This is a genomic window from Kitasatospora sp. NPDC101108 (assembly GCF_055584725.1).
In genome coordinates, this window is the sequence record NZ_JBVJLM010000015.1 from 1 (window position 1) to 101,100 (window position 101,100).

Below are 101,100 nucleotides of genomic sequence, written 5' to 3' on the forward strand. Positions count from 1 at the left end.
AGCCACTTGATCATTCTGACGGTCCGGTGCCGCCCGGAACAGCAACCGGGCGACACGTCACGACGAGGCGAACGTTGCCTGATGCGGCACTAGCGTGCTCCGCATGACGCAATCCGCACACGCGTACGCCTATCTGCGCCCGTCGGCCGTCCACGACGGCGCCGCCGGCCGGAGCCTCGACCTGGCCACCTCCGGCGGCGCCACCCCGCTCGGGGCGCAGCCCCATCCGCGGTTCTTCGCGGGCTTCCTGGCCGACCCGGCGCCGGCCGCCGCCGCGCTGCTCGCGGTCGCGGACGTGGCCGCCGCCCGCTACCACCAGCCGCGGCTGCGCGCCTCGCTCGACCCGGTCGTCACCGCCAACGGGGACCGGCTGCGCTTCGAGTCCTTCTCCGGCTGCTGCGGGGTGTACGCCCGGCTCGACGTGCTCCGGGCCGGGCTGGACGGCGACGAGATCGGCCACGGCACCACCAACGTGGACGTCAACGACCCGCTGCGGGAGGCGCTCACCAGGATCGGCCCGGCGGACCCGCTGCACCTCGCGGTCGGCCCGGACGCGCTGGAGGTCACGAGCTTCGACGGCCCGCTGGTCGAGAAGAAGGTGCCGCTGCCGGAGCGCTGGCTGCGCGGCTTCGCCGAGACCCAGGTGATCGCCGCCGGCTTCGACCTGCGCGCCGAACTTCCCGCCGCCGAGGCCGTCCGCTTCCTGCGCTCGCTGCCGCGCGGCGGGCGCGGCGGCGTCGGCTGGGTCGTCCCGGCCGGGCGCACCCTGCGGCCCACCACCCGCCCGCTGCCCGGTGCGGTCTGCCTGCCCGGGCCCGAGCGGCTGGTCGCGCTGCAGCGGGTGCTGCGGCACGCGATCGCCCTGCGCGTGTACGGGCCGGTCGCGGCCACCGAACCCACGGCCTCGGCCTGGAAGGTGGTGCTGCCCGGCATGCGGCTCACCCTGACCCTCTCGCCCGACGCCTCGCGCGGCTTCTCCGGCGAGGGCGGCGTACTCGGCGCGCTCGCCACCGGGGCGGCCGAGCGCGACGCCGAACTCGTCGCGGTGCTGCTGGCCTGGGAGCCGCGGATCGAGGTCGCCGAACTCGCCGAGCAGTCCGGGCTGAGCGCCGAGCGGGTCCGTGCGGCCCTCACCCGCCTGGGCACCGCCGGGCAGATCGGCTACGACACCGCCGAGGCCGCCTACTTCCACCGCCAACTCCCGTACGACGCAGGGCGCGCCGAGGCGGCCAACCCCCGGCTGCGGGCCGCCCGGGAACTGGTCGCGGCGGGCGCGGTACGGCTGGAGGACGGCGGGGCGACGGCCGTCGTCACGGTGGACGACCACATCCAGCGGGTGCGCACGGACACCTCGGGGCGGGCGAGCTGCACCTGCCTGTGGTGGGGCAAGTACCGGGGCGGGCGCGGGCCGTGCAAGCACGCGCTGGCGGTCGCGATGGTCCGGGAGGCGGGCGCGTGAAGGCGGGGGAGAAGGCCGTGGTGGAGCGGACCGGGCCGGTCGAGGAACTGCTCGCCGCCGTCCGGGGCGGGTTCGTCGAGGCGGTGCCCGAGCTGCTGGCCGGGCTGGACCGGGCCCAGGGCGGGACTGCCTGGCCGAGCTCAGGGAACTGCGCAAGGAACTGCGCCAGGACTGGTCGCGGTCCGGCGCCGACGCCAAGGGGGCGCTGCTGATCGCGGGGGCCGGGTGCCACGCGGGCCCGGCCGGCGCGGCGAGCTGGCTCGGCGGCAGCGACTTCGGCGTCCGCGACTGGTCCCGGCACCCGGTGCTGCACGAGGTCGTCGAGGCGCAGCCGCAGGAGTGGCAGATCGAGGTGGCCACCCGGCTCGCCGCGCGGACCGTGCGGTCCTGGGGCTCGTCGATGCACCCGCTCGCCGAGGCGATCGTCCGGCGCACCGGCTGCCCGGTGCCGACGAACGAGCCCTTCGTCCGGGGCTGGTTCGACGGCCTGACCCGCGAGTACGGCCCGCGACCGCCGCTGGTCGACCGGCTGCGCGCCGACGCCCTCACCCCGGCGCTGCTCCCGCGCCTCCTCGAACTCTCCGATGTCAGCTGGCAGTTGACGCAGCGGTTCAGCCCGCGCCCCGGCGACGTCTGGACCGAGGCGATCGCCGGACTGGCCGCGGCCGGGGTCGTGGACCGGACCGAACTGCTCGACCGCTGCCTGGCCCGGCTGCTGCGCGGCGGCAAGCCGGCCGACCAGCGGGCCTTCCTGGAGGTCCTGCGGGCGCTCGGTCCGACGCCCGAGGAGTACGCGGCCCGCGCGCGGGACGTGCTGGCACTGCTGGACGGGCTGTCGGCGATCGCGGCGCACGCCCAAGAGGTGCTCGCCCGGCTGGACGAGGCCGGGCTGATCGGGCCCGAGGCGCTCATCGAGGCCTCGGCGGTGGTGCTGTTCCGGACCGAGAAGAAGCTGGTGCGGGCTCAGCTCGGCATGCTGGACAAGGCCGCCCGGCGGGCGCCCGGACGCTCCGGCCCGGTGGTGCTCGCGGCGGCCGAGGCCTTCGGGCACCCGGACGCGGGCGTCCAGGAGCGGGCACTGAACGTGGTGGCCCGGCACCTCGGCGCGGCGGGGGAGGCGGTTCTGCCCCAACTGCGCCTCGCCGCCGAACTGTTGAACCCCGTCCACCACGCGCGGGCCGGCGGGCTGTTCGGCGCGCCCGTCGGCGGCGACGAGGGGGACGGGCCGGACACCGGCCGGGACGAGATCCTGCCGCCGGTGACCGAGCCGCGCCCGGTCGGGCCGCCGATCGGCTCGGCCACCGAGCTGGCCGAGGAGCTCTCCGCACTGCTCGCCGCCCGGGAGCCCGAGGTCGCCGCCTTCGAACGAGTGCTGGACGGACTGGTCCGACAGACCCACCTGGACCGCGCCGGGCTGCTCCGGGCACTGGAACCCGTCCGCCGGGCGCACCCCTGGCAAGCAGTCCCGCAATGGGCGGACTGCACACCCCGCGAGGTGCTGTTCGTGGTGGCCGCCATCGCGGGGGAAACACCGCCACGCCGACTCTGGGACGCCCTCAGCGGCATCGGCCGCACTCCACTGCGCACCGCCCGCGCCAGCGCGCACGGCGCCGTCCTCGCCGCCCGGCTGGAGGAGGCGGCCTGGCAGGTGACCGCCCACCGGCCGCCGTACCTGCTCGCCATCCCGACCGGCGCCACCGGGGCGATCGATCCGGGCGTGCTGGTCGAGCGCCTCGCCGGGTACGAGGCGGCGGGCGTCACCCCGGGCGAGGCCGACCTGAGCGCGGCCCTGTTGCGGGTCCGGCCGATCGGGGACCGGGAGGTGTTGGTCCGGCGGGCGGCGGACCGGGAGGTGGCGGACCGGGAGGTGCTGCGGGCCGCGGGGGCCCTCACCTCACCGGCCGGGCGGTGGCTGGCGCACTGGCTGCGCACCGGCGGCCTGCCCGGGCAGCCCTCCGAACGGGTGCTGTTCGCGCCCGGCCGGGGCTCGAAGCGCGGCCACACCTACCTGGACCGCTGGTGGGAGGACCTCCGGCGGATCGCGGTCGCCCAGCCGGGCATCGGCTCGGGCCCGGAGGGGCCGGCCGGGGAGCGGCTCGCCCCGGAGTTCCGCAAGCTGCTGGAGTCGACCGAACCCAGCGTCTCCCGGGCCCGCGCCGAGCAGGACTGGGCCTGGCGGCCGGTGCGGCACTGGGCGGCGGTGCTGCCCCACCACCGCGAGGAGCTGGCCGCGCGCTGGCTCGACCACTTCGCGGCGGGGGCCGACCGGGACGAACGCGGGGCGGGCCGGTACCTGCCGCTGCTCGCGGAGTCCGGCGGCCCGGCCGGCCCGGCGCTGCACCTGGTGGTGGCGTACGGACTGGGCGCCCGGCACGCCGAGGACCGGACCGGGGCGGTGGACGCGCTGCTGGTGCTCGCGGCGCGCGGGGACCTGGACGCCGAACTGCTCGGGCGCGAGCTGGGCGAGCTGGTGGGGACGGGCCCGGTCAAGCCGAACCGGCTGGCGGCGGCGCTCGGTCTGGCGGCGGAGACCGGCGCGTACGGGACGGTCTGGTCGGTGCTCCGGGCGGCGCTGCCGGGCCTGCTGAGTACGGTCGATCCGTCCGTGCGCGGGCTGGGCGACCTGGTCGGCCTCGCCGCCGACTGCGCCCGGCGCACCCGGGCGAGGGGGCCGGTGGCCGAGGTGACGGCGGCGGCGGAGCGGGGCGGGTCGGGCCGGGTGGCGAAGGAGGCCCGGGCGCTGCGGGACGTCCTCGCGGGCTGAGCGGCGCGCCGGGGCGGGCGGGGGCGGGCGGGGGCGACAGCGACAACTGACGGATGACAGCTGACAGATTTCAGCGAACAGATTTCAGAGAACAGATTTCAGCGAACAACTTTCAGCTGACAGAGTCTGAAATCTGTTCGTCGACATCCGTCACCCGTTCCCGCGCCTCCGGCCGTCCCGCGACCAATGGCTCGATGCCGCGCGGCTTGGCCGCCACGGCGCGCCACCACAGCCGCAGGGCCGGCGGGTCCACGGGTTCGAAGGGCTTGCCGGGGCGGGGGACGGCCAGGTGGGCGCCGAGCGCCTGGGCGGCGGCGACCACCCGCTCGGCGGGCTCCTCCCACGGGTGGATCGCCAGGTTGAAGGTGCACCAGTGGATCGGCAGCATCAGCTGCCCTCCCAGGTCCAGATGCGCCTGCACGCCCTCCTCCGGGGTCATGTGCACCTCGGGCCAGAACTCGCTGTACGCGCCGACCTGCACCATCGTCGCGTCGAACGGGCCGAGCCGGCGCCCGATCTCCTTGAAACCGGGAAAGTACCCGGTGTCCCCGCTGTGGAAGATCCGGTGCCCGCCGCCCGCCACCACCCAGGACGCCCACAGGAACAGCGCGCTGGTGCGCGGACCGCGGCTGCAGTAGTGCCGGGCCGGTGTGGCGGTCAGGGTCAGCCCGGCGACCTCGGCCGACTCCCACCAGTCCAGCTCGACGATCCGCCCGGCCGGCACGCCCCAGTGCTCCAGGTGCGCCCCGACCCCGAGCGGTACGGCGAACACCGCGCCGCTGCCGATCAGGGCCCGTACGGTGCGCATGTCGAGGTGGTCGTAGTGGTCGTGCGAGATCACCACCACGTCCACCGGCCCGAGTTCGGACAGCGGCAGCGGCACCGGGTGCAGCCGCTTGGGCCCGGTCCAGTCGAAGGGGGAGCAGCGCTCGCCCCAGATCGGGTCGAGCAGGACGCGCCGTCCGCCGATCTCGGCGAGCACGGTGGCGTGCCCGAGCCAGGTGAGCCGCAGTCCGGAGGCCGGCGGGTCCGCCAGGTCGACCGGCAGCAGCCGGTGCACCGGCACGGCGGCGGCCGGGGCCCGGCGGGTTTTGTCGGCGCTCAGCTGGGCGCGGGTGATCTCCAGCGGGCTCCGCTCGTAGACCAGGCGGCGGGTCGGTACCGGGTTGCGGAAGGCGCCGTCGGCGAACTGGGGCGAGCGGCGGATCCGGGCCAGCCGCTCGCCCCTGGGCTCGGCCCCGAAGGCCTCGGTGCGGACCCGGTGCCAGGCGGCCCGGGGGAGCCCGGCCAAGCCGGGGACGGCGCGTTCCGGCACCGCCCGTACCGGCGCGGCGGGCGTCCCGGCGGCCGGCGGGGCGAACTGCGAGACGAGACCGGCGAGACGGGAGAACCACGGGGCGGGGCGGGGCACGGCTCCTCCAGGGACGGTCACGGCTACCGGGCAGGCCGGGGCGCGTACCCCGGGGGCTCATGAGGTCCCCGGGGGCTCATGAGGTCACTGGAGTACGACAACCATCTCGTCGGACGTTACTCGCCGGGGGCCGTTCGGACCTGGTGGAGGGCCCGGCAGGGTCCAATCGGCGTACCCGGCGCACGAGGCCCGTTCGCCGCCGGAGGCCCGCCCCCGCCAGGCGGCCGCCACTGCGCCGCCACTGCGCCACCCTCCGCCGCTAGACGTAGAAGCGGGTGATCGCCTCGGCGACGCAGTGGGGCTTGCTGCTCCGCTCGCTGGTGATGGTGAACCGCACCACCGCCTGGACCCCGCCCGGGACCTCGGTGGCCGAGAGCAGCTCGGCGGTGGCCCGGATCGCCGTGCCGACCGGCACCGGGGCCGGGAAGCGCACCTTGTCCGAGCCGTAGTTCAGCGCCATCCGCACGCCTTCGACGCCGTAGCACTCCTTGGCCAGCACCGGGATCATCGACTGGGTCAAGTAGCCGTGCGCGATGGTCGAGCCGAACTGGCTCTCCTTCGCCCGCTCCGAGTCCACGTGGATCCACTGGTGGTCCCCGGTGGCCTCGGCGAAGAGGTCGATCTTCCGCTGGTCGATGGTGTGCCACTCGCTGGTGCCCAGTTCGGTGCCGACGGCGGCGGTCAGTTCGGCGAGGGACGCGAAGGTCGTCACGGTGCGCTCCTGGAGGAGGACGGGCCCCGGGGAGGGGTCAGGACGCCGGAAGCGTATGCCTACCCATCGGTACCTGTCAGGAGCGGAACGCGAAACACCAGTTCAGGGCCACCGCAGCGGCTGCCCGACGACGCCCGGTCCCGGTGCTGCCCCCGGCCCCGGCGTGCCCCGCCCGAGGGCCCCCGGTCCGGTCGGGAACAGCCGGCGCCCGCTGACCAGTTCCGGCACCAGCGCGATGAACAGCGGCTCCGGGTCCCCCACCCACGGCCGCAGCCCGGAGCGCAGCACCCGGCGCACCTGCTCGGGGTCCTTGACCGCGTCCGCCCGCCCGTGCACCAGCACGCTCCACCCGGTACGGGTGAGCGGGTCCAACAGGTCCGCCTGGAAGGCCACCACCGTGCCGTCGAGCCCGCGCGCGGTGGCACTTCCCCGGCGCACGGCGAGCACCAGCCGCCCGTCCAGGACCTCGAAGGAGACCGGCAGGACGGCCGGCAGCGCGTGCTCGGTGTACACCACGCGCCCGACGGGCACGGTGCTGAGCAGTCGCAGGCACTCGGCCTCGCTCAGGGTCTCCACACGGTCCTCACGCTCCATGCGTCCGATCGTCCTCGGTCGGCGCGCGCGTCGATAGGGCCCATGGTCCCTGCGCGGACGGGCCGTGAGCCCCGCCGGCGCCCGCCCGGAGCGGTAGCCTGCCCGGCGGCGGGACAGCTGGCGGTGTCCGTGGCGGTGTCCGTGGCGGTGTTCGGTGGCGGGGCGGGCGGAGGAGGGGGCGGACGGATGGCCGGCGGAGTCGATCTGGTGGTGATCGGGGCGGACGGCGGGCCCGACCGGGCCTACGGCGGTTCGGCGCACGCCCCGGTGGGCGCCCGGCTGCTGGCCGAGGTGCTGCCCGGGATGTGCTTCGACACCGGGGCGGCGGGCTGCCGGGTGAGCGCCGTGGCGCCGGACGCGGACGCCAACGCGATGCTCACCGCCGTCCGGGAGGCCGCCCAGCACCCCGGCCGCTGGCTGGTGGTCTGCCTGGTCGGCCAGTTGGTGGCCGACCCGCGCGGGCGCCGGCTCGCCCTGGTCACCGGCGGCAGCACCCCCGACAACGCCTACCGGCGCGGGCTGGCCTGGGACTGGGTGGTCAGCGCGATGGTGCACGGTGACCAGGAGGAGGCGCTGCTGCTGGTCGACGCGGTGGCCGACCGGGACACCTGGACGGCGCTGGAGCGCACCGGCGAGGACACCGCCGGGGAACTGCTCAGCTACTCCAGGGTCCCGCTGTGGGGCCGGATCGGCCGGTACGCCCCGGGCAGACGCGGCCGGGACGCCGTACTGCCGGGCGACGAGGGCTCGTTCAGCCGGGCGCTCACCACCGTCCTGCGGCAGGGCGTCCCGGGTGCCGCCGTGGCCGTCGCCCCGCCGGACCTCCAGCCCGCCGTGGTCGGGCTGCTCGACGGGGGAGATCCGTCCGGTAGTTCGGGTGCGCCGGGCGCGCGCCTGCTCGTTCCGCCGCAGGGCGGGCGCCTGTTGATGCGCAATCGGGCCGCGGTTCGGGGCGCATTGGCCGGATTGTCGCTTTCCGAAGAACTGTTGGCCGTCCTGTGGCGGGAAAGTGCCCCGACGGAACCGCCTTCCGCGTAAGGTCAGGAGGCCTGAGGTGTTGCCGTGATGGGGTGGGTTGGCGAAGAATCGATCCCCAGCGGAAACATCGACGGGACGGCGGAATTCTCCTGGCGGCCGTGGATCACGGATCGGCTCGGTCGCGACGAGGTGGGGCGATGCGGCAGCGCGGAAATGTGTTGCGCCCTGGGGCGATTGTGACTGGCGGGGCGGTTCTGGTGTTACTGCTCGGCGGGTGTGCGAGCGGTGGTGCGAGTGGTTCCGTCGATCGTCTGGGTTCGTCCGCGCCCACGGTTGCGGGAGTGGGTCCGTTAACTCCTTCGGGTGGTTCGGTAAACGTCACGATCGCGCCGACCGACGGCCCGGAGGGGGCCATGGGGCGGCTCGCCGTGAAGACCTATCAGGATTGGTGGCAGGCCCAGGCGGAGGCGTTCGGGCGTACGGATTCGGACGGCTCGGCGCTCGCGCAGTACTCCTCCGGGCGCGCCCTGTCCGACACCCTGGTCGGGCTGCGCCAACTCCACGACGCCAAAGTGGTGATGACCGGAACGCCGCGCAATTCCGCGGTGGTGAAGGCGATTGATCTGAAAGCCGATCCGCAGACCGCCGTGATCGAGGACTGCGTCGATCTCTCGGACTGGCACCGGGTCGACGCCGCCACCGGGGCGGCGAAGGATCCGGGCGGGCGCTTGAACCGGTACGTCGCGACCGCTTCCCTGCGCAGGTTCCAAGCACATTGGCTGATCTACGAGTTCACTCGGGAGGTGGACCGGACATGCTGAACGCGCGGAAACCGGCCGGACGATTCGTGGCCGCCGCATCCCTGTCGGCCGGCCTGTTGTTGTCCTCGGCGGTGACGGCGACGGCGGACGAACCGCCGAGCGGCGGGGCCGAACAGTGTTTCCCCAACGTGATCTGCGCGCACGCCGGTTCCGGCGGATCGACCGCCACCCCGAGTCCGGGCGGAAGCAGCGGAGGATCGGACGGCGGCCCGGAACTGTGCAGCTACCACGGCGTCCCATGGGCGTGCTACGACCCGCAGTGGGGCTCCTTCGACAGCGGCGAGGGATGCTACTACCGCGAGCTGGACAAGCAGCCCCCGGCGGACGACCCGGCCTGGGGTGCGAACAAGCCCTCGGACGGCTCGATCTACTCCAAGGTCTGCCCGCAGACCAGCGGTGGCCAGGACGGCGCCCAGTTCGTCTTCGTGCCCACCGGGAAGCGGGTGAAGAGCGTGGCGGAGCTCAAGCAGGAGGCGACGGACCGGGTCCACCTCCCGGCGCCGGTGGGCCGGGTCGCGCCGAGCGGTACGGCGGTGGTCAAGGCGCCGGTGTGGCTCTGGGCGGAGAACGCGACGCCGCCCGAGCCGGGCAACGCGACGGCGGGCGGAGTCAGCGTCACCGTCACGGCCCGACTGACCGGCGCCACCTGGGACTTCGGCGACGGCCGCACCAAGCAGTGCGCGACGGCCGGGACGCCGTACGACCCCAAGTACGGCGGCACCCGGTCCCCGGACTGCGGCTACGAGTTCACGGTCGGCTCGGGGACCAAGCGGAACGGCGTCTTCACCGCCACGGTGTCCACCCACTGGGTGGCCGACGTGGTCGTGACGGGGCCGAAGCCGGAGAAGTACACGATCCCGATGCCCGCGCAGGACAGCGACCCCTTCACGGTCAAGGTCGCCGAGGTGCAGGTCCTCAACTGACCGAGGCACGGCGGCGATTCGGCCACTGACGATCCGGAAAGCGAACGAGGGAAGGGCGGAACCCGGTGGAGAACCGTACATTCGCGACGCCGGGATCCGGCACACCCGCCGGCGCCGCGGTGTCCGTGGCACTGCCGGAGCAGCAGGAGCAGGGCGGCGGAGGCGGCCGGGGCCGGGGACGGGCGGTGCCGCACGCGCCCGGCCGGACGATGCGGGCCCGGCGGCGGCGCCCCGCGGTGCTGGCGATGGCGGTCGCGCTGATCGCGGCGGGCGGGCTCGGCGGCGCCGCCCTCTACAACAGCACCGGCCAGCGGGTCGCCGTGCTGGCGCTGGCCCGGGACGTGCCCTGGGGGCAGGTGATCACCGACGACGACCTGGTGGTGGCCCGGATCGCGGGCGACCCGGCGCTGCGGCCGGTCTCCGCCCAGGACCGGTCCAGGGCGGTCGGCATGCGGGCCGCCACGGACCTCAAGCGCGGTGCCATGCTGACCGGTTCGGACCTGGCGCAGGGTCTGACCGTGCAGCCCGGGCAGATCGTGGTCGGGGTGTCCGCCAAGCGCACCCAGCTGCCCGCCAGCCGCCTCCAGCCCGGGGTGCAGATCGTCGTGGTCAACACCCCCGACAACGGCCGGCCCGACTCGCTGCCCGCGACGGTCATCACGGTCGGCCGGGTGGACACCGACGGCAGCCAGGTGATCGACGTGGCCGTCGGCTCGGCGGACGGGCCCCGGCTGGCGCAGTGGGTGGCGGGCGGGCGGATCCAGGTGCTGCTGGCCCCGCGCGGGGCCTCGGGCGGAACCGGTCCGGCCGGGTCCGGCACCCCGGCCTCCCCCTCGGCCGTACCCCCGCCCGCCTCCACCGGTGCGACGCCCGCCGGTGCGACGCCCGCCGGTGCGGCGCCCGCCGGTGCCGCGCCCACCGGCGGGGCGCCCACCGGCGGGGCGGGCGCGCCGACGGTCCCGGCCGGAACGGGTGGCGCCTGATGGCGGTGATCGCGGTGGTCGGCGGCCCGGGCGCGCCCGGGGCCACCACCACCGCCCTGGCCCTGCTGCTGGCCTGGCCGCTCCAGCCCGGCCGGCGGATCCTGCTGGTCGAGGCCGACCCGGACGGCGGCGCGGTGCTGGCCGGCGCCCTGGAGGGCCGGGTCGAGGCGGTGTACGGGCTGCGCAACCTGGCCGTCGCCGACCGGCGCGGGCTGCTCGCCCAGACCATCTGGGAGCAGCTGATCGACCTCTCGCCCGAGGGCAACGCCGAACGGCTGCTGCTGCCCGGCCTCACCGACTCGGCCCAGGCGCCCGGCCTCGCCTACACCTGGGAGCCGCTCGCCGAGCTGCTGCACGGCATCGAGCAGCAGGGCTACGACGTCATCGTCGACCTCGGCCGCTCCGGCGCCACCGGGGCCGGCGCGGTGCTGGCCCGCCGGGCGGACGTGGTGGCCGTGACCGTCCGCAGCACGCTGCGCGGGCTGAGCGCGGCCCGCCCCAGGCTCGCCGCGCTCGGCGAGGACCTGGCCGCCGCCGGAACCGGGACGGACGCCCTCGGACTGCTGCTGGTCGCGGAGGGGCCGTACTCGGGGGCGGAGGTCGCGCGGGAGTTCGGCCTGCCGCTGCTCGGGGTGCTGCCGCACGCCACCCGCACCGCGAAGGTGCTCTCCGACGGCGGGGACACCACCGACCGGCGGTTCATCCGCTCGGAGCTGATGCGCGCGGCGCGGTCGGCGGCGGACGAGGTGCAGCTGCTGGTCCGGCGCCGGCGGCAGCGGCTCGCGCCCAACGCGGCGCCCGCGGCCGCCCCCGCGGCGCAGCTCCCGGCGCCGGGTGGGCCGGTGCCCGCCGCACCCGTGGCGGCGCCCGCCGCGCCCGTGACGGTGGGGGTGCCGCCCGTTCCGGTGCCGCAGGCGTCGCCGGTGCCCGGCCCGGCCCCGTACGGGCAGTCCGCCTACGGGCAGCCCCACGGCCCGTCCGCGCCCGCGTCCGGGCCCGCGCCCGCGTACCCGGCCTACGGTCAGGGCGAGGCCGAACCGCCCTCCTACACCCCGCCGGTGATCACCACCGGCCCGGTCGCGCCGCTCGCCGGGCTGGCGCCGCAGCCCGCCGCCCCGGCGCCCTTCCCGGCGCACGTCCAGGCGGCGGGAGCGTCCGAGGCGGACGGCCAGTACCGCCTGCAGCAGCCGATGGTGACGGACGGTCAGATGGACGACGGCCAGTACCCGTACAACCCCGGGGAGGTGCTCCGTGCGCGGTAGCCCCCTGCACCAGCACCCGACGGCCGACCCGGCCGCCCTGCCCTGGGCCGCGCCCGTACCGGCCGCCGCGCAGCCACAGCCCCAGCCCCAGCCCCAAGCACAGCCACAGGCGTACCGGCCCGGCCCGGTAGCGCCGCAGCCCGTCGCATCGCCGCCCGTCCCGCCGCAGCCCGTCCCGCCGCAGTCCGTCCCGCCCGGCGGGGAGGCCGCCGGTCCGACCGCCGTGCCCTCCCAGCTGCCCTCGCTGGACCTGCGCGGCGCCGCCACCCGCCCGGCCGTGGATCCGCAGGTCGCGCGCGAGCTCAAACGCCAGGTCGCGGCCGAACTCCACCAGCAGATCACCCGGTTGACCGCCACCTCCGGCTCCGAACCGGACCGCGCCACCCGCCGCCAGCGCGGCCGGGCGCTGATCGAGGAGTCGGTCGCCCGCTGGTCCGACGCCTACGCCCAGACCCACGGCATCCCGCCCACCCGGGAACAGGACCGCGCCCTCGCCGAGGCCGTCTTCGACCTGCTCTTCCGGGCCGGCCGGCTCCAGCCCTACCTGGACGACCCGGAGATCGAGAACATCCTGATCAACGGCTGCGACGACGTCTGGGTCTCCAAGGTGCACCAACCCCTGCGCCAGGTCCCGCCGGTGGCCGACAGCGACGCCGAACTGGTGGAACTGCTCCAGGACCTGGCCCGGCAGCACGGAGGCGGCGAGCGCAGCCTGTCCACCGCCAGCCCGACCCTGGCGCTGCGCCTGGAGGGCGGCATGCGACTCCAGGCGCTCACCGAGGTGACGCCCCGCCCGTACGTGGCGATCCGCCGCCACCGGGTGGCCTCCGCGACGCTGCCCGAGATGGTCGAACTCGGCACCCTGGACGCGACCTTGGCGGCCTTCCTGGCCGCCGCGATCCGGGCCCGGAAGAACGTGATGATCACCGGCACCCAGGGCGTCGGCAAGACCAGCCTGCTGCGCGCGATGGCCGCCGAGATCCCGCCGGACGAGCGGATCGGCACCCTGGAGTCGGAGTTCGAGCTCTGGCTGCACACCCTCGGCCACCTGCGCCAGGTCGTCCCGATGGAGGCCCGCGAGGGCAACGGGGAGCGCGTCGAGGGGCGACTGGCCGGGGAGTTGACCATCGGCGACCTCATCCCGGCCGCACTGCGGATGACGCTCTCGCGCATCATCGTCGGCGAGGTCCGCTCCGGCGAGGTCGTCCCGATGCTGCGGGTGATGACCAACGGCGAGGGCGGCTCGATGTGCACCCTGCACGCCCGCGGCCCGCACATGGTGGTCGACCGGATCGCCGAACTCTGCCTGGAGTACGGCTCGCACATGACCGACGCGCTCGCCTACCGGCTCACCGCCAACGCCCTGGACCTCATCGTGCACGTCAGCATGGTCGACGAGACCGCCGTCGGCGGACGCCGGCACCGCTTCGTCTCCCACGTCCTGGAGGTCACCGGCCTCGGCGAGAGCGGACGGCCCGCGCTGAACACCGTCTTCGGCCCCCGGCCGGACCTCGGCGAGCCGCGCGCCGTCCCGCACACCCCGCCGCAGTGCCTGGACGACCTGCGCCGGGCCGGCTTCGACGCCGCGCTGCTCGGCTCCCGGTACGGGAGTTGGACCGCCCCGCTGCAGCTGCGGATCGGCGGTGGCGCGCGGTGATGCTGCTCTACGCCCTGTGCGGGCTGGCCGTCGCGGGCGGCCTGGTCGCCCTGGTGGCCTGGGCCCGCGGCAGCGAGCCCGCCGACCAGGACGGGCCCGGCGGCCGTGCCAACCCGCTGGCGGGCCGCGCCCACGTCTTCTGGTACGGCGCCCCCGGCGCGGCCTCGCTGCGGATGGTGCGGCTGCGCCGGATCCAGCTGCCGCTGGCGCTCGTCGGCGGCCCGCTCGGCTGGCTGTTCACCGGCATCCCGCTGACCGCGCTGCTGGTGCCGCTGGCCGTCTTCGGACTGCCCTGGCTGTTCGACACCACCCGCCCGGACACCCACCGGATCGAGCGGCTGGAAGCGCTGTCCGAGTGGACCCAGCGGATCGCCGACGTGCTGCTGCTCGGCGTCGGCCTCAACCAGGCCATCGTCACCAGCCGCCGCACCGCCCCCGCGGCCCTGGAGGACGAGATCGGCGAGCTCGCCGCCCGGCTCCAGGCCCGCTGGCGGCCCGAGGAGGCGCTGCACGCCTTCGCCGACAGCCTGGCCGACGCCACCGCCGACAAGGTGCTCGCCGCCCTGGTGCTGCGGGCCGGGGACAGCGGCCCCGGCCTGGCCCGGACGCTCTCCGACATGGCCGACTCGGTGCGCGAGGAGGTCCGCCAGCGCCGCGCCATCGAGGCCGACCGCGCCAAGCACCGCACCACGATCCGCTGGCTGGTCGGCATCATCGTGCTGGTCGTCACGGCCGGCTCCTTCAACACCGAGTACACCCGCCCGTACGGGACCTTCCTCGGCCAGGTCGTGCTCGCCGTGGTCGCCGCCCTGTTCGTCGCGATCATCGCCTGGATGCGGGCCCTGGCCTCGCACCCGCCGGTGCCCCGGCTGCTCACCCCGGACCGGCGCAGCAAGGGCGGCCGCCGCGGGTCCGCGCAGGAGCCGGCCGACCAGCTCGGGGAGGTCCGGTGATCTCCCCCTGGCCCGTGCTGGCCGGTGCCGTCGCGGCCGGCGGCATCGCCCTGCTGATCGCCGAACTGCGGCCCGCGCCACCGGACCTCGGCCAGGCCCTGGAGCGGCTGCACCGCGCCCCCGCCGACCGCGAGCAGGACCCGGACGAGCGGCCGCGCTGGTACGACCGGATCGGCGAGCGCTCGCTCACCCTGCGCGGGGTGACGATCCCGCGCCGCGAACTCGCCCTGATCGGCCGCACCCCGGCCCGGTTCATGGTGCACAAGCTGTTGTTCGCCGCGCTCGGCCTGGTGCTGCCCGCCTACCTGGGCGCGATGGCCGTACTGATGGACACCGGCCTGCCCTTCGCCCTGCCGCTGGTGGTCGGGCCGCTGCTGGCCGGGCTGCTGTGGTTCGTCCCGGACGCCGTGGTGCGCGGCGAGGCCAAGGAGGCCCGCACCGAGTACCTGCACGGCATCGCCGCCTACCTGGAACTCGTCGCGCTGGAGCGGGCCGCGGACTGCGGACCCGCCGAGGCGCTGCGCCGCGCCGCCTCGGTCGGGCAGGGCGCGGTGTTCCGGCGGATCCGCGACGCCCTGGAGCGCGCGGCCACCGACCGGCTCCCGCCCTGGGCCGGACTGGACGCGCTCGCCGAGGAGTTGGGCCTCAGCCCGCTCCAGGACGTGGCGGACATCATGCGGCTGTCCGGCACCGACGGCGCCGCCGTGTACGACACCCTGCGGGCCCGCGCCAAGGGCCTGCGCGGTGAACTCCTCGCCGAGGACCTGGCCCGCGCCAACGCCGACAGCGAGCGGATGGTCGCCCCGGGCGCCGCCCTGACCCTGCTGATGACCGTCCTGATCGTCTTCCCCGCGCTCCACCAGATGCTCAACTGACCCGCGTCGCCGAGCAGCCGACACCACACCTCACCCCCCGGAGATCCCGATGACCGTACGACTCGCCCAGCTGGCAGGACGGGTGCTGCGGCCCGTGCTGCTGCCCGTGCAGTTCGCCCTGCTGCTGTTCACGCTGCGCCTGGGGCGGCTGCGCGCCGCCCGGGCGCGCGGCGACCGCGGTGCCATCAGCATCGAACTCGCCCTCGCCATCATCGCGTTGGTGTTCGTCGCGGGCGCCGTCGCGACCGCTCTGTACCTGCTCAAGGACAAGGTGGTCACCAAGGTCGAGCAGGACCCGAACCTGCCCGGCGGTGGCGGCGCGGGTGGGGCGGGCGGCGCCACCAAGTGATCGGCCCGCTTCCCCGCCGCGGCGACCGGGGGTCGATGAGCATCAGTCTGGCCATCGTCTTCCCGGTCGTCCTGCTGCTCCTGCTGCTCGTCGTCCAGGCCGCGCTGATCTGGTACGACCGGCAGGTCGCGCTCACCGCCGCCCGCGAGGGTGTGGACGCGGGGCGGGTGCAGGCGAAGGCGACGGAGCCGGCGGCGGAGGAGGCCGCCCAGCGCCAGGCCCGGGACTTCCTGGACCGGCAGGGCGTGCACGGCTACCAGGTGGAGACCGGCGGCAGCACGGCCGAGACGATCAAGGTCACGGTGGAGCTGACGCCCCCGCTGCTGATCCCCGGGCTCACCGGGCCCAGCATCCGCCAGTACGCCGAGGCGCCGCGCGAGCGCTTCGTCCCGCCGGCGGTGACGCCGTGAGAGCGATCGCCGGTGGCCGGCGTCGGCCGCCGCGCCGGTCCGACCGCGGCGGGATCGCGATCGAGGCCGCGATCGTCGTCCCGGGCGTGGTCGGGCTGGTCCTGCTCGCGATCGCCGCCGGGCGGGTGCAGACCGCGGCCGGCACGGTGGAGGCCGCGGCCCGCGCCGGCGCCCGGACCGGCTCGCTGCAGCGCAGCGTCGCCGGGGTGGACAAGCCCGCCGAGAAATCCGCCCTCGCGACGCTGCACCAGCAGGGCGTCACCTGCCGCCACGAGGACGTCCGGGTCACCACGGACGAGCTGAAGCTGGACGACGGGCCGGTGGTGACCGTCAAGGTCACCGTCGACTGCGACGTCGAACTCGCCGACCTGCTCGGCGGACCGTCCGGACTGCCCGTGACGAAGCACCTCAGCGGGGAGTTCATCTCGGTGATGGACCGCTACCGCGGCCCATGACGGCGGAACGCGGCGGCCCCCGGGCCGCAAGCCGCCCGGCGGGGGGATTGGGGACGGCCCGTGCGGGGGAGACGCAAGCGGAGAGCGCTCGGGGGATGACGCAACGGCACCGAGCGGCGCCCGGTGGGGGGCCGGTGGGGAGACATCGTGGGGATCGGGGGGAGGGGATGCGGATGCTGAGCCGACTGCGACGCCCGGGCCTCCGCCCGGCCGGGCGGAGGCCCGACCGCGGCGCGGTCGCCCTCTTCGTGGCGATCTGCGCGGCCTACCTGGTGCTCGTCATCGCGCTGGTGATCGACGCGGGCGGCCGACTGCGGGTCGCCGAACGCACCGACGCCTACGCCCAGGAGGCCGCCCGGGTCGGCGGACAGCAGCTCGACCAGGCGGCCGTGCTGCAGGGGAAGGGCTTCAAGGTCCAGCAGAACTACGTCCGGCGGGCCGCCGCGGCCTACCTGGACCTGTACGGCCTGCAGGTCGACGACGTCGTGTTCTCCGACGACGGCAAGGTCGTCACCGTCACGGTGCGGACCGACTACCGGCCGGTCCTGCTGGGCGCCCTCGGGCAGCGGAAGGTAACGGGCAAGGGCAGTGCGACCCTCGTCCACGGAGTCAAGAATGCGGAGACCGACTGATGGCCGCGCCACGTGCCAAGGACCAGGCCCGTACCGCCCAGGCCCGTACCGGTGGGCCGGGATCGGGGTCCGGGGGAACAGGGAGGGACGGGATGCGAACCGTGAGGGGGCACGCCCGGAGCGGGCGCCGGACCGGAGGCGGCCGCGGCGGCGCGCTGATCACCGCGCTCGCCGCGCTGGTCACCCTGCTCGCCCTGCTGTTCGGCGTCCCCGCGCTGCTGCTCTACGGCACCCAGGCGGTCGCCTCGATGGGCGAGGTCGCGTCCGGCGGGGTGGGGGAGGCGCTCACCGGTCCGGACGACGGGCGGCTGTTCCTCTGGCTGCTGGTGGTGGTCGGGTGGCTGGCCTGGGCGTGCTTCGCACTCTCCGTCCTGCTGGAGGTCCCGGCCCAGCTGCGCGGCCGGATCGCCCGCCGGATCCCGGCCTTCGGCTGGAGCCAGCGGCTCGCGGCCGGGCTGGTCGGCTCGGTGCTCGCGCTGCTGCCGGTGGCCGGCTCGGCCTTCGCGGCCGTGCCCGAGGTCGCCCACGCCCCCTCCGCCCAGGCGCAGTTGACCCCGGGCGTGCAGCGTGCCGCGCTGCCCGCCGCCCGGCCGGCCGCCGCGCAGGCCCCGGCGGCGGACCAGCACCCCACGTACACCGTGCGGGACAGCCGCCCGGCGGACAGCCTGTGGTCCATCGCGGAGCGCCAACTGGGCTCCGGTGAGCGCTGGGAGGAGATCGCCAGGCTCAACGACGGCCGGGTGATGGACGATTCGGGTCTGCGCTTCGACGCGGAACGGCCGATCCAGCCCGGGTGGGAGCTGCTGATGCCGGCGGACGCCAAGCCGGACGAGGCGAAGGCGTCCGCCCCCGCACCTGCTCCGGCGCCTGCGTCGGCGCCTGTGTCGACGCCTGCCCCGGCTCCTGCTTCCGGCCAGGCGCAGGCGCCGCAGTCCGGGCCGGAGCCGAGCGCGGGCGGGCCGAAGACGGTGACCGTGCAGTCCGGGGACAGCCTGTCGGCCATCGCCCAGCGGGAGTTGGGGGACGCCGAGGCCTGGCCCGAGCTGTTCGAGGCGAACAAGGGCGTGCAGGCGCCGGACGGGGAGCGACTGACCGATCCGGACGTGCTGGAGCCGGGGATGGTGCTGACCGTTCCGGGGGCGGCCGCGCAGGCTTCCGCGCCCGCGTCCGGTTCCGAGCAGGCGCCCGCTCCCTCGGGGACTGCCGGGCAGACTCCTGCCGGTCAGCCTTCCGCCACCCAGGCCCCGGCACCCGCGCCCTCCCAGGCCGCGCCGAGTCAGAGTGCGCCGAGTCCGGCCGCCCCGAGTCCGGCCGCCCCGAGTCCGAGCGCGCCGAGTCAGGGTGCGCCGCAGACGCCCCCGGCGCCGACCCACGCGCCCGCCCACGCGCCCGCCCACACGCCCGCTCCCGCCCCCGCCGTGCACGCCGAACCGGCGCCCAGCGACGACTACCGCATCGCCCTGGGCGCCTCCACCGTCGGCGTGCTGCTCGCCGCCATGATGGTCGGCACCGTCGCCTACAAGCGCGGCACCCAGCTGCGCGCCCGCCGCCCCCGGCACCGCATCGCGATGCCCGACGCCGAGGCCGCCGCCTTCGAGAACGAACTGAGGGCCCGTCAGGACCAGGCCGGATTGGAGCTGCTGGACCGCGCCCTGCGCACCCTGGCCCGCAACACCGTGCGCGGCGGCAAGCGGCTGCCCGCGATCGTCGCGGCCCGGATCACCCCCGACCACACCATCGAACTGCACCTGTCCGGCCCGGCCACCCCGATCGCCCCGTTCCGCGCCGCGCACGCCGCCAACGTCTGGTGGTGCGGCGACGGGTCCGGCGACCTGCTGAGCCCCGCGCAGGCCCGCAAGACCGCCGCGCCCTACCCCGCGCTGGTCACCCTCGGCACCTCGCCCGACGGCTCGGTGGTCCTCGCCGACCTGGAGGCCGTCCGGCTGCTGCACCTGTCCGGGCACCCCGACGACGCCCGTGACGTGCTGCGCACCCTCGCCGTCGAGCTCGCCCACAGCCCGCTGGCCGACCGGCTCCACCTCCACCTGGTGGACCTCGCCGAGGAGGTGCCGATCAGCGGGCCGGCCGCCGAGCGGATCCACCGCCACCCCACCCTGGAGGCCGCGCTGGCCGCCCTCGGCCCGCGCACCGCCAAGGCCCGCGCCACCCTGATCGCGGCCGAGGCCGCCAGCCCGCGCGAGGCCCGCAGCCGGGGTCAGGCGGACGAGTCCTGGGTGCCGGAGATCGTGCTCTGCGCCCAGCAGCCCGGCGGCGACGTGCCCGCCGAACTCGGCCGACTGCTGGACGCCCGCCCGCGCACCTGCGTCGCCGTGATCACCCGCGCCCCCGAGCGCGGCACCGGACCGGTGGCCCGCTGGACCCTGCCGACCACCGGCCAGGCCGCCATCCCCGGCCTGCACCTGACCGTCGAGCTCCAGCGGCTGGACGACCACCAGTACGACCAGGTCGCCGAACTGCTCCGGGCCGCCGACGACACCACCCAGCACCCGGCACCCGCCTGGACCCTGGACGGTCCCGGCCTCGATGCGGACGACCGGGACGAGGACACCGACACCACCGAACTGCCCGTCGCCGTACCGGTGCTGGCCACCGTCGGCGCTCCGGGTGCGGCGGCCGAGGAGGAGGCGGACGCGGCCGCCGGGCCCCGGCTGCTGACCCGGGTCATCGGAACCGGAGCCAGCCCGTTCGCGGGCACCGACCCGGTGGCGCCGGCGCCTGCCCCCGCCCCGCTCGCCGTTCCCGCGCCGGTCCCCCCGTCGGCCGGTCCGGCGCGGTTCGCCGTCAACGGGCAGGGGCGGCAGGCGGCCACCGGGACGGAGCAGCCCGCCGACGAGGCCACCCGCGACCTGCGGCTGCCGGGCGGCGGTCCCGCCGAGACGGACCAGCCGGCCGGGACGGGTGCGGAGGACGCGGCCGGAACGGCCGAGGCGGCACCGGCGGATGCGCCGGTGACGGTGCTCCCCGTGCCGGCCGTGCAGCCCGTCCAGCCCGTGCAGCCCGTACGGCCCGCCGAGCCCGCGCCGACACATCAGAGCGCGCCCGCGCCCACCGGCACCGACCCGCGCGTCCCGGCCCGGCCCGAGCCCGGCCCCGGTGCGTCCGGTGCTTCCGGTGCATCCGGTCCGTCCGGTGCATCCGGTGCTTCCGGTGCGGGGATTCCGGGCGGCCCTTCCGGCGCCGAGGCGGGGGCGGCGGTCGAGCCCGGCCCGGCCGCCGTGGCCCCGGTCGCCCGGACCACCTCCGGCCGCAGCGACTGCGACGACCTGCTGGCCATCCTCCGCTCCCCGGAGGCGCACACCCCGCGCAACGCCCCCCGGATCAGGCTGCTCGGCCCGATCGACGTGGCCGGCACCCCCGGCGCCGTCGAGCCCGGCGCGCTGCCCAGACTCACCGAGCTCGCCGTCTACCTGGCACTGCGCCCGGGCGCCGACCACCACGCGCTCGACCACGACCTGCACCCCGGTGCCGCCCACCTCGACCCGCACCCCACCGCGTCCGACGCCAGGAGCCCGCTCCCGGCCAAGCTCGCCGATCTGGCGGCCTGGTTCGGCAGCTCGCCCGACGGCCGCGCCTACCTGCCCACCGATTCCACCGACGGCTACGCCTTCGCCCCGGCCGTCACCTGCGACTGGGACGAGTTCCGCAGCCTCTACCGGCGCGGCATGCGCAGCACCAGCGCGACCGCCGACGCCGCCCTCGCCCACGCCCTGGCGCTGGTACGCGGCGCCCCGTTCGCCGAGGCCCCGCCGGCCTCCTACGGCTGGGCCGAGTCGGAGCGCCAGGACATGATCGCCGCGATCGTCGACACCGCCCACGAACTCGCCGCCCGCCGCCTCCAGTACGGCGACCACCGCAGCGCCGAGGCGGCCGTCTTCCGCGGCCTCGCCGTCGCCCCGGACGTCGAACTCCTGCACCGGGACCTCTTCTACGCCTACGCCTCGGCCGGCGCGCGCGACCAGCTCCTGCGCGCCGTCAACCGCCTCGACGCGTTGAGCCGCCGTACCGGCCGGGACCTGGACGCCGACACCGTCGCCCTGCTGCGGGACCTGCTCGCAGGCTCCTGAGCCGGTGGACCGCCCGGACCGCCCGCCCGGTCACCCCGGTCCGCCGGGGCGGCCGGGCGGGCGGTCACTGCCGTGCGGCGGGCGGGACTCCATGGCGTCGGCGGGTGGTCAGACCGCGCGCAGCCAGGCGTCGAGGGTGGTGAAGTCGGCCTCGGTGAGGCCGACTTGGGGGTCGACGCGATGGAGCAGCGCGGGGCCGGGGGAGTGGGCGTCGACCCAGCGGCGGTCGGCCGCGGTGATCTCGTCGTCCACCCAGGCGAACGGGCGTCCGGCGGCCCGGGCGACCAAGGTGCGGGTCTTCCAGTGCAGTTGGCCGCTTCCTCTGGCGCCTTCGTCCATCGGCCATTCCACGTAGGGGAGTTGCGGCAGACCCAGTCGGGGCGACAGACAGTCGTCGGCGTCCGCGAGCCAGGTGGTGGCCCAGACCAGTTCGCAGGGCAGGCCCAGCAGCCGACGTCCGAGGGCCGGGTCGACCCGGGCCACCAGCGGGTTGCCGGACGGCTCCGAACCCGGGCCCGGGTACGTGGGGTAGCCGCCCGGGGGCGGGGCGCCGAAGGGGATGAGCGGACCGTCGACGTCGAGAAACAGCAGGGGCGGGCCGGAGCCGGTCATGACGGCACGATAGCGGCTGGTGGCGGCGACGTGGCAGGCTGATCGGCCACCCGGCCTGGATCGGGCGTGCCGGGATCTCGTAGGGTGGCGCGCACGGGTTGTGGTGGCAGGCACCACGAAGGCAAGGGCATCAGACGCCGTGGAAGCGGCGGGGCGGGGCGGTGACCAGAAGATGGCGGAGACGACAGCTGTTTCCGGAGGTCCCGAACCCGCAGCGGACTCGGGACCCTGGGACGCCGTACCGCCGCCGCCCGTACGCCGGCCGGCCGAGGAGCACCCGCCCGGGCCCGCCGCGCTGTACGAGCCGCCGCCCGCGCCCCCGGCGCCCCCGGCGTCCCCCGCGCCCCCGGTGGTGCCTCCGGCTCCGGCCGCCTCGGTCCCGGCTCCGGCCGCCTCGGTCCCGCCTCCGGCCGCCTCGGCGCCAGGGGCTTCGCTGCCGCCCGCGCCGCCGGCCGCGCCCACCGGATGGACCCTCACCGGCCTGCCCGCCGCGGGTGCTCCGTCCCCGGCGGCCGCTGCCGCGGCTCAGGCCCAGGCTCCGGGTTCGGGTTCGGCCGCGGGCCCCGGCGGTCTCGGGGTGTCGCCGCGCGGCCGGATCCTGGTGATCGAGGGCGGCTACGGCAACTCCGGCCGCCGCACCTGGGGCCGGGGCGGCCCCGCCCAGGCGCCGGTGCTGTCGGCGATGCTGGCCGCCGTCTCGCCGCAGGTGCTGCTCGCCGCGGACGGGGTGGACGCCGTCCACCTCCCCGGCGCCAGCGACCCGCACACCGTGCTCGCCCACCTGCGCGCCGCCTCCCGGCACCCCGGACCGCTGCTGGTCCATCTGGGCGGGCACGTCGTCGCCGACAAGCGCGGCGGCCAGCTGCAGCTCACCCTGCGCGACGCCAAGCAGGACGGCCTGCCCTGGCAGGCGATCGCCGCCGAGCTGAGCCACCGTCCGGCCGAGTGGCAGACCCTGGTCATCGCCGACCTGAGCGCCGACCAGAACGCCTGGCCGTACCTCCAGGGCACCGTGTCGCCGCTCAGCGAGGGCATCCCGCTGTGGGCCGTCGTCAGCCCGGACCCGGAGCAGATCGGCACCTTCACCCGCGCCCTGATCGAGGCGCTGCACGGCGGCCGCCCGGGGGCGGGCGACGTGCTCGCCCCCGAGCAGCTGCGCCAGCAGGTGTACTCGGTGCTGCGGCCCGACGTGGTCATCCTGGCCACCCACACCCCGGACCGGCCGGTCTTCCGCAACACCGCCCGCCGGGGCGAGGCCCAGCCGGCGGACGTCCTGCTGCCGGTGGCGGACGCGCTGCCCCTCGCGGACGCGGCTCCGGCCGCTCCGGCTCCGGCCGCGGTCCCGCCGCTGCCGCGTCAGGCGGAGCCGCGGGACGCCGTGGCCGCCGTCGATGGGCCGTCGGCCGCTTCGGCCACTGCGGCGGCATCGGAGGCTCCGGGTGCGGCCGAGGCGCCGGTGCCGACCACGCCGGCCGGTGGTCCGGTGAACCTGATCAAGCCCGGCGTGCCGCCCACGCCACCCCGACCGTCCCGCCCGGTCAGCCTGAAGAAGGAGGGCGAGGAGCCGGCGGAGACGCCGTCGAGCGTGAGCCTGCGCAAGGTCCTTCCCGCCGGTGCGGTGGCGGAGGTGGCGGACGCCGCGCCCTCGGCGGGCGTCACGCTGCGCAAGGCCCGGCCGGAGGCCCCGGAGACGGGTTCGGCCGCGGCTGAGGCCCCGGCGGCGTCGGTTGCCGAGGACGAAAGCGTGGCGGAAGTCGTCGAGGATGCCGTCGTCGACGTCACCGAGCAGGCCGACGAGGTCGTCGACGAGGTCGTCGACGAGGCGACGGACGAGGTCACGGAGGAGCCCCGGGACGAGGTTCCGGCCGACGCCCCGCCGACGGCCGAGGTGCCGCAGGACCAGGTGCGGTCCGACGCGGTGCCGGTCGACGTGGTGCCGGCCGATGCGGTGCCGGCCGATGCGGTGCCGTCCGACGTGGTGCCGGCCGGTGCGGTGCCGTCCGACGAACCGCCCGCGCCGGCTGAGGCCCCGGCCGCCGCTGTGGCCCCTGCCGCCCCGCAGGCCGACACCCCGGCTCCCAACGCGCCGCGCGCGGACTACCGCGAGGTCATCGGACGGATCGTCCGCAGCGCCGACGCGGGGGACCACGCCGCAGCCACCGACCTCGCCTTCGCCCTCGAACTGGAGGCGATCGCCGAGCACGGCGCCGTCTCCGAGACGGTGCTCCAGGTGCGCCAGGTGCGGGCCCACGTGTGCCGGCTCGCGGGCCGACCGGCCGACGCGGCCGAGATCTACCGCGAGGTGGCGATGACGCTGCTCCGCTCGCAGGGCGCGGACCACCCGGAGACCCAGCGGGCGGCCACCAACGCGGAGGCCTGCTGGCGCTCGATCACCGACCGGGCGGAGGCCATCCGCATCGCCCCGGAGATCATCGAACTCCGCGCATTCCTCCCGGGCCCCGACAACCGCAAGCTCCGTGCCGCCGAGCGCTACCTCAGCCAACTCGCCGCCACCCCCGCTGCGGGCGAGCAGGCCTGACAACCGGTCGGCTTCCGGGCGCCCGGGCTTCCGGCTTCCGGGTGCCCTCGCCACGGGCGAACAGATGACAGCAAACAGCGAACGGATAACAGATTTCGAAATCTGTTATCCGTTCGCTGTTACTTGTCAGCCGTCAGCGGTCAACCGTCAGCGGCCGGTCCTCGGCCGATCGGACACCGACCGCCATGGACCCACCCCAGGCGTCCCTGCTTACTGCTCGTCACCCTGGCTGTCGTCGTCGCCCCGCAGGTCGCCCGCGAGCGCGTGGACGAACTTGGTGCCGTCGATGGTGCCGAGGCCGCTCGCGAGGTCGTAGCCCTCGGTGGCGTTGTTGCCGGTGACGCCGCCCCAGCTGTTGTCGCCCTCCTTGACGTCCACGATGCCGCTCCACTTGCTCGGGAGCAGGCTCAGGCCGTACAGGCTCGGGTTGAGCTGGCCGAGGCGGTGGCCGGCGAGCTGGTCGGCGAGGGCGACGATGCCCGAGAACAGCGGGGTGGCCTCGCTGGTGCCGCCGGTGAGGTGCCAGCCGACCGCGGTCGGGTCGTAGGACTCGTAGGTCCAGGCCGCGCCGTCGACGGCCGCGCTCATGCTGATGTCGGGCGTGCCGCGGTGGTTGCCGGTGACGTTCGCGACGCCGGCCTGGTACCACGGGCGGTCGAAGATGCCGGACACGCCGCCGCCGCCGGCGCCGGACTTGTCGTGCCACACCTTGTCGGGCGCGGTGCGGTTGCCCTTGTCGTCCAGGGTCAGCTGGGTGCCGCCGATGGAGGTGACCAGCGGGTCCGAGGACGGCCAGGAGTTGACCTTGAACGGGTACAGGTCGGTGCCGTTGGACTGCGAGTCGGTCGCGCCGTTGTCGCCGGAGGCGCCGAGGACGGTGACGTTGCGCGCGGCGGCGGCCTTGAAGGCGTAGCGCAGGTCGGTCAGCGACTTGAAGTCGCCCTTGTCGTAGCCCGGGAAGGTGTTCTCGGTGGCGCCGAAGCTCTGCGAGATGACGTCGCCGATGCCCTTCTTGATGAGGTCCTTCTCGGCGTCCATCATCTCGGGCAGGCCGGTGGTGCCCTCGGTCTCGGCGACACCGGTCTCGACCAGGACGATGTGGGCGTCGGGGGCGATCGCGTGGGCGTACTCGACGTCCAGGGTGGTCTCGCCGGCCCAACCGGTGTGGTCGGGGTTCTTCGGGTCGAAGGCGGGAACGTTGCCCCACTTGCGGACCTCGACCTGGGTGTCCTTGAGACCCCACTGCTTGTCGAAGACCTCCAGGTCGTGCTGGATGGTCGGCGAGCCGAAGGAGTCGACGATGACGATCGTGCGGCCCTTGCCGGTGATGCCCTCCTTGTACAGCGGGGCCAGGTTGTAGGCGGCCTGGTACTGGACGGGCGAGTAGCAGTGGATGCCGATCTGGCTGACGCACTGGGTGGTGGTCAGCGGCGCCGGACGGGTGGTGGCGAGGTGGTGACCGAAGGAGGCCGGGCGGACGTGGACGCCTGAGAGGTCGTGCGACGGGGCGGCGGTCGCGGCGCCGACGGCCGGGACGGCGATGGTGCCGGCGGTGAGGGCGGTGGCCCCCACGGCGAGCAGAGCCAGGGCACGGCGGAGGGTGGCGGGGCTGCCCATGGAACTCCTTGGGACGCAGAGGGCCCGACCGAGGTCCGGTCGGGTCGGTTTGGACATCCCATCGAGCGCCGCATGATCATGCCATAGTCATTTGGTGGGGTCGTCCGACCAGGCACATGGTCATGATCGGCCACGCGAAAAGGTAAAGGCCGTCCCAGGAGAAAGTAACCGCGCTCCTGAGACGGCCATATGATGACACGTCAGTAATATTCAATGAATATTAACCGTATCTACCCAGCTCCCACCCACTTCAATCCCGGGCCGCCCGGGCCGCCGAAATCGACGCCCGGCGGCCCGGGGACCTCCTGGGCGCTGCCGGACCCGGCTGCCGGGACTACCGGGCCCCGCCGTTGACGTACAGCGTCTGCCCGCTCACGTACGAGGCCTCCTCGCTGGCCAGGAAGGCCACCACCGAGGCGATCTCCTCCGGCTGACCGACCCGGCGCAGCGGCGTGCGGGCGGCGACCTCGGCCTGGTGGTCCTCGGCGGTGGCGCCGACCCGCTCGGCGGTGGCCGCCGTCATCGCGGTGGCGATGTAGCCGGGGGCGACGGCGTTGACGTTGATGTTGAACGGCCCGAGCTCGATCGCCAGGGTCGCGGTGAGCCCCTGGATGCCGGCCTTGGCGGCCGCGTAGTTGGCCTGGCCCCGGTTGCCGAGCGCGGAGCGCGAGCTGAGCGAGACGATCTTTCCGTACTTCTGGGCCACCATGTACTTCTGCGCCACGTGGCTGCAGTTGTACGCGCTGGTCAGGTTGACGGTCAGGACGGTGTCCCAGTCGGCCTTGGGCATCTTGAAGAACAGGTTGTCCCGGGTGATGCCGGCGTTGTTCACCAGGATGTGCAGCCCGCCGAGTTCCTCCGCGATCCGCGCGAACACCGCGTCCACGGCCTCGTAGTCGGCCACGTCGCAGCCGTAGGCCTTGGCGGTGCCGCCCTTGGCGGTGATCTCGGCGACCGTCCCGGCCGCCCGCTCGGTGGTCAGGTCGACCACGGCGACGGTCGCGCCCTCCTCCGCCAGTCGGCGGGCGGTGGCCGCGCCGATGCCCTGCGCCGCGCCGGTCACCACGGCGACCTTTCCTGCGAATCGCGTCATGTCGGTTCCTCCGCTCACTCGTAACTCCGTCAGACGTTCTCGACCAGCACGGCCGTACCCTGCCCCACGCCCACGCACATCGTGGCCAGGCCGCGCCGGGCGCCGGTGCGGCGCATCCGGTGCAGCAGGGTGGTGAGGATGCGGGCGCCCGAGCCGCCCAGCGGGTGGCCGAGGGCGATCGCCCCGCCGCTCGGGTTGACCACCTCGTCGGCCCGCTCCGGGTCGAAGCCGATGCCGTCGGCGGAGGCCAGCGCCTGGGCGGCGAAGGCCTCGTTCAGTTCGGCGGTGTCCAGGTCGGCGAGGTCCCACCCGGCCCGGCCGAGCACCTTGGCCGTGGCCGGAACCGGACCGATGCCCATCACGTCCGGGTGCACCCCGGCCGAGGCCCCGGCCACGTACCGGCCGAGCGGCTGCAGCCCGAGGTCGCGCAGCGCCTCCTCGCCGACCAGGACCAGTCCGGCCGCGCCGTCGTTCATCGGCGAGGCGTTCCCGGCGGTGACGGTGCCGCCCTGACGGAAGGCCGGCTTGAGCCTGCCGAGCTTCTCCAGGCTGGTGTCCTCGCGGATGCCCTCGTCCTGGGTCACCGTCACCCCGTCCGGCCGCTCCACCGGGATCAGCTCGGCGTCGAAGTGTCCGTCCTTGCGGGCGGCGGCGGCCCGCTGGTGGCTGCGCAGCGCGAAGGCGTCCTGGCGCTCGCGCCCGATGCCGTACCGGCTCGCCACCTCCTCGGCGGTCTCGCCCATGCTGAGCACGCCGTGCAGTTCGGCCATCCGCGGGTTGGTGAGCCGCCAGCCGAGCCGGGTGTCGTGGGTCTCGATCCGGTGCGGCAGCGCCTCGTCGGGGCGGGGCAGGACGAAGGGGGCCCGGGTCATCGACTCGCAGCCGCCGGCCAGCACCACGTCGGCCTCGCCCGAGCCGATGGCCCGGGCGGCGAGGGTGACGGCCTCCAGGCCGGAGGCGCAGAGCCGGTTGACGGTGGCTCCGGGGACGCTCTCCGGCAGCCCGGCCAGCAGGACGGCCATCCGGGCGGCGTTGCGGTTGTCCTCGCCGGCCTGGTTGGCGGCGCCCCAGTAGACGTCGTCGATGCGGGCCGGGTCGAGGTCGGGTACGTCGGCGAGCAGGGCGCGCAGCACGGTGGCCGAGAGGTCGTCCGGGCGGACCGTGGCGAGCGCTCCGCGCAACCGGCCGATGGGTGTGCGGCGGGCTGCGGCGAAGTAGACGGGACGCACGTCGTGCTCCTTGTCGAGAGGGGTGGGATGCGCTTGCGGATCTCAGAAGGCGTTGACGCCGGTCAGGGCACGCCCGATGAGCAGCTGGTGGATCTGGCTGGTGCCCTCGTAGAGGGTCATCACCCGGGCGTCGCGAAGGTACTTGCCGACGGGGTACTCGTCGATGAAGCCGTAGCCGCCGAACACCTGGAGCGCGTTGTTGGCGGCCCGGACGGCGGCCTCGCTCGCGTGGAGCTTGGCGACGGAGGACTCGGTGGCGAACGGCAGGCCGCGTTCGATGTGGTCGGCGACCTTCCAGGTGAGCAGCCGGGCGGCCTCGACGTCCACCGCGATGCCGGCCAGCAGTTCCTGGACGAGCTGGTGGGAGGCGATCGGCTTGCCGAACTGCTCGCGCTCGCCCGCGTACCGGACGGCGGCCTCCAGGCAGGCCCGGGCGATGCCGACGCAGCCGGCCGCGACCGACATCCGCCCCTTGGCCAGGGCGGCCATCGCCACCGTGAAGCCCTTGCCGACCTCGCCGAGCCGGGCGCCGTCGGGCACCCGCACGCCGTCCAGGGCGAGTTCGGCGGTGGCCTGGCCGCGCAGGCCGAGCTTGCCGTGGATCTCGGTGCGGCCGAAGCCGGGCAGGTCGGTGGGGACCAGGAAGGCGGTGATGCCCCGGTGGCCCCGCTGCTCGGGCTCGCTGCCGCCGGTACGGGCGAAGACCAGCGCGACGTCGGCCCAGGTGCCGTTGGTGATGAACGTCTTGGTGCCGCTGATCAGCCAGTCGTCGCCGTCCCGGACGGCCCGGGTGGTCAGGTTGGCGGCGTCCGAGCCGGTGCCGGGCTCGGTGAGCGCGAAGCAGGCGAGCGCCTCGCCCGAGGTGAGCCGGGGCAGCCAGTGCCGTTTCTGCTCCTCGGTGCCGAAGGCGTTGATCGACTTGCCGACCAGGCCGAGCGAGACCGAGACGATCCCGCGCACGGCCGAGTCGCCGCGCCCGAGCTCCTCCAGCACCAGGCAGTACGCGAGGTGGTCGCCGCCGCTGCCGCCGTACTCCTCGGGGATGGTCAGGCCGAGGAAGCCGACCTTCCCGAGCTTGCCGACGATCGCGCGGTCCACCGACTCGGCGCGGTCCCACTCGGCGGCGTAGGGAGCGATCTCGCGGTCGGTGAAAGCGGCGGCGAGGTCCCGGACGGCGCTCTGCTCCTCGGACAACTCCAGGTTCACGGCGGTGCCCACCTCGTTAAACTAGCGCTGCAAGTTTTACCAGGGGACTGTAGCTCCGACCCGCCGTGCTGGGAAGGGGCACCTGCCAGAATCGGTCCTCACCCACCCGACCGGAGGTAGCGACCCGATGGCCCGCCCGCGCACCCCGCTGCTCAGCCGCGACCGGATCGTCGCCGCTGCCCTGCGGCTGATCGACGGCGAAGGGCTGGAGGTCCTCTCCACCCGCCGCCTCGCCGCCGAGCTCTCGGTCAGCGGGCCGTCGCTCTACAACCACTTCGCCACCAAGGACGAACTCCTGGACGCGGTGGTGGACAGCGTCATCGGGGAAGTCGACCTGTCGATGTTCGGCCGCCCGGACACTCCCTGGCCGGAGGCGCTGCGGGCGTGGGCGCGCTCCTACCGCGCCGCGCTGGCCGCCCACCCCAACATCGTCCCGGTGCTCGCCCAGGGTCCGGGGCGGCGGCCCAACGCGCTGCGCCTGGCCGACGCCGTCTTCGGGCACCTGGTCGAGGCCGGCTGGCCGCGCGGCCAGGCCACCCGGATCGGCGCGCTGATGCGCTACTTCGTCACCGGCTCCGCACTCGCCTCCTTCGCGGCCGGCTTCCCGGCCGACGCCGAGGTCTACGACGCGGCCGACTACCCGCACCTCGGCGAGGCGCACCGGCTCGCCGGGCACCGGGGGACGGTCGACGAGGGCGCCTTCGAGACCGGGCTGGAGGCGCTGCTGGACGGACTCGCCCTGCGCTTCGAGCGCCTCGCCGCCCGGCCGGCGATTCCGTAGCCCCGGGCGGGGCTTCCGTGGCCCCGGGCGGGGCTTCCGTAGCCCGGGCGGCGGTGGCGCGCCGGGCTTCGCTGCCCGGACTGCCGTGCCCGGACCGCGCTGCCCGGACTGCGGCGCCCGGCGTCCTACCAGGGCTCGCGGGCGAGGAAGGCCGGCCGCTGCTCCGGGTCCACCGGGTCGTAGTACCGGTGGTAGACCGGCGTCAGCCCGCCGGAGACCGGGGGCACGATCCAGCTCCAGTCCGCCGGGGTCGGCCGGCCGAGCCGCCGCTCCTGGGCGACGTGCTTGAGGAAGCGCTCCGACTCGGTGTGGTGGTCGGCGATCGTCACCCCGGCCTCCTGGAAGGAGTGCAGCACCGCGAGGTTGAGCTCGATCAGAGCGCGGTCGCGCCAGAGCGTGCGGTCGCTGGAGGTGTCCAGGCCCAGCCGCTCGGCGACGGTGCCGAGCATGTCATAGCGGTCGGCGTCGGCGAGGTTGCGGGCGCCGATCTCGGTGCCCATGTACCAGCCGTTGAACGGCGCGGTGGGGTAGCGGATGCCGCCGATCTCCAGGGTCATGTCGCTGATCGCGGGCACCGCGTACCAGCGCAGCCCGAGTTCGGCGAACCACGCGTGCTCGGGGTGGCTCAGCGGCACCTCCAGGGTGGTGTCGTCCGGCAGCTCGTACCAGTGCGGGCGCTCGCCCGGGCGCTCCTGGACCAGCAGCGGCAGCGCCTCGAAGCGGTCCTCGGCGCACTTCCAGCCCAGTTCACGGGCCCGGTCGGCGAGCGCGGCGCCCGCCGGGTCGCCGATGACGGCGCCGTCGACCCGGTGCCCGGCGTAGCGGACCAGCTGCTGGTTGAGGATCCGGGCGGCCGGGCGGCCCGGGAGGTCGGGGGCGAACACCGAGACCACCGGGCGGATCCGGCCGCCGTTGCCCGCCAGCCTCAGGTGCTCGAAGCACTCGGCGGCGATGTCGTCGGCGGAGGACAGGTGGCGCAGGTCGCGGACCACCAGGCTGCGCCAGTACAGCCGGCCGATGCAGCGGGCGGCGTTGCGCCAGGCGAGCCTGGCGCCGTGGGCGAGTTCGGCGGGGGTGTGCCGGTAGGTGCCGGTGCGGTCGATCTCCTCCCGGACGGCCCGCAGCCTCGGCTCCGGGTCGCCGGCCGCGGGCTGCTCGCGGTGGAACTGGCGGATGAACTCGGCGGCCCGGTCGGGGTCGGTGAACGGCGGTGCGGCGTACGACAGTTGCAGGGCGGGGCGGTACGGTACGGGCTGCTGCTGCTGGGCGGGGCGGTACGGCGGTACGGGCTGCTGCTGGGGAGCGCCCGGCACCGCGTGGGCCGGGTGGGCGTGGGCGTACGGACAGCCGCCGCCCGGGGCGACGGCGGTGCTGCGGGTGCGGAGCCGGTTGAAGATCAAGGACACATCCCTCCTGCCGCCCAGGAGTACCGGAGGTCGCGGACCCACCGCAGGGAGTGAACGATTCGGCCCCCGCACCCGCGCCGAGCGCGCTAGGGTACGGGGGCCGAAGGTCGGACTGTCGGACAGTCGGACCGGTGTGGACGGGCCGGTCAGCCCATGTCCTCCAGCCGGACGCCCTTGGTCTCCTTCATGAACTTCGCCACGAAGACGATCGACAGCGCCGCGAAGGCCGCGTACACCAGGTAGGTCGCCGAGAGGTTCCAGCGCGAGAGCGACGGGAACGACACGGTGATCACCCAGTTGGCGATCCACTGGGCGGAGGCGGCCACGGACAGCGCGGCGGCGCGGACCCGGTTGGGGAACATCTCGCCGAGCATGACCCAGACGACCACGCCCCAGGACATCGCGAAGAACAGCACGAAGGCGTTGGCGGAGATCAGCGCGACGGTGCCCTGGAGGTCGGGCAGCGAGACGCTGTCGCCCGAGCCGGTGGCGGAGGAGAACGCCCAGCCGGCCGCAGCGAGGGTGACGGCCATGCCGGCCGAGCCGATCAGGGCGAGCGGCTTGCGGCCGATGCGGTCGACCAGCAGGATCGCGATCACGGTGCCGAGGATGTTGATGACCGAGCCGATGAAGCTGATCAGCAGCGAGTTGCTCTGGTCGATGCCGACGGACTGCCACAGGATCGACGAGTAGTAGAAGATCACGTTGATGCCGACCAGCTGCTGGAAGACCGACAGACCGATGCCGACCCAGACGATCGGGAGCAGACCGAAGCGGCCGCCGAGCAGGTCGCGGAAGCGCGGGCGGTGGTCGGAGGCGATCAGCGACTGGATCTCGGCGATCCGGGCGTCGGTGTCGATGCCCTCGCCCTCGACCTCGGTCAGCACCTTGCGGGCCTCGTCCAGGCGCTCGGCCTGGATCAGGTAACGCGGGGACTCGGGGATCACCGAGGACAGCACGAAGTAGACCACGGCCGGGACGACGCAGATGCCGAGCATCCACTGCCAGGCCTCCAGGCCGAGCAGGTGGCCGCGGGTGTCGCCGCCGGCGGCGTCCGCCAGGACCCAGTTGACCAGCTGGGATATCGCGATGCCGAGCACGATCGCGGCCTGCTGGAAGGAGGCCAGCCGGCCCCGGTACTTGGTCGGGGCGACCTCGGCGATGTAGGTCGGGGCGATCACCGAGGCGATGCCGATGGCCGCGCCGCCGAGGACGCGCCACAGGGCGAGGTCCCAGGGGGAGAAGGGCAGCATCGAGCCGACGGCGCTGACGGCGAACAGCAGCGCGCCCGCCTTCATGACCTTGATGCGGCCGTAGCGGTCGGCGAAGCGGCCGGCCAGCGCGGCGCCGACCGCCGAGCCCAGCAGCGCCGAGGAGACGATCAGGCCGGTCTCGCCGCTGCCCACTCCGAACTTCCCCTGGATGCCGGAGACGGCGCCGTTGATCACGGAGCTGTCGTAGCCGAACAGGAAGCCGCCGAGGGCCGCGGCTGCGGTGATGAAGACGACGAAGCCGAGGCGGCCGGGCGCGGTGGCCTCGGCCGCCCCGGAGGGCTTCTGGGTGACGCTCACGATCTTGACTCCTGGTACTCAACGCTGAGCTCGGTAGTCGAGATCGTAACCCTTGTTCGTTCAAGCCTTGTAAGCGGGGAGGCTCAGGCAATGCTCCGAGAATTCGTAAGGTGAACAAGCAAATTGAGCTCCCCGGCGACTGTGGCCGGGTCTCACGCCGGGGCGGACAGCGAGAGCCCGAACCGGCCCTCGGGGTCGGTCCACCAGTGGGTCAGCCGCAGCCCGGCCGCCGTGAGCTCCTCGGCCACCCGCTCCCGGCGGAACTTGGCCGAGACCTCGGTGCGCAGTTCCTCGCCCCGCTCGAAGTGCACCGGCAGGTCCAGGGCCGGGATCTTCACCGTCTGCGAGCGCAGCGAGCGCAGCCGCATCTCGATCCACTCCCGCTCCGGGTCCCAGAGCGCGACGTGCTCGAAGGCGGCCGGGTCGAAGTCGGCGCCCAGCTCGCGGTTGAGCACGTTGAGCACGTTGCGGTTGAACTCGGCCGTCACCCCGGCGCGGTCGTCGTACGCCGCGACCAGCACCGCCGGGTCCTTGACCAGGTCGGTGCCGAGCAGCAGGAAGTCGCCCGGGTCCAGGGCGGCGCGCAGCCCGCGCAGGAAGGCGGCGCGCTCCTTCGGCAGCAGGTTGCCGAGGGTGCCGCCGAGGAAGGCGACCAGGCGGGGGCCGCCCTCCGGGGGCAGGCCGAGCCGGGCGGTGAAGTCGGCCAGCACGCCGTGCACGGCCAGTCCGGGGTACTCGGCGGCCAGTGCGGCGCCGGCCGAGGTCAGCGCGCTCTCGCTGACGTCCACCGGGACGTAGTCCTCCAGGGTGTCGGTCGCGCGCAGCGCGTCCAGCAGCAGCCGGGTCTTCTCGGAGGAGCCGGACCCCAGTTCGACCAGGGTGCGGGCCCGGGTGGCGGCGGCGATCTCGCCGGCCCGGGCGGTCAGGATGGCCCGTTCGGCGCGCGTCGGGTAGTACTCGGGCAGCCGGGTGATCTCCTCGAACAGCTCGCTGCCCCGCGCGTCGTAGAACCACTTGGGCGGCAGCCACTTCGGGGCGGCGGTCAGGCCCTGCCGGACGTCGTGGCGCAGCGCGGTGCTGAAGTGGTCGGCGGGCAGCAGTCGGGTGAGATCGAAGGTGTCCATGACAGGGTGGTTCCTCTGTTCAGAAGATGAAGGGAGAGTGGATGGTCAGTAGTGGCTGGGGAGCTGCTGGACCCGGACGCCCCCGGCGTCGGCCAGCAGCAGGGAGCCCTCCGGGACGGACGTCCAGCCGGGGTCGTCGTCGTACGGCTCCGAGGCCACCACCGTGCCCAGGCCGGGCAGGCTGCGGTGGTGCAGGGAGTCGCCCCAGGTGGTCGCGGCGAGTGCGGTGCCGTCGGTGAGCAGCAGGTTGACCCGGCCGGTGGTGTGTGCGGCGACGTCGGCCACCGTGTCCGCCAGCGCCTCGCCGAGGTCGGCGCCCCGGCGCAGCCGGTGCAGCGTCAGCGCCCACAGCAGGGCCGAGTCGGTGCGGGCCTCCAGCTCCAGCAGCTCGGCGGGCGGCAGCAGGGCGGCCAGCGCGTCCAGCTTGCCGGGCCAGCCGGCCACCGCGCCGTTGTGGCTGAACAGCCAGCGCCCGGCGGCGAACGGCGCGGCCGCGGCCTCGCCCGCCGCACAGCCCTCGGTGGCGGAGCGGACGGCCGCCAGCAGCGCCCGGGTGCGGATCACCCGGGCGAGGTCGGCGAAGGTCGCGTCCGCCCAGATCGGCCCGGCCCGGCGGTAGCGGGCGGGCAGTTCGTCGCCGTCCGCGTACCAGCCCAGCCCGAAGCCGTCCACGTTGACCGTCCCGTACTGCTGGGTCCGGGGCGCCCAGGACTGCCGGTACAGCGCGTACGGCGGGCGCACCAGCAGCTCCTGGGGCGCCACCGGATCGCCCAGGTAGGCGAGGTGACGGCACATCAGTTCTGCTCCGGGCTGCGGGCGGTGCGGAAGCCGGAGAAGATCTGCCGCCGGACGGGGTAGTCCCAGTTGCGGAAGGTGCCCCGGCAGGCGACCGGTGCCACCGCGAAGCAGCCGCCGCGCAGCACCTTGTACTCCGGTCCGAAGAAGACCTCCGAGTACTCCTTGTAGGGCCAGGCCCGGAAGCCCGGGTAGGGGTGGAAGTCGCTGGCTGTCCACTCCCACACGTCGCCCATCAACTGCCTTACACCGTACGGTGACTGGCCGTCCGGGTAACTTCCTGCGGCGGCCGGGCGCAGATGGCGCTGGTCGAGGTTGGCCTGCCCGGGGCCGGGCGGGCCGTCGCCCCAGGGGTAGCGGCGGGAGCGGCCGGTGGCCGGGTCGTGCCGGGCCGCCTTCTCCCACTCGGCCTCGGTAGGCAGCCGCCGACCGGCCCAGCGGGCGTACGCGTCCGCCTCGTACCAGCTGACGTGCAGCACCGGCTCGTCCGGCGGGACGGGCTCGACCGTGCCGAAGCGGCGGCGCAGCCACTGGCCGTCCTGGCGCTTCCAGAACAGCGGGGCGGACAGCTCGGCGCGCAGGCGGTGCTGCCAGCCCTCCTCGGTCCACCAGCGCGGGTCGTCGTAGCCGCCGTCGGCGATGAAGCGCTGGTAGGCGGCGTTGGTGACGGGGGTGGTGTCCAGGTAGTAGGCCGGGAGGTCGACGGTGTGCGCCGGGCGCTCGTTGTCCAGTGCCCATGGTTCGGTGTCCGTGCCCATGGTGAACGGGCCCGCCGGGATGAGGACTTCGGCCGGCAGGGTGGCCGCGTCGGCGGGGGCGGGCGGCGGCGGGGGAGCGGCCAGGGCGGGTTCGCCCCGACGGAGCTGGTGGGTGATCAGCATCGTCTCGTCGTGCTGCTGTTCGTGCTGGACGACCATCCCGAAGGCGAATCCGGCGTCCAGCAGCGGTGCGCCCTCCAGCGGACTGGCGGCCAGCAGGTCCAGCACCCGGCCGCGCACCTCGTGGGCGTAGCCGCGGGCCTCGGCGGGCGGCAGCAGGGGCAGGGCGGGGCGCTCGGCCCGGGGGTGCTGGAACGCGTCGTACAGCGGGTCGATCTCGGGGTGCATCGGGTCGCGGCCGCCGACGTTGCGCAGCAGCCAGAGCTCCTCCTGGTTGCCGATGTGCGCGAGGTCCCAGACCAGCGGGGACATCAGCGGGGAGTGCTGGGCGGTGAGGTCGGCGTCCTCGACGCAGTCGGTCAGCGCGGCGGTCCGGGCGCGGGCGGCGAGCAGTTCGGCGGCGATGGCCTCACGCAGCGCCTCGGTGCCCGGCGTACCCGTGGCCGGGGCGGCGGGCGGTCGGACGTCGGTCATGATGCCTCCTCCTGCGGAGTGCGTCGGGTGCCGGACCGCAGGGCGTCCAGCTGGTCGTCGGCGGGGCAGCGGCCGCGCGCGGGGTAGCGCTCGGCGAACTCGGCGACGGCGGCGCGCAGCCGCCCGGCGCCGGGCAGGCGGCCCAGCGCCGCGTCGGCGGCGGCGAAGCAGGTGAGGGCGGCGCGGCGCAGCTCGGGGTCGGCGACGCCGAGGGTGGCGGCGCGGCGCCAGGCGGCGCTGCGCGGCGGGCGCGGGGCGGCTGCGCCCTGCTGCCGGTCGACGGCGTCCAGCGGTTCCAGGGCGGCGAACACGGTGTCGGCGGCGACCGGGTCGTCCAGCAGTGCGGTGACCAGAGCGGTGACCACCATCCAGCCGTCCCCGGGCTGGGCGTCGATCATCCGCAGCTCCAGGTGGCCGCGCGGGCGCACCGGGGGGAAGAGGGTGGTGCAGTGGTACTCCAAGTCGGCGAGCGTGGGCGGGCGTTCACCGCCGCCGCGGATCCAGTCGCGGAAGGTGAGGTCGGGCGGGGCCGTCCAGGGCAGCCCCTCCGGCCTTCGCACGCACAGGACCTGGGCGTCCAGCACGTATTGGGCCCAGGCCTCCCGCGGGTCACCGTGGTCGGGCTCGGGGGCGAGGGTGCGGGTCGGGTCCATCCGGGACCAGACGGTCTGCCGGGTGGACCGGTGGCCGGTCGGTTTGCCGTCCAGCAGCGGGGAGTTGGCGAAGGCGGCGACCAGCACGGGGCCGAGCCGGTGGACCAGTCGCCAGCGTCGCTCGGCCGCCTGCGGACCCTCCGAGTCGCCGGCGTCCAGGCACACCTGTACGGACGCGGTGCCGGTCATCATGACCCGGCCCCAGGGGCCGGCCGATTCGAAGAAGCGCTCCATCGCGAGGTAGCGCGGGTGGTCCAGCACCATCCGGCGGGGGCGGGCGTGCGGGTCCGTGCCGGTGCCGGTGAGTCGCAGGCCCTGCGCCGCGAAGGCGGCCCGCAGGGCGGTCAGATCGCGACGGGTGTCGTCGACGCAGGCCAGGAGGCCGGTGGCGGGCGGGGAGCTGAGCTCGACCTGTCCGCCGGGTTCGAGCGTGAGGCGCGAACCGGAGGGGAGCGAGGTGCCGTCGGGGCCGCCGAGGGGCAGCGACTCCAGCGCGGCGTGGAGCAGTTCCGGCTGGACGGGACGGGTGGGACATCGGTCGTCATGGACGAACCACTCGACCTCGACACCCACCAGACGGGGCGGTCCGATCTTGAAACAGACGCCCGACACATGGCTGCGCGCCCCCGATTCGGTCAGCGGGGTGACCCCCGTGGGGGGCGGCTGTGCGCTCTGGCGGGCGGGTGGAGTGGTGCGGGATGTCGGTATCACCGGACTCACCGTCCTTCGGGATCACGATTGCGGCCCGGTCTACCTGCCCAGTCTGCTACGGAGCATGCGAGGCCGCTTCGCAAATATCGCGTGAATGTTCGTTCCGGCAGGTCAGGGACGTGGCGATCGGGTGAATCCGGGGGCTCGGAGGTGGTGCGGAGAGGGGCGCCGGGGGCGTTTTCGACAGGGGCACATGCCCCGGTCACAGCCGGTCCAGCCGCGCCAGGACGGTGTCCAGGACGGGGCTCGGCAGGGCGTAGTTGAGACGCAGGCAGCCCGCGCCGCCGGGGCCGAACTCGGCGCCGTCGGAGGCCTCCAGGCCGCAGCGCTCCAGCAGCGCCGCGCGGGCGGTGGCGGGCGGCAGGCCGAGGGCGGCGGCGTCCAGCCAGAGCAGGTAGGAGGCGTGCGGGGCGGAGCGGACGGCGGGGCCGAGGCGGTCGGTGAGCCGGGTACGGGCGGCGGTGAGGTGGGCAAGCAGCGCGTCCAGCCAGGGGCCGCCCTCGGCGAGTGCGGCGTGCTGCACGGTCTGCTCCAGCAGGCCGCCCTCCCAGAGGCCGTAGCCGGCCAGGGTGTCGGTGAGCCGGGCACGCAGCCCGGGGTCCGGGACGAGGGCGTAACTGCTGGGGATCCCCGAGCAGTTGAAGGTCTTGCCGACGGAGCTGAGGGTGACGACGCGGTGCCGCAGGGCGGGGTCGACGGTGGTGACGGCGACGGGGTGGTGCCGGCCGGGATGGGTGAGGTCGCCGTGCACCTCGTCCGAGACGAACAGGGCTTCCGCCTCGGCGGCCCGCTCGGCCAGGCGCCGCAGGTCGCCGGCCGGCCAGACGGTGCCGGAGGGGTTGTGGGGGTTGCTCAGCAGTACGGCGGACGCCGGGCCGGGGAGCGGGCCGTGCGGGGCGCGGTAGCCGTCCGGGCCGGGGTGCAGCGGTAGTTCGCGGTACGGGAGGCGGGCCGCGCGGCAGAGCTGGGCGAAGCCGCCCCACTCGGGGGTGGGGAAGAGGACGGGGGCCTGCGGGCGCGCGGCGTCCGTCCGTACGGTCTCCAGGAGGAGGCGGAGGGCGGTGCGCGGGCCGCAGGGGAGCAGCAGGACCCAGTCCGGGTCGACGTCGGCGCCGTGCCGGGCGCGGTACCAGTCGGCGACCAGGGTCCGCCCGGCCGGGTCGCAGACGGTGTAGCCGTAGGCGCGGTGGCGGGCGCGCCGTTCCAGGGCCTCGGCGACGGCGGGCGGGCCGGGCAGGTCCATGTCCGCCAGGCCCATCGGGATCACCCCGGGGGCGGTGGTCCGGGACCACTTGCTGCTGCCGGTGCCGGTGCGGTTGAAGGGGGTGTCGAAGGAGAAGGGGGAGGGAGGGAGAAGCGGGGGGGAAGGGGAGGCGGGCGGACGGCTGACAGCTGACAGATTTCGAAAGTTGTCATCTGTTCGCTGAAAGTTGTCAGCTGTCATCTGTTCGCCGTTTCTCGTCCGTTGTCCGCCGTCCGCCGTCCGTCGCCCCCGGCCGGCCATCGCCCGCCAGGTGCGCCGCCAGTCCTCGGCGTCCCCGGCGCATCATCACGGCGTGGTTGGCGCGGAACACCGGGTGCAGCGGCAGGGCGAGACGCCGCAGCAACGGCTTGCCGGGCCGGGTGTCCTCCTCGAACAGCACCCGGCAGCGCGCGCCGCCCGGCCCGTCCGCCGTGACGGTGAACCGCGACCACCCGTCGAGGTCGCCCCGCATCGCGGCCTCCAGCACCCCGGCCGCCGGATCGCGCCGCCGCGTCTCCAGGCCGATCACCAGCCGGTACGGCAGCAGCGCGCGGACCACCACCTGCCCGGCGTCCGGCCCGGTCTCCCGGGCCTCCCGGACCTCGGGCCACCACAGCGGGTAGCTCGGGACGTCCTCCAGCGCAGCGAAGACCGCCGGCGCGGGCGCGGCGAGCCGCCACACGCCCCGGAAGCGGTAGTGGTTGGGATCCACGGGCCCACCCTAGTCCGGCACCCGCCACCCGAGCGCCGAACGAGCGCGAACGGTCGCGAACAGCCGCCGACTTGGCGCGCGCGGCCCGGATCCCGCCGCCCCGGCGCTCCTCGACGGCGAACGAACCCCGGGTGAATTCGGGGCAAAGAGCGCAGATCATGGGGAAGTGCGCACTCCGCTTGCACCCGTTCGGGGTGCGGGGCAGGATCTCGGGTGCTTGTAGTCTCATGAGTCACGGCAGCATCACCAGGCGCTGCACCCCCGGAACCGGAGTGAAGGAGTCACAGGCATGCGGCGACCGAGCTGGGTACCGGAAGGTACGGACCTGGACAAACCGAACGCCGCGCGGGTCTACGACTACTACCTCGGGGGCTCCCACAACTTCGAGGTCGACCGGGAGATGGCCCGCAAGGCGCTCGCCCTGTGGCCCGAGCTGCCCCAGATCATGCGCTCCAACCGGGCCTTCCTGCGCCGCGCCGTGACCTTCCTCGCCGAACAGGGCATCACCCGCTTCCTGGACATCGGCTCCGGCATCCCCACCTTCGGCGCCGTGCACGAGATCGCCCGCGCGATCCGGCCCGGGGCGAAGGTCGTCTACGTGGACCGCGACCCGGTCGCCGTCGCCCACAGCCGCCTGCTGCTGGAGGGAGACCCGGACAACGCCGTCGTCCAGGCCGACCTGCGCGACGTCGAGGACCTGCTGGACCGCCCCGAGGTGGCCGCGCTGCTGGCCGAGGGCGAGCCGGTCGCCGTCCTGCTGGTGGCCGTCGCCCACTTCGTCAGCGACGACGAGGACCCCTGGAAACTGATCGCCACGATCCGCGACCGGCTCCCCGCAGGCAGTGCGCTGGCCCTCTCGCACGCCTCCCTGGAGGCCCGACCGGATCAGGCCGAGGACCACCAGAAGCTCTACCAGATGACCCCGACCCCGCTGACCATGCGCACCAACGAGCAGGTCACCGCCATGTTCACCGGCTTCGAACTGGTCGAGCCGGGCGTGGTCCCGCTGCCGCGGTGGCGCCCGGACCAGCCGGGCACGGTCGGCGAGCACCCCGAGCGGATCGCCGGGGTGGCGGGCGTGGGGTTCCGCGCTTGAACGTTCGCACCGGGCGCGCAACCGACGGCCGTACGCCCCACTGGACAGTTGCCGCGCGCCGGACCCTGACCACTGCCCGGCGCCCGAGCCTGCGCGGCACCGGCGCCCGAACGTCCGACGGCACCGGGCGCAGAGCCGGGGCGGCCGGATGAGCGGCGCGACCCCGGCGAACATCGCCGCCGAGCGGTTCCACGAGGACTGGTCCCGGCTGCTCTCCGCCGACCACGGCATCGCCATCCACCCCGGAGTGCTCGGCCGGCTGGTAGCGCGCACCGCCGCGCTGCTGCACCGCGCCCAGCTGGACGAGCCCTTCCAGCCCCGGCTGGCCGCCCAGGCCGGCGCCGAACTGGTCGACGCGCACTTCACCGACCCCGTCCTGCTCGCCCGCGCGGTCGAACTGCTGCACTCCCAGCCGATCGGCGACGACCGCGGCCCCGCCCTCACCGGTGCCTTCGCGGCCGGCTGGGCGAACGCCCTGCGCGAACGCACCCTGAGCGAACAGGAGGCCATCCGCACCGCCGCCGACGCCGCCCGCAAGGAGGCCGAGCGCGCGCTGCGCGCCTCCGAGGCCAGGTTCCGCGCCCTGTTCGAGAGCGCCGCGATCGGCATCGGCATCGGCGACACCGACGGCACCATCCTGGCCGTCAACAAGGCCCTGCAGGAGCTGTTCGGCGCGGGCCCGGCGGACATGATCGGCCGCCGGGTCGGCGACCTCGTCCACCCCGAGGACACCCCGGGCGTCTGGGAGGCGTACGAGGAGCTGATCAGCGGCAAGCGCGAGTACTTCCAGTTCGACAAGCCGTACTACCGCCAGGACGGCGAGATCATCTGGACCCACCTGACCGTCTCGCTGATCCGCGACGACGACGGCGTCCCGCAGTACCAGGTCGCCATGCTGGAGGACGTCACCGACCGCTACCGGCTCCAGGAGCGGCTGCGCCACCAGGCCACCCACGACCCGCTGACCGGTCTGCCCAACCGTGCCGCCTTCTTCGAACGGCTGGAGAAGCTGTTCGAGTCCCCGGAGCCGGGCGCCCGCTTCGGCCTGTGCTACGTCGACCTCGACGGCTTCAAGGTGGTCAACGACAGCCTCGGCCACGACATGGGCGACCAGCTGCTGTCCGCCGTCGCCGCCCGGCTGAAGGCCGCCCTCACCCCGCTCGGCCACCTGGTCGCCCGGCTCGGCGGCGACGAGTTCGTCGTCCTGCTGGAGAACTGCCGCGGCGAGCAGGAGGCGGTGGCCGCCGCCAAGACCGTGCTCAAGGCGCTGGCCGGACCGGTGCTGATCGGCGACCACAAGCTCGCCGTCGGCGCCAGCGTCGGCGTGCTGGAGCGGCGGGTGTCCACCACCACGCCCGGCGCCGCCGTCCGGGCCGCCGACCTCACGCTGTACCGGGCCAAGGAGGCCGGCCGCGGTCGCTGGACGCTGTTCGACCCCAAGGAGAACGCCCGCGCGGTCAGCCGCTACGCGGTCTCGGTCCGGATGCCGGCCGCCCTGGACCGCGGCGAGTTCTTCATCGACTACCAGCCGCTCCACCGCCTCGCCGACGGCCGGATGGCCGCCGTGGAGGCGCTGGTGCGCTGGCGCCACCCCCAGCTCGGCGTGCTCGGCCCGGACGAGTTCGTCGCCACCGCCGAGGAGACCGGGCTGATCATGCCGCTCGGCCGCTGGGTGCTGGAGCAGGCCTGCGGCCAGGCCGCCGAGTGGATCAAGCAGTACGGCGACGCCGCACCGCAGTTGAACGTCAACCTGGCCGTACGGCAGGCGCGCAGCGCCGCGCTGGTCACCGACCTCGGCCGGATCCTGGACAGCACCGGTCTGGACCCGGCCCGGCTGCAGCTGGAGATCACCGAGTCGACCGTGGTCGGCCCCGAGGACGAGGCGCTGCGCACCCTGCACGGGCTGGTCGACCTCGGGGTGTCGCTGGCGGTGGACGACTTCGGCACCGGCTGGTCCAACCTCGCCTACCTGCGCGACCTGCCGGTCTCCGGGCTGAAGATCGCCGGCTCCTTCGTCGGCGACCTCCACGACCCGGCGAAGGACGGAGCCACCGGATGGCGGATCGTCAGCGGCCTGGTGTCCATGGCACACACGCTCGGACTGAACGTCACGGCGGAGGGCGTGGAGACCCGCAAGGACGCCGAGCGACTGCGCGGAATGGGCTGCGACTGGGCGCAGGGCTGGCACTTCGGCCGCCCGGTGCGGCCCGCCGAGATCGCCCGCCGGATCGTCGAGGAGCCCGAGGGGCGTCCGGTCGAGGAGGGCTGATCCCCCGGGGGCCCGTTCCCGGCCCTCGAATTCCCTGCCCCCTTTCAGGCGTCCTGACCTTCGTTCCGGTCCGGCAACCGTTCGGGAAGCGTTGCGGAAACCGCCCTGCGGCCCTGCCCGGTATGCGGGATGATGACGCGTCAAAATCACCACCCGGCACCGGTGCGCCCGTGGTCACGGCCCTCGCACCGGCCCCGGGGCACGGGGAGGGGAGCGCCGCCATGGGCGCAACGGAGGACGCCGGGCCGGTCGGGGAGGACCGACGCCAGGGAACGCCGGAGGAGCCGCCGCGGACCAGGGTGGACTGGGGCTCGCGGGAGCGGGGCTCGCGGTTCCGCAGGTCGTGGGACCGGCGGCGCGGTGCCCGGCCCGGTGCGGAGGCGGGCGCGGACCGGGCCTCCAGGCTCGGCGCCCAGCAGACCGCCGTGGTGGATCCGGAGGCCGCCACCCGGCGGACGCCCGGACCCCGTCACGACCCGGAGGCCGCGACCAGGGTCCGGCCCGGCACCCCGGGCCGGTTCGACCCGGAGGCCGACACCGAGGTGGTGCGGCCCCGGGCCGGCCGGGGTCCGTCCTGGCAGGACAACATCGGCCCGGGGCCGAGCCCGAACGGCGGCCCCGGGCCCGTCGGCACTGCGGCCCCGAACGGCGGCCCCGGGCCCGTCGGCACTGCGGCCCCGAACGGTGGCCCCGGGCCCGTCGGCACTGCGGCCTCGAACGGCGAGCCGTCGGAGGACGGTTTCCCCGACGCCCTGCGCGCGCGCTTCACCCCCCTGGGCAAGGCGGGCGCCGGCGCCGAGGGCACCGTCTGGTACGTCCGGCGCACCGACGGCGGGGCCGACGCCGCGGTCAAGGTGTCCGTCGTCGGCCAGCCGATGGACCACGAGCTGCTCGCCCACCTGCGCAACGACGGCTTCCGGCGGCACGTCCCGCACCTGATCGACTTCGGCCGGGTCCGCCACCACGGCGCGCTGGTCGACTGGGTGGCGATGGAGTACCTGCCGGTCACCCTCTCCGCGCACGTCGCCGAGCTGCGCCGCAGCGGCGCCCACACCGACCCTCGGACGGCCGAGCAGATCGTCTACGAGCTGGTGTCGTTGCTGGAGTTCTGGCAGCGGCGGATCCAGCGCAACCCGTTGGACTTCAAGCCCGCCAACATCCTGGTCCGGCCCGGCCGCGGGCCCGGGGAGTTCGTGATCGCCGACTTCGGCGGAGTCGACCGGCTCACCGACAGCCGCCGCTTCACCTCCGCGATGATGGTCACCGTCGCCTACATGGCACCCGAGCAACTGGCCGGCAAGAACCACGAGGCCGGGCCCTGGTGGGGCCTCGGCAACGTGCTCTACGAGCTGTTCGTCGGCCGCCCCCGGTTCGTCGGCGCGGACGGTGAGCGGGCCGCCGACCACGACCTGGAGCTGGAACTGGTCATGGGCGAGGAGGTGGACCTCGCCGCGGTCACCGACCAGCGTCAACTGCTCCTCCTCCAGGGCCTGTTCACCAAGAAGCCGGAGGACCGCTGGACCGCCCCGGAGGTCCGCAGCTGGCTGGCCGGCGGCAGCCCGGCGGTGGTTCGGCGCCGCCCGCAGGCGCGTCGGCCGATCACCTTCCTCGGCGACCCGTTCACCGACCCGGTCCGGCTCACCGAGGTGCTGCTGCGCAACTCCGGTGCGGCCGCCCGCTGGCTGGCGGCGGTGGGGGCGGAGCGGTTGCGCGACTGGCTGCGCGACGAGGTCAAGGACTCCGTGTTCGACCTGCACTACCTCACCGACGTGGTCCGCGCGCCCGGCTCCCGGCGGGAGGCCGTGGCCGCCGTCGCCGTGCTCGCCCTCGGCGCGGCCTACGCGCCGTCCGCCGTGCCGCATTACCGCGACCGGCCGATCGACCCGGCCGGGCTGGAGCGCATCGCCACCGAACCGGACGGCGCCGCCTTCGTCGACGAACTGGTCCGCGGCGGCGCCCCGGCCGTCGCCGCGCGCTACGACTGCTTCCACCCCGAGTGTTCCGGCGAGCACTGCTCGCGGCTGCTCGCCCTCGCGGCGCTCCCGGAGGTGCTCGCCGAGGTGGAGCGCACGGCCCGTACGGTCGGCGGCGGTCGCCGCGGTGACGGCGGGCTCAGCCCCGAGGAGCGGGAGGAGGCGCACCGGCTGGCGGTCTGGCTGAGCATCCGCCCGGAGGAGCGGTACCGGCTGCTCGGCAGGCTCTCCCCGCTGCCCGCCGCGCTGCACCGACTGCCGCTGCCCGTACGGGTGTCGGAGCTCGCCGCGGTGGTCGCGGCGGCGGTGGTGGACGGGACCCTGACGGCGGGCGCCGGGGTGCGTGCGGCGGTGCGCTCGGCGGCGCGGCGGCCGGCGCCCGACCCGGAGGCGGCCACCCCGCGGGACGTGGTGCGGCGCCGGTGGTCGGCGTTGCGGCGGCGGGCGGTCGGGGCCGACCAGGGGCAGGTCGCGGGGCGGGCGGCGGTGGTCGCCGCGGAGGCGCTGCGACGGCGGGGCCGCGGGCGGGTCGAGCGGCCCGAGCCGCAGGCGGGCGTGCTGCGGGAGGGGCGGGCGAGGGTCGGGCGGGCGGCCCGGCTGTGGCGGGAACGGCGTCAACGGCCGCCGGTGGACTGGGCGGCCCGGCTGCGGCTCTGGTGGCCGTACGCCCGCACCATGGTGCCGCGCCGGGTGGCGGCGGTCGCGCTGCTGGTGCTGGGGCTGGGGCTGCTGCTGTGGGCGGGGGCGGTGCTGCGCCTGCCGGTCGAGACCGGGCACCAGCTGGACCTCTCGCCGGACCTGTTCGGCGGGCCGCTGCACTCCGCCGGGAAGCGCGCGGCGGAGCAGGTGGTCGGCAAACTCGGCGCGGCCTTCGTGGCGGCCGCCGTGCTCGCCTTCTTCCCGGCCCGGGTCGGCTTCGGTACGGCCCTGCTGACCGGTGTGGGCGCCCTCGCGATCGGCTACCTGCGACTGGGACCGCCGATGACGGCGGTGGAGGCGCCGCAGCCGGTGGCCGAGCGGGTGGTCATGTTCGAGGGCGGGATGGGGAGTTGGGCCGGGATCGTGGCGGTGATCGCGGTCGTGGTGGCCTTCGTGCTGATCGAGCGGGCCTGCGACCGGCTGCTCAAGCCCGCCCAGCGGGCCCGGCGGCAGGTCCGGGAGGGGTGGCGGGACCTCGACCGGCGTGCCGCGCGGGCGGCGGGGCGGCCGCTGCCGGAGGCGGCCGCCCCCGGGGTGTGGCGGACGGGCCGGGCGGGGACGCGGGACCGGCTCCGGTTCGCGCTCACCGGCACCGGGGTGCTGGTGCTGCTGCTCTGGGCGGCCGTGGAGGTGCGGCTCGCGGCCACCGGGGTGCACCGGACGCCGGACTCCTGGGGGACGGGCCAGGCCGGAGCGTCCTACCAGGCGGGGTTCGTGATCCTGTTGGCGGCGGCGTCGCTGCTGAGCACCCTCGGGACGCTGGTCACCGCGCGGGTGCTGTTCGTCGTCTGGATCCTCGGGACGCTGTTCCTGGGGGCCTGGCCCGGGGCGCTGGGGCCGGTGGAGGCGCTGCGGATCCCGGTGTTCGAGGGGCTGTTCGGCACGATCGCGGGCTGGTGGGGGCACGGGGCCTTCTGGGCCGCACTGCTGGTGGCGCTGCCGCTGGCGGTGTACGGGGTGCTGCGGACGGTGCGGGGGCGGGCTGAGAGGTAGCGGGTAACGGAAGACGACTGACAGATGACAGCGAACAGATGACAGATTTCGAAATCTGTTATCTGTTCGCTGTCATCTGTTCGCTGTCATCTGTTCGCCGCGCGTCCCACCGCGTCCCACCGTCGCCCCACCCCTGCCCGACCCCCGCCCGCGGCGGTCAGCCGACCAGCCGGGTGAGCTCGATCGAGTGCCCGGTCCGCTCCACCTTCGCCGTCAGGTATCGGACGTTGCTCGCCGAGAGGTGGACGCCGGTCGGCACCCGCCGCCGCACGGTGACGCCGAGGCCGGTCAACTGCGCGGCCTTGTCAGGGTTGTTGCTCAGCAGGTCGATGCCGCTCGTGCCGTCGAGGCCGCCCACGCCGTCGATGCCGAGCGCGGCGAGCATCTGGGCGGCCGCGGTGTAGTCCCGGCCGTCCTCGGGGAGGCCGAGCGCGAGATTGGCGTCGTACGTGTCCAGTCCGGAGTCCTGCAACGCGTAGGCGTCGAGCTTGTTGTACAGCCCGATGCCCCGGCCCTCCTGGCGCAGGTAGAGCAGGTATCCGCCGGCCTCGCTGATCAGTTCCACCGACTCGCGCAGCTGCGGGCCGCAGTCGCAGCGGTCCGAGCCGAAGACGTCGCCGGTCAGGCATTCGGAGTGCAGCCGCACCAGCGGCGTTCCGCCGTCCGGGACCGTGCCGAGGGCGAGCGCCAGGTGCTCGGCGCCGTCGGCGAGGCCGTGGAAGGTGAAGACCTCCGCCTCGGCGCGGTAGCCGTCGGGGAAGGTCAGCGGGATGCGCACACGCGAGCGCACCGTGGCGGAGCCGGGCTGCGGCATGGGTGGGCCTCCGTCGATCGGGGGTGGACCGGGTTGGACCGGGTTTGGATCGGGGGATCCGGATGGATCGGGTGTTGACCGTACTAGGTCGTTCCAATTTGAACAACAGGATACGGGCAGTGCCCGGTTCGACACCGCTGGCGCACAACACCCCGCCCGCCCCGCCTGTTCCCGTTCGCGGCTCCCGTTCGCGGCGGTCCAGCATGTGGAAGGGATGGGAGACGAGGTGTGGTCACTGCGAGACTTCCTCCCGTTTCCTGGGCACGGGAACGCCTCGCGCACGACCACCGACGACCAACGGAAGGTCCTGATCAGATGCCCACGAGCCGCGTCACCCCCCCCTCCGCCTCCTCCGCCCCCGGCCGGCAGTCCCGCTTCGACGCCGAGCAGCGCGCGATCGAGGCGCTCTACGCGGACGTGGTCCGCCGCAACAAGGGCGAGGAGGAGTTCCACCAGGCCGTCCACGAGGTGCTGGAGACCCTCGCCCCGGTGCTCGCCCATCGCCCCGAACTCCTCGACGCCCGGCTCGTCGAGCGGATCTGCGAACCCGAGCGGCAGCTGATGTTCCGAGTGCCGTGGACGGACGACTCCGGCGACATCCACGTGAACCGCGGCTTCCGGGTGGAGTTCAGCAGCGCCCTCGGCCCGTACAAGGGCGGCCTGCGCTTCCACCCCTCGGTGAACCTCGGCATCATCAAGTTCCTCGGCTTCGAGCAGATCTTCAAGAACGCCCTCACCGGGCTGGCGATCGGCGGCGGCAAGGGCGGCTCCGACTTCGACCCCAAGGGCCGTTCGGACGCGGAGATCATGCGGTTCTGCCAGTCCTTCATGACCGAGCTGTACCGTCACCTCGGCGAGCACACCGACGTCCCGGCCGGTGACATCGGCGTCGGCGGCCGGGAGATCGGCTACCTCTTCGGCCAGTACAAGCGGATCACCAACCGCTACGAGGCCGGCGTGCTCACCGGCAAGGGCCTCGGCTGGGGCGGCGCGCAGGTCCGCACCGAGGCCACCGGCTACGGCTGCGTGATGTTCACCGCGGAGATGCTGCGCAGCCGGGGTGACGACCTGGACGGGCGCCGCGTGGTCGTCTCGGGCTCCGGCAACGTGGCGGTGTACGCGATCGAGAAGGCCCAGCAGCTCGGCGCGACCGTGCTGACCTGCTCCGACTCCTCCGGCTACGTGGTCGACGAGAAGGGCATCGACCTCGACCTGCTCAAGGAGGTCAAGGAGGTCCGGCGCGGCCGGGTCTCCGACTATGCCGAACTGCGAGGCAGCCACGTGCGGTTCGTCGAGGGCCCGGGCGTGTGGAGCGTGCCCTGCGAGGTCGCGCTGCCCTGCGCCACCCAGAACGAGCTGACCGAGGCCGACGCGCTCGCCCTGGTCCGGAACGGGGTGCTGGCCGTCGCCGAGGGCGCCAACATGCCCACCACCCCCGAGGCCGTGCGGGTCCTTCAGGAGGCCGGGGTCGCCTTCGGTCCGGGCAAGGCGGCCAACGCGGGCGGCGTCGCGACCAGCGCGCTGGAGATGCAGCAGAACGCCTCACGCGACTCCTGGACCTTCGAGCGCACCGAGGAGCGGCTGGCCGGGATCATGAGGCACATCCACGACTCCTGCTTCACCACCGCCGAGCGCTACGGGCACCCGGGCGACTACGTGGTGGGCGCGAACATCGCGGGCTTCGAACTGGTCGCGGACGCGATGCTGGCCCAGGGCCTGGTCTGAGCCCTCTCGTCCTGCCGGTCATCCGGCGATCGGCGCCTGACCGGATCGGCAGCAGACCGGAACGGGCACCGATCGTCGGGTACGGCAAGGTTGGTCCTTCCTACGGTGTGATCAGTAAGGGAAGGACGGGGTCGGCGTGCTGGAGCACCTGAACCGGGCGATGGAGGACATCGAGCGGAACCTGGACCAGGAGATCGACGTGGCCGAGCTGGCTCGGACCGCGATGACGTCGGAGTACCACTTCCGGCGGCTGTTCTCGATGCTCGCCGGGATGCCGCTGTCGGAGTACGTCCGGCGTCGGCGGCTGACCGTCGCCGGGGCCGAAGTGCTCGGCAGCGGGCGGACGTTGCTCGACATCGCGGTCCGGTACGGCTACACCTCGGGAGAGGCGTTCGCCCGGGCGTTCCGGTCGATGCACGGGGTCGGGCCCGGGGAGGCCCGGCGCGACGGTGCGGCGCTCATCTCCCAGCCCCGGATGTCCTTCCGACTCATCGTGGAGGGAAGCAGCAGCATGGAGTACCGGATCATCGAGAAGCCGGCCTTCAGGATCATCGGCCGGAAGGCCCGGGTACCGCTGATCTACCAGGGGGTCAACCCGCACATCGCCGCGTTCATCAAGCAGCTCGGTGCGGAGACCGTCGAGCGGATCACAGCGCTGACCGGCACGGACCCACTCGGCATCGTGTCGGTGACCGACGACTTCTCGCCCAACCGGGAGGAGGGGTCCGAACTCGACTACTGGCACGCGGTGGTGGCGCGGGAGGACGCGGTCGTCCCGGACGACCTGGAGGTCCTGCACGTCCCGGCCGGGACGTGGGCGGTGTTCAGCAACACCGGGCCGTTCCCCCAGGCCCTGCAGCAGATGTGGGGGGACACCTACAGCCAGTGGTTCCCGTCCAACCCGTACGAGACCCGGCCGGGCCCGGAGATCCTGCGGACCCGCTTCGTTCCCGGGTCGGGCGACGCGGACGCGGAGCTCTGGATGCCGGTCACGCGGGCCATCCGCAGATGACAGCGGACAAACAACCGCGAACAGATGACAGCGGACAGATAACAGCGAACAGATAACAGCGGACAGCTGACAGATTTCGAAATCTGTCAGCTGTCCGCTGTTGACCGTTCGCCCACCCCCGTTCGGCCCACCAGCGCCCGCCCCCACCCCGCCGCGCCCCGCATGCTGGGGCGGGGGGCAGGGGCCGCAGGCCTTACCCGAGGAGTGGGATCACCGATGGCTAAGGCATTCGGCTTCGTCGACTACGGCGGAGCGGAAGTGCAGGAGTTCCTCGACCGTCCGGTGCTCGCCCCCGGTCCCGGTCAGCTGGCGATCACGGTCCGGGCCGCCGGGGTGAACCCGGTCGACTGGAAGATCCGCCGGGGCCACCTCGGCCGCGCGCGCCAACTCCCCGCCGTCATGGGCCAGGAGGCCTCCGGGGTGGTGCAGCAGGTCGGCCCCGGGGCCACCGGGTTCACCCCGGGCGACGAGGTGTTCGGCCTCGCCGCCGCCGGGGGCTTCGCCGAACAGACGCTGCTGCGCGCCGAGTCGAGTGCCCTCAAGCCCGAGGCCGTCGGCTTCGACCGGGCCGCCGTGCTCGCCGTCTCGGTCGCCACCGCGGACGACGCCCTGCGCCAACTGGCCCTGGGCGCCGGGCAGGTGCTGCTGATCCTCGGCATCGCCGGTGGGGTCGGCAGCGCCGCCGCCCAGCTCGCTCGCGGCCAGGGTCTGAACGTGCTCGGCACCGCGAGCGACGCCAACCGCTCGTTCGTGGAGTCCCTCGGCGCCACCCAGGTCCGCTACGGTGACGGCGTCGCGGAACGGATCGCCGCGGCCGCCCCCGACGGCGTCGACGCCATCCTCGACCTGGTCGGCGGTGACGCCCTGCGCGCCGTGGCCGCCGTCCGCACCGACCGTACCGAACTGGTCAGCACGGCCGACTCCGCCACCGTCGCCGAACTCGGCGGCAAGCCCGTCGCCCGCTCGACCAGCTCCGGGAGCCTCGCCGCACTCGCCGCCCTGGTCGCCGCCGGCGACCTCGATCCGCACATCACCGGCCGCTACCCGCTCGACCGCGCCGCCGAGGCCGTCTCCGCGGTCGAGTCCGGCCACGTCCGCGGCAAAGCCGTCATCGAAGTCGCCTGACCACTACCAGTATTGACGTTCCATCAGAGACATCCCAGCACCCCTAGAGAGCCAGGGCCAGAACATGAAGCAGACCACCGTCACCACCAACGCCCCCTGCTGGGTCGAGCTGGGCACCGACGACCCGCCCGCCGCCCGGACGTTCTACACCGAACTGTTCGGCTGGCGCCCCGACAGCGGTGCCCGCCCCGAAGCCGAGGGCTACACCCAGATGTTCGTCGGCGACGCACCGGCCGCCGCCGTCACCCCGCGGTACGCGCCCCAGCAGCCGACGGCCTGGACGGTCGCCTTCGCGGTCGCCGACGCCGAGCTCACCGCGTCCAAGATCAAGGCGGCCGGCGGCAAGGTCCTCAAGGAGCCCACCGACGTGCTCGACCACGGCCGCTTCTCGGTCTCCGCCGACCCGTCCGGTGCGGTCTTCATCCTCTGGCAGGCCCGCGCCTTCAAGGGCGCCGGGGTGTTCAACGAGCCCGGCTCGCTGGGGTGGGTGGAACTGGCCACCCGGGACACGGCCGGCGCGCGGGCCTTCTACCCGGAGGTCTTCGGATGGTCTGTCTCGCCGTCCGAGCACTACACCCAGTGGGGCCTGGACGGCCAGGACTTCGGCGGCATGCTGGACATGGAGGACCGGTTCCCGCCCCAGGTGTCGCCGCACTGGCTGCCGTACTTCTCGGTCGCCGACGCCGACAACATCGTCAACCGGGCGGTCGCCCTGGGCGGTGACGTGCTGGTGCCAGCCGTCTCCATGCCGGGCGGCCGGCGGACCGCCGTGCTGCGTGACCCCCAGGGCGCCTCGTTCGGCATCTACCGCGACGCCACCGAGCGCTGAGGCGGGAGCTAGACCGAGGGCTGGGCGTCCGGACCGGCCGCCCCCCGGGCGGCGGCGCGCGCTCGCCGGGCGGCCACCGCCGCGCTTGCCGTGACCAGCAGGGCGCCCATCGGCACCACGTCGCCGATCCGGTCGTACCAGGTCGCCGTCCCGGGCGCGGTGAGCGGCAGCCGTACGGTCAGCGCGCCGGTTCCGTCGGTGCCCAGCCGGGCGAGCTCCCGGCCCTGGGCGTCGAAGGCCGCGGAGACCCCGGTCAGCGAGGCCTGGACGGCCGGGCGCCCGGTCTCGGCGGCCCGGATCGCCGCCAGCGAGACGTGCTGCTCGGGCGCCCAGGTGTGCTGGAAGGTCGAGGTCGAGGACTGGTAGACCAGCACCCGGGCGCCGTCCCGGGCCGCCGTCCGCGCCATGTCCGGGAAGGCCGACTCGAAGCAGACCAGCGCGCCGACCGGCAGCGGCCGGCCCGAGCGGTCGGTGGCGGGCAGCACGTGAAAGGCGGAGCCGGGCGCCCGGTTCTCGCCCGCCGCGCGGCTGACCCCGGCGATCCAGCCGAGCACCGGCCGCAGCGGGATGTACTCGCCGAAGGGCACCAGCCGGATCTTGCGGTAGCGGTCCACCACCCCGGCCGGGGAGACCAGCACCGCGTCCTTGGAGATCCGCCCGTCGGCCTTGCGGGCGTCCTCGCCGGCCATCACCTCGGCGCCGGTGGTGGCGGCGAGCCGGCGCAGCTCGTCCAGCGCGGCCGGATCGCGGTCCAGGTCGGCGGTGGTGCTGCTCTCGCCCCACACGACCAGGTCCACCGGTTCCCCGACCAGGGCGGCGGTGCCCCGCGCGCCGGCCTCGAACCGGGCCTGCGGGTCCTCGACGATGCCGGGCTGCACCAGCGCCACCGTCACCGCCCCGGCCCCCACCGGCGCCGGACGCAGCGCGAACAGCAGCGGACCGGCGGCCAGCACCAGGACGGTCACCAGGGCGGCGGCCGCCCGGGGCCGCCGGTGCACCGCCGTCAGCGCGATCAGCACCCCGGTGTTCACCGCCGCCACCGCCGCGCTGACCAGCCAGATCCCGCCCGCCGAGGCCAGGCCGAGGATCGCCGGGTGCTGCCACTGGGTGGCGCCGAGCAGCGCCCACGGCCCGCCGAGCGCGTGCCAGGACCGCGCGTACTCGGTGCTCACCCACACCGCCGGGACCACCAGCAGCGCGAGCAGCGCCCGACGGGTGGTCAGCGGCGGGCGCAGCAGGCGGTGCACCGCGTATCCGACCACGGCCTGCAGCGCGCCGAACAGCACCGCGAGCACCGGCAGCGCCGGTCCGATCGACGGCACCAGCCAGTACATCGCGGTCAGGATGAACCCGGCCCCGAACCACCAGCCCCGCACCGCCGCCTCCCGCCCCGACGGCGCCCGCTGCATCAGCAGCAGCCCCGGGACCAGCGCGACCCAGGCCAGCCACGCCTGCCCCGGCGCGGGGAAGGCCACCACCGGCACGGCGCCGGCCGCCAGCGCTCCGAGTCGCGCCCGGTACCGGTGCGGCGCGCGCTGCGGCCGTTCCTCCGTGGGGGTCGTGCTCGGGGCTGGGCTGGCGGTACCGATGCGGCGCGACATGCCCCGTATTGTCCGCTCGGGCGGCGGCCGGTGCCAGACGGCGTCACGCGGGGTTGACACCGGCCCGCCGACGGGCCCTCCGGCGTGCGCCTTCCGGAGGGCCCGCGGGAGGGTCAGCCCTCGTCGCCCTCCAGGTCGCCCTCGGTCTCCAGGAACGCGGCCTGCAGCTGCTCGATCAGCGCGGGGTCCGGCTGCTCCCACAGGCCACGGCTCGCCGCCTCCAGCAGCCGCTCGCTGATGCCGTGCAGCGCCCACGGGTTGGCGCCCGCCAGGAACTCGCGGTTGACCGGGTCGAGGACGTACTCCTGGGTCAGCTTCTCGTACATCCAGTCCGCGACCACGCCCGTCGTGGCGTCGTAGCCGAAGAGGTAGTCGACCGTCGCGGCCATCTCGAACGCGCCCTTGTAGCCGTGGCGGCGCATCGCCTCGATCCAGCGCGGGTTGACCACCCGGGCGCGGAAGACGCGGGCGGCCTCCTCGGTCAGGGTGCGGGTGCGGACCGTCTCCGGGCGGGTCGAGTCGCCGATGTAGGCGGTCGGGGCCTTGCCGGTGAGGGCGCGCACGGTGGCCACCATGCCGCCGTGGTACTGGAAGTAGTCGTCCGAGTCGGCGATGTCGTGCTCGCGGGTGTCGGTGTTCTTCGCGGCGACGGTGATCCGCTTGTACGCGGTCTCCATCTCCTCGCGCGCCGGGCGGCCGTCCAGCCCGCGGCCGTACGCGTAGCCGCCCCAGACGGTGTACACCTCGGCCAGGTCGGCGTCGGTGCGCCAGTCCCGGCTGTCGATCAGCTGGAGCAGGCCCGCGCCGTAGGTGCCGGGGCGGGAGCCGAACACGCGGACGGTGGCCTTGCGCTCGTCGCCGTGCACCGCGAGGTCGGCCTGCACGTGGGCCCGGACGAAGTTGTCCGCGTCGGCCTCCTCCTGGGCGGCGGCCAGGCGCACCGCGTCGTCCAGCAGGGCGACCACGTGCGGGAAAGCGTCCCGGAAGAAGCCGGAGATGCGCAGCGTCACGTCGATGCGCGGGCGGCCCAGCTCGTCGAGCGGGATCGGCTCCAGACCGGTGACCCGGCGCGAGGCGTCGTCCCACACCGGGCGGACCCCGAGCAGCGCGAAGGCCTCGGCGATGTCGTCACCGGCGGTGCGCATCGCGCTGGTGCCCCAGAGCGAGAGCCCGACCGAGGGCGGGTAGGCGCCGTCGTTGTCGGCCCGGTAGCGGTCGACCAGCGAGGCGGCGAGCGCCTGGCCGGTCTCCCAGGCGAGCTTGCTGGGGACGGCCTTCGGGTCGACGGAGTAGAAGTTGCGGCCGGTCGGCAGCACGTTGACCAGGCCGCGCAGCGGGGAGCCGGACGGGCCGGCCGGGACGAAGCCGCCCTGGAGCGCGTGCAGCACGGCGTCCAGTTCGTCGGTGGTGGCACCCAGCCGAGGCACCACCTGGGTGGCGGCGAAGGTCAGCACCTCGCCGACCGCCTCCGGGAGCCCCGCGGCGACCTTCTCCACCGCCTCGGGTGCCCAGTCCTCGGCCTCCATCGCCTCGACCAGCGCCCGGGCCCGGGCCTCGGCCGCGTCGGTGGCGCCCAGGGTGAGGGCCGCCTCGTCCAGGCCGAGCGCCTCGCGCAGGCCGGGCAGCGCGCTGACGCCGCCCCAGATCTGCCGGGCGCGCAGGATGGCGAGCACGATGTTGACCCGGTCGGTGCCGACCGGGGCCTGGCCGAGGACGTGCAGGCCGTCGCGGATCTGGGCGTCCTTGACCTCGCACAGCCAGCCGTCGACGTGCAGCAGGAAGTCGTCGAAGCCGTCGTCCTCGGGGCGCTCGTCCAGGCCGAGGTCGTGGTCCAGCTTGGCGGCCTGGATCAGGGTCCAGATCTGGGCGCGGATCGCGGGCAGCTTGGCCGGGTCCATCGCGGCGATGTTGGAGTGCTCGTCGAGCAGCTGCTCCAGGCGCGCGATGTCGCCGTAGGAGTCGGCGCGGGCCATCGGCGGGACGAGGTGGTCGACCAGCGTGGCGTGGGCGCGGCGCTTGGCCTGGGTGCCCTCGCCGGGGTCGTTGACCAGGAACGGGTAGATCAGGGGGAGGTCGCCGAGGACGGCGTCCGGGCCGCACTCGGCGGACAGCGCGGCGGTCTTGCCGGGCAGCCACTCCAGGTTGCCGTGCTTGCCGAGGTGGATGACGGCGTGGGCGCCGAAGCCGCCGTCCTCCTGGGCGGCCTGGATCCAGCGGTAGGCGGCCAGGTAGTGGTGGCTCGGCGGCAGGTCGGGGTCGTGGTAGATGGCGACCGGGTTCTCGCCGAAGCCGCGCGGCGGCTGGATGAGCACCAGCAGGTTCCCGGAGCGGATCGCGGCGAGCACGATGTCGCCGTCCGGGTTCTGCGAGCGGTCGACGTACAGCTCGCCGGGGGCCGGGCCCCAGTGCTCCTCGACCTGGTCGCGCAGGCCCTGGGGGAGCGTGGCGTACCAGCGGCGGTAGTCGGCGGCGGGGATGCGGACCGGGTTGCGGGCCAGCTGGTCCTCGGTGAGCCAGTCCTGGTCGTAGCCGCCGGCGGCGATCAGCGCGTGGATGATCGCGTCGCCCTCATGACCTTCGTCGGTGCTGTCGTCCAGGCCGGGCAGGTTGTCGCCGAGGTCCATGCCCTCCTCGCGCAGCCGGTGCAGCAGCCGGACGGCACTGGCCGGGGTGTCCAGGCCGACGGCGTTGCCGACCCGGGCGTGCTTGGTCGGGTAGGCGGACAGCACCAGGGCGAGGCGGCGCTCGGCGGCTGGGACGTGGCGCAGCCGGGCGTGCCGGACGGCGGTGCCGGCGACGCGGGCGGCGCGCTCCGGGTCGGCGGCGTAGACGGTCAGGCCGTCCTCGTCCAGTTCCTTGAAGGAGAACGGCACGGTGATCAGGCGGCCGTCGAACTCCGGCACGGCGACCTGGGTGGCGGTGTCCAGCGGGGACAGGCCGTCGTCGCTGGCCTCCCACTGGGCGCGGGACCAGGTGAGGCAGAGGGCCTGGAGGATCGGGCGGTCCAGGGCGGCCAGCGCGCCGGCGTCCCAGGCCTCCTCGTCGCCGCCGGCCTGGGCGTCGGCCGGGCGGGTGCCGCCGGCGGCGAGCACGGTGGTGATGATCGCGTCGGCGGCGCCGAGTTCGGCCAGCAGTTCGGGCTCGGCGCCGCGCAGCGAGGCGCAGTAGTAGGCCCGGGCGCGGGCGCCCTGGTCCTCGATCGCCTGGCAGAGGGTCTCCACGAAGGCGGTGTTGCCGCTCATGTGGTGGGCCCGGTAGTAGAGCACGGCGACGGTCGGGCCGTCGGTCGTACGGGCTTCGCGCTCCAGCGGGCCCCAGGCGGGGGCGGAGGCGGGCGGGGCGAAGCCGTGGCCGGTCAGCAGCACGGTGTCGGAGAGGAAGGCGCCCAGTTCGGCCAGGTTGGCCGCGCCGCCGTGGGCGAGGTAGGCGTGCGCCTCGGCGGCGATGCCGGCCGGGACGGTGGACAGCTCCATCAGCTGGGCGTCGGGGGCCTGCTCACCGGTCAGCACCACCACCGGGCGGGGGCCGGCCAGCAGCGCGTCCAGGCCCTCCTGCCAGGCGCGGCGCCCGCCGAGCAGGCGGACCACGACCAGTTCGGTGCCCTCCAGCAGTGCGGGCAGGTCCTCGGGGGTCAGCCGGGCCGGGTTGCCGAGCCGGTACGGGACCGGGCCCGTCGAGGCGCGGGCACTGAGCAGGTCGGTGTCGGACGTCGACAGCAGCAGGATCATGCGAAGGCCCTCCCGGCCTCGTCGGTGGCCAGGATGGCCGCAGTGGTGGCCGGGGCGGCCGCGGTGGCGGCCGCGGGAACGCGCGCGGGCATGCGACGGCGCTGGTGCATTTCTGCCTTCCTCGGGGTCCGCGCCCCGGGCCGGTGGAGGACGGCGGGAGTTCCTGGCTCCCGCGGCCGACCGGCTTCCCGGTGAACCGCGGTCACAGTGGCGGGACCGCACCGGGCTTGCACCGGTTTCCTCCCCTGCGCCGTCGCTGGCGTGGACGGCCCGCTGGGGACCGCCCGCCAGCATCGTACGGGGTGCGGCTGACCTGGGGGGAGTGCCGGCTTCACCTCGCCCGGCGCAGCGCCCGGCGCACGGACGGGCGCACGGTGCTCGGGCACGCGGGTGGCGTGCCGGACGTGCTGCCCGGTGTGCTGCCGGGTGTGACGCAGCGGACGGAGGCAAGCGATCGGATCATCTGTATGCTCGCCGCCATGCCACCGACACCCGACGCCACCGCGCCGGGCGCCGCCGTGCCCGACCGGGGGCGCGCGGACGCCTGCCCCGGGGCGCTTCGCCTGCACACCGCCGACGACGGCGGCCTCGCCCGGGTCCGGCTGCCCGGCGGTCTGCTGACGGACCGTCAGGCACTCGCGCTGGCTGAGGCGTCACAGGCCCTGGGCGACGGGGAGTTGGAGACCACCTCGCGCGGCAACGTCCAACTCCGCGGTCTGGCCCCGGACTGCGGGCCCGACCTCGCCGAGTGCCTGCGCGCCGTCGGACTGCTGCCCTCGGACACCCACGAGCGGGTGCGCAACATCGTCGCCTCGCCACTGGCCGGGCTGGACGCCGAGGGCAACGCCGATGTGCAGGCCTGGGTACGGGAACTCGACGAGCGGCTGTGCGCGAGCGACTGGGCGGCCGGGCTCTCCGGCAAGTTCCTGTTCGCGCTGGACGACGGGCGGGGCGACGTCGCCTCGCTCGACGCCGATGTGACATTGATCGCAGCTCCGGGCGGCCCCGCCCTGCTGCGCCTCGGGCGGGCCGAGCGCGGACACCCGGTGGAGCCCGGGCGGGAGGTGACGGCCGTGCTGGACGCGGCCCGCGCCTTCCTGGACGCGCTGCGCCGCAGCGGCCGCGCCGCCTGGCACCTGCGCGAGGTCCCCGACCTGCTGCCGACGGGCTCCGAACCGCTGCCGACCGCCTGCGCCCCGACCGGTCGTGCCCCGTCCGCCGTCGCCGCCCCGGTGGGCGCGCTGCCCGGCGGGCTCTCGGTGGGCATGCGGTTCGGACGGGCGAGTGCCGACCAGTGGCGAGCGCTGGTCGCCGCCTCGGCGGGCGAACTGCGGCTGACCCCTTGGCGCGGCGCGGTGCTGCCCGGCGCCCCGGCCGACCGGCTGCCCGCACTGGCCGCGGCCGGGTTCCGTACCGAGCCGGGCTCCGCCTGGGAACGGGCCACGGCCTGCACCGGGCTGCCGGGCTGCGCCAAGTCGCTGGCCGACGTACGGTCCGACGCGGCCCGGGCGTTGGACGCGGCTGCCGGGGCCGGTGCGGGGACCGGCGGACTGCCCGTCCACTGGTCCGGCTGTGAACGGCGCTGCGGCCACCCGGCCGGGCGGTGGGTGGACGTGCTCGCCACGGGGCACGGCTACCGGGTGACGGTGAACGGGCCGACCACGACCGCGGGCGCACCCGTGGACGTGAGGAACGAGGAGATGGCCGAGGCGGTCGCCGAGGCCAGGAGGACCACGAAGTGATCGAGTACGAGAAGGACGGCGCGTCCATCTACCGCCAGTCCTTTGCCACCATCCGTGCGGAGGCCGATCTGGCCGCCCTGCCGGCGGACGTCTCCCAGGTCGCGGTGCGGATGATCCACGCCTGCGGGATGACCGACCTGGTCGAGGACCTGGTGTACTCGCCCGGCGTGGTCGCCTCGGCGCGCGCGGCGCTGCACGCCGGTGCGCCCATCCTCTGCGACGTCAACATGGTCGCGAGTGGTGTGACCCGCAAGCGGCTGCCCGCCGACAACGAGGTGATCTGCACCCTCACCGACCCGTCGGTGCCCGAACTCGCCCGCGCGATGGGCAACACCCGCAGCGCGGCGGCCATGGAGCTGTGGCTGCCCCGGCTGGAGGGCGCGGTGGTTGCCGTCGGCAACGCGCCGACCTCGCTGTTCCGGCTGCTGGAGATGATCGAGGCGGGCGCGCCGCGCCCCGCGGCGGTGATCGGGGTGCCGGTCGGCTTCATCGGCGCCGCCGAGTCCAAGCAGGCCCTGGCCGAACACCCCTCCGGCCTGGAGCACCTGGTGGTGCGCGGCCGACGCGGCGGCAGCGCGATCGCCGCCGCCGCCGTCAACGCGATTGCGAGCGAGGAAGAGTGACGGATCATCAGATCAGCACGGGCCGACTGTACGGCGTCGGGCTCGGCCCCGGCGACCCGTCGCTGGTGACCGTCCGCGCGGCCGAACTCATCGGCAAGGCCGACGTGGTGGCGTACCACAGCGCCCGGCACGGCCGGTCCATCGCCCGCTCGATCGCCGAACGCTACCTGACGGGTGGTCAGATCGAGGAGAAGCTGGTCTACCCGCTCACCGTGGAGACCACCGACCACCCCGGCGGCTACCGGGGCGCGCTGGACGAGTTCTACGAGGAGGCCGCCGCCCGGTTGGCCGCCCACCTGGACGCCGGGCGCGACGTCGTCGTCCTCGCCGAGGGCGACCCGCTGTTCTACGGCTCCTACCAGCACATGCACAAGCGGCTCGCGCACCGCTACCCGACCGAGGTGGTGCCCGGCGTGACCTCGGTCAGCGCTGCGGCGGCCCGGCTCGGGCAGCCGCTGACCGAGGCGGAGGAGACGCTCACCGTCATCCCGGGCACCCTGCCCGAGGAGGAGCTGACCGCGCGGATCGCCTCCGCCGACTCCGCCGTGATCATGAAGCTGGGGCGCACCTTCCCCACCGTCCGGCGCGCGCTGGAGCGGGCGGGGCGGCTGGAGGACGCCCAGTACGTCGAGCGCGCCTTCATGGACGGGGAGCGCATCGCGCCGCTCGCCGAGGTCGACGGGGAGAGCGTCCCGTACTTCTCGGTGGCGGTGCTGCCGAGCAAGGTCGCCCCGCTGGAGCCCGCCGTACGGCTCGCGGACGGCGTGGGCAGCGTGACCGTGGTGGGCACCGGGCCGGCCGGTCCGCTCTGGCTGACCCCCGAGGCACGCGGCGCGCTGGCCGAGGCCACCGACCTGGTCGGCTACACCACCTACCTGGACCGGGTGCCGGAGCGGCCGGGGCAGCGGCGGCACGGCTCGGACAACAAGGTGGAGTCGGAGCGCGCCGAGTTCGCCCTGGACCTCGCCCGGCGCGGGCACCGGGTCTGCGTGGTGTCCTCGGGCGACCCGGGCGTCTTCGCGATGGCCACCGCCGTGCTGGAGGTGGCCTGCGAGCCGGACTACCGGGACGTGCCGGTGCGGATCGTCCCCGGGATGACCGCCGCCCACGCGGCCGCGTCCCGGGCGGGCGCGCCGCTGGGGCACGACTACGCGGTGGTGTCGCTCTCGGACCGGCTCAAGCCGTGGGACGCGGTGGCCAAGCGGCTGCGCGCCGCCGCCGAGGCGGACCTGGTGCTCGCGCTGTACAACCCGGGCTCGAAGTCCCGCACCACCCAGGTCGGCCTGGCCCGGGACGTGCTGCTGGAGTACCGCGCGCCGGAGACCCCGGTGGTGATGGCCCGCGACGTCGGCGGGCCGACCGAGCGGATCCGGATCGTCCGACTCGGCGAGCTGGACCCGGCACTGGTCGACATGCGGACCATCCTGCTGATCGGCTCCTCGCAGACCCAGGCGGTCGAGCGGGGCGGCGGCGTGGAGGTCGTCTGGACGCCCCGGCGGTACCCGGAGGCGTGACGGCGGACGAATGACGGATGACAGCTGACAGATTTCATCATCTGTCAGCTGTCATCCGTTTTCTGTTCGCTGTTACCTGTTACCTGTTACTTGTGCCCGCCACCCGTCACCGGGTCGGCTTGGTGATCAGCAGCTCGGTGTTGTGGTCCTCCCCGGCGCCCAGCAGCGCCGAGACCCGCCCGTTGGGGTCGTTGTACGACAGCTCGCGGTACAGCGCCGCCAGGTTGGCGTCCGAGGTGCTGTCGAAGTCCGTCGTGTACGGCGCGGAGGACTCGATCAGCGTCGTGAACAGCGACAGCGTGCCGTCCCCGTTGTCCGCGATCTCGATGATGCGGCCGTGCTGCGGGTAGTCGATGTGCGAGGCGGTGTTGATCTCCCAGAACGCCCGCTCCGGCACCGCGTGCCCGTGCGCCGTGATCTTGTTCATGTGGGTGTGCCCGTTCACCCAGGCCACCACGTTCGGGTAGCGCTGCAGCAGCGCGACCAGCTCGTTGCCGTCGTGCCGCTTCTCGAAGACGTTGCGCGGGTCCGGCAGCAGGTTGCCCATCGAGCCGCTGGTGTGGTGGCTGAAGACCAGGATCACGTCATCGGTGCTGCCGCCCGCGACGCGGTTCCCGTTGGTGTCGTACCAGTGTCCGCTGTGGTCCTTCAACTGCTGCTCCAGCCAGCGAAGTTGCGCGGTGCCGAGCGAACCGTCGGCGAACCCGGCCTGGTTGGTGGTGTCCAGGCTGATGCCGACCACCTTCTCCGAGATCCGGAAGGTGTAGTAGAGCTTGCCGCTGCCCACCATGTCCGAGGTGAAGCCGTGCCCGAACGGGCCGGCGCCGGTGACGGCCGGGTTGAGGTGGGCCTTCGCGAACTCCTTGAGCGTGAACGGGTGCCGGCGCTCGTCCGGGGTCACCCGGCGCACCGCCTCGCCGTTCGCGAGCAGCTTGGCGAGCAGCAGCACGGCGCCCGCCGGGTCGCGGCGCAGCGAGTCCATCAGCTGGGCGGCGGTCGAGTCGTCGCAGCCCTCCAGCTTGAGCCCGCCCGTGTAGAGGTCGTTCAGCAGCCCGAAGTCCGGCAGCGAGCCCTCGATGCTGTCGTCGTGGTTGCCGACGGTGGTGTACCAGGGGGTCTTCAGACCCGGCGCGTCGAAGGGCCGGCCGGCCGCGGACAGGAAGCCGGGCACCTGCGGGAAGCCCTTCGCCTTGTAGACGTCGTTGTAGGCGATCTCGGGATTCCAGAAGGCCGAGTTGCCGGAGTTCTGGACGCCCTCGTAGCGGGTCGGGTCACCGGTGTTCTGGGCCATCCGCCCCCCGCCCATGACGGTGAGGTACCAGTCGAGCTCGGCCAGCTCGTGGTTGTCGGTGTTGTCACCGGTGGCCATCACCATGCTGAACGGCATCCCGGTGTACGGGCCGCCGGACAGCGAGTTGACCCGCTCGACGAGCGCCGAGACGCCGCGGGCGTTCAGGGCCTCCTGCGGCCGGTAGGCGCTGTCGTTGTACTTGGCCAGGAACTCGAACCGCACCGGGGACTCGGTGTCCACCAGGTGCAGGTCGCTGAACTGGACGAAACTGGCCAGCCCGGTGCGGCGGTCGTCCCGCCCGGCGCCCGGCGCCGCGAGTTCCCCGCGCACCACCAGCGGCCACCCCGGCCCGGCCGTCAGCCGCTTGTAGGCGCCGGTGCCGGACGGCGTGGCCACCTGCTCCAGGGTCGTCCCGGAGACGTCGACGGCCCGCGCGGCCGTGGTCGCCAGTGCCTGGTCCCGCCCGGCGGCCGAGGCGAACTGCGCTCCGCCCAGCGTCAAGGCCGACCAGGCGGCGGCCACCGACGTACCAGTGATGAACGTACGTCGCTTCATGCCTGCCACAAAAACCCCCACATGCTGTCGGCCCGGCCGGGAAGTAGCGCCCCGCCCACCGGACCTGAGTGTCATGAACCCGCTTCTGGCGGACCGCCAGATTACCCACCGGTAGCCGCCGGGTGTTAAGTCCGGGCGGAGAACTCTTCGGGAACGCGGGCCGGCGCTTCCCCCGCCCCGTCCCTCCGGGGTGGATCCGGCCGCCACCCCGGTCGGGGCGGTGCCGGACGGATGGGGGAAAATCGGCGGCGACGGCCGGTGCGGCCGCCGACGGGACGAGGGCGGTGCGCGGGCGCCGCCCCGGCAGTGCGGAAGCGAGGCGCAGGGTGGCCGCAGCGGGAGCCGAGGCGGGAGGCCGGGCCGGTCAGCTGAAGAGCAGCGGCCTGCGGCACGGCTGGACGACAGGCGCCTGCGCCACCGCCGCCACCAAGGCCGCGTACACCGCGCTGCTCACCGGTGAGTTCCCGGACCCGGTCACCATCACCCTCCCCAAGGGCCAGCAGCCCGCCTTCGCCCTGGCCGCCGAGCGGCTGACCTTCGCCAGCGAGCCCACGCAACCGGCCGCCGCCGAGCGGCCCACCGAGGAGAGCGAGCGGCCGGTCAGCGCCATGGCCGGCGTGGTCAAGGACGCGGGCGACGACCCGGATGTGACCCACGGCGCGCTGATCCGCGCCACCGTACGGACCGGAGAGCCCGGCGCCGGGGTGGTGTTCCGGGCCGGCCCAGGAGTCGGCACGGTCACCAAGGCGGGCCTGCCGCTGGCGGTCGGCGAGCCCGCGATCAACCCGGTGCCCCGCCAGATGATCCGCGACGCGGTGGCCGAGGTGGCGGCGGCGCACGGCGGCAGCGGGGACGTGGTGGTCGAGGTCTCGGTGGACCACGGCGAGGAGATCGCCCGCTCGACCTGGAACCCCCGACTCGGCATCCTCGGCGGTCTGTCCATCCTCGGCACCACCGGGATCGTCGTCCCCTACTCCTGCTCGGCCTGGATCGACTCGATCCGCCGCGGCGTTGACGTGGCCCGGGCGGCCGGGCGCACCCATGTGGCGGGCTGCACCGGTTCGACCTCGGAGAAGGTCGCGGTCGCGGTGCACGGACTGCCCGAGGACGCGCTGCTCGACATGGGCGACTTCGCCGGGGCCGTCCTCAAGTACCTCAAGCGCCACCCGGTGCCCCGGCTGACCATCGCGGGCGGCTTCGCCAAGCTGTCCAAGCTCGCCCACGGCCACCTGGACCTGCACTCGGCGCGCTCCCAGGTGGACAAGGGGTACCTGGCGGAACTGGCCCGGCGCGGCGGGGCGGACGAGGAGCTGGCGGCCGCGGTGGCGGTGGCCAACACCGGGTTGGAGGCGGTGCAACTGTGCCGGGCGGCCGGGGTGCCGCTCGGGGACCTGGTCGCCGAGGCGGCGCGGGCGACGGCGCTCGGCGTGCTGCTCGGCTCGCCCGTCGCGGTGGACGTCATCTGCATCGACCGCGCCGGCACCATCGTCGGCCGGGCGGAACCGCTCGGCCCCTGAGCGGCGTCGAGTCGAGTGCGCCGCCCCGCCCCGCGGGAAGCCTCGGTCGAGTCGGGCAGCCGAACGCGAGCGCAAGCCCGAACGCGAACGCAAGGCCGAACCCGAACGCGAACGCGAACGCGAACCGAACCCGAACTCCTCAGCGAAAGCTCAACACTGTTACGTGGTGATGTGAAGATCTGACGCTCATACGGGGTGAGAAACGGACAAAAGTGGCGCCACGCCTGCCGGTGATTCCGGCGCCATCTCAACCATGAGATATGGTCTGCCGAGTGACAGGCGACTACCTCACCCGTATCGGCACCCTCATCCGTACCGCGCGCCAGCACCGCGGCTGGTCCCAGGCGCAGCTCGGAGAGGCCCTCGGCACCAGCCAGAGCGCGGTCAACCGCATCGAACAGGGCAAGCAGAACGTCAGCCTTGAGATGATCGCCCGCATCGGCGAAGCGCTCAACAGCGAGATCGTCTCCCTCGGCTACTCCGGCCCGATGCACCTGCGCGTCACCGGCGGCACCCGCCTCTCCGGCGCCATCGACGTCCGCAGCAGCAAGAACGCCTGTGTGGCGATCCTGTGCGCCTCGCTGCTGACGACCGGCCGGACCACGATCCGCAGCGTCGCCCGGATCGAGGAGGTCTACCGCATCCTTGAGGTGCTGACCAGCATCGGGGTCAAGAGCCGCTGGCTCAACGAGGGCCGCGACCTCGAACTCACCCCGCCGGCCGAGCTCGACCTCGCCGCGATGGACGTCGAGGCCGCCCGCCGCACCCGCAGCGTGCTGATGTTCCTCGGCCCGCTGATGCACCGCGCCCAGCGCTTCGCCATCCCGTACGCCGGCGGCTGCGACCTCGGTACCCGCACCGTCCAGCCGCACCTGACGGCGCTGCGCCGCTTCGGCCTGGAGGTCGCCACCACCGGCGGCGCCTACCACGCCTCGGTCGAGCCGGGCGCCCCGATGGACCGCCCGATCGTGCTGACCGAGCGCGGGGACACCGTCACCGAGAACGCCCTGCTGGCCGCCGCGCGGCACGACGGCGTCAGTGTCATCCGCAACGCCTCGCCCAACTACATGGTCCAGGACCTCTGCTTCTTCCTGGAGAAGCTGGGCGTCAGGATCGAGGGCATCGGCACCACCACCCTGACCGTCCACGGCGTCCCGCAGATCAACTGCGACGTCGACTACACCCCGGCCGAGGACCCGGTGGAGGCGATGAGCCTGCTCGCCGCCGCCGTGGTCACCTCCTCCGAGCTGACGATCCGCCGGGTGCCGATCGAGTTCCTGGAGATCGAGCTCGCGGTGCTGGAGGGCATGGGCCTCGACTACGACCGGACCCCCGAGTACCGGGCCCACAACGGCCGGACCCGCCTGGTCGACCTCACCGTGCGCCCCTCCAAGCTGGCCGCGCCGATCGACACCATCCACCCGATGCCGTTCCCCGGCATCAACATCGACAACGTGCCGTTCTTCGCCGCCATCGCCGCGGCCGCCCACGGCACCACGATGATCCACGACTGGGTCTACGACAACCGCGCGATCTACCTCACCGAGCTGACCCGGCTCGGCGCGGACGTCAAGCTGCTCGACCCGCACCGGGTGCTGGTCCAGGGCCCGACCCGCTGGCGCGCCGCCGAGATGGTGTGCCCGCCCGCGCTGCGCCCGGCCGTGGTCATCCTGCTCGCGATGCTCGCCGCCCAGGGCACCTCCGTCCTGCGCAACGTCTACGTCATCAACCGCGGTTACGAGGACCTCGCCGAGCGCCTCAACTCGATCGGCGCCCAGATCGAGACCTTCCGCGACATCTGATGACGGCATCCGCCTGACGTTCCGTCAGGCAGCTGACGGGCCTCACCCGTTGTGGCCGGTTAGCAGTACCGCCACGTCCAACCCGGTGTTCAGGTAGTCCACGAACACCGGGTTGTTCAGCGCCCAGGGCGAACGCCGTTCCCGCACCAGCCGGACCGCCTCGTCGGCGCCGTGCCCGAGGTCGACCAGCGCCTGCGCCACCACCAGGCCCGAGCGGTTGTAACCCGAGTGGCAGCGCACCAGGGTCGGACGGCCCCGGCGTACGGCGGCCGCTGTGAGCCGCGCCGCCTCCTGCACGGCGAGCAGCTGGCCGGGGGAGAGCGGACGGTCGGGCACCTCCCGGACGACGTGCTCCACCCCCGGTGCCGGGCCGTGCCCGGGGAGCGTGAAGAGGCTGACCACCACGTCGAACTGCCGCCCGACGACGACGGGTTCCAGCTCCCCGCCGGGCGGCGTGTGGTAGTGCCCGCCCATCCAGAGCCCGGGAACGATCTCGTTCCACGGGTCGGACGGTCCCGGCGTCCCGCGGTCCTTCTGGGTTCGCACCCTGCTCCCTTCGGGCCCGCCGCGCCGGGGTCGCGCCGGCGCCGGCACGGCCGCTACTCGCCGGTGCTGCCGTCGAGGTGCTCGCGCAGGAGGTCGGCGTGGCCGTTGTGGCGGGCGTACTCCTCGATCATGCGGGTGAGGATCCAGCGCAGCGAGAAGGCCTCCTCGCCGTCGTGGCCCAGGACGTCCAACGACGGTGGGGCGGCGACGAGTTCCCGCGCGTGACCGCACTCGCGGCGCCAGACGGCGAAGCCTCCTCCGGGTCGGCGGTCCCGACGTCGAGCTCGGCAGAGCTGCCGTCGGGGTGCTTCCGGAAGGGCGGACCGGACCCGCTCCTGGACTCAGGCCGTTCGCTCCAGCCACCGCACCGCGGCCGCCACGTCCGCCGCGACCGGTACTCCCTCCGGCACCGGCGGGCGTTCCACCACGACCACGGGCAGGCCGAGTTCGCGCGCCGCGGTGAGCTTGGGCGCGGTCGCGGCGCCCCCGCTGTCCTTGGTGACGAGCACGTCGATCCGGTGGTCGCGCAGCAGCTCCCGTTCGCCGTCGAGGGTGAACGGGCCGCGGTCCAGCAGGACTTCGAGCGAGGACGGCAGCGGCGGCTCCGGCGGGTCCACCGAGCGGGCGAGGAAGTGCAGCCCGTCCAGGTGGGCGAAGGCGCCGATGCCCTGTCGGCCGGAGCTGAGGAAGACCCGCCGTCCGAGGCCGGGCAGCAGCTCGGCGGCGGCCGCCAGCGAGGGCACGAGGTGCCAGCGGTCCCCGGGGACGGACGCGAAGCCGGGGCGGCGCAGCACCAGCAGCGGCACCCCGGTGGCGGCGGCCGCCAGGGCGGCGTTGTGGGACATCCCGGCGGCGAAGGGGTGGGTGGCGTCCACCACGGCGGTCACCCCTTCGCCGCGCAGCCAGGCGGCCAGCCCCTCCGGGCCGCCGAAGCCGCCGATCCGCACGTGCCCGGCGGGCAGCCGGGGGTGGGCGACGCGCCCGGCCAGCGAGCTGGTGACCCGCAGGGACGGGCGGCCGTCCAGGGCGGCGGCCAGCGACCGCCCCTCCGTCGTCCCGCCGAGGATCAGGACGTGGGCCGGGGCCTGCCCGGTCATGCGCCGCAGGGCTCGTGCGGGCGCTCGCGGTCCGCCGAGTACAGGTGGCTGTCGCGGAACTGCTCGGCGGCGAGCGTCCGGCCGACGATGATGACGGCGGTGCGCACCACGCCCGCCTCCTTGACCTGTCCGGCGATGTCGGCGAGCGTGCCGCGCAGCACCAGCTCGTCGGGGCGGCTGGCCATCGCGACCACGGCGGCCGGGCAGTCCGCGCCGTAGTGCGGGAGCAGCTGCTCGACCACGTCGTCCACGTACCCGGCGGCCAGGTGCAGCACCAGCAGGGCGCCGCTGCGGCCGAGGGTGGCGAGGTCCTCGCCCTCGGGCATCGGGGTGGCCCGCTTGGCGATCCGGGTCAGGATGACGGTCTGGCCGACGGTCGGCACCGTCAGCTCCCGCTTCAGCGCGGCCGCGGCGGCGGCGAAGGCGGGCACGCCGGGGACGACCTCGTACGGGACACCGGCCGCGTCCAGGCGGCGCATCTGCTCGGCGACGGCGGAGAAGACCGACGGGTCGCCGGAGTGCAGCCGGGCCACGTCCCGGCCCGCCCGGTGCGCGGCGACCAGCTCGGCGGTGATCTGGTCCAGGTTGAGCTGGGCGGTGTCGATCAGCCGGGCGCCGGGCGGGCACTCCTCCAGCAGCTCGCGCGGGACGAGGCTGCCGGCGTAGAGGCAGACCTCGGCGCGGGCCAGGACGCGCTGGCCGCGCAGGGTGATCAGGTCGGCGGCGCCCGGGCCGGCTCCGATGAAGTAGACGGTCACGAGGCGTCCTCCTGGGGGGTGTTGGGCTTGACGGCGGACCACTGGGTGACCGGCATGGCCTGCCGCCACCCGCTGAAGCCGCCCACCGGGACGGCGTGGGCGACGGCCAGCTTGACCAGCTCCCCGCCGTGGCGCCGGTACCACTCGGTGAGCAGCGCCTCGGACTCCAGCGTCACGGTGTTGGCGACCAGCCGCCCGCCGGGGCGCAGCGCGGCCCAGCAACTGTCCAGCAGACCGGGGGCGGTGAGGCCGCCGCCGATGAACACGGCGTCGGGAGTGGGCAGTTCGGCGAGCGCGGCGGGGGCCGGGCCGGTCACCACCCGGAGCCGGGGTACGCCCAGCGCGGCGGCGTTGCGGGCGATCCGCCCGGCCCGGACGGGATCGCGCTCGATGCTGACCGCCCGGCAGTCCCGGTGGGCGCGCAGCCACTCGACGGCGATCGAGCCGGAACCGCCGCCGACGTCCCAGAGCAGTTCGCCGGGGGAGGGGGCGAGGACGGCCAGGGTGGCGGCGCGCACGTGCCGCTTGGTGAGCTGGCCGTCGCTCTCGTACGCGGCGTCGGGCAGGCCGGGGACGACGGAGCCGCGCGGGCCGTCGCCGAGTTCGACGGCGATGAGGTTCAGCGGGTCGCCGGGCGGGTGCGGCCAGTCGTCGGCGCGGCCGTCGAGGCGGCGCTCGGCGGGGGAGCCGAGCTGCTCCAGCACGTGCAGTCGGGCCGACCCGAAGCCACGTTCGGTGAGCAGCGCGGCGACGGCGGCCGGGGTGGCGGCGTCGGCGCTGAGCACCAGCAGGCGGCGCCCGGGGTTGAGGGCGGGCGTGAGGGTGTCCAGCGGGCGGCCGACCAGGCTGACCACCTCGGCGGCCTCCAGCGGCCAGCCGAGCCGGGCGCAGGCGTAGGAGACGGAGGACGGGTGCGGCAGCACGCGCAGCCGTTCGGCGCCGACGGTTTCGGCGAGGGTGCGGCCGATGCCGAAGAACATCGGGTCGCCGCTGGCCAGGACGGTGAGGCGCCGTCCGGCATGGTCGGCGAGCAGTCCGGGGACGGCCGGGCGCAGCGGGGACGGCCAGGCGACGCGCTCGGCGGCGACCTCGTCGTGGGGGAGCAGTTCCAACTGCCGGGGGCCGCCGACGACCACCTCGGCGGAGCGCAGCGCGGCCCGGGAGCCGGCGGTGAGGCCGGACCAGCCGTCGGCCCCGATCCCGACGACGGTGATCGGAGGTGGCAGCTCGGGCACCGGGTGGCTCCTCGTCGTTCGTTCCTGCTGGCCGGGGCAGCCTACCTGGCGGTATCGGGGCCGGAACCGGCCGCCCTCACCTGTCCGTCCAGTCCCCGGAGGCGATCAGTGCCGGCCGTGCGCGCAGCCGTGCCGCGGCCGCCGGACCGGCGAGGTAGACCCAGGCCTCGCGCCGCTCGCCCCCCGCCGTCCGGACCGTCGTGCGGCGTCGCAGGTAGAGCCCCGTCCCGTCCGGCCGGCAGTCCTCCAGCCGGTCCAGGTCGGCGAGCACTCCGGCGTACACGCCCGGGCGCACGATGACCAGCTCACCCACGATCCGGCGCCCGGGCGTCGCGTCCGGCACCGCGTACGGGTAGCCGGGGCCGTCGTGCAGGGCGGCGCCGTCCAGGACCGCGGGCAGGATCCCGGCGCAGCGTCCGGCCAGGTGGAGGGCGTGGTTGCGGCCGCCGCTGCGCAGGGTGCCGTACACGAAGAACGGCAGGGCCGCCTCGACCGGCGGGGTCTGCTCGGACGCGGACACGGGTTCGACCTCCTCGCGGGGGGAGCGCCCACGCTACGTTCTGCTGACCGATCCGTGATACCCACTGGCGCGGTGGGCCGCCGATGCGCTGTCATGTCGGGTGTTCAGCCAGCACCGTCCCAGGGGGACACACATGACATCGCCCGCCTCCCCGCAACCGGCGACGACGCCCGGCAGCGCCACCACCGCCACCCCTCCGACTTCCCCCGCCCCAACCCCCACCCCCACCCGGCTCTCCGGCGCCGTCTGGATCGCCCTCGCGGTGGTCTACGTGGTCTGGGGCTCGACCTACCTCGCGATCCGGATCGCGGTCGAGACGATGCCCTCGTTCTTCTCGGCCGCCGCCCGCTTCCTGACCGCGGGCCTGCTGCTGGCCGGCTACCTGCTGGTCCGCCAGGGCCCGGCCGGTCTGCGGGTGAGCGGGCGCCAGCTGGCCTCGGCCGCCCTGGTGGGGCTGTTGCTGCTGACCGGCGGCAACGGGCTGGTGGTGCTCGGCGAGACCTCCGTCCCGTCCGGGCTGGCCGCCCTGTTGGTGGCCGCCGTCCCGCTGTGGATGGTCGTGCTGACGGCCGTCGGCGGCGGTGAGCGCCCCAAGCGCGCCGAGCTCGCCGGGGTGCTGCTGGGCCTGGTCGGCCTCGGGGTGCTGTCCGCCCCCGCGATCGGCGGGTCGGTCGAGCCGATCGGCGTGGTCCTGATCGTCTGCGCCACGCTGGCCTGGGCGGCTGGCTCCTTCGCGAGCAAGAAGATCCCGATGCCGGGCAACGTGCTCGCCGCGAGCGCCTACCAGATGCTGGCGGGCGGCCTGGGCAACGTGCTGGTCGGGCTGGCCCGGGGCGAGCAGCACGGGCTGGACCTCGGGGCCGTCTCGGGCCGGTCCTGGCTGGCCCTCGCCTACCTGGTGCTGTTCGGCTCGTTGCTGGCCTTCACCGCGTACGCCTGGCTGCTGCAGTCGGCGCCGCTGACCCTGGCCGCCACCTACGCGTACGTCAACCCGGTGGTCGCGGTGCTGCTGGGCTGGCTGATCCTGGCCGAGCCGCTGACCGGCTCGACGCTGGCGGGCGGGGCGATCGTGGTGGTCGGCGTCTGTCTGGTGGTCAGCGTCAGCCGGCGGTCGGGGAGCCCGTCGAAGGGCCTCCGCCGGCCCTGAACGGATCGGCGGAAGCCCGTGGGGCGAGCCCGAGCGGTGGGGCCCATGCGGTTGAGCCCGTGCGGTTGAGCCCGTGGGCCGGGCCCGTGCGGTGGGGCGCGGGTATCAGAGCGCGTAAGGCGGCTTCCCCGTCCACCAGTTGCCCGGCGCCTCCGGGTCGCGGCTGGTCCAGTACTCGATGATCGCGCTGGTGAACTCGGCCGCCGACAGCGTCCCGTCTCCGTCCAGGTCGAGGTGGCGGAAGGCCTCGTCGGCGTCGTCGCGGCAGAGCCCGGCGAAGTGGCCGCGCTGGAACACGAAGAACTCGCCGGCGTCCACCGTTCCGCTGCGGTCGGCGTCGGCGACGGCGAGGAAGGCCTCGGCCAGGGCGCCGAGGATCTCCCGGGCGGCCTCCGGGTCGTCGGCGAGCGCGCCGGTCGAGGCGACGAACTGCTCGCGGGTGATCGCCTCCGTCCCGGCGGGCTTCCCGGCGAGGTGGAGGTCGTGCCAGACGGTCAGGTAGGCGCGGACGATCAGGGCCTCCGCCTCCGATCCCTCCTGGTGGCCGAGCGAGCGGGCCACCGAGTGGCCCATCAGCACATGGTCCCGCTCGGTGAGCAGTCCGTCCCCGTCGGCGTCGAGGTGGTCGAAACCGTGATTGATCTTTGCGATGAGCAGGTCGTCCGACAATGTGCCCCCTCCGGTGGCGATCCCGCGGCTCGGGAGGGCCGCGGCACGTTGAGCGACGTCGCGTCGCCAGCACGCTAACGCCTGGAGCCGTGCTCGCGCAGCCGAACGAAGGGCGAACGGCGGCGCACGGCCGCGCGCTCGGTCCACCTGGTGACCGGCCCGGACGTACGCCGCCGGCAGCAGCTCCCGCATCGGGACGGTGCCGGCCGTTCTCACCGGCCCCTCCGGCCCGGAGCACCGGCCCCTCAGCGCGCCGCCGCCAGCAGCGCCCGGGTGTACGGCGCGCGTGGCGCGGCCAGCAGCTCGCCGGTCGGCGCGGACTCGACCTCGGCGCCGTCGCGCAGCACCAGCGTGCGGTCCGTCGTCCCCGCGACCACGCCCAGGTCGTGGCTGACCAGCAGCACCGCCGTGCCGTTCTCGCGCTGCAACTCGCCCAACAGGTCCAGTACTTGCCGCTGGACCCGAGCGTCCAGCGCGGTGGTCGGCTCGTCCGCGATCAGCAGCTGGGGGTCGTTCATCAGCGCCATCGCGATCATCACACGCTGGCGCATCCCGCCGGAGAACCGGTGCGGGTGGTCGCGCAGCCGGGCGGACGGGATGCCGACCCGGTCGAGCATCGCGGCCGCGCGCCGCCGGGCCTCGGCGCGCCCGGCCCGGGGGTGGTGCAGCCGGTACGTCTCGGCGAGTTGGGCGCCGACGCCGTGGAAGGGGCTGAGCGAGGTGAGCGCATCCTGGAAGACCAGCGCGGCCCGGCCGCCCCGCGCCCCGCGCAGCACCGGCTCCCCGGCGCCGACCAACTCTGGACCAACCGGGGCGGCCCGTCCCGCGTTCTGAGACCTCCGCCACAGTCCCCGGGTGTTGGTACGATCCCGGTGGACCGCGACTGGCGCGTAGGGATGGAATCGACCATCGGGAAGCGGTCCCGTGGATCCTCACGTCGTTGCCGAGCGCCTGGGCCGCCCGCATCCGCATCAGGAGACCGCCATGGCCCAGCCCTACCGCCAGCAGACCCCCGCCCAGCCGCACACCGCCGCGAGCCCCTCCGCCGACACCGCCTTCCGCAGCGCCCTGGATGTCGTGGCCGGCGTCGAGCCGCGGATCGCCGCCGCCATCGGCCAGGAGCTGGAGGACCAGCGCGCCTCGCTCAAGCTGATCGCCAGCGAGAACTACGCCTCCCCCGCCGTCCTGCTCGCCATGGGCAACTGGTTCAGCGACAAGTACGCCGAGGGCACCGTCGGCCGCCGCTTCTACGCGGGCTGCCGCAACGTCGACACCGTCGAGGCGCTCGCCGCCGAGCACGCCCGCGAGCTGTTCGGCGCCGAGCACGCCTACGTCCAGCCGCACTCGGGCATCGACGCCAACCTCACCGCCTTCTGGGCCGTCCTCTCCCAGCGGGTCGAGAGCCCGGCGCTGGAGCGCGCCCAGGTGCGCAACGTCAACGACCTCACCGAGCAGGACTGGGCCCGGCTGCGCCAGGAGCTCGGCAACCAGCGCATGCTGGGCATGTCCCTGGACACCGGCGGCCACCTCACCCACGGCTTCCGGCCCAACATCTCGGGCAAGATGTTCGAGCAGCGCAGCTACGGCACCGACCCGGAGACCGGCCTGATCGACTACGACGCGCTGCGCGAGACCGCCCGCGAGTTCCGCCCGCTGATCCTGGTGGCCGGCTACTCCGCCTACCCGCGACTGGTGAACTTCCGCAAGATGCGCGAGATCGCCGACGAGGTGGGCGCGACCCTCATGGTCGACATGGCGCACTTCGCCGGCCTGGTCGCGGGCAAGGTGCTGACCGGTGACCACGACCCGGTGCCGCACGCCCACATCGTCACCACCACCACCCACAAGTCGCTGCGCGGCCCGCGCGGTGGAATGGTGCTCAGCAACGCCGAGCTCGCCGAACACGTCGACCGCGGTTGCCCGTTGGTGCTCGGCGGCCCGCTCTCGCACGTCATGGCCGCCAAGGCCGTCGCCCTCGCCGAGGCCCGCCGCCCCGAGTTCCGGGCCTACGCCCGCGCCGTGGTCGACAACGCCCAGGCGCTCGCCGAGGGCCTGCTGCGCCGCGGCGGCAAGCTGGTCACCGGCGGCACCGACAACCACCTGGTGCTCGCCGACGTCTCCGGTTACGGCCTGACGGGGCGTCAGGCCGAGGCGGCGCTGCTCGACTCGGGCATCGTCACCAACCGCAACTCCGTCCCGCAGGACCCGAACGGCGCCTGGTACACCTCGGGCGTCCGGCTCGGCACCCCGGCGCTCACCACGCGTGGCCTGGGTACCGCCGAGATGGACGAGATCGCCGCCCTGATCGACACCGTCCTGCGCGGCACCACCCCCGCCACCACCGCCAACGGGGCTCCCTCCAAGGCGAACTACGCCCTCGACGAGTCCCTGCGCGACGGCATCGCCAAGCGCGCCGCCGACCTGCTCGCGCCCTTCCCGCTCTACCCGGGCGTCGACCTGGCCTGACCCGGGCGGGCCCGGGTCGGCCTCGGCCGGCCCGGGCCGACCCGGCCAGGGCCTGTCCTAGTACTGCAGCGACTAGTACTGCAGCGACTTGTACTGGAGGAACTCCTCCAGCCCGTGCCGGCCCAGTTCGCGGCCGAGCCCGGAGGCCTTGTAACCGCCGAACGGGGCCAGCGGGTTGAAGCGCCCGCCGTTGAGGTCGACCTGGCCGGTGTCGAGCCGGCGGGCGAAGGCGGCGGCGGTGTCCGTGTTGGCGGCCCAGACGCCGCCCGCCAGGCCGTAGGCCGTGCCGTTGGCGATCTCGACCGCGTGGTCCTCGTCCCGGTAGGGGAGGACGGCCAGCACCGGGCCGAAGACCTCCTCCTGGGCCACCGCCATGTCCGGGGTGACGTCGGCGAGGACGGTCGGGCGGACGTAGAAGCCGGTGGGGAGCTCGGGCAGCGGCTCCGGGCCGCCGGCCACCACCCGGGCGCCCTCGGCGAGCGCGCCCTCCAGGTAGCCGCGCACCCGGGCCAGCTGCTCGGCGTTGACCAGCGGGCCGATCCGGGTCTGCGGGTCGGTCGGGTCGCCCGGGACGTACTTCTCGGCGGCCTTGGCGGCGATCGCGACCGCCTCGTCGTACTGGTCCCGGTGCACCAGCAGCCGGGTCCAGGCGCTGCACGTCTGGCCCGAGTTGGCGAAGACGTTGGCGACGTTCACGTTCACGGCACGGGTCAGGTCGGCGCCCGGCAGCACCACGTTGGCGGACTTGCCGCCCAGCTCCAGGGTGACCCGCTTCAGCCCGCGCCCGGCCGTCTCGGCGACCCGCCGGCCGACCGTGGTGGAGCCGGTGAACGACACCACGTCCACCTTCGGATGGGCGGCGAGTGCCGCGCCCGCCACCGCACCGGTGCCGGTCACCAGGTTGAACACCCCGGCCGGGAACCCCGCTTCGTGCACCAGCCGGGCGAACAGCCGGGCCACCAGCGGGGTGTCCTCGGCCGGCTTCAGCACCACCGGGCAGCCGGCCGCCAGGGCCGGCACGACCTTGGCCGTGATCTGGTGCAACGGGTAGTTCCACGGCGTGATCGCCGCGACCACCCCGGCCGGCTCGGCGAGCACCACCGAGTTGCCGATCCGCTCCTCGAAGGGGTGCTCGGCCAGCAGGCTCAGGTAGGAGGTCGCCACGGTCAGCGGCAGCCCGGCGTGCACGGCCCCGGCGAAGCCGACGGGGGCGCCCAGTTCGGCGACCACGGTCGAGGTGATCTCCGCCTGGGCGCCGGCGATCCCGTCCCGGAGCCGGGTCAGCAGCGTGAGCCGCTCCTCGCGGGTGGTGGCCGCCCAGTCGGGGGCAGCCCGGCGGGCGGCCACCACCGCGGCGTCGACATCGGCCGTCCCGCCCGCCGGTACGGTGGCGAGCACTCGCTCGGTGGCCGGGTTCAGCACGGTGATGGACCCGGAGTCCCCGGAGGGCCGCCAGGCGCCGTCGATGTACTGGTCGCCGTACTCCGCGTACTCCTGCACAGGTCGTCCTCCCGGCCGCATTGATCAACAGCGATAGGGCCTCAGTCAAGGCGGCCGGACGGCCGCGCGCAAGAGCCGGCCCCGCGGCGCGGACCGGCCGGCTACCGCGGGGCGAACCGCGCGGTGTACTCGTCGAACGGTTCGATCCCCACCTGCGCGCGGCGTTCGTCCAGCCGGTCCGGGGCCTCGCAGGGCCACGGCACCGGGCGGCCGTTCGTCACCGCCCCGATCTGAGTGCCGTAGCGCTGCTCGCGTCCCTCGTTGACGGCCAGCCGGTCCTGGAGGAAGGCCAGGTCCCGGGCGCTCGCCGCGCCGGCCGCCACCGCCTCCGCCATCAGCTCCACCGCCCGGCGCTGGACGTCCAGTTGGCGGTCCGCGTGCTGGGCGATGAGCCAGGCCGCCCGGGCGGCGTCGGGGCCGTGGACCTGCTCGGTGGGCCAGCCGTGCTCCGCCATGATCTCCGAAAGCCGGTCCCCGTGCCGGGCGGTGAGCCGTCGCCAGACGGCCTGTTCGGCCAGGTCGGCGCTGTGCGCCAGCCGTGCGGTCGCGTTGTCCTCGGCCATCATCGCCACCAACTCGGCGGCGGGAGACGGCTCCTGAGTAGTCGTCCGGTCACGCTGTGCTTCTGACACGTCGATCTGCTCCGTGCGTCCGGGCCCGCCGTTCGGGCGCCCGCCACCACGGTAGGAGCGGAAACGGCGACGAAGATCATCCATGAGGCCGGTGACAACGGGTGGTTGGTCGGGGAACAATTGGACGCAGCCCATCCGCCAGACCGTGTTCACCTCCGGTTGCGAAGGCCAGGCTTCCGCATCTCCGCAAATCGGCAGCCGAAAGCTCTCCTCATCGCCCGGGTACCCGCTGTAGATTGCACCGAACTCCGTGGTGGGGCCTACTGTCGGTAGGGGCGACTCGCGTACGGCCGGGTGGCCCTCGCGCCCCCGGGGCCGAGCAGGCTGCCACCGCGCCGAGATGTGGCTCAGCACCCTCAGGTCATCCGTACCGCTAAGGAGCATCCCGTGACCGACACCGCGTTGCAGGGCGAAGCGCAGCAGCCCGGCGAACCGGCCGTGTTGGAGGACGTCCCGGGCTGGTTCTGGGACCACGACCGCCACTCCTTCGAATGGTTCCTCGACCGGCAGACCGAGCGGGGCGTGACCGGCGACCTGCTGGAGATGGGCGCCTACCTCGGCCGCAGCGCGATCGTGATCGGCGAACACCTCCAGCCCGGCGAGACCTTCACCGTCTGCGACCTGTTCGACTCGGACGCGCCGGACGCGGAGAACTCCAGCGAGATGGACATCTCCTACCGGAAGACGCTGACCCGGTCGGCCTTCGAGGCCAACTACCTGGCCTTCCACGACGAGCTGCCGGACATCATCCAGGCCCCGACCTCCGCGCTGGCCGGCGGACGGATCCCGGCCGACGCCTACCGCTTCATCCACATCGACGCCTCGCACCTCTACGAGCACGTGGTGGGCGACCTCCAGGTGGCCCGGGTCGCGCTGCAGGACCAGGGCGTCGTTGTGCTGGACGACTACCGGGCCCAGCACACCCCCGGTGTCGCGGCCGCGACCTGGGAGGCGGTGTTCAACCACGGCCTCAAGCCGATCATGCTCACCGAGTGCAAGTTCTACGGCACCTGGGGTGACCCGGAGCCGTTCCAGCGCGACCTGCTCGACCGGGTCGGCCTGGCGTCCGGCTGCGACCTCAGCACCGAGACCCTGAACGGTCGGCAGCTGCTGCGGATGACCGGCAGCTCCGAGGGCATCCGGCCGTTCCGCCCCTCCCGCCACGGGCGGCGCCCCGCCGTCGAACCGTCGGCGTCCCGTGACGCGCTCCGCGCCGCCCAGGACGAGGCGGCGCTCGACCTCGCCGTCCGCCGTGCCCGCGCCGCCGAGGCGCGCCGCCCGGTCAACGTCGCCAAGCGCGCGGCGAAGGATCTCCTGCCGCCGGTCGTCACCTCGGCGATCCGCCGCGCCCGCCGCGGCTGACCGGCCCGCGGGGGCGCCGTCGGCGAACAGCGAATAGCGAACAGCTGACAAATGACAGCGGACAGATAACAGCGGACAGATAACAGATGACAGCGAACAGATAACAGATTTCAGACTTTGTCAGCTGAACCCCGTCCACCACCCCCCAACGCCGAAGGGCCGGTCGGAAACCCGACCGGCCCTTCGAAAGAACGCGTACCAGCTCAGACCCGCGAGGGCTCCGAAGCCCCGGCAGCCCCGGAAGCGTCGCCCGACGCCTCAGCCTCAGCCTCAGCCTCGGCCGCCAGCTCACGGCGCACCTCGGCCAGCGAGGGGTTCGCCCAGGAGCTGGCGACGCCCCAGTAGTAGAACGCCAGCCCGATCGCGGCCACGATCAGCAGGTCCCAGCCCTCCGGCAGGTAGCCGTGGCCACCGAAGTCGGTGCTGCCGGCCCAGGAGATCCCGGCCATCACGAACAGGTAGGCGACCATCCAGGCGCCCGCCTTCAGGTGCGGCTTGAGCTCGGCGAACGGCTTGCGCAGCTCGTAGAAGGCCCAGATCGGCAGACCGGCGGCCATCAGCAGGATGACCTTGCCGGTGAGCGGCCAGCGGGCCCAGTACAGGACGAGCGAACCGAACACCATCGCGACCGGCGCGATCACCGGCATGGCCTTGAGCCGGACCGGACGCTTCAGGTCCGGGGCGAGGCGGCGCAGCGACATCACGGCGACCGGGCCGGTGATGTACGAGATCACGGTGGCCACCGAGACGATCTCGGCCAGCGAGCCCCAGCCGCGGAAGACCGCGAGGAACAGGAAGGCGACCAGCAGGTTCAGCAGCAGCGCCGGACGCGGGATGCCGGTCTTGGCGTCGACCTTGCCGAAGATCTTCGGCAGGTGGCCGTTCTCCTGCACGCCGTGGATCATGCGCGAGGTGGTGGCGGCGTAGATCATGCCGGTGCCGGACGGCGAGACGAAGGCGTCCGCGTAGAGCAGCAGCGCGAGCCAGTTGATGCCCCAGGCGATCGCGAGGTCGGCCAGCGGCGAGGTGTAGGAGAGGCTGCTCCAGCCCTTCGACAGGTCGGCGGCCGGGATGGCGCCGATGAAGGCGACCTGCAGCGCGACGTAGATCACCAGGGCGATCAGGATCGAGCCGATGACGGCCTTCGGCAGCGACTTGCCCGGGTTGCGGGCCTCGCCGGCCATGTTGAGCGGGGACTGGAAGCCGTTGAAGGCCCAGACGATGCCGGAGACGGCGACGGCGGTGAAGACCGCGCTCCAGCCGTTCGGCGCGAAGCCGCCCTGGTCGGTGAAGTGCGAGGTGTCGAAGTGCGCGAGGAGCAGCGCACCGGCGGTCAGCGTCGGCACGACGACCTTGAACACGGTGATGGCCGTGTTGGTCTTGGCGAACAGCGTGATCGCGAACCAGTTGAGGATGAAGTACACGACGAGCAGCACGCTGGCGAGGGCCACACCGCTGACGGTGAGCTCCTGGCCGTCGTACAACCCCTTGGCCCAGCCGAAGTGCCAGGAGCTCATGTACTGGACGGACGCGGTGGCCTCACCCGGGATGACCGAGACGATGGCGATCCAGTTGGCCCAGGCGGCCAGGTAGCCGGCCAGGGAGCCGTGCGAGTACTGGCCGTACCGGACCATGCCGCCGGCCTTGGGGAACATCGACCCCAGCTCGCTGTACGTGAGGGCGATGGTCAGCGCCACGGCGGCGCCGATCACCCAGGCGAGGATCGAGGCGGGGCCGGCCAGCTTGGCCGCCCGCTCGGCTCCGAACAGCCAGCCGGATCCGATGATCGAACCCAGGCCGACCGCTGTCAGGCTGATCGTCCCGAGCGATCGGCGGTAGTTCTGGTGTGATGCCGTCGACGAAGCGGGCTCACTCAACGTATCGGTCCTCTCGCTCGGGGTTCAGCGGATGGTGTCGGTGCTTTTACCGTTTTGATTCGGCATTCCGGACAAACCCCAGCAGCCTATGGTTCGAAAAGGGGCGAATACCTCAGAGGAAGCTCAAACTGCCCGATCGTTGCCATCTCGTGTCCGGCTTTCGGACGGCCGGACACCCTCGGCGAGACGAGCGCCACACCGCCGGACGGCAGTTGATCACGGGTGGGAGCCGAACTCGGGCCGGAAAAAGGAAATTCCCCGTGGCTTCCTTTCGGATTCCACGGGGAATTTCGACTGTGTCCGAGGGGGGACTTGAACCCCCACGCCCGATAAAGGGCACTAGCACCTCAAGCTAGCGCGTCTGCCATTCCGCCACCCGGACGGGGTGTGTGCTCCGGGGGTTTTTCTCGCCCCCTCGGCGACAGAGAGAACATTACCAGGGTTCTGGAGTGCTTCTCACCTGCGTTTCCTCGCCCTGGCCCGCGGGCGGGCCCGGGTGACCCGCCCCGGTGGGGACGCCGGGCCTGGCAGGACTGGCTGGGACGCTTCGCGAGGGCGCTCGAACCCCGGCCGAAGCGGTGGCGAGCGCGAAGCAAACGATCGGTTCCGCCCCCACTGGCGATCGGTCTCGATCGGAACCGATCCGACACGGGCAACTTGTCGACGGTGGCCCGGCCGCGCCGACCGCTCTCCTAGCCTCTGTGGACCGAGGGCGCCATGAGCGGATCGCCTGATTCCCGGGTCGCGGACGAAGGGCGGCTGGACGTGGAGCAGATCAGCGGGTCGGCGAAGGCCGAGCCGAGACCCGGCGGCCGGTCGGTCGGGCGGCAGACCGTCGACGGCCCCGCGGAGGGCCCCGTCGACGGCGTGTGGCGCTTCCGGGTGCCCGCCGTCGAGGCCTCCGTGCCGCGCACCCGCCATGCGGTGCGCGACCGCCTGCTGGCCCAGGGCATGACCGGGGTGCGCTACCAGGAGCTGGTGGACGACGTGCTGCTGATCGTCTCCGAGCTGGTCGGCAACGCCGTGCGGCACGCGGCCGAGCTGTCGCCCGAGGTGACGACGGAGCTGTCGGTGCGCCGCGGCTGGGTGCGGGTCTCGGTCGAGGACGGCGACCCGTACCGGCCGAAGGCGCTGGAGAGCGACGCCGGTCGCACCGGCGGGCGCGGCCTGCTGCTGGTGAAGAGCGTCACCCTGCAGGCCGGCGGGGTGTGTGACGTCGAACGCACGGGGGAGGGCGGCAAGGTCATCTGGGCCTCGCTCCCCGTCCCCCCGGAGCCCGCGCGCTGACGCCCGGCCCCGCGAAGGCGACGGCCCGCACCGAGGCACCTCGCCGAAACCCGGCACCGTCCCGCCGGAACACGGCACCACCCTGCCGGAACCCGGCACCGCCCCGCCGGAACACAAGGGCGGCCGCCCCCGGAAGGACGGCCGCCCACGCGCAGACGCGCGGGCCGCTACCAGTCCCGCCCGGCGATCTCCCGGATCCCCGGCAGCGCCGCCTCGAAGACCGTCTCGAACCAGACCGAGAAGGGCCGCTCCGCCCGCAGCTCGCGCAGCTCCTGCGCGGTCACGAAGGCGAAGTCGTCCACCTCCTCCGGGTCCGGCTCGACCGGCGCGGTCACCAGCCCCACGAACAGGTGGTTCCATTCCCGCTCGATCAGCCCGGAGGCCTCGTCCGGCAGGTCGTAGCGGACCGTCCCCGCCTCGCAGAGCAGCGCCGGCGCGACGCCCAGCTCCTCGGCGGTGCGCCGGGCGGCGGCGACGAACGGCGGCTCGTCCGGGTACGGGTGCCCGCAGCAGGTGTTCGACCAGACGCCGGGGGAGTGGTACTTGCCGAGCGCCCGGCGCTGCAGCAGCAGCCGGCCCTGGCGGTCGAAGAGGAACACCGAGAAGGCCCGGTGCAGCCGCCCCGGCTGCTGGTGGGCCCAGAGCTTCTCGGCGGTGCCGATCGTGACGCCCTCGTCGTCGACCAGTTCCAGCAGGATCTCGGCGCCGGGGGCGGCGGAGGCCCGTGGGTCGACCGTCACGTCGGTCTCGACGTCGAGACCGGTGTCGATCTCGGCGGCGAAGTGCGTCGGGTCGGTCGGCAGACTCTGGGGCATGGGGCCTCTTTCGGGAGCGGGAGCAACGGAAGCATCGGGTGTGTCCGTGCACCGGGTGGAAGGCACGGGACACAGCGGGGGCACCGGCGCCGGCGTCGGGCTCCAGTCTGCCGTATGGGTGGCGGTCGGGACGGGTCCCACGCACAACCGGACGGATCATGACCCGGGGGAGCCCGGATCCGGGCGGAGACGGGTCGGGGAAGCCCCCGGAAGGGTCATTCGACCCGCAGGCCAGTTCGATATCCGTTCCCATCCCGTTCGATCACGGCTCCTCCACCCGGCCGTCACCTCACCGCCTCCGGCCGGGTTCGGGAGGGTGGCCCCGGTCGCCTACCATCACTTACGACACGCTGCCCGGATCTGTGCCGGTCCGGCGCGCCGCCACCGGGCCCGGCCGAACGCCGCTCCGGGGCGATAACAGCGCCGCCGCGCCCGTCGGCACATCCCGCGCGCACCGCACGACGTACGACGGATCAGGAGACCCCGCATGATCGGCCTCGTTCTGGCAGCCGGCGCCGGCCGCCGGCTGCGCCCGTACACCGACACCCTGCCCAAGGCGCTGGTGCCGGTCGACGGGGAGCGGACCGTCCTGGACCTCACCCTCGGCAACTTCGCCGAGGTCGGTCTGCGCGAGGCGGCGATAGTCGTCGGCTACCGCAAGGAGGCGGTGTACGACCGCAAGGACGCCCTGGAGAGCAAGTACGGCGTCAAGCTCCACCTGGTCGAGAACGACAAGGCCGAGGAGTGGAACAACGCCTACTCGCTCTGGTGCGCCCGCGAGCTGTTCTCCGAGGGCCTGCTGCTGGCCAACGGCGACACCGTCCACCCGGCCTCGGTGCAGCGCACCATGCTGGAGGGCAACCGGCAGCTCGCCGAGGCCGGCCGCGCCCCGGGCATTCTGCTCGCCCTCGACACGGTGAAGAAGCTCGCCGACGAGGAGATGAAGGTCGTCGTCGACCCGGCCGCCGGCATGCGCCGGATCACCAAGCTGATGGACCCGGCCGACGCGACCGGCGAGTACATCGGCGTCACCGTGATCAATCCGGCCGCCGCCGCCGACCTGACCGACGCGCTGCGCGCCACCTACGAGCGCGACCCGCAGCTGTACTACGAGGACGGCTACCAGGAGATGGTCGACCGGGGCCTGCGGATCGACGTGCAGCCGATCGGCGAGGTGTCCTGGGTCGAGGTCGACAACCACGACGACCTGGCGAAGGCGCGGGAGATCGCGTGCCGGTACTGACCCGACTGGTCCCGTCGCCGCTGTTCGCCGAGATCCGCCCGGGCGCGCTGGACGCGCTCGGCGGCATCCTGGCGGACCAGCGGCTGTCGGCGTCGGGCCGGATCGCGGTGGCGATCAGCAACGGCTCCGGCGCCGCGATGCGCGAGCGCCTGCAGCCGGCCCTGCCCGGCGCCGACTGGTACAACGTCGACGACGGCAGCCTCGACAGCGCGGTGCGCTTCGCTGAGGAGATGCGCGGCCGGCACTACGACGCGGTCGTCGGCCTGGGCGGCGGCAAGATCATCGACGCCGCCAAGTACGCCGCGGCCCGGGTCGGTCTGCCGGTGGTCGCGGTCGCCACCAACCTGGCCCACGACGGCATCTGCTCGCCGGTCTCCACCCTCGACAACGACGCCGGCCGCGGTTCCTACGGAGTGCCCAGCCCGATCGGCATCATCGTCGACCTGGACGTGATCCGGCAGGCCCCGCAGCGCTTCGTGGCGGCCGGCATCGGGGACGTCGTCTCCAACATCTCGGCCTGCGCGGACTGGGAGTTGTCCCACACGGTCACCGGCGAACCGGTGGACGGACTGGCCGTGGCGATGGCCCGCTCGGCGGGCGAGAACCTGCTGCGGCACCCGGGAAGCACTCAGGATCAGGACCTCCTGACGGCCCTCGCGGAAGCCCTGGTACTGTCCGGCATCGCGATGAACATCGCGGGCAGTACCCGGCCCTCGTCGGGCGCCTGCCACGAGATCTCGCATGCCCTGGACGTGCTGTACCCGAAGCGCTCCGCCCAGCACGGCGAACAGGTGGGCCTCGGCGCCGCGTTCGCCAGCTTCCTGCGGGGCGAGCGCGAGCTGACCGGCCTGATCGTGGAGCGCCTGGCGCGCCACGGACTGCCGGTGACCGCAGCTCAAATCGGCTTCACCGAAGCGGAGTTCACCGAGGCGGTGCACTACGCTCCGAACACCCGCCCGGGCCGCTACACCATCCTGGAACACCTCGACCTCTCCCCTTCCGCAATCAGGGACGCGTACGCCGACTATGTCCAAGCCGTCAACAGCTGACCCCTCCACCGCGGGCGCCGAGCGGCCCCCGGTGGACCTGACCCGCCGGCCCTCGATCGAGGAACTGCGCGCGGTGATCCACCCGGAGGGCATGCTCCAGCGCCGCAGCGCCGAGCACTGGGCCGGGCGCCTGTACATGCGGAAGATCTCGCTGCGGATCACCCGCGTGCTGTCCACCATGACGGCGATCACGCCCAACGGCCTGACCTACCTGATGATGTTCACCGGCATCCTGGCCGGTGCCGCGCTGGTCGTGCCGGGCATCACCGGCGCGGTCCTCGGCGCCCTGCTGATCCAGGTCTACCTGCTGCTGGACTGCGTGGACGGCGAGGTGGCCCGCTGGCGCCGGCAGACCTCGCTCACCGGCGTCTACCTGGACCGGGTCGGCCACTACATGTCCGAGGCGGCGCTGCTGACCGGCCTCGGCCTGCGCGCCACCGACCTGCTGCACCGCGAGGGCCACGGCTCCCACTGGGAGTGGGCGTTCCTGGGCACGCTGGCCGCGCTCGGCGCGATCCTGATCAAGTCCGAGACGGACCTGGTGGACGTGGCCCGCGCCCGCAGCGGCATGACGGCGGTCGAGGACAGCGCCTCCGTGCCGCGCTCCTCCTCGGTCGCCAGGGCCCGCCGGGCGGCCTCCTTCCTGAAGTTCCACCGCCTGGTCGGCGCGGTCGAGGCCTCGCTGTTCATCCTGGCGGCCGGGATCGGCGACGCCGTGAACGGCGGGCTGTCCCTCACCCGGCTCGCGGTCGTGGTGCTGGCGGCCATCGCCATGCTGCAGACCGTCCTGCACCTGCTGAGCATCGTCCTTTCGAGCAGGCTCCGATGACCACTACCACCACCACCGCGGACAGCTTCCGCCTCGGCGTCGTCATCATCACCATGGGCAACCGGCCCGCCGAGCTCAACGCCCTGATCGAGTCCGTCCGCGCCCAGGAGGGCCCGGCGGTCGAGCTGGCCGTGGTCGGCCAGGGCGTCGAGCTGCCCCCGCTGGCCGAGGGCGTGCGCACCGTCGAGCTGCCGGAGAACCTCGGCATCCCGGGCGGGCGCAACGTCGGCATCGAGCTGTTCGGGCCGGACGGCCGGGAGGTGGACGCCGTCCTCTTCCTGGACGACGACGGCCTGCTGCCCCGCACCGACTCGGCCCGCCTGCTGCGCGAGGCCTTCACCGCCGATCCGGAGCTGGGCATCGTGTCCTTCCGGATCGAGGACCCGGACACCGGCGTCACCCAGCGCCGGCACGTCCCCCGGCTGCGCGCCAGCGACCCGATGCGCTCCTCCCGGGTCACCACTTTCCTGGGCGGCGCCAGCGCCGTGCGCTGCAAGGTGTTCGAGCAGGCCGGGCAGCTGCCCGCCGAGTTCTTCTACGCCCACGAGGAGACCGACCTCGCGTGGCGCGCCCTGGACGCCGGCTGGGCCATCGACTACCGGGCGGACGTGGTGCTGCACCACCCCGCCACGTCGCCGGCCCGGCACGCCGCCTACTTCCACAACGTGGCCCGTAACAGGGTCTGGCTCGCGAGGCGGAACCTTCCGGCCCCGTTGGTGCCTCTCTATCTGGGAACCTGGTTCCTGCTGACCCTGGCCCGACGTCCCTCCGCGGAGGGGCTGAAGGCCTGGATGGGCGGTTTCCGGGCAGGCTTCCGCGAACCCTGCGGTCCGCGGCGGCCCATGCGGTGGCGTACCGTCTGGCGACTGACCAGGATGGGCCGTCCTCCGATCATCTGATTGGATCGAGCGATCGATCGCCGCGGCCGGTGACCACACACCGGCCAGAACCCCCCGTGATCCCAGTGGATCCCCATCGGCGCAAGGCCGGCGGACCCCCGCCGACCGGCCGCCCCGACAGATCCCGCGCGAAGGACGAATGTGTCGACAGTGAGTGAACCCGTCAGCCTCTCAGCCCCGAGGGGGGCGGACGCGGGCCTGACCCCCAAGCAGCTTGCGGACAAGTACGGCCTGTCGGTGAGCGGTGCCCGGCCCGGGCTGTTCGCCTACACCAAGCAGCTCTGGGCCCGGCGCCACTTCATCTGGGCCTTCGCCACCGCCCGCCTGGTGGCGCAGTACACCGACGCCAAGCTGGGCCAGCTGTGGCAGGTCGTGACCCCGCTGCTCAACTGCGGTGTCTTCTACCTGGTCTTCGGCGTGATCCTGAAGAGCAAGGACAACTTCCCGCCGAACACCTACATCGCCTGGCTGTGCATCGGCGTCTTCGTCTTCCAGTTCACCCAGAACGCGGTGCAGTCCGGCACCCGGGCGATCTCCGACAACCTCGGCCTCATCCGCGCGCTGCACTTCCCGCGCGCCAGCCTGCCGATCGCCTTCACCGTGATCCAGCTCCAGCAGCTGCTGATCTCGATGGTGGTGCTGGTCGTCACCGTGCTGGCGGCCGGCATCACCCCGGGCCGGACCTGGCTGCTGATCATCCCGGCGCTGCTCCTGCAGACGATGTTCAACACCGGCGTCTCGCTGGTCTTCGCCCGGATCGGCGCCAAGACCAGTGACATCTCCCAGCTGATCCCGTTCGTGATGCGGGCCTGGATGTTCCTGTCCGGCGTGATGTTCAGCATCCAGGACCGGGTCCACAGCTGGCCGCACTACATCCAGGTGATCTGCAACGTGAACCCGGCCTCGGTCTACATGGACCTGCTCCGGCACGCCTTCGCACCGGTCGTCTACAACAAGCACCTGCCCGCCCACCAGTCGCTGCCGCCGCACCAGTGGACGTACGGCGTGGCCTGGGGCGTCGGCATGTTCGTCATCGGATACGTCTTCTTCTGGAAGGCCGAGGAGGAGTACGGCCGTGGCTGACACCGACCTGAGCAAGCGCGACACCGTTGCGGACACCAAGGTGGCCCGCGAGCCCACCGTCGTCGTCGACGACGTGCACATCGTCTACCGGGTGCACGGCGCCGGCTCCGGCAAGGGCAGCGCCACCTCGGCGCTGAGCCGCATCGTCAGCCGCAAGCGCGCCGCCGGCGTGCGCGAGGTGCACGCGGTGAAGGGCATCAGCTTCACCGCGTACAAGGGTGAGGCGATCGGCCTGATCGGCTCCAACGGCTCCGGCAAGTCGACCATGCTGGCCGCCATCGCGGGCCTGCTGCCGACCGAGAAGGGCGGCATCTACACCAACGGCCAGCCCTCGCTGCTGGGCGTCAACGCGGCCCTGATGAACGAGCTCAGCGGTGAGCGCAACGTCGTCCTCGGCTGCCTGGCGATGGGCATGACCCCGGCCGAGGTGCGGGCGCGCTACCAGGAGATCGTCGACTTCTCCGGGATCAACGACAAGGGAGACTTCATCTCCCTGCCGATGCGCACCTACTCCTCCGGCATGGGCGCCCGGCTGCGCTTCTCGATCGCCGCCGCCAAGACCCACGACGTGCTGCTGATCGACGAGGCGCTGGCCACCGGTGACCAGGCCTTCCAGCAGCGCAGCAAGAGGCGCATCGACGAGCTGCGCGGCTCCGCCGGTACGGTCTTCCTGGTCAGCCACGACAACAACTCGATCCGCGAGGTCTGCGAGCGGACCATCTGGATCGAGGCGGGCGAGCTGGTCATGGACGGCCCGACCGACGAGGTCGTCGGCCGCTACGAGCGCGGCGAGCGCCCGTAGCCGTCCGCCTCGGAAGAGCCCTGGCTCCTGAGGGCCGGCCCCGGAACGCTCCGGTGCCGGCCCTTCGGCGTTCGGCCCGGCGCCGGCCGCGCTAGTCCGGCTGGCCGTCCCCGCGGGGGTGAGCGCCACCGTGCGCCGGGCGGGGCGCTCTTCTCGGGCGCGTCGCGTGGTGTCAGGCTGGGGGCGCGGGGGCGCTGTGCCGTGCGTGACGCCCGCGCTCGGACGCGTGTCCGAGTCGGACCGGTGGTACCCAGCGGTGTAGAACGGGGGAGTGACTGCAGTGTCGGCTTCGGCCCAGCCCAGAGATACGCCGGTGAACCCTTCCGTGGGACAGACCCTGGAGAAGGCGGGTGCGGAGAACTTCCCGGTCGCCCCCTTCTTCCTGCCCGCGGCCTGGCGCGACGACCTGATGGCCGCCTACGGCTTCGCCCGGCTGGTCGACGACGCCGGCGACGGCGACCTGGCCGACCCGGCCGCCACCGCCGCCCTGCTCGGGGTCGAGCAGCGGCCCCCCGCCACCCCTTCGGCCCAGTGCGGCCCGCCGAGCCCGGCGGAGACCGCTTTCCGGCTCGCCCTGCTCGACGGGCTGGAGCGCGACCTCGACCGGGCGTTCGAGACCGCCCTGCGCTCCGCCGACGCCGAACCGCCCCGCCATCCGCTGATGAGCGCCCTCGTCCCGCTGGTCGACCGGCACGGGCTGACCCCCGAGCCGTTCCGCCGTCTGATCGAGGCCAACCGGGTGGACCAGACCACCAGCCGCTACCCCACCTACGACGACCTGGCCGGCTACTGCACGCTCTCCGCCGACCCGGTCGGCCGCCTGGTGCTGGCCATCGCGGGCGTCTCCACCCCCGAGCGGATCGCCCTCTCCGACGCGATCTGCACCGCCCTCCAGGTGGTCGAACACCTCCAGGACGTGGCCGAGGACCTCTCCCGCGGCCGGATCTACCTCCCCACCGAGGATCTCGAACGCTTCGGCGTCACCGAGGAGGAGCTCGCCGCCCCCCGCGCGACCGGAGCGGTGCGGGAACTGATCGCCTTCGAGGCCGAACGGGCCCGCACCCTGCTCGACCGAGGCGCACCATTGGTAGGTACGGTTCGGGGGAGGCTTCGACTGCTCCTGGCGGGATTCACCGCAGGCGGCTACGCGGCCCTGGCGGCCGTCGAGGACGCCGGGTTCGACGTGCTCGCCCGGCAGGCGAAGCCGGACAAGCGCCGCCTCGCAGTGAAGGCGGCGGCCATCTTCGCGAAGGGAAGGTGAACGCCCGAGTGGCGGCATCACCACTGGCGTCGGCCCAGGTCATGGCGGCGTACCGGTACTGCGAGGCAGTCACCGGGCTGCAGGCGCGCAACTTCAGCTACGGCATCCGGCTGCTGCCCGAACCCAAGCGGCTGGCCATGTCGGCCCTGTACGCGCTGGCCCGCCGGGTGGACGACATCGGCGACGGCGACCTCCCGGCCGACCGCAAGGCCGAGGCGCTGGTGCGCACCCGGGAACTGGTGGACGAGGTCCGCTCCGGGACGGTCGCCGAGGACGACACCGACCCGATCAAGGTCGCCCTGGCCGACGCGGCCCGGCGCTTCCCGATCCCGCTCGGCGGCTTCGACGAGCTGATCGACGGCGTGGAGATGGACCTCAAGGGCGCCGAGTACCAGACGTACGAGGAGCTGAAGGTCTACTGCCGCTGCGTGGCCGGCGCCATCGGCCGGCTCTCGCTCGGCGTCTACGGCTGCGAGGACCCGGAGCGCGGGGCGCGCTACGCGGACACCCTGGGCCTGGCCCTGCAGCTCACCAACATCCTGCGCGACCTGCGCGAGGACGCCCTGAACGGCCGCACCTACCTGCCCACCGAGGACCTGGTCCGGTTCGGCTGCGAGCAGGGCTTCGCGCTGTCCAAGCCGCCGGTCGGCGCCGACTTCACCGGCCTGGTGGCCTTCGAGGCCGCCCGCGCCCAGGCCGCCTTCGAGGAGGGCCTGCGGCTGCTGCCGATGCTCGACCGCCGCAGCCGCGCCTGCACCGCCGCGATGGCCGGGATCTACCACCGGCTGCTCGGCCGGATCGCCGCCGATCCCGAGTCGGTGCTACGCGGCCGGGTCTCGCTGCCGGGCTGGGAGAAGGCGTACGTCGCGCTTTCCGGGCTCGCCGGGGGGCGTTCTTGATTCTCGCCACGGTTCTGTCACGCTGTGTCAGCGGGGAATCACATCCGGGTAGAGCCGCGTTGAGCACGATGCTGACCACGAGGGTGCCGGCCGCCAGCGCGCCGGCCACACCGGCCGCCACCGGGCGGTCGAGCGAGGGGGAGGGCCGATGACCGGGCGAGCCGATGCCGCGCGCCCGGCCGCCGTCGTGGTCGGCGGCGGCCTGGCCGGGATCACCAGCGCACTGCGACTGGCCGACGCCGGCCACGACGTCACCCTGGCCGAGGGGCGCCCCCGGCTCGGCGGTCTGGCGTTCTCCTTCCAGCGCGGGGAGCTGACCGTCGACAACGGCCAGCACGTCTTCCTGCGCTGCTGCACCGCCTACCGCGGCCTGCTGGAGCGCCTCGGCGCCGCCCGGATGACCCACCTCCAGGACCGCCTGGACGTCCCGGTGCTCTCCGTCACCGGCCCCGAGCACGCCCCGGTGCGCACGCTGGGCCGACTGCGCCGGGCCGGCCTGCCCGTTCCGCTGCACCTGGCCGGCAGCCTCGCCCGCTACCCGCACCTGTCGCCGGCCGACCGCGCCAGGGTGGTCCGCGGCGCGCTCGCCCTGAAGGGCCTGGACCTCGCCGACCCGGCGCTGGACCGGCTCTCCTTCGGCGAGTGGCTGCGCCGCAACGGCCAGAACGCCGCCACCACCGCCGCGCTCTGGGACCTGGTCGGCGTCGCCACCCTGAACGCCCGGGCCGACGAGGTGTCGCTGGCGCTCGCCGCCATGGTCTTCAAGACCGGTCTGCTCTCCGACCCGGGGGCCTCCGACATCGGCGTCCCCGCCGTCCCGCTCGGCGTGATCCACCACGACCGGGCGCTCGCCGAGCTGGAACGCGCCGGCGTGCGGGTGCTGCTGCGCGCCCGGGTCGCGGAACTCAAGCCCGCCGCACCCCAGCACGCCGTCCGGCTGGAGGACGGGCAGCTGCTCACCGCCGACACCGTCGTGCTGGCCGGCGCCCAGGACACCGCGGCCGCCCTGCTGCCGTCCGGCGCCGTCCCCGGGCAGGAGCGGCTGGCGGAGTTCGGCACCACGCCGATCCTCAACGTGCACGTGGTCTACGACCGCAAGGTGCTGCGCCGGCCGTTCTTCGCCGCGCTCGGCAGCCCGGTCCAGTGGGTCTTCGACCGCACCACCCACTCCGGCCTGGCCGGCACCGGGCTCGGCCGCGCCCACCCCGGCGCCCAGTACCTGGCGCTCTCCCAGTCCGCCGTGCGGGACGAGATCGACCTGCCGGTGGCCGAGCTGCGCCGCCGTTACCTGCCCGAGCTGGCCCGGCTGCTCCCGGCCGCCGCGGACGCCGAGGTGCTGGACTTCTTCGTCACCCGGGAGCGCACCGCCACCTTCGACGGGGCGCCCGGCAGCGCCGAGCTGCGCCCCGGGGCCGCGACCGGCGTCCCCGGCCTGCTGCTGGCCGGCGCGTGGACCGCCACCGGCTGGCCCGCGACCATGGAGGGCGCGGTGCGCAGCGGCCACGCCGCCGCCGACGCCGCGCTGGCCGCGGCCGGTGCCCGGGTGCCGGTGGACCGGGGCGACGGGCGGTGGCCCAGGTGACGGCGGGCCCCGTCGCCGGGGAGCCCGCCAGAGCCGACGGGCGTACCGTCGGCCCCATCGGCCCCATCGGCCGTACGGACACCGTTCGCTCCGCCACCGCCGGCACCAGCACCGCCGGCACCAGCACCGCCGGTACCCGCACCGCCGGTACCCGCACCGACCGCACCGGCATCGACACCAGCCGCACCGACAGCACCCGGCCGCCCCGTGCGGTCCGGCACCACGAGGGAGAGGGAACGCACGTGGAGTCACGCACCGGCTTCGCCGTCGGAGGCACGGCGCATGCCGAACCGGTCTCGGTGCCGGAGCTGCTCGCCCGCAGCCGTACGCTCTGCACCCCGCCGCTACGGGCCACCGTCGCCCGTCTGGCCGCACCGATGGACACCGTCGCGGCGTACCACTTCGGCTGGATCGACCGGGACGGCACTCCGGTGGAGGGGGACGGCGGCAAGGCCGTGCGCCCGGCGCTGGCGCTGCTCTCGGCCCAGGCCGCCGGTGCGGCGGCCGAGGTCGGCGTGCCCGGTGGGGTGGCTGTTGAACTGGTGCACAACTTCTCCCTGCTCCATGATGATCTGATGGACGGTGACGAGACCCGACGGCACCGGGCCACCGCGTGGACGGTCTTCGGACCGGCCCAGGCGATCCTGGTCGGCGACGCCCTGGCGACGCTCGGCACGGAGGTGCTGCTCGACGCGGGGGACACCGGCGGCACCACCCCGGCCGACGCCGCGCGTGCCGTCCGGCTGCTCACCACCGCGACCCGCCGCCTGATCGACGGCCAGGCCATGGACGTCGCCTTCGAACAGCGCGACAGCGTCACCGTCGCCGAGTGCCTGGAGATGGAGGGCGGCAAGACGGCGGCCCTGCTGGCCGCCGCCTCGGCGATCGGCGCCGTGCTGGCCGGGGCCGACGACAAGGTCTCCGGCGCGCTCCAGCGCTACGGCCACCACCTGGGCCTGGCCTTCCAGGCGGTGGACGACCTGCTCGGCATCTGGGGCGCGACCGAGGTCACCGGCAAGCCGCACTGGGGCGACCTGCGCCAGCGCAAGAAGTCCCTGCCGGTCGCCGCCGCGCTCGCCGAGGGCGGGGCCGCCTCGCGCCGGCTCGCCGAGGCGCTCGCGGACCCGAAGGGCCGGGGCGAGGAGAGCGAGCCCGAGCTCGCCGCCCGGGCCGCGCTGATCGAGGAGGCCGGAGGCCGGGCCTGGACCCAGGAGGAGGCCCGCCGCCAGCACACGACTGCCCTCGCCGCCCTGGACGAGGTGCCCATGTCCGACGCGGTGCGCGAGCACTTCGTCGCACTCGCCGAATTCGTGGTGGTACGAGAGAGGTGACGTTACGTTGACAGCAACCGCGGACGGCCGGCTCGACCCTGAGTACGATTCCGAGCCGGTCGCGGTGGGCGACCGCCCCCCGGCCCTGCTGGGTACGGGGCGGTGGCAGCCCGAGGACACCGACCGGCCGCGGCCGGCCGGTGAGGCGGACGGGCGGCCCGGCGACGCGCGCGAGGCCCTGGCGCGTGCCACCACCCACCTGCTCTCGCTGCAGTCCTCCGAGGGCTGGTGGAAGGGCGACCTGGAGACCAACGTCACCATGGACGCCGAAGACTTACTGCTCCGCCAGTTCCTGGGCATCCGGACGGAGGAGCAGACCCGGGCCACCGCCGAGTGGATCCGGTCCCAGCAGCGGGAGGACGGCACCTGGGCCACCTTCCACGGCGGACCGGCCGAACTGTCCACGACCGTCGAGGCGTACGTCGCCCTCAAGCTCGCCGGTGACGACCCGGACGCCCCGCACATGCTGGCCGCCGCGCGGTACGTCCGCTCCGCCGGGGGCATCGCGGCCGCCCGGGTGTTCACCCGGATCTGGCTCGCGCTCTTCGGCTGGTGGCCCTGGGAGCGGCTGCCCGAGATGCCGCCCGAGATCATCTTCCTGCCCAAGTGGCTGCCGCTGAACATCTACGCCTTCGGCTGCTGGGCCCGCCAGACCATCGTCCCGCTGACCGTCGTCTCGGCCCACCGCCCGGTCCGTCCGGCCCCCTTCGCGCTCACCGAGCTGCACACCGACCCGGACCACCCGTACCCCGACCGGCCGCTCGCCCCCGCCACCAGCTGGGACGGCCTGTTCGAGCGCCTGGACAAGGTGCTGCACGCCTACCACCACCGGGCCTTCCGGCCGCTCCGGCGGCTCGCCGTCGCCCAGGCCTGCCGCTGGATCGTCGAGCGGCAGGAGGCCGACGGCTGCTGGGGCGGCATCCAGCCGCCGGCCGTCTACTCGCTGATCGCCCTGCACCTGGAGGGCTACGAGCTGGAGCACCCGGTGGTGAAGGCCGGCCTCTCCTCCTTCGACCGCTTCACCGTGCACACCGAGGACGGCATGCGCTGGATGGAGGCCTGCCAGTCCCCGGTCTGGGACACCTGCCTGGCCACCATCGCCCTGGTCGACGCCGGGGTGCCGGCCGACCACCCGGCGCTGGTCTCCGCCGTCGACTGGATGCTCGGCGAGGAGATCCGCAAGCGCGGCGACTGGTCGGTCCAGCGGCCCTCGCTGCCGGCCGGCGGCTGGGCCTTCGAGTTCGAGAACGACACCTACCCCGACATCGACGACACCGCCGAGGTGGTGCTCGCCCTGCGCCGGGTCGCCCACCCCGATCCGGCGAAGGTCGAGGCGGCGGTGGACCGGGGCGTGCGGTGGAACCTCGGCATGCAGTCCAAGAACGGCGCCTGGGGCGCCTTCGACGTCGACAACACCAGCCTGCTGCCGAACAAGCTGCCGTTCTGCGACTTCGGCGAGGTGGTCGACCCGCCGTCCGCCGACGTCACCGCCCACGTGGTGGAGATGCTCGCCGAGACCGGCCGGGCCCGCGACCCGCGGACCCGGCGCGGCATCGAGTGGCTGCTGCGCAACCAGGAGGCCGACGGCTCCTGGTTCGGCCGCTGGGGCACCAACTACATCTACGGCACCGGCTCGGTGCTGCCCGCCCTGGTCGCGGCCGGGGTCCCGGACGAGCACCCGGCGATCCGCCGGGCGGTGCGCTGGCTGGAGGACCGGCAGAACACCGACGGCGGCTGGGGCGAGGACATGCGCTCCTACGAGGACCCGGCGCGCTGGGCCGGGCGCGGCGAGTCCACCGCCTCGCAGACCGCCTGGGCGCTGATGGCGCTGCTCGCGGCCGGCGAGGGCCCGGACGGCCGGGCCAACCCCGCGGTGGAACGCGGCGTGGAGTGGCTGGTGCGCACCCAGCTCCCCGAAGGGACCTGGGACGAGCCGCAGTTCACCGGCACCGGCTTCCCCTGGGACTTCTCCATCAACTACCACCTGTACCGGCTGGTCTTCCCGGTCACCGCGCTCGGCCGCTACCTCAACGGCGCGCCGGGCATGGTCAAGCCCGGCGGTGCCCCGGCGATCGGGGCGGCGCGGTGACCACCGCACCCCTGCTGGTGCTCTGCGCGCTGGGCCCCGAGGTGTGGGCCCTGCGCGGCGGGGACTGGCGCGGCGCGGCCGGCGGGTCCGTGGTGCTGGTGCGCACCGGGGTCGGCCGGCGGCGTGCCGGGTCGGCCGTCCGCAGGCTGCTCGGCTCGGCCCCGGGCAGCTACGGCGCGGTCGTGGTGGCGGGCTTCGGCGCCGCCGTCGGGCCGGGCGTGGCACCGGGCGACGTGGTGGCCGCCGACGGCGTGCGCGACGCCGAGGGCCACCTCTACCCGGTCGACTCCGGGCCGGAGCTGGCCCGGGCGCTCAAGGAGCAGGGCCTGACCGTGCACACCGGGGTGCACCACACCGCCGACCACGTGGTGCGCGGCATCGAACGGCGCGCCCTGCACCGGCTGGGCGCGCTCGCCGTCGACATGGAGGCCGCCGCCGTGCTCGCCGCGCTGCGGGAGGTGCGCCCGGTCCTGCCCGTCGCGGTGCTGCGCGTGGTGGTCGACACCCCCGACCACGAACTGCTGCGCCCCGGCACCCTGCCCGCCGGGATGCGCGCCTGGCGGACCCTTCGGGCGACGGTACCCGCCCTGGTCGACTGGTACCGGCAGGAGCCCGGCGACGGCTCCGCAGACCTGAACCACCCCACATCCTCGATGCTCCCCCAGGAGGCGAGCTAGCCATGGCCATGCCGTTGCGCCAGACCGTGCGGGTCGGCACCTACCTGATGCAGCAGAAGCTGCTCAAGCGACGGGACAAGTTCCCGCTGATCGTGGAGCTGGAGCCGCTGTTCGCCTGCAACCTCGCCTGCGAGGGCTGCGGCAAGATCCAGCACCCGGCGGGCGTGCTCAAGCAGCGGATGCCCGTCGCCCAGGCGGTCGGCGCGGTCCTGGAGTCCGGTGCCCCGATGGTCTCGATCGCCGGCGGCGAGCCGCTGATGCACCCGCAGATCGACGAGATCGTCCGGCAGCTGGTGGAGCGCCGCAAGTACGTCTTCCTCTGCACCAACGCGCTGCTGCTGCGCAAGAAGATGGACAAGTTCAAGCCCTCGCCCTACTTCACCTTCGCCGTGCACATCGACGGCCTGCGCGAGCGGCACGACGAGTCGGTGGCCAAGGAGGGCACCTTCGACGAGGCGGTGGCGGCGATCAAGGAGGCCAAGCGGCGCGGCTTCCGGGTGACCACCAACAGCACCTTCTTCAACACCGACACCCCGCAGACCGTCATCGACGTCCTCGACTACCTCAACGACGAGCTCAAGGTCGACGAGATGATGATCTCCCCGGCCTACGCGTACGAGAAGGCCCCCGACCAGGAGCACTTCCTCGGCGTCGAGCAGACCAGGGAGCTCTTCCGCAAGGCCTTCGCCGGCGGCAACCGCAAGCGCTGGCGCCTCAACCACAGTCCGCTCTTCCTCGACTTCCTGGAGGGCAAGGCCGACTTCGAGTGCACCCCCTGGGGCATCCCCAACTACTCGCTGTTCGGCTGGCAGCGGCCCTGCTACCTGATGGCCGACGGCTACGTGCCGACCTACCGCGAGCTGGTCGAGAAGACCGACTGGAGCAAGTACGGGCGCGGCAAGGATCCGCGCTGCGAGAACTGCATGGCCCACTGCGGCTACGAGCCGACCGCCGTCCTCGCGACCATGGGCTCGCTCCAGCAGTCGCTGCGCGCGATCACCGAGACCGTCAGCTCCGGCCGCGGGCACTGAGACCGGGCCGGCGCCGCCCGGCCCAGAAGCCGTACCGCCCCGAGCTCCCGTCCGGCCCGGGCCACCGTGCCCGGGCCGGCCCCGCCCCGCCGGGCGGAGCACCACCGCACCGCTCCAGTCGTGAGGTGTACCCATGTCACTGCTCTCCCACGTCACGTCCCCGGCCGAGCTGCGCAAGCTCCCCGCGTCCGAACTGCCGCTGCTCGCCGACGAGATCCGCGATTTCCTGATCGACGCCGTCACCCGCACCGGCGGCCACCTCGGGCCCAACCTCGGCGTGGTGGAGCTCACCATCGCGCTGCACCGGGTGTTCGACTCGCCGTACGACCGGATCGTCTTCGACACGGGGCACCAGAGCTACGTCCACAAGCTGCTCACCGGCCGCCAGGACTTCTCCCGGCTGCGGATGAAGGGCGGGCTGTCCGGCTACCCCTCGCGGGCCGAGTCCGAGCACGACCTGGTCGAGAACTCGCACGCCTCCACCGCCCTCTCCTACGCCGACGGGCTGGCCAAGGCCGCCCAGCTGCTCGGCCAGCAGGACCGGCACACCGTCGCGGTGATCGGCGACGGCGCGCTCACCGGCGGCCTCGCCTGGGAGGCGCTCAACAACATCGCCGACGCCAAGGACCGGCCGCTGGTCATCGTCGTCAACGACAACGAGCGCTCCTACGCCAGGACGATCGGCGGGCTCGCCCACCACCTGGCCACCCTGCGCACCACCCAGGGCTACGAGCGCTTCCTCGCCCTCGGCAAGGAGGCGCTGCAGCGCACCCCGCTGGTCGGGCAGCCGATCTTCGACGCGCTGCACGGCGCCAAGAAGGGCTTCAAGGACGCCTTCGCCCCGCAGGGCATGTTCGAGGACCTCGGGCTGAAGTACCTCGGGCCGATCGACGGCCACGACGTGGGCGCGGTGGAACAGGCGCTGAGGCAGGCCCGCAACTTCGGCGGACCGGTCATCGTGCACTGCCTGACCGTCAAGGGCCGCGGCTACCTGCCCGCCGAGCAGGACGAGGCGGACCGCTTCCACGCCGTCAACCCGATCGACCCGTACACCTGCCTGCCGATCTCGCCCAGCGCCGGGATCTCCTGGACCTCGGTGTTCGGGGAGGAGCTGGTCACGCTCGGCGCCGAGCGGCCGGACCTGGTGGCGGTCACCGCCGCGATGCTCCAGCCCGTCGGACTGGCGCCGTTCGCCAAGGCCTACCCGGACCGGACCTTCGACGTCGGGATCGCCGAACAGCACGCCGTCACCAGCGCGGCGGGCCTGGCCACCGGCGGGCTGCACCCGGTGGTGGCGGTGTACTCGACCTTCCTGAACCGGGCCTTCGACCAGGTCCTGATGGACGTCGCCCTGCACCGGCTGGGCGTCACCTTCGTGCTGGACCGCTCCGGGGTGACCGGCTCGGACGGGGCCTCGCACAACGGCATGTGGGACATGTCGATCCTCCAGGTCGTCCCCGGGCTGCGGCTCGCCGCGCCGCGCGACGCCGAGCAGCTGCGGGCCCAGCTGCGCGAGGCCGTCGAGGTCGAGGACGCGCCGACCGTGGTCCGCTTCCCCAAGGGGAACGTCGGACCGACCGTCCCGGCGGTCGAGCGGATCGGCGGGACGGACGTGCTGCTGCGCACCGGGCCCGCGCCGGAGATCCTGCTGCTGGCCGTCGGCAGCACCGCCTCCGCCTGCCTGGACGCCGCCCGGCTGCTGCTCGCCGAGGGCTTCACGTCGACCGTGGTCGACCCGCGCTGGGTCAAGCCGGTCGACCCGGCGCTGCCCGAACTCGCCGCCGCCCACCGGCTGGTGGTCACCGTCGAGGACAACGGACGTACCGGTGGCGTGGGTTCGGCCGTCTCCCAGGCGCTGCGGGACGCCGACGTGGACGTCCCCGTGCGGGTACTCGGCCTGCCGCAGGAGTTCCTCGCCCACGCCGCCCGCGGCGAGATCCTGGAGGAGACCGGCCTGACCGGCACCGGTGTCGCGGCCCAGACCGCCGTCGTCGCCAAGAACCTGCTACCGACCCGAGGAGCGAACCCGCGCCATGCCGGCTGAACCAGACCGCACCGCCTTCGACCTCGCCGCGCTCCTCGCCGAACGCGGCCGCGAACGCTACGAGTTGCACAGCCGCTACCTCAACCCCCAGCTGCCGCGCATGCTGCGCACCATCGGCTTCGACAAGTACTACGAGCGCGCGGAGGGCCAGTACTTCTACGACGCCGAGGGCAACGAGTACCTCGACATGCTGGCCGGCTTCGGCATCTTCGCCCTCGGCCGGCACCACCCGACGGTGCGCTCGGCGGTCCAGCAGGTGATGGATCTGGACCTGCCGGACCTGGTCCGCTTCGACTGCTCGCCGCTGCCCGGGCTGCTGGCCGAGCGGCTGCTCTCCCACGCGCCCGGGCTGGACCGGGTGTTCTTCGGCAACAGCGGTACCGAGGCGGTGGAGACCGCGCTGAAGTTCGCCCGCTGCGCCACCGGCCGAAGGCGCGTCCTCTACGCCGACCACGCCTTCCACGGACTGACCGCCGGCTCGCTGTCGGTCAACGGCGAGGCCGGCTTCCGCAAGGGCTTCGACCCGCTGCTGCCGGACACCGCCGTCCCGCTCGGCGACCTCGGGGCGCTGGCCAAGGAGTTGAAGCGCGGGGACGTCGCGGCGCTGATCGTGGAGCCGGTCCAGGGCAAGGGCGTCCAGGCGCCGCCGCCGGGCTGGCTGCGCGCCGCCCAGGCGCTGCTGCACGAGCACAAGGCGCTGCTGATCTGCGACGAGGTGCAGACCGGGATCGGCCGCACCGGCGAGTTCTTCGCCTACCAGCACGAGGAGGGCGTGCTCCCCGACCTGGTGTGCGCGGCCAAGGCGCTCTCCGGCGGGTACGTGCCGATCGGGGCGACGCTCGGCAAGGGCTGGATCTTCGAGAAGGTGTACTCCTCGATGGACCGGGTGCTGGTGCACTCGGCCAGCTTCGGGTCCAACGCCCAGGCGATGGCGGCCGGGCTGGCGACCCTGGAGGTGATGCGCGAGGAGAAGGTGGTGGAGAACGCCCGGCAGGTCGGCGACCGGCTCCACGAGCGGCTCACCGAGCTGATAGACCGGTACGAGCTGCTCGCCGAGGTGCGCGGCCGCGGGCTGATGATCGGCATCGAGTTCGGCCGGCCCAAGTCACTGAGGCTGCGCACCGGTTGGACGGCCCTCCAGGCGGCGCGCAAGGGGCTGTTCGCGCAGATGGTGGTCGTCCCGCTGCTCCAGCGGCACCGGATCCTGACCCAGGTGTCCGGGGACCACCTGGAGGTGATCAAGCTCATTCCACCGCTGATCATCACCGATCGGGACGTGGACCGGTTCCTGGACGCCTTCACCGAGATCATGGACGAGGCCCACCGGGGGAACGGCCTGATGTGGGATTTCGGCCGGACCCTGGTGAAACAGGCGGTGGGCAACCGGTAGTCGGGCGGGGAGTGGGAAGTCGGCCGGGCCGACTTCCCACGACCGGGGCGACACCCCGGCAGAGCGCGGGGCGGCGCCGCCCGAGCCCCACCACGAGAGCGACCA

The 101,100-nt window shown here is 74.0% G+C and carries 80 protein-coding genes, 1 tRNA gene, 1 pseudogene and 2 riboswitches; of the genes and pseudogenes, 49 read left to right on the top strand and 33 right to left on the bottom strand.

Annotated features, from left to right (window positions below; genetic code table 11):
• The first annotated feature begins 103 nt into the window (after window positions 1-103).
• The 3 genes from ACZ6Z8_RS27585 to ACZ6Z8_RS27595 all read left to right on the top strand — a co-directional run bounded on the left by ACZ6Z8_RS27585 (window position 104) and on the right by ACZ6Z8_RS27595 (window position 4,223).
• Entirely contained in the window at window positions 104-1,459 is a 1,356-nt protein-coding gene (locus ACZ6Z8_RS27585; protein ID WP_465612728.1) for an SWIM zinc finger family protein, read from the top strand.
• On the top strand, window positions 1,456-1,671 hold the full coding sequence (locus ACZ6Z8_RS27590; RefSeq protein ID WP_465612729.1) for a hypothetical protein: 216 nt from the start codon (window positions 1,456-1,458) through the stop codon (window positions 1,669-1,671). Before ACZ6Z8_RS27585 ends, ACZ6Z8_RS27590 begins: the two co-directional genes overlap by 4 nt.
• 92 nt (window positions 1,672-1,763) lie before the next feature.
• Window positions 1,764-4,223 carry a DUF7824 domain-containing protein gene (locus ACZ6Z8_RS27595; protein ID WP_465612730.1) on the top strand — a complete coding sequence of 820 codons (2,460 nt, stop codon included), beginning with the start codon at window positions 1,764-1,766 and terminating at the stop codon, window positions 4,221-4,223.
• 112 nt (window positions 4,224-4,335) lie between these two features.
• On the opposite strand, the gene ACZ6Z8_RS27600 is transcribed toward ACZ6Z8_RS27595, so the two are convergent.
• The 3 genes from ACZ6Z8_RS27600 to ACZ6Z8_RS27610 form a co-directional block, all read right to left on the bottom strand.
• Window positions 4,336-5,514 (bottom strand): MBL fold metallo-hydrolase, encoded by a 1,179-nt coding sequence (locus ACZ6Z8_RS27600; RefSeq protein ID WP_465612837.1) that lies wholly within the window; start codon window positions 5,512-5,514, stop codon window positions 4,336-4,338.
• A gap of 379 nt (window positions 5,515-5,893) precedes the next feature.
• Window positions 5,894-6,346, bottom strand: coding sequence for a MaoC family dehydratase (locus ACZ6Z8_RS27605; protein ID WP_465612731.1), 453 nt, complete (start codon window positions 6,344-6,346; stop codon window positions 5,894-5,896).
• 102 nt (window positions 6,347-6,448) lie between these two features.
• The gene (locus ACZ6Z8_RS27610; RefSeq protein ID WP_465612732.1) at window positions 6,449-6,940 is read right to left on the bottom strand and encodes a pyridoxamine 5'-phosphate oxidase family protein; all 492 of its coding nucleotides are present in this window, start codon (window positions 6,938-6,940) and stop codon (window positions 6,449-6,451) included.
• Between the two features lie 186 nt (window positions 6,941-7,126).
• On the opposite strand from ACZ6Z8_RS27610, the gene ACZ6Z8_RS27615 reads away from it, so the two are divergent.
• From ACZ6Z8_RS27615 to ACZ6Z8_RS27675, 13 genes are all read left to right on the top strand, one after another.
• Window positions 7,127-7,978 carry a hypothetical protein gene (locus ACZ6Z8_RS27615; protein WP_465612733.1) on the top strand — a complete coding sequence of 284 codons (852 nt, stop codon included), beginning with the start codon at window positions 7,127-7,129 and terminating at the stop codon, window positions 7,976-7,978.
• A gap of 353 nt (window positions 7,979-8,331) precedes the next feature.
• On the top strand, window positions 8,332-8,739 hold the full coding sequence (locus tag ACZ6Z8_RS27620) for a hypothetical protein (RefSeq protein WP_465612734.1): 408 nt from the start codon (window positions 8,332-8,334) through the stop codon (window positions 8,737-8,739).
• Window positions 8,733-9,662 carry a hypothetical protein gene (locus tag ACZ6Z8_RS27625; protein ID WP_465612735.1) on the top strand — a complete coding sequence of 310 codons (930 nt, stop codon included), beginning with the start codon at window positions 8,733-8,735 and terminating at the stop codon, window positions 9,660-9,662. The genes ACZ6Z8_RS27620 and ACZ6Z8_RS27625 overlap by 7 nt, the downstream gene beginning before the upstream one ends.
• A gap of 65 nt (window positions 9,663-9,727) precedes the next feature.
• Window positions 9,728-10,645 (top strand): SAF domain-containing protein, encoded by a 918-nt coding sequence (locus ACZ6Z8_RS27630; RefSeq protein ID WP_465612736.1) that lies wholly within the window; start codon window positions 9,728-9,730, stop codon window positions 10,643-10,645.
• Window positions 10,645-11,907: a CpaE-like family protein gene (locus tag ACZ6Z8_RS27635; protein WP_465612737.1), complete on the top strand. Its 1,263-nt coding sequence runs from the start codon at window positions 10,645-10,647 to the stop codon at window positions 11,905-11,907. Before ACZ6Z8_RS27630 ends, ACZ6Z8_RS27635 begins: the two co-directional genes overlap by 1 nt.
• Window positions 11,897-13,564: a CpaF family protein gene (locus tag ACZ6Z8_RS27640; protein ID WP_465612738.1), complete on the top strand. Its 1,668-nt coding sequence runs from the start codon at window positions 11,897-11,899 to the stop codon at window positions 13,562-13,564. The genes ACZ6Z8_RS27635 and ACZ6Z8_RS27640 overlap by 11 nt, the downstream gene beginning before the upstream one ends.
• The gene (locus tag ACZ6Z8_RS27645) at window positions 13,564-14,517 is read left to right on the top strand and encodes a type II secretion system F family protein (protein WP_465612739.1); all 954 of its coding nucleotides are present in this window, start codon (window positions 13,564-13,566) and stop codon (window positions 14,515-14,517) included. Before ACZ6Z8_RS27640 ends, ACZ6Z8_RS27645 begins: the two co-directional genes overlap by 1 nt.
• On the top strand, window positions 14,514-15,392 hold the full coding sequence (locus tag ACZ6Z8_RS27650) for a hypothetical protein (RefSeq protein WP_465612740.1): 879 nt from the start codon (window positions 14,514-14,516) through the stop codon (window positions 15,390-15,392). Before ACZ6Z8_RS27645 ends, ACZ6Z8_RS27650 begins: the two co-directional genes overlap by 4 nt.
• A 49-nt stretch (window positions 15,393-15,441) precedes the next feature.
• The gene (locus ACZ6Z8_RS27655) at window positions 15,442-15,741 is read left to right on the top strand and encodes a hypothetical protein (protein WP_465612741.1); all 300 of its coding nucleotides are present in this window, start codon (window positions 15,442-15,444) and stop codon (window positions 15,739-15,741) included.
• 35 nt (window positions 15,742-15,776) lie between these two features.
• The gene (locus tag ACZ6Z8_RS27660; protein ID WP_465612742.1) at window positions 15,777-16,151 is read left to right on the top strand and encodes a TadE/TadG family type IV pilus assembly protein; all 375 of its coding nucleotides are present in this window, start codon (window positions 15,777-15,779) and stop codon (window positions 16,149-16,151) included.
• Window positions 16,148-16,606, top strand: a complete 459-nt coding sequence (locus ACZ6Z8_RS27665) for a TadE/TadG family type IV pilus assembly protein (protein WP_465612743.1) — start codon at window positions 16,148-16,150, stop codon at window positions 16,604-16,606. The genes ACZ6Z8_RS27660 and ACZ6Z8_RS27665 overlap by 4 nt, the downstream gene beginning before the upstream one ends.
• A 173-nt stretch (window positions 16,607-16,779) precedes the next feature.
• A complete protein-coding gene (locus ACZ6Z8_RS27670; RefSeq protein ID WP_465612744.1) occupies window positions 16,780-17,238 on the top strand; it encodes a TadE/TadG family type IV pilus assembly protein in 459 nt (152 codons plus the stop codon).
• A 92-nt stretch (window positions 17,239-17,330) separates the two neighbouring features.
• Window positions 17,331-21,323, top strand: a complete 3,993-nt coding sequence (locus ACZ6Z8_RS27675; RefSeq protein ID WP_465612745.1) for a LysM peptidoglycan-binding domain-containing protein — start codon at window positions 17,331-17,333, stop codon at window positions 21,321-21,323.
• A 108-nt stretch (window positions 21,324-21,431) separates the two neighbouring features.
• Here ACZ6Z8_RS27675 and ACZ6Z8_RS27680 read toward each other — a convergent pair whose 3' ends face one another.
• The gene (locus ACZ6Z8_RS27680) at window positions 21,432-21,935 is read right to left on the bottom strand and encodes an HAD domain-containing protein (RefSeq protein ID WP_465612746.1); all 504 of its coding nucleotides are present in this window, start codon (window positions 21,933-21,935) and stop codon (window positions 21,432-21,434) included.
• A gap of 577 nt (window positions 21,936-22,512) precedes the next feature.
• Between ACZ6Z8_RS27680 and ACZ6Z8_RS27685 the strand changes: the two genes are divergently transcribed.
• On the top strand, window positions 22,513-24,474 hold the full coding sequence (locus tag ACZ6Z8_RS27685) for a hypothetical protein (RefSeq protein ID WP_465612747.1): 1,962 nt from the start codon (window positions 22,513-22,515) through the stop codon (window positions 24,472-24,474).
• A 210-nt stretch (window positions 24,475-24,684) separates the two neighbouring features.
• On the opposite strand, the gene ACZ6Z8_RS27690 is transcribed toward ACZ6Z8_RS27685, so the two are convergent.
• The 4 genes from ACZ6Z8_RS27690 to ACZ6Z8_RS27705 all read right to left on the bottom strand — a co-directional run bounded on the left by ACZ6Z8_RS27690 (window position 24,685) and on the right by ACZ6Z8_RS27705 (window position 29,619).
• Window positions 24,685-26,091, bottom strand: a complete 1,407-nt coding sequence (locus tag ACZ6Z8_RS27690; RefSeq protein WP_465612748.1) for a S53 family peptidase — start codon at window positions 26,089-26,091, stop codon at window positions 24,685-24,687.
• A 334-nt stretch (window positions 26,092-26,425) separates the two neighbouring features.
• Window positions 26,426-27,184: a 3-oxoacyl-ACP reductase FabG gene (gene fabG / locus ACZ6Z8_RS27695; protein ID WP_402814906.1), complete on the bottom strand. Its 759-nt coding sequence runs from the start codon at window positions 27,182-27,184 to the stop codon at window positions 26,426-26,428.
• A 29-nt stretch (window positions 27,185-27,213) separates the two neighbouring features.
• Window positions 27,214-28,413 carry a thiolase family protein gene (locus tag ACZ6Z8_RS27700; protein ID WP_465612749.1) on the bottom strand — a complete coding sequence of 400 codons (1,200 nt, stop codon included), beginning with the start codon at window positions 28,411-28,413 and terminating at the stop codon, window positions 27,214-27,216.
• A 42-nt stretch (window positions 28,414-28,455) separates the two neighbouring features.
• Complete coding sequence (locus ACZ6Z8_RS27705; protein ID WP_465612838.1) at window positions 28,456-29,619, bottom strand: acyl-CoA dehydrogenase family protein; 1,164 nt, start codon at window positions 29,617-29,619, stop codon at window positions 28,456-28,458.
• 127 nt (window positions 29,620-29,746) lie between these two features.
• Between ACZ6Z8_RS27705 and ACZ6Z8_RS27710 the strand changes: the two genes are divergently transcribed.
• Window positions 29,747-30,400, top strand: coding sequence for a TetR/AcrR family transcriptional regulator (locus ACZ6Z8_RS27710; RefSeq protein ID WP_465612750.1), 654 nt, complete (start codon window positions 29,747-29,749; stop codon window positions 30,398-30,400).
• Between the two features lie 125 nt (window positions 30,401-30,525).
• Here ACZ6Z8_RS27710 and ACZ6Z8_RS27715 read toward each other — a convergent pair whose 3' ends face one another.
• From ACZ6Z8_RS27715 to ACZ6Z8_RS27750, 8 genes are all read right to left on the bottom strand, one after another.
• A complete protein-coding gene (locus ACZ6Z8_RS27715) occupies window positions 30,526-31,632 on the bottom strand; it encodes a nitric oxide synthase oxygenase (protein WP_465612839.1) in 1,107 nt (368 codons plus the stop codon).
• Window positions 31,633-31,952: 320 nt separating this feature from the next.
• Window positions 31,953-33,377, bottom strand: coding sequence for a sugar porter family MFS transporter (locus ACZ6Z8_RS27720; RefSeq protein ID WP_465612751.1), 1,425 nt, complete (start codon window positions 33,375-33,377; stop codon window positions 31,953-31,955).
• A gap of 152 nt (window positions 33,378-33,529) precedes the next feature.
• On the bottom strand, window positions 33,530-34,501 hold the full coding sequence (gene egtD / locus ACZ6Z8_RS27725; protein ID WP_465612752.1) for an L-histidine N(alpha)-methyltransferase: 972 nt from the start codon (window positions 34,499-34,501) through the stop codon (window positions 33,530-33,532).
• A 45-nt stretch (window positions 34,502-34,546) separates the two neighbouring features.
• Window positions 34,547-35,296, bottom strand: coding sequence for an ergothioneine biosynthesis protein EgtC (gene egtC / locus ACZ6Z8_RS27730; protein WP_465612753.1), 750 nt, complete (start codon window positions 35,294-35,296; stop codon window positions 34,547-34,549).
• Entirely contained in the window at window positions 35,296-36,648 is a 1,353-nt protein-coding gene (gene egtB / locus ACZ6Z8_RS27735; protein WP_465612754.1) for an ergothioneine biosynthesis protein EgtB, read from the bottom strand. Before egtB ends, egtC begins: the two co-directional genes overlap by 1 nt.
• On the bottom strand, window positions 36,645-38,021 hold the full coding sequence (gene egtA / locus ACZ6Z8_RS27740; RefSeq protein ID WP_465612755.1) for an ergothioneine biosynthesis glutamate--cysteine ligase EgtA: 1,377 nt from the start codon (window positions 38,019-38,021) through the stop codon (window positions 36,645-36,647). Before egtA ends, egtB begins: the two co-directional genes overlap by 4 nt.
• 193 nt (window positions 38,022-38,214) lie before the next feature.
• Window positions 38,215-39,270: an aminotransferase class I/II-fold pyridoxal phosphate-dependent enzyme gene (locus ACZ6Z8_RS27745; protein ID WP_465612756.1), complete on the bottom strand. Its 1,056-nt coding sequence runs from the start codon at window positions 39,268-39,270 to the stop codon at window positions 38,215-38,217.
• Between the two features lie 175 nt (window positions 39,271-39,445).
• Window positions 39,446-39,967, bottom strand: a complete 522-nt coding sequence (locus ACZ6Z8_RS27750) for an SRPBCC family protein (RefSeq protein ID WP_465612757.1) — start codon at window positions 39,965-39,967, stop codon at window positions 39,446-39,448.
• A 289-nt stretch (window positions 39,968-40,256) separates the two neighbouring features.
• Here ACZ6Z8_RS27750 and ACZ6Z8_RS27755 point away from each other — a divergent pair, with 289 nt between their 5' ends.
• The 3 genes from ACZ6Z8_RS27755 (at window position 40,257) to ACZ6Z8_RS27765 (ending at window position 46,997) form a co-directional block, all read left to right on the top strand.
• Window positions 40,257-41,063, top strand: coding sequence for an SAM-dependent methyltransferase (locus ACZ6Z8_RS27755; protein WP_465612758.1), 807 nt, complete (start codon window positions 40,257-40,259; stop codon window positions 41,061-41,063).
• A 148-nt stretch (window positions 41,064-41,211) separates the two neighbouring features.
• Complete coding sequence (locus ACZ6Z8_RS27760) at window positions 41,212-43,332, top strand: putative bifunctional diguanylate cyclase/phosphodiesterase (protein ID WP_465612759.1); 2,121 nt, start codon at window positions 41,212-41,214, stop codon at window positions 43,330-43,332.
• A gap of 221 nt (window positions 43,333-43,553) precedes the next feature.
• On the top strand, window positions 43,554-46,997 hold the full coding sequence (locus tag ACZ6Z8_RS27765; protein ID WP_465612760.1) for a protein kinase domain-containing protein: 3,444 nt from the start codon (window positions 43,554-43,556) through the stop codon (window positions 46,995-46,997).
• Window positions 46,998-47,154: 157 nt separating this feature from the next.
• Here ACZ6Z8_RS27765 and ACZ6Z8_RS27770 read toward each other — a convergent pair whose 3' ends face one another.
• Complete coding sequence (locus ACZ6Z8_RS27770) at window positions 47,155-47,811, bottom strand: GTP cyclohydrolase II (protein WP_465612761.1); 657 nt, start codon at window positions 47,809-47,811, stop codon at window positions 47,155-47,157.
• 315 nt (window positions 47,812-48,126) lie between these two features.
• On the opposite strand from ACZ6Z8_RS27770, the gene gdhA reads away from it, so the two are divergent.
• From gdhA to ACZ6Z8_RS27790, 4 genes are all read left to right on the top strand, one after another.
• Complete coding sequence (gene gdhA / locus ACZ6Z8_RS27775; protein ID WP_465612762.1) at window positions 48,127-49,536, top strand: NADP-specific glutamate dehydrogenase; 1,410 nt, start codon at window positions 48,127-48,129, stop codon at window positions 49,534-49,536.
• A 136-nt stretch (window positions 49,537-49,672) separates the two neighbouring features.
• Window positions 49,673-50,548 carry an AraC family transcriptional regulator gene (locus ACZ6Z8_RS27780; RefSeq protein ID WP_465612763.1) on the top strand — a complete coding sequence of 292 codons (876 nt, stop codon included), beginning with the start codon at window positions 49,673-49,675 and terminating at the stop codon, window positions 50,546-50,548.
• Between the two features lie 216 nt (window positions 50,549-50,764).
• Complete coding sequence (locus tag ACZ6Z8_RS27785) at window positions 50,765-51,673, top strand: NADP-dependent oxidoreductase (RefSeq protein WP_465612764.1); 909 nt, start codon at window positions 50,765-50,767, stop codon at window positions 51,671-51,673.
• A gap of 64 nt (window positions 51,674-51,737) precedes the next feature.
• The gene (locus ACZ6Z8_RS27790) at window positions 51,738-52,502 is read left to right on the top strand and encodes a VOC family protein (protein WP_465612765.1); all 765 of its coding nucleotides are present in this window, start codon (window positions 51,738-51,740) and stop codon (window positions 52,500-52,502) included.
• An 8-nt stretch (window positions 52,503-52,510) separates the two neighbouring features.
• On the opposite strand, the gene lnt is transcribed toward ACZ6Z8_RS27790, so the two are convergent.
• The gene (gene lnt / locus ACZ6Z8_RS27795; RefSeq protein WP_465612766.1) at window positions 52,511-54,103 is read right to left on the bottom strand and encodes an apolipoprotein N-acyltransferase; all 1,593 of its coding nucleotides are present in this window, start codon (window positions 54,101-54,103) and stop codon (window positions 52,511-52,513) included.
• A 113-nt stretch (window positions 54,104-54,216) separates the two neighbouring features.
• Window positions 54,217-57,831, bottom strand: coding sequence for a cobaltochelatase subunit CobN (cobN, locus tag ACZ6Z8_RS27800; RefSeq protein ID WP_465612767.1), 3,615 nt, complete (start codon window positions 57,829-57,831; stop codon window positions 54,217-54,219).
• A 157-nt stretch (window positions 57,832-57,988) separates the two neighbouring features.
• A riboswitch (cobalamin riboswitch) is annotated at window positions 57,989-58,074 on the bottom strand.
• Between the two features lie 224 nt (window positions 58,075-58,298).
• Here cobN and ACZ6Z8_RS27805 point away from each other — a divergent pair.
• From ACZ6Z8_RS27805 to ACZ6Z8_RS27815, 3 genes are read left to right on the top strand one after another with little or no spacing between them, the layout of a single operon-like run.
• The gene (locus ACZ6Z8_RS27805) at window positions 58,299-59,573 is read left to right on the top strand and encodes a cobalamin biosynthesis protein CobG (RefSeq protein WP_465612768.1); all 1,275 of its coding nucleotides are present in this window, start codon (window positions 58,299-58,301) and stop codon (window positions 59,571-59,573) included.
• Complete coding sequence (locus ACZ6Z8_RS27810; protein ID WP_402814843.1) at window positions 59,570-60,196, top strand: precorrin-8X methylmutase; 627 nt, start codon at window positions 59,570-59,572, stop codon at window positions 60,194-60,196. The genes ACZ6Z8_RS27805 and ACZ6Z8_RS27810 overlap by 4 nt, the downstream gene beginning before the upstream one ends.
• On the top strand, window positions 60,193-61,710 hold the full coding sequence (locus ACZ6Z8_RS27815) for a precorrin-2 C(20)-methyltransferase (protein WP_465612769.1): 1,518 nt from the start codon (window positions 60,193-60,195) through the stop codon (window positions 61,708-61,710). Before ACZ6Z8_RS27810 ends, ACZ6Z8_RS27815 begins: the two co-directional genes overlap by 4 nt.
• A 106-nt stretch (window positions 61,711-61,816) precedes the next feature.
• On the opposite strand, the gene ACZ6Z8_RS27820 is transcribed toward ACZ6Z8_RS27815, so the two are convergent.
• Entirely contained in the window at window positions 61,817-63,556 is a 1,740-nt protein-coding gene (locus tag ACZ6Z8_RS27820) for a TIGR03767 family metallophosphoesterase (RefSeq protein WP_465612770.1), read from the bottom strand.
• Between the two features lie 326 nt (window positions 63,557-63,882).
• Between ACZ6Z8_RS27820 and ACZ6Z8_RS27825 the strand changes: the two genes are divergently transcribed.
• Entirely contained in the window at window positions 63,883-65,073 is a 1,191-nt protein-coding gene (locus ACZ6Z8_RS27825) for a cobalt-precorrin-5B (C(1))-methyltransferase (protein ID WP_465612771.1), read from the top strand.
• 272 nt (window positions 65,074-65,345) lie between these two features.
• Entirely contained in the window at window positions 65,346-66,875 is a 1,530-nt protein-coding gene (locus ACZ6Z8_RS27830; protein WP_465612772.1) for a UDP-N-acetylglucosamine 1-carboxyvinyltransferase, read from the top strand.
• Between the two features lie 42 nt (window positions 66,876-66,917).
• Here ACZ6Z8_RS27830 and ACZ6Z8_RS27835 read toward each other — a convergent pair whose 3' ends face one another.
• The 6 genes and pseudogenes from ACZ6Z8_RS27835 to ACZ6Z8_RS27860 all read right to left on the bottom strand — a co-directional run bounded on the left by ACZ6Z8_RS27835 (window position 66,918) and on the right by ACZ6Z8_RS27860 (window position 71,031).
• The gene (locus ACZ6Z8_RS27835) at window positions 66,918-67,421 is read right to left on the bottom strand and encodes a protein-tyrosine phosphatase family protein (RefSeq protein ID WP_465612773.1); all 504 of its coding nucleotides are present in this window, start codon (window positions 67,419-67,421) and stop codon (window positions 66,918-66,920) included.
• Between the two features lie 53 nt (window positions 67,422-67,474).
• A pseudogene (locus tag ACZ6Z8_RS27840) lies at window positions 67,475-67,639 on the bottom strand (mycothiol transferase); the annotation flags it as partial.
• A 123-nt stretch (window positions 67,640-67,762) separates the two neighbouring features.
• Complete coding sequence (locus ACZ6Z8_RS27845; protein ID WP_465612774.1) at window positions 67,763-68,518, bottom strand: cobalt-precorrin-6A reductase; 756 nt, start codon at window positions 68,516-68,518, stop codon at window positions 67,763-67,765.
• Window positions 68,515-69,276 (bottom strand): precorrin-4 C(11)-methyltransferase, encoded by a 762-nt coding sequence (gene cobM, locus ACZ6Z8_RS27850; protein WP_465612775.1) that lies wholly within the window; start codon window positions 69,274-69,276, stop codon window positions 68,515-68,517. Before cobM ends, ACZ6Z8_RS27845 begins: the two co-directional genes overlap by 4 nt.
• Entirely contained in the window at window positions 69,273-70,511 is a 1,239-nt protein-coding gene (gene cbiE / locus ACZ6Z8_RS27855; RefSeq protein WP_465612776.1) for a precorrin-6y C5,15-methyltransferase (decarboxylating) subunit CbiE, read from the bottom strand. The genes cobM and cbiE overlap by 4 nt, the downstream gene beginning before the upstream one ends.
• Before the next feature lie 76 nt (window positions 70,512-70,587).
• Window positions 70,588-71,031 (bottom strand): gamma-glutamylcyclotransferase family protein, encoded by a 444-nt coding sequence (locus ACZ6Z8_RS27860; RefSeq protein WP_465612777.1) that lies wholly within the window; start codon window positions 71,029-71,031, stop codon window positions 70,588-70,590.
• Between the two features lie 133 nt (window positions 71,032-71,164).
• On the opposite strand from ACZ6Z8_RS27860, the gene ACZ6Z8_RS27865 reads away from it, so the two are divergent.
• Complete coding sequence (locus ACZ6Z8_RS27865) at window positions 71,165-72,178, top strand: EamA family transporter (RefSeq protein ID WP_465612778.1); 1,014 nt, start codon at window positions 71,165-71,167, stop codon at window positions 72,176-72,178.
• 105 nt (window positions 72,179-72,283) lie between these two features.
• Here the strand turns inward: ACZ6Z8_RS27865 and ACZ6Z8_RS27870 are convergent, their stop codons facing one another.
• Both ACZ6Z8_RS27870 and ACZ6Z8_RS27875 read right to left on the bottom strand, forming a co-directional pair.
• Window positions 72,284-72,847, bottom strand: a complete 564-nt coding sequence (locus ACZ6Z8_RS27870) for an EF-hand domain-containing protein (RefSeq protein WP_465612779.1) — start codon at window positions 72,845-72,847, stop codon at window positions 72,284-72,286.
• A 245-nt stretch (window positions 72,848-73,092) separates the two neighbouring features.
• On the bottom strand, window positions 73,093-73,644 hold the full coding sequence (locus ACZ6Z8_RS27875; RefSeq protein ID WP_465612780.1) for an ATP-binding cassette domain-containing protein: 552 nt from the start codon (window positions 73,642-73,644) through the stop codon (window positions 73,093-73,095).
• A 72-nt stretch (window positions 73,645-73,716) separates the two neighbouring features.
• Window positions 73,717-73,811: riboswitch (ZMP/ZTP riboswitch) on the top strand.
• Window positions 73,812-73,831: 20 nt separating this feature from the next.
• On the opposite strand from ACZ6Z8_RS27875, the gene ACZ6Z8_RS27880 reads away from it, so the two are divergent.
• Window positions 73,832-75,313 (top strand): glycine hydroxymethyltransferase, encoded by a 1,482-nt coding sequence (locus tag ACZ6Z8_RS27880; RefSeq protein WP_465612781.1) that lies wholly within the window; start codon window positions 73,832-73,834, stop codon window positions 75,311-75,313.
• 72 nt (window positions 75,314-75,385) lie between these two features.
• Here ACZ6Z8_RS27880 and ACZ6Z8_RS27885 read toward each other — a convergent pair whose 3' ends face one another.
• Window positions 75,386-76,813, bottom strand: a complete 1,428-nt coding sequence (locus tag ACZ6Z8_RS27885) for an aldehyde dehydrogenase family protein (protein WP_465612782.1) — start codon at window positions 76,811-76,813, stop codon at window positions 75,386-75,388.
• 101 nt (window positions 76,814-76,914) lie between these two features.
• Entirely contained in the window at window positions 76,915-77,379 is a 465-nt protein-coding gene (locus ACZ6Z8_RS27890) for a DUF6624 domain-containing protein (protein ID WP_465612840.1), read from the bottom strand.
• A 453-nt stretch (window positions 77,380-77,832) separates the two neighbouring features.
• Between ACZ6Z8_RS27890 and ACZ6Z8_RS27895 the strand changes: the two genes are divergently transcribed.
• Window positions 77,833-78,807, top strand: a complete 975-nt coding sequence (locus ACZ6Z8_RS27895; protein ID WP_465612783.1) for a class I SAM-dependent methyltransferase — start codon at window positions 77,833-77,835, stop codon at window positions 78,805-78,807.
• Window positions 78,808-79,010: 203 nt separating this feature from the next.
• On the opposite strand, the gene ACZ6Z8_RS27900 is transcribed toward ACZ6Z8_RS27895, so the two are convergent.
• The gene (locus tag ACZ6Z8_RS27900; protein ID WP_465612784.1) at window positions 79,011-80,684 is read right to left on the bottom strand and encodes an APC family permease; all 1,674 of its coding nucleotides are present in this window, start codon (window positions 80,682-80,684) and stop codon (window positions 79,011-79,013) included.
• A gap of 297 nt (window positions 80,685-80,981) precedes the next feature.
• Window positions 80,982-81,066, bottom strand: a tRNA-Leu gene (locus ACZ6Z8_RS27905).
• 335 nt (window positions 81,067-81,401) lie between these two features.
• Here ACZ6Z8_RS27905 and ACZ6Z8_RS27910 point away from each other — a divergent pair.
• On the top strand, window positions 81,402-81,971 hold the full coding sequence (locus ACZ6Z8_RS27910; protein ID WP_465612785.1) for an ATP-binding protein: 570 nt from the start codon (window positions 81,402-81,404) through the stop codon (window positions 81,969-81,971).
• 167 nt (window positions 81,972-82,138) lie between these two features.
• Here the strand turns inward: ACZ6Z8_RS27910 and idi are convergent, their stop codons facing one another.
• Window positions 82,139-82,786, bottom strand: a complete 648-nt coding sequence (idi, locus tag ACZ6Z8_RS27915; RefSeq protein WP_465612786.1) for an isopentenyl-diphosphate Delta-isomerase — start codon at window positions 82,784-82,786, stop codon at window positions 82,139-82,141.
• Window positions 82,787-83,273: 487 nt separating this feature from the next.
• On the opposite strand from idi, the gene ACZ6Z8_RS27920 reads away from it, so the two are divergent.
• The 15 genes from ACZ6Z8_RS27920 (at window position 83,274) to ACZ6Z8_RS27990 (ending at window position 100,995) form a co-directional block, all read left to right on the top strand.
• Window positions 83,274-84,029: a phosphocholine cytidylyltransferase family protein gene (locus tag ACZ6Z8_RS27920; protein WP_402814781.1), complete on the top strand. Its 756-nt coding sequence runs from the start codon at window positions 83,274-83,276 to the stop codon at window positions 84,027-84,029.
• The gene (locus ACZ6Z8_RS27925; protein WP_465612787.1) at window positions 84,017-85,078 is read left to right on the top strand and encodes an iron-containing alcohol dehydrogenase family protein; all 1,062 of its coding nucleotides are present in this window, start codon (window positions 84,017-84,019) and stop codon (window positions 85,076-85,078) included. The genes ACZ6Z8_RS27920 and ACZ6Z8_RS27925 overlap by 13 nt, the downstream gene beginning before the upstream one ends.
• A 91-nt stretch (window positions 85,079-85,169) precedes the next feature.
• Complete coding sequence (locus tag ACZ6Z8_RS27930; RefSeq protein ID WP_465612841.1) at window positions 85,170-85,907, top strand: CDP-alcohol phosphatidyltransferase family protein; 738 nt, start codon at window positions 85,170-85,172, stop codon at window positions 85,905-85,907.
• Window positions 85,904-86,806, top strand: a complete 903-nt coding sequence (locus tag ACZ6Z8_RS27935; RefSeq protein ID WP_465612788.1) for a glycosyltransferase family 2 protein — start codon at window positions 85,904-85,906, stop codon at window positions 86,804-86,806. The genes ACZ6Z8_RS27930 and ACZ6Z8_RS27935 overlap by 4 nt, the downstream gene beginning before the upstream one ends.
• 141 nt (window positions 86,807-86,947) lie before the next feature.
• Window positions 86,948-87,889, top strand: coding sequence for an ABC transporter permease (locus ACZ6Z8_RS27940; RefSeq protein ID WP_465612789.1), 942 nt, complete (start codon window positions 86,948-86,950; stop codon window positions 87,887-87,889).
• A complete protein-coding gene (locus ACZ6Z8_RS27945) occupies window positions 87,882-88,691 on the top strand; it encodes an ABC transporter ATP-binding protein (protein ID WP_465612790.1) in 810 nt (269 codons plus the stop codon). The genes ACZ6Z8_RS27940 and ACZ6Z8_RS27945 overlap by 8 nt, the downstream gene beginning before the upstream one ends.
• Window positions 88,692-89,004: 313 nt before the next feature.
• Window positions 89,005-89,952 (top strand): squalene synthase HpnC, encoded by a 948-nt coding sequence (gene hpnC / locus ACZ6Z8_RS27950; RefSeq protein ID WP_465612791.1) that lies wholly within the window; start codon window positions 89,005-89,007, stop codon window positions 89,950-89,952.
• Window positions 89,953-89,993: 41 nt separating this feature from the next.
• Entirely contained in the window at window positions 89,994-90,851 is an 858-nt protein-coding gene (hpnD, locus tag ACZ6Z8_RS27955) for a presqualene diphosphate synthase HpnD (protein ID WP_051824615.1), read from the top strand.
• A gap of 148 nt (window positions 90,852-90,999) precedes the next feature.
• Window positions 91,000-92,433 carry a hydroxysqualene dehydroxylase HpnE gene (gene hpnE, locus ACZ6Z8_RS27960; RefSeq protein WP_465612792.1) on the top strand — a complete coding sequence of 478 codons (1,434 nt, stop codon included), beginning with the start codon at window positions 91,000-91,002 and terminating at the stop codon, window positions 92,431-92,433.
• 242 nt (window positions 92,434-92,675) lie between these two features.
• A complete protein-coding gene (locus ACZ6Z8_RS27965) occupies window positions 92,676-93,764 on the top strand; it encodes a polyprenyl synthetase family protein (protein ID WP_465612842.1) in 1,089 nt (362 codons plus the stop codon).
• Between the two features lie 64 nt (window positions 93,765-93,828).
• Entirely contained in the window at window positions 93,829-95,853 is a 2,025-nt protein-coding gene (gene shc, locus ACZ6Z8_RS27970; protein ID WP_465612843.1) for a squalene--hopene cyclase, read from the top strand.
• Complete coding sequence (locus ACZ6Z8_RS27975) at window positions 95,850-96,530, top strand: phosphorylase family protein (protein WP_465612793.1); 681 nt, start codon at window positions 95,850-95,852, stop codon at window positions 96,528-96,530. Before shc ends, ACZ6Z8_RS27975 begins: the two co-directional genes overlap by 4 nt.
• Before the next feature lie 2 nt (window positions 96,531-96,532).
• Complete coding sequence (gene hpnH, locus ACZ6Z8_RS27980; RefSeq protein ID WP_402814757.1) at window positions 96,533-97,561, top strand: adenosyl-hopene transferase HpnH; 1,029 nt, start codon at window positions 96,533-96,535, stop codon at window positions 97,559-97,561.
• A gap of 133 nt (window positions 97,562-97,694) precedes the next feature.
• Window positions 97,695-99,605, top strand: coding sequence for a 1-deoxy-D-xylulose-5-phosphate synthase (gene dxs / locus ACZ6Z8_RS27985; protein ID WP_465612794.1), 1,911 nt, complete (start codon window positions 97,695-97,697; stop codon window positions 99,603-99,605).
• A complete protein-coding gene (locus ACZ6Z8_RS27990; RefSeq protein WP_465612795.1) occupies window positions 99,595-100,995 on the top strand; it encodes an aspartate aminotransferase family protein in 1,401 nt (466 codons plus the stop codon). The genes dxs and ACZ6Z8_RS27990 overlap by 11 nt, the downstream gene beginning before the upstream one ends.
• Window positions 100,996-101,100: the final 105 nt, after the last annotated feature.

What these genes read in the sequence shown, in the direction of transcription:
- ACZ6Z8_RS27785 (WP_465612764.1), top strand. Translation starts at nt 50,765, where the DNA reads ATGGCTAAGGCATTCGGCTTCGTCGACTACGGCGGAGCGGAAGTGCAG.
- ACZ6Z8_RS27865 (WP_465612778.1), top strand. Translation starts at nt 71,165, where the DNA reads ATGACATCGCCCGCCTCCCCGCAACCGGCGACGACGCCCGGCAGCGCC.
- ACZ6Z8_RS27990 (WP_465612795.1), top strand. Translation starts at nt 99,595, where the DNA reads ATGCCGGCTGAACCAGACCGCACCGCCTTCGACCTCGCCGCGCTCCTC.
- ACZ6Z8_RS27790 (WP_465612765.1), top strand. Translation starts at nt 51,738, where the DNA reads ATGAAGCAGACCACCGTCACCACCAACGCCCCCTGCTGGGTCGAGCTG.
- ACZ6Z8_RS27655 (WP_465612741.1), top strand. Translation starts at nt 15,442, where the DNA reads ATGACCGTACGACTCGCCCAGCTGGCAGGACGGGTGCTGCGGCCCGTG.
- ACZ6Z8_RS27625 (WP_465612735.1), top strand. Translation starts at nt 8,733, where the DNA reads ATGCTGAACGCGCGGAAACCGGCCGGACGATTCGTGGCCGCCGCATCC.
- ACZ6Z8_RS27585 (WP_465612728.1), top strand. Translation starts at nt 104, where the DNA reads ATGACGCAATCCGCACACGCGTACGCCTATCTGCGCCCGTCGGCCGTC.
- egtB (WP_465612754.1), bottom strand. Translation starts at nt 36,648, where the DNA reads ATGACCGACGTCCGACCGCCCGCCGCCCCGGCCACGGGTACGCCGGGC.
- fabG (WP_402814906.1), bottom strand. Translation starts at nt 27,184, where the DNA reads ATGACGCGATTCGCAGGAAAGGTCGCCGTGGTGACCGGCGCGGCGCAG.
- ACZ6Z8_RS27910 (WP_465612785.1), top strand. Translation starts at nt 81,402, where the DNA reads ATGAGCGGATCGCCTGATTCCCGGGTCGCGGACGAAGGGCGGCTGGAC.
- ACZ6Z8_RS27610 (WP_465612732.1), bottom strand. Translation starts at nt 6,940, where the DNA reads ATGGAGCGTGAGGACCGTGTGGAGACCCTGAGCGAGGCCGAGTGCCTG.
- ACZ6Z8_RS27670 (WP_465612744.1), top strand. Translation starts at nt 16,780, where the DNA reads ATGCTGAGCCGACTGCGACGCCCGGGCCTCCGCCCGGCCGGGCGGAGG.
- ACZ6Z8_RS27845 (WP_465612774.1), bottom strand. Translation starts at nt 68,518, where the DNA reads ATGACCGGGCAGGCCCCGGCCCACGTCCTGATCCTCGGCGGGACGACG.
- lnt (WP_465612766.1), bottom strand. Translation starts at nt 54,103, where the DNA reads ATGTCGCGCCGCATCGGTACCGCCAGCCCAGCCCCGAGCACGACCCCC.
- ACZ6Z8_RS27675 (WP_465612745.1), top strand. Translation starts at nt 17,331, where the DNA reads ATGCGAACCGTGAGGGGGCACGCCCGGAGCGGGCGCCGGACCGGAGGC.
- ACZ6Z8_RS27890 (WP_465612840.1), bottom strand. Translation starts at nt 77,379, where the DNA reads ATGATGGCCGAGGACAACGCGACCGCACGGCTGGCGCACAGCGCCGAC.
- ACZ6Z8_RS27765 (WP_465612760.1), top strand. Translation starts at nt 43,554, where the DNA reads ATGGGCGCAACGGAGGACGCCGGGCCGGTCGGGGAGGACCGACGCCAG.
- egtC (WP_465612753.1), bottom strand. Translation starts at nt 35,296, where the DNA reads ATGTGCCGTCACCTCGCCTACCTGGGCGATCCGGTGGCGCCCCAGGAG.
- hpnD (WP_051824615.1), top strand. Translation starts at nt 89,994, where the DNA reads ATGGCGGCGTACCGGTACTGCGAGGCAGTCACCGGGCTGCAGGCGCGC.
- dxs (WP_465612794.1), top strand. Translation starts at nt 97,695, where the DNA reads ATGTCACTGCTCTCCCACGTCACGTCCCCGGCCGAGCTGCGCAAGCTC.
- idi (WP_465612786.1), bottom strand. Translation starts at nt 82,786, where the DNA reads ATGCCCCAGAGTCTGCCGACCGACCCGACGCACTTCGCCGCCGAGATC.
- gdhA (WP_465612762.1), top strand. Translation starts at nt 48,127, where the DNA reads ATGCCCACGAGCCGCGTCACCCCCCCCTCCGCCTCCTCCGCCCCCGGC.
- egtD (WP_465612752.1), bottom strand. Translation starts at nt 34,501, where the DNA reads ATGGACACCTTCGATCTCACCCGACTGCTGCCCGCCGACCACTTCAGC.
- hpnH (WP_402814757.1), top strand. Translation starts at nt 96,533, where the DNA reads ATGGCCATGCCGTTGCGCCAGACCGTGCGGGTCGGCACCTACCTGATG.
- cobN (WP_465612767.1), bottom strand. Translation starts at nt 57,831, where the DNA reads ATGATCCTGCTGCTGTCGACGTCCGACACCGACCTGCTCAGTGCCCGC.
- ACZ6Z8_RS27805 (WP_465612768.1), top strand. Translation starts at nt 58,299, where the DNA reads ATGCTCGCCGCCATGCCACCGACACCCGACGCCACCGCGCCGGGCGCC.
- ACZ6Z8_RS27820 (WP_465612770.1), bottom strand. Translation starts at nt 63,556, where the DNA reads ATGAAGCGACGTACGTTCATCACTGGTACGTCGGTGGCCGCCGCCTGG.
- ACZ6Z8_RS27935 (WP_465612788.1), top strand. Translation starts at nt 85,904, where the DNA reads ATGACCACTACCACCACCACCGCGGACAGCTTCCGCCTCGGCGTCGTC.
- ACZ6Z8_RS27755 (WP_465612758.1), top strand. Translation starts at nt 40,257, where the DNA reads ATGCGGCGACCGAGCTGGGTACCGGAAGGTACGGACCTGGACAAACCG.
- ACZ6Z8_RS27760 (WP_465612759.1), top strand. Translation starts at nt 41,212, where the DNA reads ATGAGCGGCGCGACCCCGGCGAACATCGCCGCCGAGCGGTTCCACGAG.
- ACZ6Z8_RS27770 (WP_465612761.1), bottom strand. Translation starts at nt 47,811, where the DNA reads ATGCCGCAGCCCGGCTCCGCCACGGTGCGCTCGCGTGTGCGCATCCCG.
- ACZ6Z8_RS27710 (WP_465612750.1), top strand. Translation starts at nt 29,747, where the DNA reads ATGGCCCGCCCGCGCACCCCGCTGCTCAGCCGCGACCGGATCGTCGCC.
- ACZ6Z8_RS27680 (WP_465612746.1), bottom strand. Translation starts at nt 21,935, where the DNA reads ATGACCGGCTCCGGCCCGCCCCTGCTGTTTCTCGACGTCGACGGTCCG.
- ACZ6Z8_RS27920 (WP_402814781.1), top strand. Translation starts at nt 83,274, where the DNA reads ATGATCGGCCTCGTTCTGGCAGCCGGCGCCGGCCGCCGGCTGCGCCCG.
- ACZ6Z8_RS27930 (WP_465612841.1), top strand. Translation starts at nt 85,170, where the DNA reads ATGCTCCAGCGCCGCAGCGCCGAGCACTGGGCCGGGCGCCTGTACATG.
- ACZ6Z8_RS27635 (WP_465612737.1), top strand. Translation starts at nt 10,645, where the DNA reads ATGGCGGTGATCGCGGTGGTCGGCGGCCCGGGCGCGCCCGGGGCCACC.
- ACZ6Z8_RS27880 (WP_465612781.1), top strand. Translation starts at nt 73,832, where the DNA reads ATGGCCCAGCCCTACCGCCAGCAGACCCCCGCCCAGCCGCACACCGCC.
- hpnE (WP_465612792.1), top strand. Translation starts at nt 91,000, where the DNA reads ATGACCGGGCGAGCCGATGCCGCGCGCCCGGCCGCCGTCGTGGTCGGC.
- ACZ6Z8_RS27690 (WP_465612748.1), bottom strand. Translation starts at nt 26,091, where the DNA reads ATGGGCAGCCCCGCCACCCTCCGCCGTGCCCTGGCTCTGCTCGCCGTG.
- ACZ6Z8_RS27620 (WP_465612734.1), top strand. Translation starts at nt 8,332, where the DNA reads ATGGGGCGGCTCGCCGTGAAGACCTATCAGGATTGGTGGCAGGCCCAG.
- ACZ6Z8_RS27615 (WP_465612733.1), top strand. Translation starts at nt 7,127, where the DNA reads ATGGCCGGCGGAGTCGATCTGGTGGTGATCGGGGCGGACGGCGGGCCC.
- ACZ6Z8_RS27645 (WP_465612739.1), top strand. Translation starts at nt 13,564, where the DNA reads ATGCTGCTCTACGCCCTGTGCGGGCTGGCCGTCGCGGGCGGCCTGGTC.
- ACZ6Z8_RS27745 (WP_465612756.1), bottom strand. Translation starts at nt 39,270, where the DNA reads ATGGGCCTGGCGGACATGGACCTGCCCGGCCCGCCCGCCGTCGCCGAG.
- ACZ6Z8_RS27660 (WP_465612742.1), top strand. Translation starts at nt 15,777, where the DNA reads ATGAGCATCAGTCTGGCCATCGTCTTCCCGGTCGTCCTGCTGCTCCTG.